Source organism: Gilliamella sp. G0441 (assembly GCF_050589305.1).
Taxonomy (GTDB): domain Bacteria; phylum Pseudomonadota; class Gammaproteobacteria; order Enterobacterales; family Orbaceae; genus Gilliamella.
The window spans coordinates 173,015-288,357 of record NZ_JBNRJF010000001.1; the positions used below are offsets into that span (position 1 = coordinate 173,015).

Annotated in this window: 94 protein-coding genes, 1 pseudogene and 1 CRISPR repeat array (2 of these 96 running past the window's edge); of the genes and pseudogenes, 51 read left to right on the forward strand and 44 right to left on the reverse strand. The window is 35.0% G+C overall.

Annotation, left to right across the window (positions count from 1 at the left end; translation table 11 throughout):
* Together ACKJXD_RS00770 and ACKJXD_RS00775 are read left to right on the forward strand one after the other, a co-directional pair.
* On the forward strand, positions 1-633 hold the end of the coding sequence (locus ACKJXD_RS00770) for a glycosyltransferase family 2 protein (protein WP_220215323.1). Its footprint begins 801 nt before the window's first position; 633 of the gene's 1,434 nt are visible here — the last part of the coding sequence; the start codon falls outside the window, past its left edge; it ends in the stop codon at positions 631-633.
* A gap of 70 nt (positions 634-703) precedes the next feature.
* Positions 704-1,858 (forward strand): hypothetical protein, encoded by a 1,155-nt coding sequence (locus tag ACKJXD_RS00775; protein WP_430875253.1) that lies wholly within the window; start codon positions 704-706, stop codon positions 1,856-1,858.
* 73 nt (positions 1,859-1,931) lie between these two features.
* On the opposite strand, the gene prfC is transcribed toward ACKJXD_RS00775, so the two are convergent.
* The gene (gene prfC, locus ACKJXD_RS00780; protein ID WP_294827106.1) at positions 1,932-3,524 is read right to left on the reverse strand and encodes a peptide chain release factor 3; all 1,593 of its coding nucleotides are present in this window, start codon (positions 3,522-3,524) and stop codon (positions 1,932-1,934) included.
* 198 nt (positions 3,525-3,722) lie between these two features.
* On the opposite strand from prfC, the gene ilvY reads away from it, so the two are divergent.
* Together ilvY and ACKJXD_RS00790 are read left to right on the forward strand one after the other, a co-directional pair.
* Positions 3,723-4,628, forward strand: a complete 906-nt coding sequence (ilvY, locus tag ACKJXD_RS00785) for an HTH-type transcriptional activator IlvY (protein WP_220215326.1) — start codon at positions 3,723-3,725, stop codon at positions 4,626-4,628.
* Positions 4,629-4,732: 104 nt separating this feature from the next.
* Positions 4,733-6,820 carry a 3-hydroxybutyrate oligomer hydrolase family protein gene (locus ACKJXD_RS00790; RefSeq protein ID WP_430875254.1) on the forward strand — a complete coding sequence of 696 codons (2,088 nt, stop codon included), beginning with the start codon at positions 4,733-4,735 and terminating at the stop codon, positions 6,818-6,820.
* A 63-nt stretch (positions 6,821-6,883) separates the two neighbouring features.
* Here ACKJXD_RS00790 and ACKJXD_RS00795 read toward each other — a convergent pair whose 3' ends face one another.
* The 3 genes from ACKJXD_RS00795 to fsa all read right to left on the reverse strand — a co-directional run bounded on the left by ACKJXD_RS00795 (position 6,884) and on the right by fsa (position 9,065).
* On the reverse strand, positions 6,884-7,453 hold the full coding sequence (locus tag ACKJXD_RS00795; RefSeq protein WP_430875255.1) for an ACP phosphodiesterase: 570 nt from the start codon (positions 7,451-7,453) through the stop codon (positions 6,884-6,886).
* Positions 7,454-7,468: 15 nt separating this feature from the next.
* Positions 7,469-8,257: a siderophore-interacting protein gene (locus tag ACKJXD_RS00800; RefSeq protein WP_430875256.1), complete on the reverse strand. Its 789-nt coding sequence runs from the start codon at positions 8,255-8,257 to the stop codon at positions 7,469-7,471.
* Positions 8,258-8,402: 145 nt separating this feature from the next.
* Positions 8,403-9,065: a fructose-6-phosphate aldolase gene (gene fsa / locus ACKJXD_RS00805; RefSeq protein WP_294827079.1), complete on the reverse strand. Its 663-nt coding sequence runs from the start codon at positions 9,063-9,065 to the stop codon at positions 8,403-8,405.
* Between the two features lie 279 nt (positions 9,066-9,344).
* Here fsa and ACKJXD_RS00810 point away from each other — a divergent pair, with 279 nt between their 5' ends.
* From ACKJXD_RS00810 to ACKJXD_RS00840, 7 genes are all read left to right on the forward strand, one after another.
* Complete coding sequence (locus ACKJXD_RS00810; RefSeq protein ID WP_430875257.1) at positions 9,345-10,229, forward strand: helix-turn-helix transcriptional regulator; 885 nt, start codon at positions 9,345-9,347, stop codon at positions 10,227-10,229.
* Between the two features lie 73 nt (positions 10,230-10,302).
* On the forward strand, positions 10,303-10,797 hold the full coding sequence (locus tag ACKJXD_RS00815) for a MarR family winged helix-turn-helix transcriptional regulator (protein ID WP_267377774.1): 495 nt from the start codon (positions 10,303-10,305) through the stop codon (positions 10,795-10,797).
* Between the two features lie 17 nt (positions 10,798-10,814).
* Complete coding sequence (hlyD, locus tag ACKJXD_RS00820; protein ID WP_430875258.1) at positions 10,815-11,804, forward strand: secretion protein HlyD; 990 nt, start codon at positions 10,815-10,817, stop codon at positions 11,802-11,804.
* Between the two features lie 5 nt (positions 11,805-11,809).
* On the forward strand, positions 11,810-13,546 hold the full coding sequence (locus ACKJXD_RS00825) for an ATP-binding cassette domain-containing protein (RefSeq protein ID WP_430875259.1): 1,737 nt from the start codon (positions 11,810-11,812) through the stop codon (positions 13,544-13,546).
* Positions 13,543-14,661: an ABC transporter permease gene (locus ACKJXD_RS00830; RefSeq protein WP_430875260.1), complete on the forward strand. Its 1,119-nt coding sequence runs from the start codon at positions 13,543-13,545 to the stop codon at positions 14,659-14,661. The genes ACKJXD_RS00825 and ACKJXD_RS00830 overlap by 4 nt, the downstream gene beginning before the upstream one ends.
* Before the next feature lie 17 nt (positions 14,662-14,678).
* Positions 14,679-15,794: an ABC transporter permease gene (locus ACKJXD_RS00835; protein WP_430875261.1), complete on the forward strand. Its 1,116-nt coding sequence runs from the start codon at positions 14,679-14,681 to the stop codon at positions 15,792-15,794.
* 353 nt (positions 15,795-16,147) lie between these two features.
* The gene (locus tag ACKJXD_RS00840) at positions 16,148-17,173 is read left to right on the forward strand and encodes a hypothetical protein (protein ID WP_430875262.1); all 1,026 of its coding nucleotides are present in this window, start codon (positions 16,148-16,150) and stop codon (positions 17,171-17,173) included.
* 194 nt (positions 17,174-17,367) lie between these two features.
* Here ACKJXD_RS00840 and proP read toward each other — a convergent pair whose 3' ends face one another.
* On the reverse strand, positions 17,368-18,861 hold the full coding sequence (gene proP / locus ACKJXD_RS00845) for a glycine betaine/L-proline transporter ProP (RefSeq protein WP_430875263.1): 1,494 nt from the start codon (positions 18,859-18,861) through the stop codon (positions 17,368-17,370).
* A 428-nt stretch (positions 18,862-19,289) separates the two neighbouring features.
* On the opposite strand from proP, the gene ypfJ reads away from it, so the two are divergent.
* Both ypfJ and surE read left to right on the forward strand, forming a co-directional pair.
* Positions 19,290-20,144 (forward strand): KPN_02809 family neutral zinc metallopeptidase, encoded by an 855-nt coding sequence (gene ypfJ, locus ACKJXD_RS00850; protein WP_430875264.1) that lies wholly within the window; start codon positions 19,290-19,292, stop codon positions 20,142-20,144.
* A gap of 21 nt (positions 20,145-20,165) precedes the next feature.
* Positions 20,166-20,948, forward strand: coding sequence for a 5'/3'-nucleotidase SurE (gene surE, locus ACKJXD_RS00855; protein ID WP_430875265.1), 783 nt, complete (start codon positions 20,166-20,168; stop codon positions 20,946-20,948).
* 47 nt (positions 20,949-20,995) lie between these two features.
* Here surE and ACKJXD_RS00860 read toward each other — a convergent pair whose 3' ends face one another.
* Positions 20,996-22,201 carry an MFS transporter gene (locus ACKJXD_RS00860; RefSeq protein WP_430875266.1) on the reverse strand — a complete coding sequence of 402 codons (1,206 nt, stop codon included), beginning with the start codon at positions 22,199-22,201 and terminating at the stop codon, positions 20,996-20,998.
* A gap of 211 nt (positions 22,202-22,412) precedes the next feature.
* On the opposite strand from ACKJXD_RS00860, the gene ACKJXD_RS00865 reads away from it, so the two are divergent.
* Positions 22,413-24,725, forward strand: a complete 2,313-nt coding sequence (locus ACKJXD_RS00865; protein WP_430875267.1) for a zinc/cadmium/mercury/lead-transporting ATPase — start codon at positions 22,413-22,415, stop codon at positions 24,723-24,725.
* Positions 24,726-24,900: 175 nt separating this feature from the next.
* Positions 24,901-25,661: a CRISPR direct-repeat array (repeat unit 29 nt; unit sequence CGGTTTATCCCTATGTATATAGGGAACTC).
* A 416-nt stretch (positions 25,662-26,077) separates the two neighbouring features.
* Here the strand turns inward: ACKJXD_RS00865 and birA are convergent.
* From birA to murB, 3 genes are read right to left on the reverse strand one after another with little or no spacing between them, the layout of a single operon-like run.
* Positions 26,078-27,031 (reverse strand): bifunctional biotin--[acetyl-CoA-carboxylase] ligase/biotin operon repressor BirA, encoded by a 954-nt coding sequence (birA, locus tag ACKJXD_RS00870; protein ID WP_430875268.1) that lies wholly within the window; start codon positions 27,029-27,031, stop codon positions 26,078-26,080.
* Positions 27,006-28,148, reverse strand: a complete 1,143-nt coding sequence (locus tag ACKJXD_RS00875) for an MFS transporter (protein WP_220215344.1) — start codon at positions 28,146-28,148, stop codon at positions 27,006-27,008. Before ACKJXD_RS00875 ends, birA begins: the two co-directional genes overlap by 26 nt.
* An 11-nt stretch (positions 28,149-28,159) precedes the next feature.
* Positions 28,160-29,170: a UDP-N-acetylmuramate dehydrogenase gene (murB, locus tag ACKJXD_RS00880; protein ID WP_430875388.1), complete on the reverse strand. Its 1,011-nt coding sequence runs from the start codon at positions 29,168-29,170 to the stop codon at positions 28,160-28,162.
* A gap of 599 nt (positions 29,171-29,769) precedes the next feature.
* On the opposite strand from murB, the gene ACKJXD_RS00885 reads away from it, so the two are divergent.
* The 10 genes from ACKJXD_RS00885 (at position 29,770) to ACKJXD_RS00930 (ending at position 42,807) form a co-directional block, all read left to right on the forward strand.
* Positions 29,770-30,999, forward strand: coding sequence for a phosphopentomutase (locus ACKJXD_RS00885; protein ID WP_220215346.1), 1,230 nt, complete (start codon positions 29,770-29,772; stop codon positions 30,997-30,999).
* A 41-nt stretch (positions 31,000-31,040) separates the two neighbouring features.
* Positions 31,041-31,757, forward strand: coding sequence for a purine-nucleoside phosphorylase (gene deoD / locus ACKJXD_RS00890; RefSeq protein ID WP_294829058.1), 717 nt, complete (start codon positions 31,041-31,043; stop codon positions 31,755-31,757).
* A 217-nt stretch (positions 31,758-31,974) separates the two neighbouring features.
* Positions 31,975-33,240 carry a nucleoside permease gene (locus tag ACKJXD_RS00895; RefSeq protein WP_220215348.1) on the forward strand — a complete coding sequence of 422 codons (1,266 nt, stop codon included), beginning with the start codon at positions 31,975-31,977 and terminating at the stop codon, positions 33,238-33,240.
* 334 nt (positions 33,241-33,574) lie between these two features.
* Positions 33,575-34,744: an adenosine deaminase gene (gene add / locus ACKJXD_RS00900; RefSeq protein ID WP_430875269.1), complete on the forward strand. Its 1,170-nt coding sequence runs from the start codon at positions 33,575-33,577 to the stop codon at positions 34,742-34,744.
* Positions 34,745-34,772: 28 nt separating this feature from the next.
* Entirely contained in the window at positions 34,773-36,746 is a 1,974-nt protein-coding gene (locus ACKJXD_RS00905) for a bifunctional 2',3'-cyclic-nucleotide 2'-phosphodiesterase/3'-nucleotidase (RefSeq protein WP_430875270.1), read from the forward strand.
* A 31-nt stretch (positions 36,747-36,777) separates the two neighbouring features.
* Entirely contained in the window at positions 36,778-37,173 is a 396-nt protein-coding gene (locus ACKJXD_RS00910) for a cytidine deaminase (protein WP_220215351.1), read from the forward strand.
* 170 nt (positions 37,174-37,343) lie between these two features.
* Positions 37,344-38,645, forward strand: coding sequence for a pyrimidine-nucleoside phosphorylase (locus tag ACKJXD_RS00915; protein WP_430875271.1), 1,302 nt, complete (start codon positions 37,344-37,346; stop codon positions 38,643-38,645).
* Positions 38,646-38,674: 29 nt separating this feature from the next.
* A complete protein-coding gene (ushA, locus tag ACKJXD_RS00920) occupies positions 38,675-40,360 on the forward strand; it encodes a bifunctional UDP-sugar hydrolase/5'-nucleotidase UshA (protein ID WP_430875272.1) in 1,686 nt (561 codons plus the stop codon).
* Positions 40,361-40,415: 55 nt separating this feature from the next.
* Positions 40,416-41,963 carry a YjjI family glycine radical enzyme gene (locus ACKJXD_RS00925; protein ID WP_430875273.1) on the forward strand — a complete coding sequence of 516 codons (1,548 nt, stop codon included), beginning with the start codon at positions 40,416-40,418 and terminating at the stop codon, positions 41,961-41,963.
* Positions 41,938-42,807: a YjjW family glycine radical enzyme activase gene (locus tag ACKJXD_RS00930; RefSeq protein WP_220215355.1), complete on the forward strand. Its 870-nt coding sequence runs from the start codon at positions 41,938-41,940 to the stop codon at positions 42,805-42,807. The genes ACKJXD_RS00925 and ACKJXD_RS00930 overlap by 26 nt, the downstream gene beginning before the upstream one ends.
* Before the next feature lie 232 nt (positions 42,808-43,039).
* Here ACKJXD_RS00930 and ACKJXD_RS00935 read toward each other — a convergent pair whose 3' ends face one another.
* Positions 43,040-44,491, reverse strand: a complete 1,452-nt coding sequence (locus ACKJXD_RS00935) for a hypothetical protein (RefSeq protein ID WP_430875274.1) — start codon at positions 44,489-44,491, stop codon at positions 43,040-43,042.
* A gap of 624 nt (positions 44,492-45,115) precedes the next feature.
* Entirely contained in the window at positions 45,116-47,422 is a 2,307-nt protein-coding gene (locus ACKJXD_RS00940) for a Tex family protein (RefSeq protein ID WP_430875275.1), read from the reverse strand.
* Between the two features lie 44 nt (positions 47,423-47,466).
* Between ACKJXD_RS00940 and greB the strand changes: the two genes are divergently transcribed.
* The 3 genes from greB to ACKJXD_RS00955 all read left to right on the forward strand — a co-directional run bounded on the left by greB (position 47,467) and on the right by ACKJXD_RS00955 (position 49,766).
* On the forward strand, positions 47,467-47,949 hold the full coding sequence (gene greB, locus ACKJXD_RS00945) for a transcription elongation factor GreB (RefSeq protein ID WP_430875276.1): 483 nt from the start codon (positions 47,467-47,469) through the stop codon (positions 47,947-47,949).
* A 44-nt stretch (positions 47,950-47,993) separates the two neighbouring features.
* A complete protein-coding gene (locus ACKJXD_RS00950) occupies positions 47,994-48,560 on the forward strand; it encodes a hypothetical protein (RefSeq protein WP_267379396.1) in 567 nt (188 codons plus the stop codon).
* Positions 48,561-48,656: 96 nt separating this feature from the next.
* The gene (locus ACKJXD_RS00955; RefSeq protein WP_430875277.1) at positions 48,657-49,766 is read left to right on the forward strand and encodes a YcbX family protein; all 1,110 of its coding nucleotides are present in this window, start codon (positions 48,657-48,659) and stop codon (positions 49,764-49,766) included.
* A gap of 131 nt (positions 49,767-49,897) precedes the next feature.
* Here ACKJXD_RS00955 and ACKJXD_RS00960 read toward each other — a convergent pair whose 3' ends face one another.
* Entirely contained in the window at positions 49,898-50,467 is a 570-nt protein-coding gene (locus ACKJXD_RS00960; protein ID WP_220215361.1) for a cell division protein ZapC, read from the reverse strand.
* 302 nt (positions 50,468-50,769) lie between these two features.
* Positions 50,770-52,248, reverse strand: a complete 1,479-nt coding sequence (gene ilvC, locus ACKJXD_RS00965; protein WP_220215362.1) for a ketol-acid reductoisomerase — start codon at positions 52,246-52,248, stop codon at positions 50,770-50,772.
* Positions 52,249-52,424: 176 nt separating this feature from the next.
* Here ilvC and ACKJXD_RS00970 point away from each other — a divergent pair, with 176 nt between their 5' ends.
* The 5 genes from ACKJXD_RS00970 to fis are packed head-to-tail and all read left to right on the forward strand — an operon-like array spanning position 52,425 to position 56,309.
* Positions 52,425-52,661 carry a YhdT family protein gene (locus ACKJXD_RS00970; protein WP_220215363.1) on the forward strand — a complete coding sequence of 79 codons (237 nt, stop codon included), beginning with the start codon at positions 52,425-52,427 and terminating at the stop codon, positions 52,659-52,661.
* A gap of 7 nt (positions 52,662-52,668) precedes the next feature.
* Positions 52,669-54,120 (forward strand): sodium/pantothenate symporter, encoded by a 1,452-nt coding sequence (gene panF, locus ACKJXD_RS00975; protein ID WP_430875278.1) that lies wholly within the window; start codon positions 52,669-52,671, stop codon positions 54,118-54,120.
* Entirely contained in the window at positions 54,095-54,961 is an 867-nt protein-coding gene (gene prmA / locus ACKJXD_RS00980; protein ID WP_220215365.1) for a 50S ribosomal protein L11 methyltransferase, read from the forward strand. Before panF ends, prmA begins: the two co-directional genes overlap by 26 nt.
* A gap of 36 nt (positions 54,962-54,997) precedes the next feature.
* Positions 54,998-56,005, forward strand: coding sequence for a tRNA dihydrouridine synthase DusB (gene dusB, locus ACKJXD_RS00985; protein ID WP_294827353.1), 1,008 nt, complete (start codon positions 54,998-55,000; stop codon positions 56,003-56,005).
* A 7-nt stretch (positions 56,006-56,012) separates the two neighbouring features.
* On the forward strand, positions 56,013-56,309 hold the full coding sequence (gene fis, locus ACKJXD_RS00990) for a DNA-binding transcriptional regulator Fis (protein WP_025315996.1): 297 nt from the start codon (positions 56,013-56,015) through the stop codon (positions 56,307-56,309).
* Positions 56,310-56,429: 120 nt separating this feature from the next.
* On the opposite strand, the gene rbsR is transcribed toward fis, so the two are convergent.
* The 6 genes from rbsR to rbsD are packed head-to-tail and all read right to left on the reverse strand — an operon-like array spanning position 56,430 to position 62,247.
* Positions 56,430-57,413, reverse strand: a complete 984-nt coding sequence (gene rbsR, locus ACKJXD_RS00995; protein WP_220215367.1) for a ribose operon transcriptional repressor RbsR — start codon at positions 57,411-57,413, stop codon at positions 56,430-56,432.
* A gap of 21 nt (positions 57,414-57,434) precedes the next feature.
* Positions 57,435-58,364 (reverse strand): ribokinase, encoded by a 930-nt coding sequence (gene rbsK / locus ACKJXD_RS01000; RefSeq protein ID WP_430875279.1) that lies wholly within the window; start codon positions 58,362-58,364, stop codon positions 57,435-57,437.
* Between the two features lie 55 nt (positions 58,365-58,419).
* Positions 58,420-59,307, reverse strand: a complete 888-nt coding sequence (gene rbsB, locus ACKJXD_RS01005) for a ribose ABC transporter substrate-binding protein RbsB (RefSeq protein WP_430875280.1) — start codon at positions 59,305-59,307, stop codon at positions 58,420-58,422.
* Between the two features lie 35 nt (positions 59,308-59,342).
* On the reverse strand, positions 59,343-60,293 hold the full coding sequence (gene rbsC / locus ACKJXD_RS01010) for a ribose ABC transporter permease (protein ID WP_220215370.1): 951 nt from the start codon (positions 60,291-60,293) through the stop codon (positions 59,343-59,345).
* On the reverse strand, positions 60,293-61,795 hold the full coding sequence (gene rbsA / locus ACKJXD_RS01015) for a ribose ABC transporter ATP-binding protein RbsA (protein WP_430875281.1): 1,503 nt from the start codon (positions 61,793-61,795) through the stop codon (positions 60,293-60,295). The genes rbsC and rbsA overlap by 1 nt, the downstream gene beginning before the upstream one ends.
* A 32-nt stretch (positions 61,796-61,827) precedes the next feature.
* Entirely contained in the window at positions 61,828-62,247 is a 420-nt protein-coding gene (gene rbsD / locus ACKJXD_RS01020; RefSeq protein ID WP_220215372.1) for a D-ribose pyranase, read from the reverse strand.
* A gap of 323 nt (positions 62,248-62,570) precedes the next feature.
* Between rbsD and ACKJXD_RS01025 the strand changes: the two genes are divergently transcribed.
* Positions 62,571-63,314 (forward strand): YebC/PmpR family DNA-binding transcriptional regulator, encoded by a 744-nt coding sequence (locus ACKJXD_RS01025; protein ID WP_065557873.1) that lies wholly within the window; start codon positions 62,571-62,573, stop codon positions 63,312-63,314.
* Positions 63,314-63,802, forward strand: coding sequence for a crossover junction endodeoxyribonuclease RuvC (gene ruvC / locus ACKJXD_RS01030; RefSeq protein ID WP_220215373.1), 489 nt, complete (start codon positions 63,314-63,316; stop codon positions 63,800-63,802). Before ACKJXD_RS01025 ends, ruvC begins: the two co-directional genes overlap by 1 nt.
* 294 nt (positions 63,803-64,096) lie before the next feature.
* Here the strand turns inward: ruvC and ACKJXD_RS01035 are convergent, their stop codons facing one another.
* Together ACKJXD_RS01035 and ACKJXD_RS01040 are read right to left on the reverse strand one after the other, a co-directional pair.
* Entirely contained in the window at positions 64,097-67,309 is a 3,213-nt protein-coding gene (locus ACKJXD_RS01035; protein ID WP_430875282.1) for an efflux RND transporter permease subunit, read from the reverse strand.
* A gap of 19 nt (positions 67,310-67,328) precedes the next feature.
* The gene (locus tag ACKJXD_RS01040) at positions 67,329-68,525 is read right to left on the reverse strand and encodes an efflux RND transporter periplasmic adaptor subunit (protein WP_220215375.1); all 1,197 of its coding nucleotides are present in this window, start codon (positions 68,523-68,525) and stop codon (positions 67,329-67,331) included.
* A 389-nt stretch (positions 68,526-68,914) separates the two neighbouring features.
* Between ACKJXD_RS01040 and zipA the strand changes: the two genes are divergently transcribed.
* The 4 genes from zipA to ACKJXD_RS01060 all read left to right on the forward strand — a co-directional run bounded on the left by zipA (position 68,915) and on the right by ACKJXD_RS01060 (position 72,896).
* Entirely contained in the window at positions 68,915-69,853 is a 939-nt protein-coding gene (gene zipA, locus ACKJXD_RS01045; RefSeq protein ID WP_430875389.1) for a cell division protein ZipA, read from the forward strand.
* 187 nt (positions 69,854-70,040) lie between these two features.
* A complete protein-coding gene (ligA, locus tag ACKJXD_RS01050; protein WP_430875283.1) occupies positions 70,041-72,119 on the forward strand; it encodes an NAD-dependent DNA ligase LigA in 2,079 nt (692 codons plus the stop codon).
* 63 nt (positions 72,120-72,182) lie between these two features.
* Complete coding sequence (gene luxS / locus ACKJXD_RS01055; protein WP_294827383.1) at positions 72,183-72,698, forward strand: S-ribosylhomocysteine lyase; 516 nt, start codon at positions 72,183-72,185, stop codon at positions 72,696-72,698.
* Between the two features lie 9 nt (positions 72,699-72,707).
* Positions 72,708-72,896 carry a 2-hydroxymuconate tautomerase gene (locus ACKJXD_RS01060; RefSeq protein WP_220215379.1) on the forward strand — a complete coding sequence of 63 codons (189 nt, stop codon included), beginning with the start codon at positions 72,708-72,710 and terminating at the stop codon, positions 72,894-72,896.
* 143 nt (positions 72,897-73,039) lie between these two features.
* Here the strand turns inward: ACKJXD_RS01060 and ribA are convergent, their stop codons facing one another.
* Positions 73,040-73,645 (reverse strand): GTP cyclohydrolase II, encoded by a 606-nt coding sequence (gene ribA / locus ACKJXD_RS01065; RefSeq protein WP_220215380.1) that lies wholly within the window; start codon positions 73,643-73,645, stop codon positions 73,040-73,042.
* Between the two features lie 103 nt (positions 73,646-73,748).
* On the opposite strand from ribA, the gene ACKJXD_RS01070 reads away from it, so the two are divergent.
* From ACKJXD_RS01070 to ACKJXD_RS01095, 6 genes are all read left to right on the forward strand, one after another.
* The gene (locus ACKJXD_RS01070; RefSeq protein ID WP_294827389.1) at positions 73,749-74,477 is read left to right on the forward strand and encodes a phosphatase PAP2 family protein; all 729 of its coding nucleotides are present in this window, start codon (positions 73,749-73,751) and stop codon (positions 74,475-74,477) included.
* 127 nt (positions 74,478-74,604) lie between these two features.
* Positions 74,605-74,910, forward strand: a complete 306-nt coding sequence (locus ACKJXD_RS01075; RefSeq protein ID WP_430875284.1) for a LapA family protein — start codon at positions 74,605-74,607, stop codon at positions 74,908-74,910.
* Between the two features lie 12 nt (positions 74,911-74,922).
* Positions 74,923-76,101 carry a lipopolysaccharide assembly protein LapB gene (gene lapB, locus ACKJXD_RS01080; protein ID WP_220215383.1) on the forward strand — a complete coding sequence of 393 codons (1,179 nt, stop codon included), beginning with the start codon at positions 74,923-74,925 and terminating at the stop codon, positions 76,099-76,101.
* A 12-nt stretch (positions 76,102-76,113) separates the two neighbouring features.
* On the forward strand, positions 76,114-76,896 hold the full coding sequence (locus tag ACKJXD_RS01085) for a YchF/TatD family DNA exonuclease (RefSeq protein ID WP_430875285.1): 783 nt from the start codon (positions 76,114-76,116) through the stop codon (positions 76,894-76,896).
* Entirely contained in the window at positions 76,889-77,998 is a 1,110-nt protein-coding gene (locus ACKJXD_RS01090; protein ID WP_220215385.1) for a cupin domain-containing protein, read from the forward strand. Before ACKJXD_RS01085 ends, ACKJXD_RS01090 begins: the two co-directional genes overlap by 8 nt.
* A gap of 340 nt (positions 77,999-78,338) precedes the next feature.
* Positions 78,339-79,580 carry an MFS transporter gene (locus tag ACKJXD_RS01095; RefSeq protein WP_220215386.1) on the forward strand — a complete coding sequence of 414 codons (1,242 nt, stop codon included), beginning with the start codon at positions 78,339-78,341 and terminating at the stop codon, positions 79,578-79,580.
* A gap of 84 nt (positions 79,581-79,664) precedes the next feature.
* Here the strand turns inward: ACKJXD_RS01095 and ACKJXD_RS01100 are convergent, their stop codons facing one another.
* From ACKJXD_RS01100 to ACKJXD_RS01115, 4 genes are all read right to left on the reverse strand, one after another.
* Entirely contained in the window at positions 79,665-80,063 is a 399-nt protein-coding gene (locus tag ACKJXD_RS01100; protein WP_430875286.1) for a hypothetical protein, read from the reverse strand.
* 374 nt (positions 80,064-80,437) lie between these two features.
* A complete protein-coding gene (locus tag ACKJXD_RS01105; RefSeq protein WP_220215388.1) occupies positions 80,438-80,968 on the reverse strand; it encodes a hypothetical protein in 531 nt (176 codons plus the stop codon).
* Positions 80,969-81,106: 138 nt separating this feature from the next.
* Entirely contained in the window at positions 81,107-81,994 is an 888-nt protein-coding gene (locus ACKJXD_RS01110; RefSeq protein WP_065557856.1) for an SDR family oxidoreductase, read from the reverse strand.
* Positions 81,995-82,379: 385 nt separating this feature from the next.
* On the reverse strand, positions 82,380-82,841 hold the full coding sequence (locus tag ACKJXD_RS01115) for a hypothetical protein (protein ID WP_430875287.1): 462 nt from the start codon (positions 82,839-82,841) through the stop codon (positions 82,380-82,382).
* Positions 82,842-83,312: 471 nt separating this feature from the next.
* Between ACKJXD_RS01115 and ilvG the strand changes: the two genes are divergently transcribed.
* The 6 genes from ilvG to ACKJXD_RS01145 all read left to right on the forward strand — a co-directional run bounded on the left by ilvG (position 83,313) and on the right by ACKJXD_RS01145 (position 90,933).
* Positions 83,313-84,989 (forward strand): acetolactate synthase 2 catalytic subunit, encoded by a 1,677-nt coding sequence (ilvG, locus tag ACKJXD_RS01120; protein ID WP_430875288.1) that lies wholly within the window; start codon positions 83,313-83,315, stop codon positions 84,987-84,989.
* A gap of 3 nt (positions 84,990-84,992) precedes the next feature.
* Positions 84,993-85,226, forward strand: a complete 234-nt coding sequence (gene ilvM / locus ACKJXD_RS01125) for an acetolactate synthase 2 small subunit (protein WP_430875289.1) — start codon at positions 84,993-84,995, stop codon at positions 85,224-85,226.
* A 167-nt stretch (positions 85,227-85,393) separates the two neighbouring features.
* Positions 85,394-86,323 carry a branched-chain amino acid transaminase gene (locus ACKJXD_RS01130; RefSeq protein ID WP_267379341.1) on the forward strand — a complete coding sequence of 310 codons (930 nt, stop codon included), beginning with the start codon at positions 85,394-85,396 and terminating at the stop codon, positions 86,321-86,323.
* Between the two features lie 137 nt (positions 86,324-86,460).
* Positions 86,461-88,311, forward strand: coding sequence for a dihydroxy-acid dehydratase (ilvD, locus tag ACKJXD_RS01135; RefSeq protein WP_430875290.1), 1,851 nt, complete (start codon positions 86,461-86,463; stop codon positions 88,309-88,311).
* A gap of 2 nt (positions 88,312-88,313) precedes the next feature.
* Entirely contained in the window at positions 88,314-89,852 is a 1,539-nt protein-coding gene (gene ilvA, locus ACKJXD_RS01140) for a threonine ammonia-lyase, biosynthetic (protein ID WP_430875291.1), read from the forward strand.
* A 100-nt stretch (positions 89,853-89,952) separates the two neighbouring features.
* Complete coding sequence (locus ACKJXD_RS01145) at positions 89,953-90,933, forward strand: Gfo/Idh/MocA family protein (RefSeq protein WP_430875292.1); 981 nt, start codon at positions 89,953-89,955, stop codon at positions 90,931-90,933.
* A 130-nt stretch (positions 90,934-91,063) separates the two neighbouring features.
* Here ACKJXD_RS01145 and ACKJXD_RS01150 read toward each other — a convergent pair whose 3' ends face one another.
* The 13 genes and pseudogenes from ACKJXD_RS01150 to ACKJXD_RS01210 form a co-directional block, all read right to left on the reverse strand.
* A complete protein-coding gene (locus ACKJXD_RS01150; RefSeq protein ID WP_220215396.1) occupies positions 91,064-91,984 on the reverse strand; it encodes an L-lactate dehydrogenase in 921 nt (306 codons plus the stop codon).
* Between the two features lie 842 nt (positions 91,985-92,826).
* Positions 92,827-93,021 carry a hypothetical protein gene (locus ACKJXD_RS01155; RefSeq protein ID WP_430875293.1) on the reverse strand — a complete coding sequence of 65 codons (195 nt, stop codon included), beginning with the start codon at positions 93,019-93,021 and terminating at the stop codon, positions 92,827-92,829.
* A 1,110-nt stretch (positions 93,022-94,131) separates the two neighbouring features.
* Complete coding sequence (locus ACKJXD_RS01160) at positions 94,132-95,103, reverse strand: hypothetical protein (RefSeq protein ID WP_430875294.1); 972 nt, start codon at positions 95,101-95,103, stop codon at positions 94,132-94,134.
* A gap of 5 nt (positions 95,104-95,108) precedes the next feature.
* Complete coding sequence (locus ACKJXD_RS01165; RefSeq protein ID WP_430875295.1) at positions 95,109-95,315, reverse strand: hypothetical protein; 207 nt, start codon at positions 95,313-95,315, stop codon at positions 95,109-95,111.
* 90 nt (positions 95,316-95,405) lie between these two features.
* The gene (locus ACKJXD_RS01170) at positions 95,406-96,104 is read right to left on the reverse strand and encodes a hypothetical protein (RefSeq protein WP_430875296.1); all 699 of its coding nucleotides are present in this window, start codon (positions 96,102-96,104) and stop codon (positions 95,406-95,408) included.
* Complete coding sequence (locus ACKJXD_RS01175; protein ID WP_430875297.1) at positions 96,104-96,325, reverse strand: hypothetical protein; 222 nt, start codon at positions 96,323-96,325, stop codon at positions 96,104-96,106. Before ACKJXD_RS01175 ends, ACKJXD_RS01170 begins: the two co-directional genes overlap by 1 nt.
* A gap of 79 nt (positions 96,326-96,404) precedes the next feature.
* A complete protein-coding gene (locus ACKJXD_RS01180) occupies positions 96,405-97,466 on the reverse strand; it encodes a hypothetical protein (protein ID WP_430875298.1) in 1,062 nt (353 codons plus the stop codon).
* 30 nt (positions 97,467-97,496) lie between these two features.
* Positions 97,497-98,651, reverse strand: a complete 1,155-nt coding sequence (locus ACKJXD_RS01185; RefSeq protein WP_430875299.1) for a hypothetical protein — start codon at positions 98,649-98,651, stop codon at positions 97,497-97,499.
* Positions 98,652-98,777: 126 nt separating this feature from the next.
* Positions 98,778-100,205: a hypothetical protein gene (locus ACKJXD_RS01190; protein WP_430875300.1), complete on the reverse strand. Its 1,428-nt coding sequence runs from the start codon at positions 100,203-100,205 to the stop codon at positions 98,778-98,780.
* Between the two features lie 10 nt (positions 100,206-100,215).
* Positions 100,216-101,628 (reverse strand): hypothetical protein, encoded by a 1,413-nt coding sequence (locus ACKJXD_RS01195; RefSeq protein ID WP_430875301.1) that lies wholly within the window; start codon positions 101,626-101,628, stop codon positions 100,216-100,218.
* A gap of 10 nt (positions 101,629-101,638) precedes the next feature.
* Positions 101,639-103,051 (reverse strand): hypothetical protein, encoded by a 1,413-nt coding sequence (locus tag ACKJXD_RS01200; RefSeq protein ID WP_430875302.1) that lies wholly within the window; start codon positions 103,049-103,051, stop codon positions 101,639-101,641.
* A gap of 4 nt (positions 103,052-103,055) precedes the next feature.
* The gene (locus tag ACKJXD_RS01205; RefSeq protein WP_430875303.1) at positions 103,056-106,559 is read right to left on the reverse strand and encodes a peptidoglycan-binding domain-containing protein; all 3,504 of its coding nucleotides are present in this window, start codon (positions 106,557-106,559) and stop codon (positions 103,056-103,058) included.
* A 104-nt stretch (positions 106,560-106,663) separates the two neighbouring features.
* A pseudogene (locus ACKJXD_RS01210) lies at positions 106,664-106,879 on the reverse strand (lactate/malate family dehydrogenase); the annotation flags it as partial.
* 152 nt (positions 106,880-107,031) lie between these two features.
* Here ACKJXD_RS01210 and ACKJXD_RS01215 point away from each other — a divergent pair.
* A complete protein-coding gene (locus ACKJXD_RS01215) occupies positions 107,032-109,611 on the forward strand; it encodes an autotransporter outer membrane beta-barrel domain-containing protein (RefSeq protein WP_430875304.1) in 2,580 nt (859 codons plus the stop codon).
* Positions 109,612-110,056: 445 nt separating this feature from the next.
* Here the strand turns inward: ACKJXD_RS01215 and tssE are convergent, their stop codons facing one another.
* The 5 genes in view from tssE to tssA are tightly spaced (at most 49 nt apart) and all read right to left on the reverse strand, a layout consistent with a single transcriptional unit that may run on beyond the window.
* Complete coding sequence (tssE, locus tag ACKJXD_RS01220) at positions 110,057-110,485, reverse strand: type VI secretion system baseplate subunit TssE (protein WP_220215408.1); 429 nt, start codon at positions 110,483-110,485, stop codon at positions 110,057-110,059.
* Between the two features lie 2 nt (positions 110,486-110,487).
* Complete coding sequence (gene tssJ / locus ACKJXD_RS01225) at positions 110,488-111,003, reverse strand: type VI secretion system lipoprotein TssJ (protein ID WP_220215409.1); 516 nt, start codon at positions 111,001-111,003, stop codon at positions 110,488-110,490.
* Positions 111,004-111,011: 8 nt separating this feature from the next.
* Entirely contained in the window at positions 111,012-112,067 is a 1,056-nt protein-coding gene (gene tssG, locus ACKJXD_RS01230) for a type VI secretion system baseplate subunit TssG (RefSeq protein ID WP_430875305.1), read from the reverse strand.
* Positions 112,031-113,794 (reverse strand): type VI secretion system baseplate subunit TssF, encoded by a 1,764-nt coding sequence (gene tssF / locus ACKJXD_RS01235; protein ID WP_220215411.1) that lies wholly within the window; start codon positions 113,792-113,794, stop codon positions 112,031-112,033. Before tssF ends, tssG begins: the two co-directional genes overlap by 37 nt.
* A 49-nt stretch (positions 113,795-113,843) precedes the next feature.
* Positions 113,844-115,343: the 3' portion of a type VI secretion system protein TssA gene (tssA, locus tag ACKJXD_RS01240; RefSeq protein WP_220215412.1), read on the reverse strand. It continues 117 nt past the right edge of the window; 1,500 of the gene's 1,617 nt are visible here — the last part of the coding sequence; the start codon falls outside the window, past its right edge — the gene reads right to left on this strand; the stop codon is at positions 113,844-113,846.

The window sequence follows — 115,343 nt, forward strand, 5'->3', positions numbered from 1 at the left end:
CGAGATTTAGCCATCAAAATTGGGGGATTTTCGGCTGATTCGGTTGGTGAAGACTTTGACTTTACCGTCAAACTACATAAACTAATCTATGACACTAAAGGTCATTACAAAATAGAGTATGTTCCAACAGCCGTTTGCTGGACTCAAGTTCCTGAAAAATGGAAGGTTTTAAGGAATCAACGTATACGTTGGCATATTGGTGCATTGCAAACCTATTTGCATTTTAAAGAATTTACTTTTAAGATAAAATATAAACGACTAAGTTTTATACTATTACCTTTTTCAATATTAACGGATATTTTAGGTCCCATAGCTGAATTATTGGGCTATGTATTGTTACCACTTTTTTGTTATTTCAACGTTATTGATGGAAATCTTATTCTATCCTATTTTTTACTTGTTATTAGCTACAATATATTAATTACTTCGACCGCTATTGCTATTGATGGATTATTACTTAGAGGGCTAGATAAGATTAAATATTTTATATCATTACTGTTTATTTCCCTCATTGACAATTTTGGCTATCGACAAATCTGTTTATATTGGAAATTCAAAGGTTTTTTTAGGTTAAAAAAAGGTAAATTATCTTGGGGAAAAATGGAGAGAGTTAAATTTGATAAAAAAAATTAAGCGATTATATAACAACCTATTATTTATCCTAATTCTTTTTATTCCTTCAATATGTGCAGGTGATGTTTTTATGTTGAATAGCTTTAAGAGTCCAGCTTCCGTTCAATATATTACATCATCAAAACAATATGAGATGTATGATAAAAATAAACCTGTTTTAAGACCTATCGATAACACAAATTACATAACTAAACCAAGGCAAATGATTTCTAGTATTAATACATTCTTTCATAACAAAGCGTTATCGTTTATTAATGCATCAATGTTGCAAAATAGTTCCAATCCTTCAAAATTGAATATCGAACAATTAACACCTCGTGCTAACTCAAAAGATAGTTCAACAAATTCAGAAAAAAAACAAAATATTGCTATGTGGAATTGGATAGCAACGACCTGGAATAACTCACCTAACCAATTTATCTCAAAGATAAAATCAAAAGGAATTAATCGGATCTATTTACAATTATTTATTGAAAATCAAGAAATTGAATATAAAGATCAGCTAATAAATCTAATAGACATCGCATTCCAAAATGGTATAGAAATCATTGCTGTTGAAGGAGCAGCAGAAATGATACTTGAAAGTGGTTTACAAAATGCGATTGAACGTAATCAAATAATTAAACAATTCTGTCAGCAACGTATAAGTAAACCTTGTCTTGCAGGAATTCAATATGATATAGAACCCTATTTATTACCAGATTATGACCAAAATAAAGATCAGATTTGGCTACAATGGACACAAGCGATAAAAAAACTGAGTGAAAGTTGGGGAGGTAAAATTGAGGTTGTAGTCCCATTTTGGTTAAAAGATATTAGCCATGGCATCCAAATTATCCAAAATATTGAACCTTATACCCTAAAATACATTGTCATGGTTTATCGTACTGATTATAAACTCATTTATGATATTAGTGCTAAGTGGTTAGCATGGGGAGATGAAAATCTTCATAAAATCGTCATTGCTCTTGAAAATGGTATACTCAGTGAAGAATTCGAAAAATATTACTCCTATGACCAAACGAATAGTGAAATCGAAGAAGGATCAAATGATGAGAATTCTGATGTTAATTCAACTGATCATATAGTGGACTTCACAGAAATTAGCTTTGGTGGTAAAGAAGATGAACTATTTGATATGATTAATAGACTGACTAAGGTATTTTCAAATTGGAATTCTTTTGATGGTTTTGCCATTAATGGACTATTGGTTGAAGAAGAGTAAATAAGAGCCAGGTTGACTAGCTCTTATTGCTGATCTGATTTATGAAATCAATAAAGTTTTAACTTAACCTTAATTAATGCTCACGTGTTTTTCTAAATTCAATATCAGGATAGCGTTCCTGTGTTAAATTTAAATTCACCATGCTTGGCGCAATATAAGAAAGATTATCACCACCATCAAGGGCTAAGTTTTGCTCGCATTTACGTTTAAATTCTTCCAATTTTTTCACATCATTACATTCAACCCAACGGGCTGTTGTGACGTTTACCGGTTCATAAATGGCTTCTACATTGTATTCCGATTTTAAACGCGCAACCACCACATCAAATTGCAGCACACCGACCGCCCCGACAATCAAATCATTGTTGGATAATGGTCTAAATACCTGCACAGCACCCTCTTCTGATAACTGCACCAATCCTTTTAATAGCTGTTTTTGTTTAAGCGGATCTTTCAATCGTATCCGTCTGAACAATTCAGGCGCAAAATTAGGGATGCCAACAAATTTAAAATCTTCACCCTGCGTAAATGTATCACCGATTTGAATCGTACCGTGATTGTGCAATCCAATAATATCACCGGCATAAGCTTCTTCGACATGTTCACGATCACCTGCCATAAATGTCAAGGCATCGGAAATATTCACATCTTTGGCAATCCTCACATGACGTAACTTCATGCCTTTTTCATATTTACCCGAAACGATACGCATAAAAGCAACTCGGTCACGATGTTTAGGATCCATATTGGCTTGAATTTTGAACACAAAGCCACTAAATTTTTCTTCTGATGATTTGACTTCACGTTTGTCAGTCTGACGAGGTTGTGGCGTTGGCGCCCAAGCTGTTAAGCCATCAAGCATATGATCGACACCAAAATTACCTAACGCTGTACCAAAAAAGACAGGGGTTAAATCACCAGATAAAAAAGCATCCAAATCAAACTCATTTGATGCACCTTGAACCAGCTCCAGCTCTTCACGTAGTTGCTGAGCTAAATCTTCACCTACCGCTGTATCTAATTCGGGATTATTTAACCCTTTAATAATACGTACATCCTGAATAGTATGACCTTTACCCGATTGATAAAGATAGGTTTCATCTTTATTAAGATGATACACGCCTTTAAATAACTTACCACAACCAATTGGCCAAGTGATCGGTGCACATAGGATATTAAGCTCGTTTTCAACTTCGTCAAGTAGTTCCATTGGGTCACGAATATCACGGTCTAACTTATTCATAAAGGTTAAAATTGGGGTATTACGCAACCGTGTCACTTCCATCAATTTACGAGTACGATCTTCCACCCCTTTAGCGGCATCGATGACCATTAAACAGCTATCTACTGCTGTCAATGTTCGATAAGTATCTTCAGAAAAGTCTTCATGCCCAGGGGTATCAAGTAAATTGACTAAACAATCGTTATATGGAAATTGCATCACAGAAGTTGTGATAGAAATACCACGTTGTTTTTCCATCTCCATCCAGTCAGATTTAGCATGTTGAGCATTTGCACCACGCCCTTTTACTGTCCCAGCAGTTTGAATTGCGTGACCGAATAGCAAAACCTTTTCGGTAATCGTTGTTTTACCCGCATCAGGGTGCGAAATGATAGCAAAAGTGCGACGAGCATTAACTTCGTCTAGGTAAGCTTGTTCTGTCATAAAATTAATATTCATTAACCTGTACAAAAATAATCGAGCATTTTAACAGGTATCGCTATCCATTGCCATGAATGTATTAACAATGGTTTGCCTTATTTAATTATCTATGCATAATATCTTCATTTGCCTAGCTAATTAGAGCATTGACAATAAAATAGCATTGAGCTAAGCATGTGATTTATCAAAACGGAACTTTCTATGAATATTCGTGATTTGAAATTATTTTTACATTTATGTGAAACGTGCCATTTTGGTATGACAGCTAATGCTATGCATGTTAGCCCATCGACTTTATCACGACAAATTCAACGATTAGAAGAATATTTTGGTCATCCGCTTTTTATACGTGATAATCGGCAAGTTCAAATCACTCAAATGGGTGAAAAAGTTAAACGTTTTGCTCAACAAGTTATTAATCAACATCAACAGTTGATGCAAGAATTAGAACTATCAAATCAACAGCTCGTTGGTGAATTAAGACTCTTTTGTTCTGTAACGGCAGCTTATAGTCATTTACCAGAAATACTCGATCAGTTTCGAATACACTATCCTTTAATTGAAATTAAACTATCCACTGGCGATGCGGCTGATGCAGTAACAAAAATTCAATTAAATGACGCTGATGTTGCTATAGCAGGAAAACCAAAGCAACTTCCATCAGGAATTGAATTTTTAAAATTCGGTGAAATTGAAATGGTCTTGCTTATTCCAAAACTGAATAGTTCATTCAGCGATAAACTTCACCAAAAAATTCCGGATTGGGATAATATTCCTTTCATTTTACCGGATCATGGACCAAGCAGACAACGAATAGATTTATGGTTCAAACAACAAAAAATTACCAGCCCCAAAATTTATGCAACGGTTGCCGGACATGAAGCCATTGTCTCGATGGTTGCATTAGGCTGTGGTGTTGCATTATTACCGAAAGTTGTGATGGAAAACAGCCCTGAAAGAATAAGAGAACGCATTACAGAATGGTCAACCAACTTAATGCAACCTTTTGACATCGGAATTTGTGTCCAAAAAAGACGGTTATCCGAAAAAATAATCGCCGCATTTTGGAACGTATCGAGTTTGAGTCATACAAAAAATAAATTATAATAAGTATTAGCAATTAACAAACCAAGATTAATTGGATTAATTTTGTTTTTCAAAATAGATCAAATTACCTCTCTACTCTTGATGATCAAAAAGGAATATTTGCAATGAAATTGAGGAAAATTAAAGTTAAAACTTTGTCATTGATTATTTTGTTCACAACAATATCGGTTCCTATTGCGTTTCATGTCCATGCTGATAATCAAACAATACCAGCATCTACCGACAATCGATCAATTAAAGCACCAGATTGGTTAAAAGTTGAAGATACTGTTTATTATGATGGTGAAAGTGATGATTTAGTGACTGCTGGTTTAGGTTTTTCCATTTTATCATCATCTATTTTTAAACCTAACTTCAGTGATCCATCCAAACCAACGTCACAAGAGCTTCGACAGGCTAAACTTAATCGTTTTATTGATATCAAAACTGGGGAAGGAGTATTATTTGGTTTTAACCGCCAAGAATTAAGCCCACTGTTTGATGGGAAAATTCCCGGTTTTGAAGTTTTGGCAACTTTGCAATTAAAAGAAGAAAAAGTAGGAATGTTATTACAAATTCCACTTGATTTTGATAAAAACAATCCTTGCATTATTGCTATACCATCTGTTGATAGCGATGGTTTATATAATTCGAAAGATTTACAAATACGTGGTCTATGGGGACTAAAACATAATTGTGCTGTAGTTTATAATGATAAAGGTTTGGGTAATGGTATTTATGATATTGAGAATAATCGGGGATATGCCATAAACGGGCAAACTCAATCGACAGATTTACTCTTCGAACCAAAATTTCATAATCGTGATAAATTTATTGAAAAATATCCAAATCGTTTTGCAATTAAACAACTGCATTCAAGGTTGAATTCAGAAGAGAGATGGGGAGAATTTGTATTAAAATCGATAGATTTTGCATTCTATGCCCTTAACACCCAGTTTCCATCTAATTCAGATTTTACTTTTAACAAAGATAACACATTAGTATTAGTTTATGGCGCTAGTGATGGCGCTGGAGCGGCTTTAAAAGCGGGAGAATTAGACAAAGAACACATCATAAAAGGGATTGTTGCTGTTAATCCTCAAATCCAGCCAAATGCTGAAAGTAACTCTGTTTCAATACAATTCAACAAAAATAAACCTCAAAAAATAGCTTTTAAATCAATCGCAGAATATAGCACTTTTGCCTCGTTATATATTCCTTGTGCGTTACCAGCTATTGTTACCAATAATGCAAAAAGTTACATACCATTGGCGGATAAATATTTATTTTCCCAAAATCGTTGTGATGAACTTAAAAAAGCAAATTATTTAACAGAAGGAACCCCTCAAGAAGCACTTAACAAACTGCGTGAATGGGGATGGACTGCCGATATGGATATCCAACTTCCTTATTTTTATTATAAAGAAACTATTGGCTTACCCTATCAATATATTAGCGCTTATGGACATTATGAATTGACCGAAAGAATGTGTGGCTATTCAGTCGCGAGTACTCAACAAGCACCTATATTTTACCAAGGTAAAGTCGCACCATTAACGGAAGTGACTTTTGAACAAATGTGGAGTTTCGCTAATGGACACTTGCCGTTATGGATTGGAGACGACTCAACAATAATTGCACTAGTTAATAATGAAGATGTTCATTCTCCAAGAAGGGACTTCTTTTCAAGTTCAGATAATGATAAAGCAATCAACTATAATGCTAAAGGTGCGATTTGTTTATATCAAAAATTAACCGATCCTCGTGTTAAATTTGGTATGAGTCAAGTTACAGCTACAGGCAATTTAAATGGAATCAAAACAATTATTATTCACGGTCGAAACAATGTTAAACAACTCCCAAACTATACTTCCCGTGCTTATGTCGCATTAAACAGTCTGGTTGAAGGACAATCATCGCAACTTCGTTATATAGAAGTTGAAAATACGAGTTATTTAGATGGTGGTTATCCTTTTGATAATGTAATGATACCGATTGACTATTATGGTGAAGATGCGATGCAGATGCTATGGAATCATTTGACTAAAGACACTAAGTTACCTGATAGCCAACTTGTTCGTGCAAAATCCCGAGGCGGTAAAATAGGCTTTGCACCTGCATTAAACAAAAATACGATCGTACCAATATCACCATCCCCTGCTAATCAAGATAAGATAACAGTGTTAAATGGTAAGATCAATTTACCCCAATAATTATCCTACCCCATCAATTGAAATACATCTTCAATAATCTAATATAAAATTATTGAAGATGGGCTAGTTAAAATTTCGACACATTTTAGGATACAAAATAAAAAACAGCGCTTCGAATTCTTTGTAGTGCTGCTTAATATCATAAATAGTCTCTTTTAATAACCATAGCTTTGGTCGTCGGGTGGCCATACCATTAAGCACTTTTCCAACAAACTCAAGATTTGCGTAATTTTCTAACCATTTTCCATGCCACATAGACTGCATAAAATGCTGATAATTATTAGGATATAGATGAATAAAGGGCTGAATTTGTTGTCTGGTGTATTGGTCAAATTCAGACACTGATTGACCCATGCCATAATCAGTCCAATGTTTAGATAAAAAATGATCCCATACAATATCAAGTGCAATCGGTGCGACACGTTGATGCGGTTTGATAAAGCGTGTTTTGGCTTGTTTCACTTCAGTCAAACTGTCGACCATGCTATCAATTTTACGATGTAACATGATACCGTCGGCTATCGTTTGCGGATAAACAAGATAAGGATCCCCTTTAACAAAATCAGCCACACTATTGCCAATTAAGGAGCTATTAGCTAAAGTGGCAAGATGTAAATGAGCTAGAATGTTCATCTTAATTACGCGTTACTATTCACGATGTTTAAACTCCCCTTCAGCAAAACCTTGTCGCCAATAACTAATAATATGAAATGCATCGGGGGGTAAATGAGGATAATGATCTTTAAGCGTATGTCGAATTTGCTGGGCTAAATCCCGTTCCATTCCACCCCAAATAAGTAAATTATTACTATGGACAATATTCGCTTTTTTTATTGTTTCAACAAGTTGATTTGGCTGATTAACATCTTGTATCAGCCAGTTAACATGCGTATTTAGACTATTTGGTAAAGCCATAATATCTGTTGGGTGATTAACTTCGATAAACGCTTGAACATTAACATTGTTAGGTAGGTGTTCTAGGGTATAACAAATAGCTGGCACAGCTGTTATATCACCAATCAACACCAAATTTTGCTGATTAAACATGAGTTTTGCCGCTGTGCCGACAATACCTATCTGATCATTGACTTTAGCCTGCTGAGCCCAAACCGAAGCTAATCCCTCTTGATGAATGGCAAAATCAATCGTTAATTGCTGTGTCGTTTCATCATAATGACGAATACTATAACTTCGAGCCAATTGACGAATCTTGTCATTTATCAGAATTTTATTATTGTCGTCTAATTGTGGAAAAATTATCGTTCCCGTTGAAGGATCAGCAAACAATAATTTTAAATGAGGACAAATCCATAAAGGATTAACCGTCAGCTGTTTATCACAACTAAAGTTAATTCGAATAAAACTATGCGATAACCTTTCAATTCTCAATACCGTTAAAAGTGCGTTAACAATAGATGTTTGTTTTTTTCCTGTCATTATGGCTAACCTAATATTTCATTTTTAACTATCATACAGCAAAACTTAAATTTTTAGGCTATCTTTTCAATTATTGCTCAGAAACACAGACAAACACACTCCACACAATTAGGCGGAATGTGATAATAGATGATAACAGTTTAAATTAATAAGTCAGTGAACCAAACGCATTACGCCAATCTTGTTCAAATTTTACTATCGCTGCATCTACAGCTGGATCGGAGATAAATAGTTCAGCTACATCCACCGGTAAGGTAATAGATTCACATCCGGCTAACAAACAATCTAATGCTTGCCTAGGTGTGCGAAAACTTGCCGCCAATACCATAGTTTGAGGACAATGTAACGCTAACAGTTTTTGTAATTCTTGCACGGTATCTTTACTGTTGCCACCTTGGGCATCAATTCGATTGACATAAGGCGCAATATATTTAGCCCCGGCTAGCGCACCTAATAATCCCTGCCCTGCGCCATAAACAGCAGTGCCTAAAGTAGGGATTCCTTGTTGTGTTAAAGCTCTAATCGCTTTCAGTCCTTCTGCATTAACAGGAATCTTAGTTACAATATTGGGTACAACTCTTCTTAGTTGTTCTGCCTCTTTTATCATGGATGATGCATCGCTTGAAAGTACCTGTGCAAACAGTAATTTATCGGCGCCTAATAAATCATGTAGTGTCGATAATAAGGTAAAGAGTGATTGACCGGATTTTGCCACAATGCTTGGATTGGTTGTGACGCCTTTAATCGGTAAAATGGGGGCTAGACGTTTAATGGCTTCAATATCGGCGGTATCTAAATATAACTCCATGGTTAACTCCTGCTGAATGTTCAAATCATTAATCACTGTATTGGTACCATACTAAGTAATCTGTAACCGATAGCCTAGATGACAATCCTGCGATTTACTGGATATTTGTACGCTTGATAAGAAAATGTGAGTGAGATCACACTAAAAACATTTTAAGAATAACCTATTGATAAAATTAACCATTTACTTGATACTTTAAAATACTATTTGGCAGTATATAATCAAGATTACGATACATAACTAGATTTATCTACGATATTATTTTATGAAGATAGCGATATGGCGATAACGATCAATGAAGTGCTAGCAAAATGCCTTAATCATCAACAAACGAATCAGATTTATTTTGCTAATTATGCTCAATCAGCACCACTACTTGCTGATCAAGTCAGTTTACCCAGAATAGAAATCATGATAGAGGGAAAACAATCCATACAATGGGCAGACTATCAGGGAAACATTATTGAAAAAACGTTATTTCCTAGCGATCTTTTATATATCACAGCACAAAGTTGGAGCAAGCCCGCTTATACAACCCCCTTCACCACATTAAGCATCCTGTATGATAAACAACAAATTAGCATGACTATCAACCAGTGGGACGGTCAAGCACTGACATCTTATGATCAAATTAATGTGCCTAGGCGAGGAGCACGTATTGGGGCGTTTATCATTCAAGCGCTAGCTGAACTAACTTGGCAGCATCAGCCTTGCGAGCATGCTCCTACCGCTTATCATCTTATTCAAAGCTTATTAAGTCATACCTTCGACTTACTGAATGTTGATGTCGAAACCTCAAGCAAAACAGCTAGCTTATTTGAGGCAATTCGGCAATATATTGATAGCCATTTTCGTGACGATATTACCCGAGATTTTCTCGCTAAAATGTTCTATATTTCACCCAATTATCTATCTCACCTATTCCAGCGAGAAGGTAAAATAGGATTGAATGAATATCTTACCCATGTACGTCTGGAATATGCAAAAACTCGCCTTAGAGACTATGATTTAAATATCAAAGATATTGCCTTAGCATCAGGTTTCAAAGATAGTCACTATTTTTGTCGAATCTTCAGAAAAAAAACTGAACGTACCCCTACCGAATACCGTCGCCAATATCATAGTCAATTAATACAGATGACGGATAACAACAAAACTAGTTAACTAAATTAATGGTTGTAAAAAGTAATTTCATTTGATATAGTTTCAAATGAAATTATCTAAATAAGGTGATGTGATGGCAATCCCGATAGCAACCGTTGAAAAACTGATTGAAAAATTTAAAGCTCGTGGACTCTCTTCAAACTATGACGAGATTTTTTTAAGTCGCTTATTGCAATTTAGTACCGAAGCACTATTAGAAAATTTGAATCAAACCTACCGACATTATCAATTAGATGATAAATTATCTGCGGTTTTATTAGTGATTAACGCCTTTCACCCTGAAGGGGTAAAACCATCGAAAATCAGTGAATTAACCAATTTTACTCGCGTACAAGTTACCCGTTTTGTTGATACACTGGTGGGAAATGACTTAGTCGCCCGCCAAGCTGATCCGCATGATCGTCGCTCACATTGCTTAATTTTAACCAAAAAAGGCATCAATTTTTTTCAATATGAAATACCGCCCATTGAAAAAAAAGTGGTTCAAGCTTGGCAAGTTATTACCCAAGAAGAACGTCAACAGTTACGCACAATCTTATCTAAACTTTTAAAACATCTTGCCGAGTAAACTAAATGAGAATACCCATGAAACAAAAAGGGCTTATCGCCCTATTAATATTAATCATTATTGCAGTACTTTGGGTGATTTGGTTCATGTATAAAAGTCCTTCATCGCTGATTTTATATGGTAATGTGGATATCCGAACGGTAAACAGTAGCTTTCGTGTATCAGGACGCTTAATACAATTAAATCACGAAGAAGGAGATTCGATTAAACAAGGCGATCTATTGGCTAAACTGGATGCAAAACCTTATCAAATCGCTTTAAATAAAGCGAAAGCAAATCTGATGGTAAAGCAGGCGCAACTTGATTTAATGCTGACAGGATATCGTAAAGAAGAAGTTGCCCAAGCAGCAGCACAAGTTTTACAGTATCAAGCAAGTTATGATTATGCTGAGAATAACTATCAGCGCATGGTCAAATTGATGAAATCATCATCCATTTCTAAAGATCAACTTGAAAACAGTTTAACCTTACGTAATCAAGCTAACGCTAATTTACAAACAGCAAAGCAAAAACTTGATCAACTTACTAATGGTTACCGAAAAGAAGAAATTGAAGCTGCACAAGCCACCGTGCAAGCGGCTAAAGCCGAGTTAGACCAAGCGGAACTTAACTTATCGGATACCGAACTTTATGCACCAACCGACGGCACCATTTTAACTCGAGCAGTAGAATCTGGCACAATGTTAACCGCAGGAACCCCTATTTATGCTATATCTATAGATAGACCTGTCTGGGTACGTGCTTATATTGACGAGGTCAATTTACATCAAGCCATTCCGGGTAGAACTGTCTATGTTTATACCGATTCACAGCCAGATAAACCTTATATTGGACAGATTGGTTTTGTATCGCCTACGGCCGAATTTACACCTAAAACCGTCGAAACCCCTGTATTACGTACAGATTTAGTTTACCGCTTACGTATTCAAATACGTCAAACTGGTGACGGTCAAGCGAATGATATGTTGCGCCAAGGCATGCCGGTAACGATTAAATTTGCAGAATAATCGCTATGACTAAACAAAATCGCCAGCAAATCAAACTCACTCATGTGACCAAAGTGTTTAAGCAAAAAAATCAGCAAGTCACTGTCGCACTAAAACCTTTATCGACAACAATTTTTGCACAGGGTGTGACAGGATTGGTTGGCCCTGACGGTGCAGGGAAAACAACACTATTGCGTATGCTGGCAGGCTTGCTTTCGCCAAGTGCAGGTCAAATTAATGTTGCGCAATATAATCCGACTGAAGATCGGGAACAATTGCGCGCAATTTTAGGCTATATGCCTCAAAAGTTTGGTCTTTACGAGGATTTGACGGTTATTGAAAACCTTAATTTATTTGCAGATCTGCGACATATCAAACAAGAAGAACGTCAACAAATTTTTGCCAAACTCCTAAAATTCACCGATTTAACTAAATTTACCCAACGTTTGGCAGGCAAGTTATCGGGGGGAATGAAGCAAAAATTGGGGTTAGCATGTACTTTGCTTGGCGATCCACAAATATTATTACTTGATGAGCCAGGTGTTGGCGTGGATCCTATTTCACGCCAAGAACTTTGGCACATGGTTCATCAACTAGCCAAAGAAGGGATGTTAATTATCTGGAGCACCTCTTATCTTGATGAAGCCGAGCAATGTGAAACAATTTTACTGATGAATCAAGGTGAATTACTCTTTCAAGGTCAACCCTCATGTTTAACTGAACGTGTCAAAGATCGGGTTTACCTGCTCACTTCGCCAACTTCACATCGTCGGTTATTACAAAAGGCCTTAAAACTCCCTGAAGTCAGTGACGGCGTGATTGAAGGTGACCGTATTCGCTTAATACTCAAGCCGAATCACGCCATTGAACAAGTCATAGCAAAACTTGGGACAACTAACATCACTTATCAACCTACCTTAGGACGGTTTGAAGATGCGTTTATTGACCGATTAGGCGGAATAACTCAAAAAGAATCAATATTAACTAAAATTATGCCGCAGGTTGCCGGTCTGCCAAACGATATTGTCATAGAAGCAAAAGATCTTACCCGAACTTTTGGTAATTTTATTGCAACGGATCATGTTAATTTTGTCATAAAGCGTGGTGAAATATTTGGTTTATTAGGGCCCAATGGCGCAGGTAAATCGACAACATTTAAAATGATGTGTGGTTTATTACCGATTAGTGATGGGCAAGCGTTAGTATTGGGATTTGATCTCAAAAAAAGTGCAACTAAAGTACGTGAACGCATTGGCTATATGGCACAACGTTTTTCTTTATATGACAGATTAACTGTAAGCCAAAATTTAAGCTTCTTTTCAGGTATCTACGGCTTAATGGGCAGTGAACAAACACTGCGCATGAATGAAATGATAACCGCATTTAATTTTGAGCCGATTTTAGACAAAACACCAGAATCACTCCCCTTAGGATTCAAACAACGATTAGCTTTAGCCTGTGCGTTAATGCATAAACCTGATATTGTATTTCTTGATGAACCGACATCTGGCGTCGATCCTATCACTCGTCGTGAGTTCTGGATCCATATCAACAGTTTAGTCGAAAAAGGGGTTACGGTCATGGTCACCACTCACTTTATGGACGAAGCCGAATATTGTGATCGTATTGCTTTAATTAATGGCGGTAAGTTGATTGCTTTAGGCTCCCCCAATCAACTTAAACAATCGGTCGCAAGCAACGCCACCATGGAGCAAGCCTTTATTAAATTGGTGAACGACGCTAACTCAGGGGCAACAAAATGATATTTTCACTCTCTCGAACATTAACACTGTGTAAAAAAGAGATGAAACAGATTATTCGTGACCCGAGCAGTTGGATTATGTCAATTATTATTCCATTGATATTACTCTTCTTATTTGGCTATGGTATTAGTTTAGATTCCAATAAAATCCGTGTTGGGGTATTAGTTGAACAAAAAAGTCAACCTGCCCATGATTTTGTCCAAGTACTAAATGGTTCCCCCTATATTGAACCCATATATCTGGATAATCGTTCAGCATTATCGGCAAAATTAAATGCTGGCGAAATTCGAGGTATGCTTATCATTCCAGTTAATTTTGCTCAACAAGTGCAAAATAGGCAAGCAGCCATTCAGTTAATTACCGATGGAAGTGAGCCGAATACCGCTAATTTTGTACAAGGTTATTTAACCGGCGTGTGGCAAATCTGGTTACAGCAGCGCAGTCAACAGCAATTAATGAGTAGTCAACCAATGATCGACATGACTTCGCACGTTTGGTTTAACTCCGCAGCAATCAGCAAAAATTTTATTTTGCCCGGTGCAATAACCATTATTATGACGATAATTGGCTCGATATTGACGTCGTTAGTCATAGCTCGAGAATGGGAACGTGGCACAATGGAAGCATTGCTCTCTACCCCGATGACCAAGTTGGAGTTCTTATTATCTAAATTAATTCCCTATTACTTAATCGGTTTAATAGCCTTAATTATCTGTTTTATTGTCACCGTAGGCATTATGCATGTCCCTTTTCGTGGATCCTTTACGTTATTGTTACTACTCAGCAGTCTATTTTTATTGGTGATTTTGCAACTTGGTTTATTAATATCCACCCTTACGCGGAATCAATTTAATGCCGCAATGATAGCGTTAAATGCGGCCTATTTACCTGCGGTCATGCTGTCAGGTTTTGTATTTGAAATCAATAGTATGCCCGCTATCATTCAACTAGTTACCTATATCATTCCTGCACGTTACTACGTCAATATTCTACAAACCCTCTTTTTAGCGGGCGATATTTTTTCAGTCATGCTGATTAATGCAGGCTTTTTACTGATGTGTTTATTGCTGTTATTTGTGGTGATTTTCAAAAAAACCCGAATGCAATTAGATTAAGGTAAAGGAGTAACACTATGTTAAAATTTTTCAACACTATCGCCTTTTACCGCACATTAACTCTAATCAAAAAGGAGTTAGCCCTACTTTGGCAAGACAAACAGACACGCATTATCTTAATCGTGCCAGTATTGCTACAAATTTTTATCTTTCCCTTTGCTGCAACCTTGAATGTCAATAATGCGACCATTGCCGTTTATCGCCCCACGATTGATGAACCGACGACTGAGATAATCGATCGACTAGCCCATGCCAGCAGTTTTTCAAACGTATTGATATTAGATTCACAGCAAGCCATTACTGACACGATTAATCATCAAAAAGCCTTGGTGGTTGTACAATTTCCTGCTGATTTTTCTCGCAAGTTACTGAATGGACAATCGCCACAAATCCAAATAATTTTAGACGGTCGTAAATCGAATAGTGCCCAAATTGCCGCTAACTATATTCAACAAATTATTATGCAATATCAGCAACAAAATATGAATCAAGATAAGGGCGGATTAATCGTTCGTCACCGTTATAACAGTAATTTAGACTATAAACATTTTATCTTACCTTCGCTGGTTGCACTTATTACCACCATTGGCGTTATGATCGTAACCTCGTTATCAGTAGCGAGAGAACGTGAACAAGGTACGCTTGACCAACTACGTATTTCACCTTTAATGACATGGCAAATTTTTGTTGGTAAAGCGATACCGGCAATCATTGTGGCAACATTACAAGGAACAATCGTACTTATTGCCAGTATTTTTATTTATCAAATCCCGTTTCAAGGATCGTTTATTTGGTACTATCTCTGTATGATGAGTTACGGACTCTCTTTAGTGGGATTTGGATTATTTATATCAGCACTTTGCTCAACTCAACAACAAGCCTTTATCGGTATTATTACCTTTATGGTGCCGGCTATTTTACTATCTGGTTTTATTGCGCCAATCGAAAACATGCCACTCTGCTTACAGTATTTAACTGAAATCAATCCAGTGCGTCACTTTATCGAATTGACTAAACAGATTTATTTAAAAAACGTCGATTTTTCAATCATCTGGCAAAGTCTATGGAAGCTCTATGCAATCACCATACTATTAGGCGGTATGGCTTATTATTTATTTAAAAAATATATGTAAATAGAAAAAAGTACTTAACAATATTAAAAATTTAAACAAATGAACTAGCTAAACTTGAGATTATTTATCCTAAAATCACTTAAAATCAATAATCAAAAATTATCAATAAAACACTTCTTTTTGTTTTAATTAATTCATGATGTTTTTGCATTTTTTATGGCAATTTATTGTTTAGCGATTTATAAAACACCTTCTTGTTTAATTTAAATATTATTGACCTAATGACAGTTCATTTGTCATCATATTAGTAAACTGCAATATAAAACAGTATTTCGTTACTCTTTTTTATATAAAATAATATTGATTGAGTAATGATTAAAATTACAATAAACAATTATCAGGATGCACAATATATGGATTATTATTTTCAAATTATGACTGGTTATATATCAGACCTAAAAATATTCAATAACACCGAAACTTTCCTTGAAGCGACAAAAACAGCTGGTTTAACAGAAACAGATATATTAAAAATAGGCAATATGAATCAAGTTCATGAGCTCAATCTTATAAGAAACAGAAACCCTGAATTAACTGAAAAAGATAATTTAGTGCAATTTTTTCAATGTAAATTAGGCAACAATATTATTGAAGGAGTATTTTCAAGAGTTTATTTTCATGATGGTGATTATGTTGAAATGGTTGTAGATCCTATCCAAGATGGTAACTATTTTGCTTATGCTGTACGCCGTCCGAAAGACTTTCATTTATGGCTACACCCTTTTGCAACTGAAGGATCGGAATCCATGATGCGATATTCATCATTTTGGGATGATGCAATGATAATTATTTCAATTTCGTTAGTTATTCCTTTGATTTGTCTTATAATGGAAGTCGGGAATAATCCCCTTTTTTTAATATCATTGAGCTTAATTTCTGTTTTATTATCGCTTCATGTTTATCGTAAAAAAAAATCTTATAAGCACACCCTATTATCAAAAACTCAGGTTGCAGAAAAAATATTTAGAACTTTAGGTTATCAAACTCCAGAAAAAGTTGATTTGATAAAAGATGAAAGAGAGTATTTTTACAAAAAGTTTAACGCGTTATTTGATGACTATATTGAAAACTATTTCGACTGGGATGAAGAAGACATTGAAGAAAGAAAAAAGTACGCTAATTATAATGAAGAGGGTTTAAATTGCAATTCATTCGATACACCAGCTATAGATAGATATGAAATCTTAAAAGAGTTTATTGAAATTTACAAAAATGAGGTATCATCAGACGATAATGAACGAGATAAATTAGTTAAACATTTTTTACGTGAAGTTCCCTCTGAAGGTGTTTCATGGGTTGTTTTGTATCACAATGCGCCTTTAATTCCATCTTATATAAAAAAAACACATACCGAAAACTCAATAAAAACGACAAATTAAATGGCTAATAAATGATTAATCAAAACCAACCAATCTTATTGATATAATTTAAAAAAATGGGGATTAGAATTAATCCCCCTCAAATTATCTTATTCATTAAATTTTTCACATACGACCACTAAAAATGACTATAGATTGCTATTGTGTTAAACGAGCTATCGGTAGACTCCCTAATAACTGGAATCATGTAATTTTCAATCTAACTTAGGATGCTGATCCACTAAATCTTGACGCTGTTCTTGCAGATTCTCGATTTGTTCGTCAATATCTTCAACTTTTTGTTCAATTGAATCAAAATGATCCGATAAAATTTCTTTTGCTTCTCGACGATTTGAAGCGGCTGGTGTGGCGCCTCTTAATGGTTGATTTGCGGTTTCTCGCATTTTTAAACCAGTGACTAATCCAACAATTGCTACAACCATCAAATAGTATGCAGGCATATATAAGTTATTGGTTTCTTCGACAAGCCAAGCTGCCACTGTTGGGGTTGCTCCGGCAATTAATACCGAGATATTAAAAGCGATAGCTAACGCACTAAACCGGATATTGGTAGGAAAAATAGCGGGTAAAATAGATGCCATCACACCTGTAAAGCAATTAAGTAGTATGGCAAGTATCAGTAATCCCAAAAAGATTAAACCAATATTATCACTATTAATCATCATAAAGGCCGGATAAGCAAGAATAAGTAACCCCACACTACCGCCAATAATAAAGGGTTTTCGCCCAATTTTATCACTTATTAAGCCAATCATAGGTTGAACAAATAGCATACCAATCATTATCGCAATAATCAGTAATACACCATGATCGGAATGATATTTTAAATCGTGCGATAAATAACTTGGCATATACGTCAGCAACATATAATAAGTAACATTGGTCACGATCACTAAGCCCACGCAGACCATAAAACTCTTCCAATATTGGGTTAAAATCTGTTTTAACGTAATTTTAGTTGGTTTTTCAGACCGTTGTTCATTAGACTCAGATTGTTGCTGAAAAGTGGGCGTTTCCTCAAGCGCATGACGCAAATACAGACCAATTACCCCTAAAGGTAACGCAAAAAAGAACGGGATACGCCATCCCCAATCTCGAAATTTAGCATCACCTAATAAAGTAGATAAAATGACAACTAACCCTGCACCTATTAAAAAGCCTGCAATTGACCCAAAATCCAGCCAACTCCCCATAAATCCTCGTTTACGATCAGGCGAATATTCAGCCACAAAGGTTGCCGCTCCAGAATATTCACCACCAATTGAAAATCCTTGTGCTAATTTCGCCAGTAACAATAAGATTGGTGCGGTAATCCCAATAGTTGCATAAGAAGGAATTAAGCCAATACAAAAGGTACTTAACGACATAATCACAATTGTCATAGACAGCACCTTTTGCCGTCCTAATTTGTCACCTAATAAACCAAACACCACACCGCCCAATGGACGCACTAAAAAAGGGACTGAAAAAGTGGCTAACGCAGCGACAACTTGAACACTGGGGGATGCATTTGAAAAGAACACCTGCCCTAATATATAGGCTAAGAAACCATAAACACCAAAATCAAACCACTCCATCGCATTACCGAGTGCAGCAGCCGTAATGGCTTTTTTAAGCTTACTATCATCAATAATGGTAATATCATTAATATTCAAAGGTTTTGTAATTGACTTTTTTGCCTTCTTCATAAAAAACCGCCTATTTTCATGCAAATTATGGAATAAGTTGAATACAATTTTGATAAAGACTTGCTATAGTGCTTTAGTAACAACAAATGGTTTATTGATTACTTAAATTTTGAAGATATACAAGGAACAGAAAAAGAATTAAACGATTTATCGTTATTACTATCAATCAATTAAGTTTGATAATTACGTTTAGTTTGACAAAAAATAGACTTTAATTATAGCAACATAAGATCAGGTTGTAAAATTACAACCAATCTGATAGTTGAAAGTTTCACGTCAATATATTCGACACAATTATGGTTAAATTTTTTTAATATAGCTGTTCCACCCTTCTCTAAATCGTTCACCTGTAACAAATTTAACTTTACCTAGTATCCCATGAAATAATCCTTTAAAATGACTTTACTAAAACTGATGAGGTAATTCCTATGCGCTGGAGAGACCAAAGAGAGAGTGATAATATTGAAGATCGCCGCTCACAATCAGGAAGTGAACTAGGAACGCGAATTCCTATTGGTGGTAAAGGCAGAGTTGTTCTATTCATTGTTGTTTTAATCGCCGGCTATTATGGCGTTGATTTAACGGGTTTACTCAATTCAGATGTTATTGATCTTAACAGCACACCACAAAACAGCGCTGAGTATGCGATTGATGATCCGCAAGCAGCGAAATTTACGTCGGTCATTTTAGCCAGCACCGAAGATTATTGGAGCCAGGAATTTAAACATCTCGGCAAAACTTATATCCCATCCAAATTAGTTCTTTATACAGGCTCAACGCAAACCTCTTGCGGTACCGGTCAAACCTTTATGGGGCCGTTTTATTGTAGTATTGATGAAACGGTTTATCTGGACACTTCTTTCTATCAAGAGATGAAACAGCGACTAGGCGGTGGCGGTGATTTTGCGCAAGGTTATGTCATTGCCCATGAAATCGGTCACCATGTGCAAAATCTACTCGGCACATTTAATCAACTAAAACAATTTAAACAATATTCCGATGTTAGCGATAATCAATTATCAGTAAGATTAGAATTGCAAGCCGATTGCTATGCAGGGTTATGGGGAAATGCAGTTCAAAAACAGAACTTACTTGAAGTTGGTGATATCGAGCAAGCACTGAACACAACCGAAGCCATTGGTGATGATCGCCTACAACGACAACGTGATGGCTATGTAGTACCCGATAGTTTTACACATGGCACGTCGAAACAACGTTACGCTTGGTTTAAAAAAGGGTTTGATAGTGGTTCAATTGAACAATGTGACACTTTTACTGAGTAACGAACAACATAAGGAAACAAAATGGATGTCAAATTAGTGAATCGTATTTTATTAGTGAATGATGACGGCATCGATGCCCAAGGCATCAAAATATTAAAAAATGTGGCGGAAAAACTGGCTCATGAAGTTTGGGTAGTGGCGCCAATTATAGATCAAAGCGGCGTTTCTTGTTCCGTCAGTTTAAAAGCCCCATTCAGAGTCTCTAAACGTTCTCATACCGAATACGCCGTTTATGGTACGCCAGCAGATTGCATGTTATTTGCATTAAAACATCTAATGACAGACCAATTACCTGATTTAGTCTTATCCGGTATTAATAATGGGTCTAATGTTGGCTTTGAAACGATTTTATCGGGTACCGTTGGGGCAGCCATGATGGCGATGACCCTTGGCGTACCGGCAATGGCATTAAGCCAAGTGAGCAGTGAAGATAATCAACCGACAAATTGGCATTGTGCCATTCACCATGCTGAAAACGTCATTCGAAAATTGCATGGGTTATCAATGCCTAAAAACATCTGTTTTAATGTCAATTTTCCAGATTGTAATGCTGATCAAATAAAAGGATATAAACTCACCAAACAAGGGGAACCGGATGTAAGCGAACTGATACTCACCCCGACTAAAGACCCAGAAGGACATGACTATTTTTGGTTCAGAGCTAAACGAAATCAAACCGCTTGCCATGAAGACAAAGAACTGGATATAGCAAACAGTGGCTATGTTGCAATCACGCCCATGAGTTATGAAAGAACACATTATCCTAGTCTTAACACATTGCAAAATGCGTTAAATCTTGACTAATGCTTAATGCGTACGTCTTTCCTATAGCGAAAGACGTACAAAGACTATTAAGGATTTGATTTTGATTCGTTAACAAAAGCACAAAACAGGAAAGAAACCGTCACCATAATTAAAGCGATCCAATATATCATTTCATGTCCAAATGCTTTAGAGACGAAACCTTGAATCAGACCGGCAATGATAACGCTACACGTTATACCATTATTAAAAAGCGTTGAAGCAACGCCCATTCGGGTAGGAAGAAGATCTTGGAAATAGATAATTCCAATATTCGCCACAATACCGATGAAAAGTGCATTAAAAATTTGCAATGAAAATAGTGCTACTTCATTTTTGAACAGGATGATGCCAATATAAAACAGAACACCACAGCCAATTGCAATAAAAAATAGATTACGTTTTCCTAAATAAGGTACTAAAAAACCGGCAATTAGCATAACCGGAATTTCGATTCCTGCAGCAAGCCCCATTAACTGACCCGGCAAGGAATCCGACAGATGTAAACTCGATTTTATATATAATGGCATATCGATGATATACATCATATTCGCCGTCCACATAAATACGGTTGATAAAAATAAAAAAACCACATTTTTATTTTGGAATAACGGTTGATTTATCTCCTGCTGATTCATAGCTTGAGTTTGCTGTGTAGCCGGATTTTTTTCGACTGAAGGCAAAAAAATAGCAACAAAGATCATCGCAACAAAAAACATCCCCATTGCACTTAGATACATGGTAGTAAAACCATACTCAATCGCTAGAGTAAATGACAAAGGTGGACCAATAACCCAAGCCAAGGAAAGTTGAGCTCGAATAAGTGAGTTAAATGCCACAACATTACGACCCGTTTTAACCGCATACTCACGTGCTAACGCAAAAATTTGTGGCATTGCCGCTGAGGATAATGCCGCAAATAACACACCCAACGTAATCAAAAAGACATAGTGCCGAGAAAAGGCAAAAATCAGACTATTGAAAACACCCATTAAACAACAGAATATAACAATGAGTCGTCTGTCCCCTTTTTTATCCGAATATTTCGCCAACAAGAAACTCCCCACAATACTGGCAATCGCATTGACTGAATAAAAAAGACCGACAAGAATGGGATCAACATTGACTTCATCAGTTAAAAAACGACTTAATGTCGGAGATTGTAAAGCGCCTGCGATCCCGATAATGAAAGTAGTAACAAGAAAAGCAGTAAAAATTACCCCTTTTAATTGTCGAAAAGATGAAGTACTCGGCATAGTGATTTCCTGTATATAGAATGAAATAATTATATACTGAAAATAAGCATAACAAAAAACATGTTAAGCATTCGGGTTTAATCCCGCATGACTTGTTTTCAATCCTTTTTAATTAATACAAACCAAACCTTGACAAATATCATAAAAAAAATGATTTATTTTTAATGATACAAGCGTACAATAAAAATCATCAACTAGCCGAGGTAACGTTATGTTATATAATAACAAATCCACTCATCAGCACGCTGATCATCACTGCCATGATAGCTGCCAAAACATCACACATAATCATGCACATAATTCACTTCATGCCCGTAATATTAATAAAAACCATCAATCCAATCTGGGACGTGAAAATCATGATCATATTCAAACGCAAACCAATGATCTTGATCCTCCACCCGATGAACCTGACCAGCAAAGCCCAACTGTCAAATTAACATGGAAAATTCAAGGCATGGATTGTGCGCATTGCGCCCAAAAAATTGAAAATGGAATCAAAACGTTACCCGATATCAATCAAATAAAAATGACGTTTTCAACTGGAAAACTCATGGTATTTGTGCCCAACAATAATAAAGAAATTATCAAACTCATTGAAGATAAAGTGGTTGAATTAGGTTATACCCCTATTTTTGAATCCTTACCACATCATCATGAGCATTCACACAGTTTGGATAAAAAAGCACTACTGCCTTTAGTGACGCTAGGTATCTTAATTGTAATAAGTTATATCATCCTGTTAATCAATCATGATATAGGTAAATATGCCTTCATTGTTACGGCTATAATTGGCATCATTCCAATAGCCAAAGAAGCCATCACATTAACCCGTAGTGGCACTCCTTTTGCCATTGAAACGCTAATGAGTATTTCAGCAATTGGTGCGCTATTTATCGGTGCCGCAGAAGAAGCCACCATGGTGATTTTTTTGTTTATGATTGGCGAAATGCTTGAAGGGATTGCCAGCAATAAAGCTAAAAAAGGTATTTCCTCACTGGTTGAATTAATGCCAGAAGAAACCGTGATTGTTGTTGACGGAAATCGAAAAACGGTGGCAAGTCATAGTCTTAAACCAGACGATATTATCGAAATATCATCAGGCGGTCGATTACCGGCAGATGTGATCTTAATCAGTGAGCAAGCCAGCATTGATGAAAGCGCACTAACAGGGGAATCGATTCCAGTCAACTATTTATATGGTGATAAAATTTTAGCTGGCTCACTAGTGGTAGATAACACCATTCAATTAAAAGTTGTCTCAGAAACAGGACAAAACGCTGTTGACCGTATTTTACAACTTATTGAAGATGCTGAAGAACGCAAAGCACCGATAGAGCGATTTATTGATAAATTTAGTCGCTATTATACCCCTGCTATTGCCCTATTATCGCTATTAGTAATGGTTATTCCGCCTCTATTGATTCAGACTGATTGGTACACATGGATTTATCGTGGATTAACGTTACTACTAATAGGTTGTCCATGTGCGTTAGTGATTTCAACACCGGCTGTTATTACTTCTGCGTTATCGAGTGCGGCTAAATATGGTGTTTTAATTAAAGGCGGTGCAGCCCTAGAACATATAGGTTCAATCAAAATGATTGCTTTTGATAAAACCGGAACCCTGACCGAAGGCAAACCTCAAGTTACCGATGTCATCAATCGTGATATCACAACCGAACACTTGTTAACTGTTGTTGCTGCGGTGGAAAGTGGATCACATCATCCGTTAGCCAAAGCTATCCTTGACTATGCTAAACAAAATAAGATTGTTTTTACTGAAGCCAATAATCGTAAAGCGATTGCTGGGGTCGGTATTCAAGGAGATATCAATCAAGAGACTTTTTACGTTGTAGCCCCGAATAGACTCGACACCCTATCACCCCAATTACCCCAAGAAGATGCACAGCTTATACAACAGCTTGAAACTGAAGGAAAAACGGTTGTCGTTGTAGTATCTCATCAAAAATTATTGGGTATCATTGCTTTGCAAGATGTACTTCGCCAAGATGCGGTCAGTGCACTCAATCAACTTCATCAATTAGGCTTGAAAACCTTGATGCTAACAGGTGATAATGAACGAGCAGCCAAAGCTATTGCCCAACAACTCAATATTGATTACCGAGCGGAACTTTTACCGGCCGATAAATTAAATGAAATTGAAAAAATAAGCACCACAACCGCTATTGCCATGGTTGGCGATGGTATTAATGACTCCCCTGCAATGAAAGCCGCTACTGTAGGTATTGCAATGGGTAGCGGAACAGATGTCGCACTCGAAACAGCCGATGCGGCTTTAACCAAAAATAGTTTATTGAGTTTACCAAAATTGATACGTTTAACACGCTTTGCTAACCGTAATATCAAACAGAATATTACAATTGCTTTAGGCATTAAGTTGATATTTTTAATTACCAGCCTATTTGGTATTACAGGACTTTGGCTTGCTGTATTAGCAGATTCGGGGACAACAGCGATTGTCACAGCCAATGCTTTAAGACTGCTTAAACTTAAAAAATAAGGACTATAAATGACAAGTTGTAGAAACGCCATTGTCAAAAAATGAGTTTTAGACGTTTTGAAAACGGTATGGCATCTATCTACACCTACCAAGCAGGGATTTTAAAAATTGCCTGCTTGGCGCTATTATGAATAAAAGAAAACTTAGCTATTATCCATTTTTGTTCGCATGCGAACAGTTTATCCCTATGTATATAGGGAACTCGATATGCCATTATATAACATCATCATATTTTTCGGTTTATCCCTATGTATATAGGGAACTCGAGAAAAAATTATTTATTAAATCGTACGCCTGCGGTTTATCCCTATGTATATAGGGAACTCTGCCAATCCTGACGCTAGATTTTGCTAACGTACGGTTTATCCCTATGTATATAGGGAACTCCTTATCTTCAGTGATAACCGCAATACCGAATTCGGTTTATCCCTATGTATATAGGGAACTCTATTTCATGAATAGTATCCCGCAACAAAACCCCGGTTTATCCCTATGTATATAGGGAACTCGTTTTTCGCCTCCTCATCCAGCACCCATTTATCGGTTTATCCCTATGTATATAGGGAACTCTGATTGCAACAGTTTTAAATAATCGTTGTATTCGGTTTATCCCTATGTATATAGGGAACTCTGGCGCGAACTGCGTCAATATCAACACCGACGCGGTTTATCCCTATGTATATAGGGAACTCTGTTTAAAATATTCAATTAACGGTGCAAAAACCGGTTTATCCCTATGTATATAGGGAACTCAAAAAGCCCAGCATCTCTGCTGGGCTCTCACGCGGTTTATCCCTATGTATATAGGGAACTCAATGACATAAAACCTCCTGATTTTTAATTTTGCGGTTTATCCCTATGTATATAGGGAACTCAGTAACTACGATTTGCAATTGAGATAATTTTACGGTTTATCCCTATGTATATAGGGAACTCCCTAATTATAACCTATTGTTTATTAATTAAAATAGCAAAGTGTAAAATTCTACCAACTTTTTTGTTGTTTTTTTACTCAGTTGGCTTTTAGATATTTTAAACACATTAACTTATATTAATCAGTTAGTTAATTGAATTTAGCTAGGAGTTGAATGCACCTATTCTTCTTGTAATTTATTTTTGCACCGACCAATTTCTAATTACAAGCTCATTTCTCGGTTTTGGGAATGGATTTTGATGAATTGCTGTGAAATATTTTTCCTTTTTGTACTTTGTCACATTCTACTTGTTATAAACAGGGTAAAGCCATTAACTCACTTGGTAGCATTTTTATCCAAAAGTGGAAAGTTGATAAACATGATATTTATTGAACTTTATAAGCATTTATTATCCCTGTGTATACAGGGAACACTTTGTTACTCATCACTTCGTAAAGAGATCTCGCCACCAATATATGCTTCGATTTTGCCATCTTGTTCAAGCAGTAAAGCACCCTGATCATTTATACCTTTTGCAATACCTCGAATCACTTCATCACCAATAAGTAATTTAACAGGACGATGAATAAAATTATCGAGATGATTCCAATCATCAATAAAAAATGCTAATCCGTTTTTTTCAAATTTTTCGAGATTTTCCCGTAATGTTTTTGCAATTTTGGCAACTAATAAATTACGATTGATATTCCCTAAATTAGCCCATTTTTGATTGACAATATTCGTGTCAGGATTGGTCATGTTCAAATTAACCCCGATACCAATCACAACATGGGCACAATCCCCTGTTTTACCCGCTAATTCGACCAAGATACCTGCTAATTTTTGGTCATTAAGATAGAGATCATTAGGCCATTTTACTTTGATATCTTGACCCGATAATTCTCGTAAAGTCTGCGTAACAACAATACCGACTACTAAACTTAATCCCATTGCTGCTGCAATGCCTTGCTCTAAGCGCCAATACATTGAAAAATAGAGATTGGTACCAAAAGGTGAAAACCATTGTCGCCCTCGTCTTCCTCGTGCTTTTGACTGAAACTCGGCTATACAGCAATCTCCCGATTTTAAATCGGGTATTTTATCCAGCATATATTGGTTGGTTGAGTCGATGATCGGTAAAATTTCAACACGACTATCAGCTTGGTAATACTGATCTATCTTGGATTTATTAAATAAGTCCATCGGTATTTTTAAACTATAGCCTTTACCTTGTATGGAGGATAATTCAATTCCCCATTCACGAAGCACTTTAATATATTTGTTTATTCCGGCACGCGTAATACCAAAATCTGATGCTAGCTCTTCGCCGGAATGAAAATTTCCGTCGGCTAGTATTTCAATTAATTTAAGGGGATTCTGGTAACTGCGCATTTGCTCCTCGCTTGTAGAATAATAAAATAATGAAATAAAGTGAAATTATAGCAAAACTGATGAATAAATAAGAGTTATTGGTTATATCCATTATATAAGCAATTATTGCTGGTGCAATAAGACTTCCTAAAGTATTGGTTAATAACATTGCTTGATTCATTGATACAATATCTTGTTTTCGTACACAAGAACAAGCCCATGCCATGGATATTGGATAAATAGTGTAGATCGTTGTGCCTAATAAAATAATGGCAAAGACATCAAACAAGTTAAATATCAATAATAAACATGCAACTAACATGACCAAAGATTCAATCAGTAACACCACTCGACGACCATATTTATCTGCACACCAATTGGCAGGAAGTTGCGCAATAACACCAGATAAAATGAGTAGAATCATCCAATTAGCGACTTGGCTATCATTATAACCTAAATGTGAATAGTAGACCGGTAATAATGAATATAAAGAACCAATTAACATACCGGCAATCATACAACCGATAAGCCCTATCCGAGAAGGCTTATGTAAAATCATTGGAACAATATTTAAACCGCTTTTCTTTCTTTTAGGTAATTTATAATGAGTAAGTAAAATAAATAAAATTGCTAACGCCATTAATAGTGTAATAACCAGTCCAAAATAGAGTACTTCTTGCGGAAAATATCTTAACAGCGCTTGCCCTAACACCGTACCAATATAATAAGTAGTTAAATAAACCGCTAGCATTTTTCCTCGTGTACGAACTGTTCCGGTAACCAGTATACAACTTTCAATCACAACCCATGTCACCGCACAAGCCATACCAATCATAAAACGCCATATTGCCCAACTATAAAAATCCATTGAAAAACTTAATCCAATGGTGGCAATGGCGAAGAGAATACAACTATAGGTATAAGTATATCTAGCATTAAAATGACTAATTAACCAATTAGCCATGATTGTACCAAGCAAGTTACCAGCAAAATAACTTGACCCTACCAGACCAATTTGTCCTAAAGAAAACTGGTCTTTTTCTAACCATAGTGGTACTTGGGTATTTAATGCTGATAAAGCGATTGTTACAAAGAGTAAACTTGTTAATAAAATCGGAAATGAATAAGAGTGTTTCATAGTTCAAATGATTATAAAAAATTGTCTACATCAATTTCGCCTGTTGCACCGATAAAGCGAATTTCAGGGGAAAGATGTATCGAAAATTTGTTTAAAACGGCATTTTTAACATGACGAGCTAAATTAACCACATCTTGTGCCGTTGCCTTATTGATATTAACTAAAACTAATGCTTGTTGTTGATGAACAGCAGCACCACCAATCTGATAGCCTTTTAAACCACACTGATCGATTAACCAACCAGCAGCTAATTTAACTTGATTATTGGATTGTGGGTATATAGGCATTGCCGGGTAGATTTCAAGTAGTTTGTCAGCAATAACTTTTTCCACCACTGGATTTTTAAAAAAACTACCGCCATTTCCAAGTACGTTAGGATCGGGTAATTTACTGCGACGAATTTCACATACTTTATCAAAAATCATTTTAGGCGTGACAGTTTTAGCATCAAAGTTTTTTAATTCACCATAAGTGAGTACTGGCTGCCATTGTTTAGATAATTTTATACCGACATAAATTACCGCATAACCCTGCGAATAGTGTTGTTTAAAAATGCTTTCACGGTATCCGTATTGCCCGTCAGTCACGGTGATAATATTACCGGTTGCAAGTTCCAGCAATTCAACATAATCAGCAACTTTTTGAAATTCAACACCATAAGCACCGATATTTTGAATTGGTGCAGATCCGATACAGCCCGGGATAAGCGCTAAATTTTCTAGACCGGCAATATTTTGTGTGATCGTTTTTGAAACAATCTCATGCCAGTTTTCTCCAGCGCCTATTCTTAACAACCATTCGTTCTCCGTTTCGGTTATGGTAATACCTTTAATGCGATTAACGATAATCGTCCCTTCAAAATCACAAGTAAAAAGTGTATTACTTCCTTCACCTATAATCATAATCGGTTGATTGGCATTATCTTGCCAAACATTTTGTAGTTCCTTAACGCTTGATACCGTTACGACCTGTTTTGCAAAAACGTCAAGACCAAAAGTATTGGGGATTTTTTGATTCATTATTAACTACCTTTATTTTTATAAATAATTTAATCCTAAATGATACAAACGTAATAACTATTAATTAAATTGAAATTTGTTTAGCTTCAATACCTAATGTCAGCTTTTTGAAGTTTTTACATAACTTAGTTACTTAAACAGAACATGCTAAATGAAGTGAATTATTTAATATCTTGTTAAGCAAATGGAATACAAAATAGTTCATCTTAACATAACGCAAATTAGATTTAATTCATCATAATTAAATTTATCATTTAATTTCTTCAACAGTAATTTTCTGCAAATAGCTTAACAATACATTATTTATAAGCGCTATTAACCAATAATGTCATAATATTTTTTCAAAATCCGTTAATATTAATCAAATAATCAGCTAAAACGATGCTTAAATCTTTTCTGTTTTTTTTTATCATGTATTATAACTAACCTGAAAACCTTTTATTATAAAAGGCACAAAAAATAGTTTTAATAGTTTAAAAAGTACTATTGTTACACAATTGGTTTTAATTGCGTAAATAAATGTGTGCTAGATCACAATATTAGCAATGGTTATTCAATAACATAGTTGCAAACTTAGTGATATTTGAGATTTAGAGGAAATTATGAAAAGAGTTTTTATTATGATCCTCGATTCCTTTGGAATTGGTGGAGCCGAAGATGCAAAAAAATATGGAGATGAAGGATCGAATACATTAGGTCATATTGCCGAAGCCTGTGCATTAGGTCAAGCCGATAAAGGACGCCAAGGTCCATTAAAATTACCTAATTTAGCTAAGCTAGGCTTAATCGAAGCAGCCTACGAATCGGCGGGTTATTACCCTAAAGGAATGCGCACAGAAGGTGAAATAATCGGTTCTTATGGCTATGCTAGTGAAATTTCTTCGGGTAAAGATACGCCATCAGGTCATTGGGAAATAGCTGGTGTTCCTGTACTTTTTGATTGGGGATATTTTTCCAACACCACCAATAGTTTTCCTCAAGAATTATTAGATAAAATTGTAAAGCGCGCCAACCTATCTGGTTATTTAGGTAACTGCCATTCATCAGGAACCATAATTCTTGATGAGCTAGGTGAAGAACATATGACAAGTGGCAAACCAATATTTTATACTTCAGCCGACTCAGTTTTTCAGATAGCGTGTCATGAAGAAACGTTCGGTTTAGAGAGATTATATGAAATCTGCGAAATCGCGCGTGATGAACTCAATAAAGGTAATTATAACATTGGGCGTGTGATTGCCAGACCATTTATCGGTAAAAAAGCGGGGGAATTTGTCCGTACCGGTAACCGCCACGATTTAGCCGTTGAACCACCGGCTCCAACCATGATAAAAAAACTGGTTGATGAAAAACAAGGCACTGTCGTGTCAATCGGTAAAATTGCTGATATTTATGCACATGTTGGTATTACTAAGAAAGTTAAAGCAACCGGCATCGAAGCCCTTTTCAATGCATCAATTGAAGAGATAAAACAAGCCAAAGATAATACAATTGTGTTTACTAACTTTGTCGATTTTGACTCGTCTTATGGTCATCGACGTGATGTTGCCGGTTACGCTGCTGCGCTGGAATATTTTGATTCTCGCTTACCCGAAATGTTAGATCTTATCGAACCGGGTGATCTACTGATTATCAGTGCTGATCATGGATGCGATCCAACTTGGGCTGGCACAGATCATACCCGAGAACATATTCCAGTCATCGTTTACGGTGATAGTGTTCCCGTTGGTTCCTTAGGGCACCGTAAAACCTTTGCTGATATCGGTCAAAGCGTTGCCGATTATTTTGATTTATCACCAATGGAATATGGGCAATCTTTTATCAAAAAATAGGTAACAGAAATTTATTTTTCAAAAACTTTCAGGAGAAATTAATGTCTACCCCACACATTAACGCAATTGAAAATGCTTTTGCAGAAACTGTCTTAATGCCAGGCGATCCATTACGAGCAAAATTTATTGCAGAAACCTTTTTAGAAAATGCACAAGAAGTGACCAATGTAAGAGCGATGTTAGGTTTTACTGGCTATTATAAAGGTCAAAAAGTTTCTGTTATGGGGCATGGAATGGGCATTCCATCTTGTTCTATTTATACAACCGAATTAATAAAATTTTACGGTGTAAAAAATATCATTCGTGTTGGTTCATGTGGTGCAATTAGCCCAAATGTTAACATCGGCGATGTGATTATTGGTATGGGTGCTTGCACGGATTCTAAAGTCAATCGTATTCGTTTTAAAGATCATGATTTTGCAGCTATTGCCGATTTCGATCTAACTTGCCATGCGGTAAATGCAGCTAAAAATTTAGGTGTCAATGTCAAAGTGGGTAACTTATTTTCAGCCGACCTTTTTTATAGCGTTGAACCCGAACTGTTTGATGTAATGGAAAAATACAATATTTTAGGTGTTGAAATGGAAGCAGCAGGTATTTATGGGGTTGCCGCTGAGTACGGCGCAAAAGCATTAGCTATTTGTACGGTATCAGATCATATACGTAAAGGCGAAGCCATGACGGCTGAACAGCGTCAACTTGGTTTTAAAGAAATGATTACCGTTGCGTTAGAATCGGTTTTATTAAATCAAAACTAAAATGGCAGAATGACTGCCATTTTTTTTAAGTAATGAAAAGTATCTAAAAACAGATTATATCGTCATTTAACACAGCGGTTTAATTAAAATGATTCGATAATAATATCTATTGATACTTCACATTAATGTTATATAACGAATAATTGTTTCAATAAGTTTTTAATTATATTTTTGGGTAATACGTTATGAAAAAGTTAGCATTAAATAAGGAATCTAAATGAATACTAAGTTACAACTAAAAGTTATATTTTTTATGCAATTTTTCATCTGGGGATGCTGGTTAATAACATTGAGTTCTTATTTGGAAAGGCAATTAAATTTTACTGGTCTTGAAATAGCTTCTGTATATGGATCAATGGGGATAGCATCATTATTTATGCCAAGTTTGTTAGGTATTGTCGCTGACCGTTGGATACCAGCAAACCGGTTATATATTATTTGTCATTTTATCGGTGCGGTAACTTTATTTGTGGCGGCATCAATTAGCTCACCGGTGATGATGGCAATTGTCATGCTGATTCACTGTTTAGCATTTATGCCAACTATCGCAATATCAAATTCGATTGCTTATTCTTGCTTAGAATCAAAAGGATTAGACGTGATAGCTCACTTTCCAGGGATAAGAATCTTTGGCACAATCGGTTTTATTATTGCAATGTGGTTAGTCAGCTTTTTGAAGTTAGAATTAAGTAATATTCAACTTTACATTGCAGCTGGGGGATCAATCGTTTTATGTTTAGTCTCATCAAGATTGCCATTTATACCGACCTGCCAAAATGAATCTAAAGAAAAATCACTTATCAGTTCTTTAGGATTAGATGCTTTTGTATTATTCAAACAACCTAGAATGGTTATCTTTTTCCTATTTGCTGTATTGTTAGGTGGGATTTTACAAATAACCAATACATTTGGTAATCCGTTTTTACATAGCTTTGATAAAATACCAGAATATGCTGATAGTTTAACCGTCCAGTATCCTTCTGTATTACTTTCAATTTCTCAGATTTCTGAAGTCGTATTTATCTTATTTGTTCCATTTTTCATGAAGCGTTTAGGAATTAAATATGTCATGTTAATCAGTATTTTAGCATGGGTTGCGCGTTTCGGATTATTCGCTTATGGCAATCCATCAAATATTGGATTTGTATTATTGTTGCTATCGATGATTGTTTATGGTTGCGCTTTTGATTTTTATAACATATCTGGCTCAATGTATGTTGAGAAATCAGTCAATAAAACAATACGTAACAGTGCTCAAGGATTGTTTATGGTGATGACCAATGGAATTGGGGCATCTTTAGGTACATTCATGAGTGGATTTATCGTGGATCGTTATACAACCGTTGTGGCAGATGAAAAATTTGTCGATTGGCATACTGTTTGGCTTATTTTTGCTGGTTATGCGCTGGTTCTGGCTGTCATTTTTATGGTGATATTTAAAAATGACACGAATGAATATAAAACTGCTGATGCCGCTAATTAACCATTAGTAATAAGTATAATTCAATACCAGAAGAATAATGATGATTACTCTTCTGGTACAAAACATATCCAAAATATTGACTTTAAAACATACAATAAAATCATTGTATTTAATGATAATAAGATGGGTTTAACTGTTATTAAATTATCAAGAATAATAACGATATCGCTCAGAAAAAATAAGTCACACAAAATGTATGGAAAAAGGATACCTTATCAAGGTAAAATACAAAAATACAATTGGTAAAACTAAGAAGCCAATTAAATTTCATTGCGAGTGTTAAACATGACTGAATGTGAGACAAAAAAGCAGATTAAAAATAGATAACTATCTCATGAATAAACAAACTCTTCCTAAAGTTATATTACATGAACATGTCGAAGGTAGTATTACCCCCTTCATGGCTAAAAAATTAGCAGATAAAAATCATATTCCCTTTCCCCATTCGTTATGTTATCAGCCAGGTGAATATGATACTAACGAATACAAAAATGGACGATATCGCTATGATGAAACTGATTTTGTTCAGTTTATTCAAACCTATGATACCGTATCCAATTTTGTAAAAACTCCCGAAGATTATTACCTCATCACCTATGATTTCCTTTATCGAAATGCCAAACAAGGGCTAATCTATTGCGAACTCTTTCTTTCTCCTTATCACATTTGCACAACAGAAAAACAGGGTGAAATTTTTTGGGATGAAGAGCGATTTCACCAAACCTTACAGCAAATGGATGCAGCCATAGCTGATGTACAAAAAGAATATAATATCACGGTAAGATATCATGTGATTGGTGTCAGACATCTAGGTGCGAAAACGGTACATGATACCCTATTATTTATTGAAAAAAATCCTCATCCTTTTATTACCGGTTTTAATATTGCCGGTAATGAAAAAGCGGGTCACTTCGATGATTTTCAAGCGTCACACCAATTAGCCAATAAACTCAATTTAAAAAAATCTTATCATGCTGGCGAAATAGAATCCGCAGCAAGCATTATTCAAGCCCTCAAACATGGCGCAGATAGAATTGGGCATGGCATTCGAGCGATTGAAGATCAGGACTTAATCAATGAATTAGTTCGTCGCAACATAACATTAGAAGTTGCGTTAACCAGTAACCGCATTTTAGTCAATGAATTACATGGAGATATTCATCATCACCCAGTAAGACAGCTTTATGATCAAGGTGTACGAATCACCTTAAATACTGATGATGCAGGAATTTTTGGCACTGACATAGAAAAAGAATATGATTTAGCCCAATCTATCTTTCACTTTACCCGATTAGAATTGTTTGATATCACACTGTGTGGAATTGATGCAGCGTTTGTTGAAGATTTGCAAAAAGTACGCTTAACGGATTATGTGCTGTCCTGTTTTACAGCCGATGATCAACTAGCATTACAGACAGCAATTAATGAAAGCAAATATCACCCAGCCATTATTGAACGATTTGTTCATTACCAACATTTATTATTAAAACGGATGAAAAAATAGCATTACCGGAAATAAATAGGAGATTCATATGATAAAAAATAAACTCACTTTACCCCTTTTAACCCTATTGATTTCTGGAACGCTTCATGCAGCAACAGTAGATTTAAGGATAATTGAAACAACTGATCTACATGGCAACATGATGAATTTTGATTATTTTAAAGATCAATCAATCGATACATTTGGATTAGCTAAAACCGCCAATTTAATACATCAAGCTCGTAATGAAGTCAAAAACAGTGTTCTGGTTGATAATGGCGATTTGATTCAAGGTAGCCCTATGGCTGATTATGCGGTGAATAAAGGACTTAAAAATGGCGAAATCCATCCAGTCTATAAAGCCATGAATACGTTAAATTATACCGTTGGTAACATCGGTAATCACGAATTTAATTTTGGTTTAGACTTCTTGCAAAAAAGTCTTGCTGGTGCCAAATTTCCTTACATTAATGCCAATGTCTATAATGCAAAAACTGGGCAACCCTTTTTTAAACAATATATTATTGTCGATACGCCGGTTATTGATCGAGAAGGTAATCAACACACTATTAAAATTGGTTATATAGGATTTGTTCCACCTCAAATTATGCAATGGGATAAATTAAATTTGGATGGGAAAGTCGAAGTTAAAGACATCACAGAAACAGCCAAACAGTTAGTCCCGCAAATGAAAAAAGAAGGGGCTAATATCGTTATCGCTATTCCCCATTCGGGCGTTTCTTCAGAACCTTATAAAGCACTTGCCGAAAACTCGGTATACTATTTAAGTCAAGTAGAGGGTATCAATGCTATTATGTTTGGTCATTCACATGGCGTGTTTCCAAGCGACGATTTTAAATCATTACCTAATACTAATATTGAAACCGGCAATATAAATCATGTGCCTGCCGTTATGCCCGGACAATGGGGAAGCCATTTGGGCGTTGTTGATTTAGTCCTAAATGGTGACAATTCAAATTGGCAAGTGACTTCAGGTAAATCTCAAGCTCGCCCAATTTATGACGTGAAAACCAAAAAAGCACTGGTTGATGCCGATCAACATATTACTCACGTACTGAAAGAAGATCACCAAGGCACACGTGAATTTGTCGGAAAACCGATTGGGAAAATTGATAGTGATATCACCAGTTATTTGGCTTTAGTTCAAGATACCACGGCATTACAAATTATTAGTGATGCACAAATTGCGTATGTAAAACAGTTTATTCAAGGTGACCCAGATCTTGATGGTTTACCAGTTTTATCGGCTATTGCTCCTTTCAAGGTTGGCGGTAGAAAAAACGATCCGACTGCTTTTGTTGATGTAAAAAAAGGCAATCTTACATTTAGAAATGCAGCGGATATCTACTTATACCCTAACCTATTATCAGTCGTCCAAGTTACAGGCAAAGAGGTTAAAGAGTGGCTTGAATGTTCGGCAGGGGTATATAATCAAATTGATACGAAAGTCACGACACCGCAGTACTTAATAGATTGGGATCATTTCAGAACGTATAATTTCGATACGATTGATGGCGTAAATTACCAAATTGATATTACTCAACCTGCCCGATACGATGGCAATTGCCAACTAATCAATGCTAATTCTGAACGAATCAAAAATCTAACCTACCAACAAAAGCCGATCGATCCAACCCAAACTTTCTTGATAGCAACAAATAATTATCGTGCTTATACTGGTGCTTTTCCAGGTACAGGAAGCAAAAATGTGAAATTTAATTCACCAGATGATTTAAGAGTAATTTTATCGGCTTATATCACTAATACTACCCATAAAAATGGGGAGGTGAAGGTGGCTGTCGATAATAATTGGCAAATTGCACCAATAACCAGTAAAACCAAATTAGATATTCGATTTGAATCGTCTCCAACGGATGAAGCAAAAATGGTTATTCAAAAAGATTCCTTATATCCAATAAGTTATCTTGATAAAGATGAGTTGGGATTTGGTGTCTATCGTCTGGACTTACAATCACCAATTAATGTAAACACAATAAATTAATCGAAAAAGGTAAAACCACAGGACTATCTTAATGAAAATTGAAAAACTCATTGAACTAGCTAAAACAGCACGCTCTAAAGCTTATGTACCTTATTCAAAATTCAAAGTCGGTGCGGTATTAATTACTGAAGATGACGAAGCGATTTTAGGTTGTAATATTGAAAATGCATCGTACGGATTGGCTAACTGTGCTGAACGAACGGCTATTTTCAAAGCAGTTTCAGAAGGCAAACGTAAATTTAAAAAATTAGTTGTCATTGGGGATACTGATGGCCCAATTTCACCTTGTGGCGCCTGTCGCCAAGTAATAAGTGAGTTTTGTGATAAAAATATGCCTGTAATTTTGACAAATATGCAAGGGAAAATACAAGAAACCACCGTTGGCGAATTATTACCTTGGTCATTTTCACCAAGTGATTTAGATTAGATAAATTTTTTAGTTAAAATTATCACTAAAAATGAGTAAAAATAACAACATTAAAGCATATTAAAATATACAATTTATAAGCAAACACTCTGACTTATAAAAAGAGTTTAACATTAGATAAATAGATATAGATTCTAACCTAATTTATTGACATTAAGAGAGAAATATTAATGAGATTTGTAGATATTATTGAAAAAAAGCGTGATGGTAACCCACTAACTACTGAAGAAATCCAATTTTTTATTACTAATTATACCAATGGTACTATTCCTGATTATCAAGTTAGTGCATTATTAATGGCTATTTATTATCAAGGCATGACATCAAAAGAGTGTGCAGATTTGACCACTGCTATGATGTATTCAGGTGATACAGTCGATCTCTCTTCAATTCAAGGTATCAAAGTTGATAAACATTCAACTGGAGGCGTTGGAGACACCACTACCCTTGTGCTAGCTCCATTAGTGGCAGCCGTTGGTGTGCCTGTTGCTAAAATGTCCGGAAGAGGACTTGGTTATACCGGTGGTACCAACGATAAATTTGAGTCAATTCCTGGATTTAAAATAGAATTAGGTAAACAAGAATTTATTGATCAAGTTAATCAAAAAGGTGTGTCAGTTATTGGACAATCGGGTAATTTAACGCCTGCTGATAAAAAACTCTATTCACTTCGTGATGTAACCGGTACTGTCAATTCAATTCCACTTATTGCTAGCTCAATTATGAGCAAAAAATTAGCCGCTGGTGCCGATGCAATTGTTTTAGATGTAAAAACGGGTGATGGCGCACTGATGCGAGAGATGGCTGATTCAGAAAAATTAGCTAACGAAATGGTCAAAATTGGTAATCAAATTGGACGAAGAACAATGGCGATAATTTCTGATATGTCACAACCACTTGGTTATGCTATCGGTAATGCATTAGAAGTAAAAGAAGCTATAGATACCTTAAAAGGTCAAGGCCCCGCAGATTTAACGGAATTAGTGCTAACTTTAGGTAGTCAAATGGTGGTATTAGCCGATAAAGCTAAAACACTTGACGAAGCACGCATAAAACTTCAGGAAGCCATTAACAATGGCAAAGCAATTGAAAAATTTAAAACGTTAATTGAAGCTCAAGGTGGTGATAGCACTGTTGTTGATCATCCTGAAAAATTAGCAAGTGCCCCCTATCAAATTGCTCTACCAGCACTCAAATCAGGTTACGTTTCTCGGATTGTTGCCGATCAAATTGGTATTATAGCTATGCAACTTGGTGCAGGTCGAGCAACCAAAGAGGATGTCATTGACCCTGCTGTAGGTATTGTATTACATAAAAAGGTTGGTGATAAAGTTCAGCAAGGAGAAGCATTGTTAACTATTCATGCGAGCACAGATAAACTGGATGCTATCAAACAAAAACTTTATGACAATATTACCATTAGTGATAATGCGCACGAGCCAACATTGATTTATAAAGTCATTACGGAGTAGTGATTGTCTGTAAGGAATTAGGAGACACCATGTATTGTTTAACTATAACTAAAAAACTATCACTAGTCCTTGCTTTGGGTCTATTTTCGGCCAATTCAATAGCAGATGCTATCACGCAACAGCCAATAGCCCATTCTTGGAAAGAGAATCAATCCTACCAATTCACCATTTTACATACGAACGATCATCATGGTCGTTTTTGGCAAAATGAAATTGGTGAATATGGGCTTGCCGCTCAAAAAACTGTGGTAGATGATATCAGAAAAGAAGTTACCGCCAAAGGTGGAACATTATTACTTTTGTCAGGTGGTGATATTAATACGGGTGTGCCTGAATCTGATGTACTTCAAGCTAAACCGGATTTTATCGGCATGAACGAAATAGGCTATGATGCTATGGCTGTTGGTAATCATGAATTTGATCATCCGTTATCAATCATTCGTGAACAACAACAATTGGCACATTTTCCTTTTTTGTCTGCTAATACTTACTTCAAAGGCACGGATAATCGTGTCTTTGATGCCTATAAAATGTTTGACTTAAATGGTGTCCGAGTTGCCGTTTTTGGTCTTACCACTGATGATACCATTCATCTCGCTTCACCAATGAATACGCGAGGTGTTGAGTTTCGCCAAACATTACCCGAAGCACAAAAAGTGATTGCTCAAATTCAACAAAACGAACACCCAGATATGATTATCGCCGTGACCCATATGGGACACTACGAAAATGGCGAACATGGTTCAATGGCACCGGGGGATGTAGAATTAGCCCGAGGCTTAAAATCGGGCGAATTGAATATGATTGTAGGCGGACATTCTCAAAATCCCGTTTGTATGGCAAGTGCAAATAAACGAGTCACTGAATATGTTCCCGGTACACCTTGCGCACCTGATCAACAAAATGGGACTTGGATAGTACAGGCTCACGAATGGGGAAAATATGTAGGTCGAGCAGATTTTGAATTTCTAAATGGAAAATTGACACTTAAAAATTATCAATTAATTCCTATTAACCTTAAAAAAGAAGTGGATAATGGCAACGACACTAAACGTCTTGAGTTTTATACCACTGAGATCCCTCAAGATCCACAACTATTGCAGATATTGCAACCATATCAAGAACAAGGCAGAAAAAAACTGTCAATTAAAAGCGGCGAATTAGTCGGTCGACTTGAAGGCGATCGCCATATTGTCCGATATCAGCAAAGTAATTTAGGACAATTATTACTCAGTGCTTTTATCGAAAAAACAGGGGCTGACATCGGAGTAATGTCGGGTGGAATGATCCGAGAGTCGCTTATTGAAGGAGACATTACTTATCGTGATATTTTAAAGGTAGAGCCTTTTGGCAATAGTGTTGTTTACTTTGATATAACGGGTAGTGAGTTAATTGAATATCTTAAAGTCGCAATGAGCAAGAATGCGGGGTCGGGAGGATTTGCTCATTTAAGAAATATTACTTTCACCCAAAAGGGAGAAAAAATTAGTAATATAAAAATTAATAATCAGCCTATCGAGTTACAAAAAAATTATCGAATAGCAACACTGGATTTTCTAGCGACAGGAGGTGATGGCTATCCGATAATGAATCTATTACCTACTTATGTGAATACAGGTTATCGTGATGCGGATGTTATAAAACAGTTTTTTGAGACACATTCGCCAATTAATGCTGCTGATTATGAACCAATACGGATGATTATCGAAAAATAATCATTAGGTTTACCATTTTAATTGAATAAATTTGCTTTTTAGTATCGAGGTTAATATGCACATGACAGAGTTTCAAAGCAGTTGTTATCAAATCGTCACCGACCCTAATTTATCACCAAAACAGAAAGCCAACTTATTGGCATTAGCGGCAGAAAATAATTTGCCTTATGTTGAACTTGATAATGAAACAAAGAAAGCGTTAGACGAAAATATCCTTTGTGATATGTTTGAAGGTCATGCGCCTTATAAGCCTCGATATGTGCTTCCTGATTATGCTAAATTTCTAAAGCAAGGCTCTGAGTGGTTAGAACTCGAACCCGCCAAAACGTTTGATGATGCAATAAATATGCTAACTATTGCTTATCATCATGTACCATCCGTTACCGGCATGCCTGTCTATCTGGGTTGTTTAGATCAAATATTGTTACCTTATGTTGGGCATCTCACTGAAGATGAACTTTATCAACGATTAAAACATTTTTGGATAATGTTAGATCGTAATTTACCTGATGCTTTTATGCATGCCAACATTGGTCCAACTGATAATGTTATCTGTCGTCTAATTTTACGTGTGGATAAAGAACTTAAACAAGTTGCACCGAATTTAACCTTTATCTATGATGAAAACATCACACCAGAAGCCTTATTATCCGTTGCAATTGGCAATATTTGCGAAACAGCAAAACCCCACATCGCCAATAATATGATGATTCAAAAAGATTTTGATGAAAAAGGCTATGGCGTTGTCAGCTGTTATAACTCCTTACCTATCGCTGGCGGTGGCAGTACTCTATCAAGAATTAACTTAAAAGAAGTGGCAAAGCGCAGTCAACATATTGATGATTTTCTGCAAAACACGCTACCCTATTATTGCCAATTGCAATTAAATTTAATCAAAGCCCGTTCAGCTTTTTTATACGAAAAGTCAAACTTCTTTCAAAATAGTTTTTTAGTAAAAGAAGGATTAATTGATGCCAACCGATTTGCACCTATGTTTGGTATTTACGCCATGGCAGAAGCGATTAATATTCTACAAGAAAAATCTAACTTAACGGGTCGCTATGGTGTCGATGAAGATGCTAATGAACTAGCTACCACCATTTCTAAACAATTAGCCGACTTTATTGATCATCATAAAATTAACCATGCTTGGCAAGGTAAAGCAATGTTACATGCTCAATCTGGCATCAGCACGGATAGAGGTACCACCCCTGGCTTACGGATCCCTTATGGCCACGAACCGGATCCCGTTACCCATATTATGGCACTGTTTAAACATCACCATTATTACACATCAGGCATTAGTGATATTTTAACGATTGATGAAACCATTAAAAATAATCCTTCTGCTTTACTGCAAATTTGTAAAGCGGCATTTAAATTTGGTTTCCGAGAGTTTACCGCCAATATTAGTGGTAATGATCTGGTGCGAGTAACAGGCTATATGGTGAGATTATCAGATATCAAAAAATATAAAGAAGAAGGCTCACGGATTAATACCACATTTTTAGGAAGTGAAGCCGCACAAGATACCATTAATAATAGCTACTTATGCCGTACTCCACGAGTGATCAGTCATGAACAAGTCATGGGCAATCGTTAATAAACTTTTACCCTTTTCTTGCGTTGATGGGCCTGGAAATCGATTAGTTATATTTTTACAAGGCTGTAATTTTAAATGCTTAAATTGCCACAATCCGTATACCATATCACTATGTCAGGATTGTGGTGATTGTGTTGCCACATGCCCACATCAGGCATTAACATTCAGCCATCATCAAGTTATCTGGCAAACATCAGCTTGCCAGCAATGTGATACTTGCCTTCAGACTTGCCAATATCACTCAACGCCAATGACTTTCCGATATAGTGTTGAAGATATACTAAACATCATTCGCAAATACCTACCCTTTTTAAATGGTATTACGCTCAGTGGAGGGGAAGCGACCATTCAATTACCTTTTATTGAAAAACTGTTTCATGCCATTAAACATGCCGATGACTTAAAACATTTAACCTGTTTTATTGATAGCAATGGTTATTTATCCCAAACGGGGTGGCAAAAAGTAGTGAATGTCATGGATGGTGCGATGATTGATCTTAAAGCTTGGGATACCCAAGTTCATAAAAAGTTAACCGGCAGAGATAATCATCGAGTCATAAAAACAATAGAATATCTTTCAAAGATCCAAAAATTACACGAAGTCAGATTTTTGATCATCCCAACTCATACAGATCTTCAAAATAAGGCAGAACAAATCGCGCACTTTTTATTGGCGTTGGATCCGAGTATCAGAGTGAGAATCAATGCATTTCACCACCATGGTGTACAAGGAATAGCTAAAACATGGGAACCAGCATCAAAACAACATGTCGAAAATTTTGCTACTGAGTTAAAGCAATTTGGGCTGAAAAATATTATTTTGCCCACTGTTTACTTATCATGATAATTAAATAGTTTTGATTAATGTGAAAATAGCCAAAAATATCAGGACGATGACGAGCTAATTAAAAAGATTGAGATATCGACCAACATCTTTATTATTGTAAAATTTTTACAATAAAAATGAGCAGGTTTTTAAATCTGCTCATTTAGTGGAAACCCAAAATTAAATTTAAAGATATTATCTTATCACTTTAACTGCGCTTTTTGAAAAAGCAGATAATTTTATATATTTTCTAATATTTAACACATAAGGTATATGCTATATCTGGTTCAACAATAACGTTACCTTCTACAATCCCTACACTGTAGTATCGATTATTTCCATATATATCTTTCACTGATGATTGTTCACTGGTGAAATAGAAATCATAATAGATGAAATTTTTCAAATTTGACAAACCATCTAACATATCTCGACCAATAATATCTAAAGGTGCATAGAAGTAGACTTTACCCCATTCTGGCGTTAATCCTTCACCAATTGCTCTTTTGTACCCATTATCTTTTACATAATAGTTATCATTAGTGGTTGGAGTGTAAGCTAAAGACGAGTTTGTAATCTCAGCTCGTGTTGGCAATCTATCATTATTGTTTTGACATAATCTATTTGAATTTTGCCAATTACCCGGAAGGTTATTTAAGAAATATAACCAATGTTTTATAGAAAAAGTATAATAAAACTGTGCTAGCGTTCTATTATTGGTCACTAATATGACAAATTTATCACCTTGACCAGGTACATTGTCAGTAAATTTAAATTCACTTTTAGAATCAGCGTTTGAATCACGTGCAGTATTAACTAATGAATTATTTGGATTTTTGACCAAGGTATAACTATAATCAGATATTGGATTGACCGGTACAATTCTGAAACGAGCTTCCGGAAAAGCATAAGTTGGGAAATAATTACCATTTTGATCTTTTGCAGTGGCCTTAAAGCCTTGATGAATAGTAAATTGATCACTGTTATAAGAAGGATTAACATCTATTGTATCAGCACCATAAGGCGCATAGTTCCCACCTTCATCCCAACCATTGTGAGTAATCAAAGCCAGTATACCGGGTCTGATAAAACAGATACCGTCATCAGCACTTACTTCAAATGTTTTTGATACTTCTCTTGGTTCTGAAGTACTAGGCTCACCGTACTGAGTTTTAGCAATAAATTGAATCGTCACTTTTACCGATGATTTTGCATTAGCAGTAGATGAGTTACACACATCACGACCCAAAAATGAAGTAGAGTTAGAAGGAATAATATTATTGTTCTGGTCTCGCCATTCAGCATTAATCGATTGAATGATAAAACTACCGTTAGTAGCCAATTTATCTCCATCCACATCATTGATATCACTATCATTCAAGCTTGAAGTATCGACATCAAATGAATAAAGACTAGGAGACGTATTGTAAGCAACAGAAATCTTATCGCTATTACCCGGCGAAATTATCGCTGGATCAAGACCATCAATATTTAATTTGACTTGAATTCCGTTTAAAACTTTTGTGTCAGCGGTTTCTAGAATTTCAGGTGGATTACCGTGAATATATTGCGCTGTAATAGCAGAAACTGATAATCCAGCTAAAGCGATGTGACAAAAAAGCCCAAAAAAAGCAACAACGGCAATATTCAATATTAATTGCATCAGATAAAGTTTTTTGGAAACAAACATATCACTATTCATGCTAATTCCTCTACCCATAAGCTTGTCTATAAGTTGAAACAAAGTTATTGATTTGAAGTTTTAGTGAACGACAAATTTATCAAAATTCGATAAAAATGTTACCGGTTACATTTTCAATTTATAAAAAAATTACAAGCAATCATAACCATTAGAAGTTGTTAAATTGTATCCATTTAAAGGCAAATTTTGTTGATAACTTGGCAACAACGGATCATTTCGTTTTAAAAAAAGTGCAATATTCCAATACCGTTAATTACTTTATTTAAGAATATTAAAATAAGAAATGCTAAATAAAAAGATCAGGTTAAAACAGTTTAACTATACTAACTTGCTGATTAATTAAAATAATTAATTGTACAAGATGACAAATAATTGAATCAATTTTATATAGTATATAATAATATGAGTAATATGGAATAGCTAAATATTGATTTATCATTATTTAATGGCTTTCAGATGAATATTGGATGGAAAAATACACAAGCTAAATAAGTTAACCTAGCTGATTTTATTTTCAACCATTGTATTTATTATTAGAGTTTTATTAAAATGTTATGAAATAAACATTAAACAAAAAGAAGGCGTTAGCCTCCTTTTCGTTTTATCGAACACATATTAACGCCGCTATTTTCCCTTTTTAAAAGCAGCGGCAAAAGCATTGCCCATTGCGCTATTGGTAACCGGCGTTGACTGTGTATTTTTAGCCGTGCTGGTTGATTTATTCATTTTCGGTTTGCCACCTTCAGAGTTTGGCATTGTTGGATCATCAAGTCGCATTGATAAAGCAATACGTTTACGAGCAATATCAACTTCCATCACTTTAACTTTGACAATATCACCAGCTTTAACTACGCTTCGAGGATCTTCTACAAACTTATCAGATAAGGCTGATATATGAACTAACCCATCTTGATGAACACCAATATCGACAAACGCACCAAAATTAGTCACGTTAGTTACGGCACCTTCCATAACCATGCCTACTTTCAAATCTTCCATGGTTTCGATATTATCGGCAAATTGAGCTGTTTTAAATTCTGGCCGTGGATCGCGTCCGGGTTTATCAAGTTCTTTGATAATATCAGTCACCGTAGGCACACCAAAATGGTCATCAACATAATCAACTGCTTTGAGTGAGTTTAAATATTTCGAATCACCTAAAATCTCTTTTAATGATTTATGGTTTTTATCTAAAATACGTTCTACAACCGGATAAGCTTCAGGGTGAACGGCTGATGCATCAAGTGGATTATCGCCATCCATAATACGCAAAAAACCAGCACATTGTTCATAGGCTTTAGGCCCTAGGCGTGAAACTTTTAGTAACTGCTTACGGTTAGAAAATTGTCCATTTTCATTACGCCAATTAACAATATTTTGTGCAATAACTTTATTGAGTCCCGCTATGCGAGCTAATAACATCATCGATGCTGTATTTAAATTTACCCCAACCGCATTGACCCCATCTTCTACAACAGCATCCAATTTTTTTGCGAGCTGAGTTTGGCTAACATCATGTTGATACTGACCGACACCAATTGATTTCGGATCAATTTTTACAAGTTCAGCTAGGGGATCTTGCAGACGACGAGCAATCGATACTGCACCACGTATTGATACATCCAAATCAGGAAACTCTTGAGCGGCTAGCTCGGATGCAGAATAGACCGATGCACCTGCTTCACTTACAATGACTTTTTGACCTTTGACTTCAGGATATTTTTTTTGTACATCGAGATAAAAACGTTCGGTTTCACGCGATGCCGTGCCATTACCAATCGCCACTAATTCAACTTGGTATTTAATGCATAGCGCCGCAACAATCATTGCAGCTTTATCCGCTTGCCCGGTATGCGGATAAATTGTTTCAGTTGCGACTAATTTACCCGTTGCGTCAACAACAGCAATTTTTACGCCTGTTCGTAATCCTGGATCCATTCCCATGGTAACTTTCATCCCTGCCGGCGCAGCCATTAACATATCATGCAAGTTAGCGGCAAACACATTGATCGCCTCTTCCTCCGCCTGCTCACGTAAAGTGGTCATCAGTTCGGTTTCCATGTGCATTAAAATTTTAATTCGCCATGTCCAATTAATGACAGCTTTTCGCCATTTATCTGCGGGTTGATCGTTAAAATGAATGCCTAAATGCTCAGTAATAATTTGCTCGCAATAGCTCTCTTTAGGCGTTTCTTCAAATTGCGGATCGGCGTTAAGTGAAAGTTGTAAAAAGCCTTCATTTCGTCCTCTGAACATCGCTAAAGCACGATGAGAAGGCACTTTTGAAATCAGTTCACTTTGCGCAAAATAATCACGGAATTTTGCCCCTTCTTCCTCTTTACCTGCAACCACTTGTGAAACTAAATGTGCATTATTCCATAGATAATGGCGTACTTTAGCTAGCAATGTCGCATCTTCGGCAAATCGTTCCATTAGGATGTATCGTGCCCCATCCAATGCAGATTTAGTATCGTCAATTCCTTTTTCAGAATTAAAGAATTTTTCCGCTTCGCTATCAGGATCAAGTGATGGATTATCCCATAACGCATCGGCCAATGGTTCAAGTCCTGCTTCAATAGCAATTTGTCCCCGTGTACGGCGTTTAGGTTTATAGGGTAGATAGAGATCTTCAAGTTCAGTTTTACTGAGTGTTTGGATAATTTTTTGACTCAGTTCTGGGGTGAGTTTTCCTTGTTCCTCAATTGACTTTAATATCGTTTGTTTACGATCTTCAAGTTCTCGCAAATAACCTAACCGACTATCTAAAGTACGTAGTTGGGTATCATCTAACCCACCGGTCACTTCTTTACGATAACGCGCAATAAAAGGAACAGTGCTTCCTTCATCTAATAATTGAATAGCAGCTAAAACTTGTTCTGGTTTAACTGTCAATTCACCCGCTATAATATGGCTTATTTGATTATTTATCATGATATCTCTGTATATCTCGTCGATTAACGGAATGTAAACTTATTATGCAAAAAGCTAATTATATAACAAGAGAGGGCTACTTGGCACTCGATCGTGAATTGAAATATTTATGGAAAGAAGAAAGACCTCGTGTTACTCAAGCGGTTTCTGATGCGGCAGCCCTTGGCGATCGTAGTGAAAATGCAGAATATATTTATGGAAAACGACGATTGCGTGAAATTGACAGACGAGTACGATTTTTGACAAAGCGTTTAGAAATATTAACCATTGTCGATCCCGATCCAAGGCTAGAAGGAAAAGTATTTTTTGGTGCTTGGGTAAAACTGGAAGATGAATCCGGTCACGCGCAAATTTACCGTATTGTGGGAGCCGATGAATTTGATCCTAAAAAAAATTGGATTTCCATTAATAGTCCGGTTGCCAGAGCGTTAATTGGTCATAAAGTTGATGATGAAATATCAGTAATGACACCGAATGGAAAAGCTTATTTTTGTATTCTAAAAATTAGCTATACTCAAATAATATAATGTTATATATTGATAATTTAATCGTTAAAAAATAAAGGAATATTATGAAAAGAAAAAGAAGGTTGGTTTCTCAAAGCGTACTTTTTTTATTAATGTTAATGATGGTCGTTTCTTATTATTTTTTTAAACCTAATGATACAAAAACATTATCATCAAATAATGAATTAACGTTAAAATTTGATCATATTGAATTTGCTAAACTAAATTCTCTCTTTACTATAATGAATAAAGATGGATTTAATATGCAGTCAGACGATGAATTCGGTCCAATTGGCTTCTATGATAAGAATTCTAAGCAATTTTATTCAGTTAATGGATCGGGTCTAAAAAGTTTTAAATTTAAAAGTAATACACCGATTAACGGTCATTACTACCCTGATTTTTCTGTTATCATTTTACCATTTGATTCTAAAACTGAAGCTGAAAAATATAAGAAACTATTGCAGAAACCACTTATTTGTAATCATACCATTGACGAATGTGAATCGATGAAAGAGCCTTATACATTAGTAACTAATGGGCATTTCGTTTTTATACTTTATACCAAAGCCGAAATGTTTAAAGAGTATATAGAAAGATACGCAAAAGTTTTACAAAATCTTCCTATGTAATGATTCAATTATTTATAGGTATAATGTCTAGTGTCTATATATTAGGATGAATTCAGTTTACAATTAAGATCACGATTACTCATCATTGAATTTATTATGATCACTGTCAGTCAATTATTTATCTATCCGATTAAATCGCTTGCAGGTATTCCCCTAAATATGTCAAATGTCATTGAAGGGGGATTCGAATATGATCGTGTATTGATGATTAGTGAACCTGACGGAACATTTATCACCGCAAGACAATTCCCTGAGCTTTTAAAACTAAAAACATCCATTGTTGATAACAATATTCTTGTTTCAACGCCTTATAATGAATCAATCACAATTAAATTTGATGAATTTACTGAAAGTAATGAACCAACAGAAGTTTGGGGTAATCATTTTACCTCTCACATTGCACCTATCAGAATTAATCAATTTTTTAGCCATATTTTACAAAAGGATGTGCAATTACGTTGGATCGGTACCAATTTAACCAGACGGACTAAACGATATCCTCAAACTTCGGTGAGCTTTGCAGATGGCTATCCTTATCTATTATTAAATGAAGCTTCGTTCAATTATTTACAACAAAGATGTTCGGAAAAGCTTGATATTCAGCAGTTTCGAAGCAATATCATCATACAAGGTGCCCTTCCTTTTGCCGAAGATGGCTGGAAAACCATCAAAATCGGCAATGTAATCTTTGATATCGTTAAACCGTGTAGTCGCTGTGTACTTACCACTTTTAATATTGATACAGCAAAACCGTTAGCAAATAATGAACCCCTCAATACGCTCCGCTATTTTCGTACTGATGAGCAAGGGGAAATAGATTTTGGTATGAATATGATTGCGCGTAATTTCGGCTCGATATCAATTGATGATCCTGTCGAGATATTAGAACGACAACCAGCAAAAAAATATATTGAATTTTTTCCTAAAGATAATCAATTAAACCATGAACAATGTAATATTACTTTTGAGGGCAAAACATTCAAAGGAAATCAGCAACAAACTATTCTAGAACAACTGGAACAACATAATATTACTATCCCTTATTCATGCAGAGTTGGAATTTGTGGTAAATGTGCAGTGATATTGAAAGCAGGAAAAGTAGCGCCTCTCACTCAATCTGCAATAAAACACAACCACCATATTTTAGCTTGTAGTTGTGTACCTAAAGGTGATATCAACATTGAATTAGTAAAAAAATCCAAATAATCATTGATTAAACCTGTTTAAAATGCGTTTTAACTTACACTATGTTGTGAACAACAAAGTCAAATCATCATAGATTAAAATTGAATTTACCTATTACTGATTTAAAATTCGAAAGTTTGGAATAAAATTGTCTAAGAAATGGCTTCTAACTTAAGGTCTGTCAACGAACTCTCATCCATTACATTTTTTTGTATTGGTGCTAGTCTATCATTCATTACTTTAATTGCTTCAGAAAAGTAAAATGTTTTATTCATTGCGACAAAAGTAGGTTGAGCAATAATACACAGTGAAGCATTTTCACCCGCTTCAACAACTAATAAAAAAACCCGTTGCCCCCCCTCTTGCATATTGACTTCAACGATGTCCGCTAATTTAGGACTATATAACATAGGTTGTTGACAAAAATACCAACTTTTTGGCATTTGAGGTTTAATGAAATTGGCAGCAACAATGGCATTAATGGATAATTCAATCTTTTGCGAGTCTGTTAATGCTAATATTTGGCAGCTATCATAAAATTGATAATAGGATGTCGCATCACTCACTGAAAATGGAAATTCCTTAAAAACATCGGGAATTAGCATTTTACTGGAATAGCATGAACGAAATAACATATCGTTTGATACTTCAAGCATCAAACTATCATATTGATTATCAAAATACCAACGCCAACAATCTGTTGGTCGAAAAGCAATTTTCATTGATATGTTATCCCTCCATTAAATTAAAAAATTACATAAAAGATAACATAATTTAGGTAAAAAATAAATAAAAAAGTAAAATAAAATTTATTTAATTATTTAATTTTTAAACATTTTAAAGATCTTTATTAAGGATCCAAATGATCTAAGTTAGATCCTTTTTTTGATCTTTAGATCCAAAGTGCTGACATTAAAATTTATCATTTAATATTAATTAAATAGATTTAAGTCCCATATTGATTTTTTGACATAAAAAAAGGTGCAAATAAGCACCTTTTAATATAGCTAATAATGACGGCTTATTAGCTAGCAACATTAATTCGCTTCATATCCGTCATATAACTACGTAATTTTCGACCTATAATCTCAATTGGGTGATGACGAATTTCATCATTGACATCACGTAATTGCGCATTATCAACACTACCTTCAGGGATCGCTTTGCCAAGATCGCCTGATTGTAACATCGGCATAAATTTTTCTTTTAATAATGGAATGGCGGCATTAGCAAAAAGATAATTACCATATTCAGCAGTATCAGATATTACCACATTCATTTCATATAAACGCTTACGAGCAATCGTATTAGCAATTAAAGGAAGTTCATGTAATGATTCATAATAAGCTGATTCTGGTAAAATACCTGACTCAAGCATGGTTTCAAATGCAAGTTCTACTCCTGCTTTAACCATTGCAACCATCACAACCCCTTGATCAAAGTAGGCTTGCTCATCAATTTTACCTTGATATTCAGCAGCTTTTTCAAAGGCTGTTTCACCCGTTTCTTTACGCCATTTTAATAAGTTCGCATCATCATTTGCCCAGTCTTTCATCATGGTTGCTGAAAACTCACCCGAAATAATATCATCCATATGTTTACGATAAAGATCGGTCATGATCACCTTTAATTCTTTAGCTAACGCATTAGCGCGTAATTTAGCTGGATTCGACAAGCGATCCATCATTAATGTAATACCACCTTGTTTCAATGCTTCAGTAATGGTTTCCCAACCAAACTGTAGCAATTTACACGCATAAGCAGGATCAACACCATCTGCCACCAGTTTATCAAAACAAAGCAATGATCCTGTTTGCAGCATACCGCAAAGGATCGTTTGTTCTCCCATAAGATCAGATTTAACTTCAGCAACAAATGAAGACTGTAAAACACCGGCACGATGTCCACCAGTTGCTGCCGCCCATGCTTTAGCGATCGCCAAACCTTCACCTTTTGGATCATTTTCAGGGTGAACGGCGATCAGAGTTGGAACACCAAATCCTCGTTTATACTCTTCACGTACCTCGGTACCCGGACACTTCGGCGCAACCATAACAACTGTGATATCAGGACGAATTTTTTCGCCAACTTCAACAATATTAAAACCATGAGAATAACCTAAAGCGGCTCCCTGTTTCATCAATGGTTGTACAGCTTTTACTACCGCTGAGTGTTGTTTGTCAGGTGTTAAATTAATCACTAAATCAGCAGTAGGAATTAACTCTTCATAACTGCCTACTTTAAACCCATTTTCAGTTGCTTTTTTCCATGAAGGACGCTTTTCTGCAATCGCTTCTTTACGTAAAGCATAGGCAATATCAAGTCCTGAATCTCGCATATTTAAACCTTGATTCAGACCTTGCGCACCACATCCTACTATTACAATTTTTTTACCCTTTAAAAAATCGGCTTCCGATGCAAATTCATCACGAGCCATAAAACGGCATTGACCAAGTTGGTGTAATTTTTCACGTAAATTCAGAGTATTAAAATAGTTTGACATTAGGATCTCCATTAATTTATTTGTCATAATCGAATTGCCAACACTATAACTGAATTTAATTATTGCGAAAATTGATATATTTAAAAAATTATATTGCATAAAATGCAATATACTTGCTAAATGTAATGCTTTCTTTTACTCTAAGCCACTATTTAATTATTGATAAATTATTCAATATGGATACACGATATAAGCAAGCAAATAAAGAAGCTAAGCTTTCACTGTTATTAACAATTATTTATCTTCTTGGCTGGATTGTTTGTGCTTACGGCGCTAGCGATAAAACTGGCTTTTTGGGTCTTCCATTATGGTTTGAATTATCCTGCATTATGGTACCTGTCGGGTTCATTTTATTATGCTGGGTCGTTGTAAAATTTCATTTCAAAAACATCTCATTAGAACAAACTAAGTGATCAAACAATGCATTTAGATATTATATTACCGCTAGTCATCTATCTTATTTTTGTGTTTGCCCTATCTATTTATGCTTATGTCAAACGCAAAAAAGTCAATCAATTTACCGATTACTTTATTGGTAATCGAACAATGGGGGGATTTTTGCTCGCCATGACGCTGGCGGCAACTTACATCAGTGCCAGCTCGTTTATTGGTGGCCCTGGTGCTGCTTACAAATTCGGACTGGGTTGGGTTTTGCTGTCTATGATTCAAGTCCCTACTGTCTTGCTATCTCTGGGTATTTTGGGCAAAAAATTTGCCATTTTAGCTCGCAAATATAATGCTATCACGTTAAGTGATATGCTTTATGCGCATTATAAAAGTAAGATAATAGTTTGGTATGCCAGTATTGCTTTAGTGGTTGCTTTTGTCGGTGCAATGACTGTTCAGTTTGTCGGTGGTGCTCGATTATTAGAATCATCAGTAGGCATACCTTATAATGTCGGTCTACTTATTTTCGGTATTGGTACGGTGATATATACCGCATTTGGTGGATTTCGAGCAAGTATCTTAAACGATGCTTTCCAAGGTTTAGTGATGATCATTGGCTCAATATTACTTTTAACCGCCATTATTTATGCTGGCGGTGGATTAACGGCTATTGTTGAGCGTTTAAAAGAAATCGATCCTGCATTATTAACACCACAAGGCCCTGGCAATTTTATGGACTTTCCATTTATGGCATCATTCTGGATTTTAGTCTGTTTTGGTGTGGTTGGTTTACCGCATACAGCGGTACGTTGTATGGCTTATAAAGACAGTAAAGCAGTACATCGGGGCATCATTATCGGTACGATTGTTGTTACAGTTATTATGTTAACCATGCACCTATCTGGCGCACTTGGGCGAGCAATTATTGATGATTTAAGCGTTCCCGATCAAATTGTCCCAACTTTGATTATTAAAGTGATGTCTCCATTAGCAGCAGGTATCTTTTTGGCTGCACCTCTGGCTGCAATTATGTCAACTATTAATGCTCAACTGTTACAAGTCTCTTCTGTAATTATAAAAGATCTGTTTTTAAGCATTAAACCTGAAACAAAATGCAGTGATAAAACACTCACTCGAATATCGGTTGTCATTACCTTTATTTTTGGCGCATTGCTTATTTTAGCAGCTTGGAATCCACCTGATATGATAATTTGGTTAAATTTGCTTGCTTTTGGTGGTTTAGAAGCGGTATTTTTATGGCCTTTGGTACTTGGCTTATATTGGAAAAAAGCTAATGCAACTGGCGCATTATATTCTATGTTCGCTGGCGCCATAAGTTATACCCTTTTAGCCGCTTATGACATTAAAATTTATTCTTTCTATCCAATTGTGCCTTCATTAATTATTGGATTGGTTGTTTTTATCATTGCCAATAGATTTGGTAACTTAAGGAAAAATTATGCCTTGGATTCAACTCAAAATTAACACAACAAGTGATCATGCAGAAAAGATAAGTGATCTTTTGGAAGAATCGGGGGCGCTATCTGTTACTTTTCAAGATACCTATGATACGCCCGTATTTGAACCATTACCCGGGGAAACAAAACTGTGGGGTAATACTGATGTTATTGGTCTGTATGATGCTCAAACTGATTTAGACGAATTAAAAGCGATACTAAATCTTGACCAGTATTCTTATAGATTCGAACAATTAGAAGATAAAGATTGGGAACGTGAATGGATGGATAACTTTCACCCAATGCAATTTGGCAAACGCCTATGGATTTGTCCAAGTTGGCGACCAGTTCCTGATCCTAATGCGATCAATGTGATGTTAGATCCCGGCTTAGCTTTTGGAACAGGCACCCACCCTACCACTGCATTATGCCTCAAATGGCTTGATAGTTTAGACTTAAAAGATAAATTAGTAATTGATTACGGTTGTGGTTCTGGGATTCTTGCCATTGCTGCACTAAAACTGGGTGCCAAACGTGTCATTGGCATTGATATTGATCCTCAAGCTATTCAAGCTAGCCGAGATAACGCAGAACGTAATCAAGTAAGCAATGATCTTGAGCTTTATCTGGCTAAAGACATACCGGATAATTTACAAGCCGATATTTTAGTGGCAAATATTTTAGCTGGTCCTTTAAAAGAGCTTGAACCCAATATCAATAATTTAATTAAAGCGAATGGATTACTTGGGTTGTCAGGTATTTTAACTTCTCAATCTCAAAGCGTTTATTGTGCTTATCAAGACCATTTTGTTCTTGATCCTGTTGCTGAACAAGAAGAGTGGTGTCGAATCACAGGCAAAAAAAAGTAAAAAAATGACACTACCCCCTTTTAACTTCGAGAAAAAATGCGTAATATAGCCGACCTTAATTTACTAAGCATTGGTAAAGTTACATTAAGAAATAATTTAATCGCTGCGCCAATGGCTGGAATTAGTGATAGACCATTTCGAAATCTATGCTATCAGTTTGGTGCTGGCATGACTATTTCCGAAATGTTTTTAGCTAATTCAGATGTTTGGCAAACAAAAAAATCAGCTTTGAGGATGGTTTCAACTGATGATATGGGCGTTCGAGCAATTCAACTCGTGGGTTCAGATCCAGATGAAATGGCTAAAGCAGCGGAATTTAATGTTAAGCATGGTGCAGAATTGATTGATATCAACATGGGATGCCCTGCTAAAAAAGTCAACAAAAAAATAGCTGGTTCTGCATTAATGCAGTATCCAGAGCTGATTAAAATGATTTTGCAAAAAGTTGTTGGTGCTGTTGATGTGCCAGTAACATTAAAAATGCGGACTGGATGGGATAAAAATCATAGAAATTGCATTGAAATCGCACAAATTGCGCAGGATTGCGGAATAAAGGCGATTACTATTCATGGGCGCACACGTGAATGCCTATTTGAAGGTAAAGCAGAGTATCATTCAATAAAAGCAGTAAAGGAACAGGTAACTATCCCAGTCATTGCTAATGGTGATATTTGTACCCCTGAACAGGTAAAAGATGTTTTTCAATATACGCAAGCTGATGGTATAATGATCGGCCGAGCGGCACAAGGGCGACCTTGGATATTTGAAGAAATTGCATTCTATCTAACACATGGAAAGTTACAAAAAGAAAAGACAGTTGATGAAGTTGAGCAAATCGTATTAACGCACCTTGAAGAACTTTATCAATTTTACGGAGAATACAAAGGATTACGGATTGCCAGAAAGCATGTAAATTGGTATACCAAGAATTATGCTGATAGCGATCAATTTAGGCGCTTATTTAGTGTACTTAGCACCACAAGTGAGCAAGTTAAAACACTAAAAGCATTTTTTAGTCAAATTAGAAACAACAAAAAGAGTTAAGAATACTATGTCAGAACAACGCGTTACAGCTGCAGCACTAAAATTTACAACTGTAAACTCTCAAGACCAAATAACACAAAAACCTTTGCGAGATTCTGTCAAGCAAGCTTTAAAAAACTATTTATCACAACTTAATGGTGAAGATCCTAATGATCTATATGAATTAGTGTTAGCTGAAGTTGAACACCCATTCCTTGATATGGTTATGCAATATACACGTGGAAATCAAACTCGAGCGGCTAATATGCTCGGTATTAACCGTGGTACACTACGTAAAAAATTAAAACAATATGGTATGAGTTAATCAATAACACATTATGTTTTGTTTTAAGTTTGAAAAACGCCTACTTTGCTAGGCGTTTTTTGGTTTTTAAATGAAGATATATTCTTTAAATCATTACATGTTTGAATATCTACAATTAAGTTAAGCAGATTGTCGTTTAATTAATTTAGGTTTTAATTTTATGGTTTGTGGCGATTGTGATGGATTAAGAAAACGATTTAATAACATTTCCACAGCTAATTGTCCAAGTTCTTTTTTGGGTTGATGAATCGTTGTTAACGGTGGAGTCATATACTGGGCAATTTCAATATCATCATAACCAATGATAGCAATATCTTTACCCACTTCTAATCCATTTTGGTATAGTGCCTGATAAGCACCTATAGCCATAGCATCATTACTACAAAATACAGCTTGAGGCAAAATAGGCAGATTTAACAAATTTTGCATTGCTGTTACCCCTGATGCAAATTGAAAATCACCTTGAACTTCATAGCCCTCAATAATAGGCAAATTAGCTTCTTTTAATGCGGTACGATATCCTTGTAAACGAAATTGTGCCTGCGTATTATTTAATGGGCCTGTTATACAAGCTATGCGTTGATAGTTTTGATCGACCAAGTATTGCATAGCAATGGTCGCCCCATAAAAAGAGTTATCTTGAATTGTATCGCAAACATCATTAAAAGGAGACCAATCCATCATTACCATAGGTAATTTGGGATAACGATCAAAAATTTGTTGGGGTATAGATTGTGTTTCGGTACACATAGCGAGTAGACCATCAACACGCTTTTGCAATAGATGTTCAAAATTATCAAGCATCCTTTGATGATCCCCTTCCGTATTACATAATATTAAATTATAACCTCGTTCATAACAGCTATTTTCAACCCCTTTTACAACTTCTGAATAAAAGGGGTTACTGCTTGTTGTTATTAGCATGCCAACGGTGTAAGTTTTATTACTTTTTAGACTTCTGGCAATTGCTGATGGAATATAATTGAGTTGTTTAATCGCCAACTCAACTTTTTCACGAATACTAGGACTTACATAACGATCGTTATTAATAACATGAGACACCGTTGATGTTGAAACTTTTGCAAGATTTGCAATATCTTTCATCGTAGCCAATTTTTCTTACTCTTATAAGTTCTGTAGTCTAAGAAAATTATCAACTTCTTCACGAGTAGGCACAGATGTTTGTGCACCAGCTTTCGTCACTGACAATGCGCCTGCTGCATGAGCATACTTGACAGCTTGGTTAAGTGTTTTTCCTTCCAAAAGAGCAGTCACAAGCATACCATTAAAAGTATCACCAGCTCCAATGGTATCAATAGCTTTTACTTGAAATCCAGTAATTAATTCTCCATTACCAGCACAACTAACCCAAGCACCTTTATCACCTAGGGTAATAATTACTATTTTAACACCTTTATTATGCAAAAAAGACGATGCTTTCTGCGCATCAAGAATTGTTAAAACTTTTATGCCTGTTAAATATTCAGTTTCTGTTTCATTTGGCGTAATAATGTCTATATTTTTTAGCAAATCATCTGATAGTTGCTTTGCTGGTGCAGGATTTAAAATAACTTGTGTATGATGCTGTTTTGCTAATTTTGCCGCATGTTCAATTGTTTCTAACGGGGTTTCTAATTGCATTAATATTGCGTCGGCATTGATAATATCATCCGCAAAATTCAGCAAATATTCTGGCGTCACTGCGTTATTTGCACCTGAATAAATTGCTATTTGATTTTCGCCTTCTCCATTAACTAAGATTAAAGCAACACCTGTGTTTTCATCATCTATCGTTGTAACAGAATGCGTATTAATATGATCTTCCTTTAACTGTAACTTAACTTTTCTTCCTAAATCATCATTGCCAACAGCAGCAATAAATTGTACGTTTGCACCTAAACGACCTGCAGCAACAGCTTGATTAGCCCCTTTACCACCAAATGAGATCTGGTAAGCAGAACCTGTTAAAGTTTCACCTGGTTGTGGAAATGTAGGGACATTTAAAATATGGTCAACGTTAACGCTACCCAGAACAATTAATTTTTTATCAATCATCGATTTCTTTCCTATTAAAATAAAAATAGAACGCAAAAATGCGTTCTTTAAAAATTTATTTAGTAATAAGCTTTAATTCTACTGGAATTTTTTCATCAACTTTTTCACCTTTTAATACTTTATCAGCAACTTCTATCCCAATTGCTCCAATTTTTTCTGGTTGTTGAGCTACTGTTGCTGCTAGTTTACCTTTTTCTACTGATTTAATACCGTCATCTGTACCATCAAATCCTACAACAAGGATATCTTCTCGCCCTGCTGTTTTGATTGCACGTACTGCACCTAATGCCATTTCATCATTTTCAGCAAATACCGCTTCTACTGACGGATAAGCACTTAACAGATTCTGCATAACATTCATACCTTTAGCACGATCAAAATCTGCAGGTTGTGCCGTCAATAATGTAAAATTATTTTGTTGTTGTGACTTTATAAAACCTTCACCTCGCTCGCGTGAGGCAGATGTACCCACAATTCCTTGTAATTGAATCACTTTTGCAGTGGCACCTAATTTTTCAAAAATAAAATCACCAGCCATTTTACCGCCTGCAATATTATCTGAAGCAATATGACTTATCACCTTGCCTTTAATTGATGCTCTATCTAGTGTGATAACAGGTATCCCTGCTTTATTCGCAGCAAGTACAGCATTACCAACCGCTTCAGAATCCGTTGGGTTGATTAAAATCACTTTTGCATTTTTAACGATTGTATCTTCGACATTTGCAAGCTCTTTTGCTGGATTGTTTTGTGAATCTAATACAACTAGGTCATAACCTAATTCATTAGCTTTTTTAACCGCACCGTCTTTTAATGTTACAAAAAAAGGATTATTAAGTGTCGAAACGACTAAAACCATATTTTCTTTTGCCAGAGTTTGGCATGCTAAAGTAAAACTCAACACTACACCACTAACAGTGGTAATAATTTTTTTCAATTTCATAACTTTCTCCATGGATAATTTAATTATTAAAAAACTTATTTATTGGTTCGTTTATCTATTAATACTGCCAATAAAATAACCACACCTTTTACTATCATTTGATAATAGGAATCGACATTTAACATATTTAATCCATTATTTAAGAAACCCAAAATTAATGCGCCAATCAATGTACCAATGATTTTTCCTCGACCACCTGACATACTTGTACCACCTAAAACAACGGCGGCGATTGCGTCCATTTCATAACCTGTACCTGCGTTTGGTTGGGCAGATGATAATCTTGCAACCTCTATCGTACTGGCAAGTGCACAAAGTAAACCACTCATTGCATAGACTATAATTTTGACTTTATCAACATTGATACCTGATAATCGTGTTGCCGCCTCGTTGCCACCTAAAGCGTAGATATAACGTCCTAAACGGGTATATTTTAGTAAGTACCACACAGATGCAAACACAATTATCATTATCCAAATAGGAACTGGCATTCCCAAAACTCGTCCACTTGCAAACCATTCAAAGCATTCAGAGTTATCATTGCTTCCTGTAGAAATTGGACTTCCTTTGGTATATACATTAGTCACACCACGTAAAATAAGCATCATAACTAAAGTAGCGATAAACGCTTGTAATTGACCTTTAGCGATAATAAAACCCGAAAAAGCGCCAAATAATGCACCTAAAGCCAAAGACACTGCTATAGCGATAAAAGGAGATATATCCATACCAATTATCGACGCTGTGATTGCACCAGCTAAAGCAAAAATAGATCCCACTGCTAGATCGATACCAGAAGTTAAAATAACTAATGTCATCCCAACTGCAATAATCGCATTAACCGACGTTTGCTGTAAAATATTGAAAAAATTGGTTAAGGTAAAAAAATTATCACTTAAACATGAAACTATGATGATTAAAACAAGTAAAGTAATCAGTGACTTTTGCTCAACGAGTATATTTTTGAGTGTTTTATTTTGCAGCATCAACTCTCTCCTGTATTTTTTCCAACGGCAGCAGCCATAAGTTTTTCTTGTGTTGCTTCACAAATAGAAAAGTCACCTGTTACTTTTCCTTCGTAGATAACTAAAATACGGTCACTCATTCCAAGGACTTCTGGCATATCAGATGAAACAAGAATGACACTTAAACCCTGTTGTTTAAATTGATTAATTAATTGATAAATCTCTTTTTTAGCACCAACATCTACACCTCGAGTTGGCTCATCCAAGATTAATATACTAGGGCGAGTCATTAAACCTTTGGCAATAGCAACTTTCTGCTGATTACCACCGGATAAAAAGTTAATGATCTGTTTTGTAGAAGGGGTTTTGATATTAAACAATTTAATAAAATTACTTACGGCCTGCTGTTCATCTTTTAAACTCAATTTCTTGAATGGAGTAATAAAATGATTAAGGGCATTTAGGGACATATTATCTTTAACAGACATACCCAATATTAAGCCATCTTTTTTACGATCCTCAGAGATATAAACAATACCGTGAGTTAATCCATCTTTTGGAGAACACGTTTTAATAGGTTTACCATTCAACACGATACTTCCCGATTTTGCAGGATTAGCACCATATATCATTTTCATTAACTCTGTTCTACCTGCCCCCATCAAACCAGAAATACCAAGTATTTCGCCTTCATGGAGACAAAAACTTACATCATTGACGCCAAAGCCGGTTAAATGTTTAACCTCTAGCGTGACGTTTCCTCGCTTCCTATCAATACGAGGATATTGCTCTTCAAGCTTTCGACCAACCATCATTTCTATAAGGATATCTTCATTTAATTGATCAATGGATTTTTCGCCAACAAATTGCCCGTCTCGTAATACCGTTACTTGATCACAAATTTCAAAGATTTCTTTTAAACGATGTGAAATATAAACTACACCGCAATTTTGTTTTTTAAGTTTTCGGATAACTTCAAATAATGACGCGGTCTCAGTATCTGTAAGTGCATCGGTTGGTTCATCCATGATAATTACTTTGGAATTAAAGCTAAGCACTTTGGCTATTTCAACCATTTGTTGCTCGCCTATAGATAAATCACTTACTAAACGTCGACTATCGTAATTTAGATGAAGTTCTGCCAGTAATTTATCTGCTTCTTGGTATGTCTTCTTCCAATCAATACAACCTAATTTATTTGTAAATTCACGACCTAAAAATATATTTTCGGCAATGTTGAGTTCAGGTATCAAGTTTAATTCCTGATGAATAATACCAATTCCCGCTTCTTGAGAAGATTTAGGACCTTTAAAGTTAACTTTATTACCTAAATAAACAATTTCCCCTTCATCTTTTTGATAAATACCGGTAATGATTTTCATTAACGTCGATTTACCTGCACCATTTTCACCGATAAGAGCCATAACCTGCCCTGCCCGAACCGATAAATCAGCACCAGCTAATGCTTTTACGCCGGGAAAAGATTTGTGAATATTGGTCAGCTGTAATAGATTTTCGTTCATAAATCTCTCATTACGTTGTTGGATTAACAGGATTAGAAAATTACGCCCGACTGCAAAATGATGTTAGCAAATGGTGAGCATTCACCCGTTCTGATAACCGCTTTACAGTGATGAGTCTGAACTTTTAACATTTCATGTGTAATGTAGGCCGTCTCAATCGTATTTTTCTGAAGTTGCTCAAACTTTTCAATCTGTTTTAACACTTGTCTGTGTAAATCAGGATTTCGATAAATAATTTCTTCAGCAAGTATCACTTTTTCAATCTGCATATCTTTAGACAACGATTCAAAAACTTGCATGAATGATGGTATTCCATAAGTTAATGCCAAATCGATTCGTTGAATATTATTTGGAATGGGTAAACCCGCATCACCTATTGCGATTTGATCGGAATGCCCCATTTTTGACAAAATCTGAAGTATCTCAGAATTAAGCAATTGACCTTTGTACATAGTAGAATCCTTGAATAGTTACCTAGTAATGGTTATCGAAACGTTTCGACTGGCCATCATCTATTGAATAAATTTTTATAGCAACAAATAAAATCTAAAGTTGTGATCTTGATCAAAGTTAATTAATTAATCTATTTTGGTACAAAATAACATCAAAACAGAAGGGTGACCAAAAAATTGAATTAAATGAAATATAAACCTTTATATTCAATTTTTGGTTTTAGATAATCATAAATAAAAATGAATAGTACATAGATAATGAACTTTCACTAAAAGTTTGTTAAAATGTGGCGATTTTTAAATTATCTAACCTGGAGAATTCTATGGCAGGTCATAGTAAATGGGCCAATACCAAACATCGTAAAGCGGCACAAGATGCTAAACGCGGTAAAATTTTTACTAAAATTATTCGAGAGCTTGTAACAGCAGCCAAACTAGGTGGTGGCGATCCAGCGTCAAATCCTCGTTTACGTGCTGCAATGGATAAAGCACTATCAAATAATATGACTCGTGATACCATGAATCGTGCTATTGCGCGTGGTGTCGGTGGTGAAGATGATAGTGATATGGAAACAATCATTTACGAAGGCTATGGCCCTGCTGGCACTGCCGTTATGGTTGAATGTTTAAGTGACAATCGTAATCGTACGGTTTCAGAAGTTCGTCATGCTTTCACCAAAACTGGTGGTAATTTAGGTACCGATGGTTCTGTATCTTACTTGTTTACCAAAAAAGGCGTTATTTCTTATCCTACAGGTACAGATGAAGACAAAGTGATGGATGCAGCTTTAGAAGCTGGAGCTGATGATGTTGTCACTTATGATGATGGTGCAATTGATGTCTTTACCACACCAGAATCATTTGGTGAAGTAAAAGATGCACTTGATGCAGCAGGTCTAGTTGCTGAATCGGCTGAAGTATCAATGATTCCTGCGACCAAAGTGGATCTTGATATTGATTCTGCACCAAAATTATTACGTTTGATCGACATGCTTGAAGATTGTGATGATGTTCAAGAAGTTTACCATAACGGTGAAGTTTCGGACGAAGTCGCTGCTGCACTTTAATGTCTATCATTCTTGGCATAGATCCTGGTTCTCGTTTGACGGGTTACGGTGTAATCCGTCAAACAGGACGACAATTAACCTATCTTGGTAGTGGTTGTATTCGTACAGCCGTCGATGATTTACCAACTCGATTAAAACGCATTTATGCAGGTGTGAGCGAAATCATCTTACAATTCCAACCCAATATGTTCGCTATCGAACAAGTCTTTATGGCACGCAATGCCGATTCCGCATTAAAGTTAGGTCAAGCCAGAGGCTCAGCTATTGTTGCAGCAGTTAATAATGATTTACCTGTTTTTGAATATGCGGCTCGTTTAGTAAAACAAAGTGTAGTAGGTACTGGGGCTGCCGATAAAAAACAAGTTCAGCATATGGTAAAACTCTTGTTAAAATTACCCGCTAGTCCACAAGCTGATGCTGCTGATGCATTAGCTATCGCTATTACTCATGCCCATATGAGTCGACATTTAGTCAAATCTGTAAAATAAATTTAATTATCCTACATTGCCCTTGCAAAATAGTGCAATCAGCTAACCTAAATAATAACGAATACGTCTTAAAATCAATAGTAAAGCGATAATACTATTTATTCATTGGATTAATTTTTACACCTAAATGTTTAAAATTAGATGACATTTTCATGAGTATAAGATTAAAAATTTAATAAAAAAGCACGATAAAATCGTGCTTTTTATTGGTCACCTTATTAATAAGATTTTGGCTTTACTATTTAATGCACATCCTAGCTAGCGCTAAGATATGCATTTCAATCTGTCAACTTACTACTTTTGATCAGTGTTGTGTGAAAAATTACTTGGTAAAACAACCTTATTTTTATGTTTAGTAAACATTTTGGTAATAAATAAGAAGAATAATGGTACATAAAATATCGCTAAGAATGTCGCTGTTAACATACCACCAATTACCCCTGTACCTACCGCGTTTTGGCTTGCTGAACCTGCACCGCTATTTAACGCTAAAGGTAATACCCCTAAAATAAAGGCAAACGATGTCATTAAAATTGGGCGTAAACGTAATCGACAAGCTTCAAGTGTTGCATCAATCAGCGATTTACCTTCTTTTTCTAAAGCATCTTTCGCAAATTCAACAATCAAGATAGCATTTTTCGCTGACAGCCCCATTGTGGTTAATAGACCGACAATAAAGTAAATATCATTATCAAGTCCTCTAAACATTGTTGCAATCACCGTTCCTAAAATACCAAGTGGAATTACGAATAATATTGAAATTGGTACACTCCAACTTTCATACAATGCAGCTAATGCCAAGAACACGACAATAATAGAGATTATATAAAGTGTCGTCGTTTGCGATCCTGTTTGACGTTCTTGATAAGAAATATCTGTCCAGTCAAATGTAAAGCCTTTTGGTAAGTCTTTTGATAGCTGTTCCATAATTGCCATAGCTTGACCAGAACTTAAGCCCGGCGCAGCAGATCCACTAATTCCCATTGCAGCAACACCATCATAACGAACAAGCGATGGTGAACCATAACTTTTTGAAGTGGTTGCAAATGCATCATAAGGAACCATTTGACCTTTTTGATTTTTTACATGCCAATAACTAAAATCATCAGGCAACATTCGATAAGCCGCTTCAGATTGAAGGTACACTTTTTTGACTCGGTTATTATAGACAAAGTCATCGATATAAGCAGAACCTAATGCGGTAGATAACACTGTATTTACGCTACTAACTGAAACACCAAGCGCTTGAGCTGTTTCGAAATCCACATTAATTTTATACTGAGGAACATCTAACATACTACCCGGACGCACTTGTTGAAGTTCAGGTCTTTTCGATGCTTGTCCTAAGATTTGATAAAAAGCCCCCATCAAAGCTTCATGCCCTTGTCCTGAGGTGTCTTTTAGCATATAGGAGAAACCATTAGCCATCCCTAAAGACGGAACCGCCGGTAGGTTAGCTATAATTACACGACCTTCAGTAATAGTAGATGCAAAGCCCCAACCACTGCCAACTAAAGCATCCACTTTTTGATCAGGGCGTTTACGCTCATCCCAATCTTTTAAGCGAACAAATCCAAGCCCCATATTTTGTCCACGACCGACCATACTAAACCCTGCAACAGTAAAGACTTCTTTAACAGAATCAGCTTTCTTTTCCATATAAAACTGAGTTGTTTTATTCAATACTGACATGGTTTGTTCTAAGGTTGATCCGGGTGGTAATTCGACCATGACAATCAATACACCCTGATCTTCATTAGGTAAAAACCCTGTTGGTAAGCGGTTAAATCCAAATATTAATCCAACAATGATAACGACATAACAAACAAAGGCAATTAAAGGATAACGTATTACTTTAATTACGCCTTTCTCATAAGTATGGAGTCCTTTGTTATAAAATTTATTAAATGCGCCAAAGAATAGTTTGGTTCCTTTATCACACCAGCTAAATGGTGGAATCGAGATTAATTTTTCCCCAAACGTCGATTTTTTGTTTTTACTTTTTGATGGTGCTTTTAAAATCTGAGCACAAAGAGCAGGCGTTAAAACGATTGCCATAATCACAGACAATGACATCGAGGTAACAATGGTAATTGAGAATTGACGATAAATTCCCCCTGCTGCACCACCATAAAATGCCATAGGTACAAACACAGCAGATAATACAACGGCAATACCAATTAAAGCAGAAGTTATCTGTTCCATTGATTTAACCGTTGCATCATACGGAGACAATCCTTCATCATGCATGATACGCTCAACGTTTTCGATAACGACGATAGCATCATCCACCAGTAACCCGATTGCTAACACCATCGCAAACATCGATAACGTATTTATGGTAAATCCACAAATATATAAGATTGCAAACGTTCCTAACAATACAACCGGAACGGTAATGGTTGGTATAAGAGTTGAACGAAGATTTTGCAAAAATATATACATGACGATAACAACTAATACTATTGCTTCAATCAGAGTATGCACAACATTACTGATAGATAATTTAACAAATGGAGTTGTATCGTATGGATAAGCAAATTTAATATCTTCCGGGAAGATTGCCGATAACTCTTCGATTTTTTTATCGACTAATTCAGAGGTATCTAATTGGTTTGCGCCTGTCGCCAGATAAATGGCTAAACCAGCCGATGGTTTACCGTCATAGCGAGAGATAAAATTATAATCGGATGCACCAATTTCAACGTTGGCAACATCTTTCAATAAAATATTAGAACCGTCGGTATTGACCCGAACTAAAATATTTTGAAATTGTTCTGGTGTTTTTAAACGAGATTGAGCCGTTATCGTTGCATTAAGTTCCTGACCTTCAGTTGAAGGTAATGCACCTAATTGCCCTGCTGTTACCTGAGCATTTTGGGATTGAATTGCCGCAATAATCTCTTCAATTGACATATTGAAATAACTGAGTTTATTGGGATCAAGCCAAATACGCATTGCGTATTCTGAACCAAATAAAGTCGTATCCCCAACACCTTGAACACGACGAATCGGATCTTGTACAGTCGAATAAATAAAGTCAGCGATATCTGCCTGCGTCTTTTGAGGGTTCGTTGAGTAAAAACCAATAACTTTTAGGAAGTTAGTGTTATTTTTAGCAACTGAAACACCATTTTTTTGAACACTTTCAGGTAAACGAGACTTAATACTTTCAACTTTATTTAACACCTGCACTTGCGCAAAATCAGGATTCGTTCCCGGCGCAAAAGTCAACGTAGTTTGAACAACACCTTGCGCACTACTGGTTGATTTCATATAGATTAAATTATCTATCCCAGTCAGATTTTGTTCGATTAACTGTGTAACGGTGTTTTCAATTGTTTGAGCATCTGCACCGGGATAAGCTGCTGAAACAGTAACAGCAGGAGGAGCAATATCGGGGTATTGTTCAACTGCTAGCAGTTTTATACATAGCGCTCCACCTAGCATCATCATGATAGCTATTACCCATGCAAAAACAGGTCTATCAATAAAAAACTTAGCCATAATTAAATCTACCCCTGTTTTATTTCACGCTGTTTTTGATGATATTATCTAACTGTTCTTGAGTAAGAGTAGCTGGCTCACCAACAATTTGGCCTTTCATTGGTTTACCCATTTCAACTGCCGTTAAATTAAGTAAACCTGTCGTGATAACTTGTTCACCAATATCAATACCTTTCGTCACCACCCAATAACCATTAATACCGGTATAAACTTGAATATCTTGGCGATATTCAATGGTATTATCAGGTTTAAGGATTTTCGCTGTATATTGGCCTTTGCCATTACTCGTAATACCTTGTTGAGGGACAAGTTTTGCGTTTTTAATATAGCCTAAAGTCAATTGAGGTTTGACGAACATACCTGGCAAAATTTTACCTTCTGGATTTGGAAATTCAGATCTAAGGGTAACGGTACCTGTCGTTTCATTCACCGTCATATCAGAAAACTTGATACTTCCCGCTACGTCATATTTTGAACCGTCATTAAAATAAAGTTCAACATTATTACCTTTCGCGGGTTCATAAATCACGTTTTGATCTTGATTATATTTATTGTAACGCGTTGCCGCTTCTGTCATATCAATATAGATAGGATCAAGTTTTTGAACTAATGCTAATGCCGTTGCTTGACCTGCTGAAACTAATGCACCCTCAGTGACACTAGACTTACCGATATAGCCATCAATAGGCGAATACACTTTAGTATAATCTAAATTAACTTTAGCGGTATGTTCAGCTGCTTGAGCAACAAGTACACTGGCTTCTGCCTGCTGAGCATCTGCCGCTGCTTTATCATAATCTTGCTGACTAATTGATTTGGTTTTTAATAAGCCTGCATAACGTTTTAATGTCAGTTGAGCAATACTTGCATTAGCTTTAGCACTTGCAACACTTGCAACAGCACTATCATAATTGGCTTGATATATAGCAGGATCGATTTGATAAAGTGATTGCCCTGCTTTTACATTTGAACTTTCTTCAAATTCTCGTTTTAAAACGATGCCACTTACTTGAGGTCTAATTTCAGCAATTTGCGAAGCGACAACTCGACCAGGTAAACCAATCTTTAAAGTGTAATTCAATGGCTCAACTTTAAACACCGTAACTTTTGGTATCTGATTATTACCGCCTTGTGATTTGTTATCATCGCAGCTTGACAGTAAAAATAAGCTGGTGAGTGCTACCGGAATAGTGAGTAATAGCTTGTTAAATCTCATATAAAAATGACCTCAATAAACTTAATCGTTATTTGAATAATTATAAAAATTATTTGAAAGTAACCGACGATTTTACAAAACTTATGCATAAATTGTAAGTATCTTTACAGGTAATAGCACAGAGTTCTAAAAACGAGATTACCAGTTGCACTAAAAAAATTTAAATCGATAATTATGATTATTCGCAGAAATAAAGTAATATATGTATATTGATTTATAGAGGGAAAGTATTTTGAACTGAAAACGACATTTCAAACTACTTGGGACTAATAAATATTTTTTAATTTGCAATGGAAAAATATTTATTTTACATTGTGGTACTCCGTAATCATATTCATTCATTTTTTTGAATGATTTGAGTCTTTATTTAATTTAATTTTGAGATGGTTATTATGGATAATTTACGTATTGTTCTGATTGTTATTGCATCCTTGGTCATAATTGCATTATTGATCCATGGATTATGGATAAATAAAAAGGAACGTTCTTCTCTTTTTAATTCAGAGAAGAAAAGGAAAATTACCTCAATTGATGAACAATCTAACGATGTTTATACAGATAACATCGAAGAAGATGTCATATTGATTAAGACTAAAGACAAAAAAACAGATATACCAGAAATTGATAATATTGACCTGATTGAAAAAGAACACATTCCTCAACAAGAAGATCTATTTAGTAATCAGATTGTTGAAAACTTGCAACTCGATATTACTCCTGAACCAACTATAACTGTTCATCAAGACTCTTTAGAAGAAACATCTTCAGATAGCACATCTGAAATAATCAACGATAAAGTAACGGCGAGTGATAGTAAAAATACTCAATTAGAACAGGAAACTGATTTTGAGGCGACGCTATCAGATCAAACCAGTGAACTGCCAAAATCAAATCAAGATAACGAAGAAGATAAAACTGAAATCATTGTTTTAAACGTAACCGGAATAAATGGTAAATTGTTACAAGGCGATGTGTTATTGGCCAGTATTATGCAATCTGGATTCCAATTTGGCGATATGAGAATATTTCATCGTCATGTTGACCCTGCTGGCAATGGACCAGTTTTATTTAGTTTAGCCAATATGGTTAATCCAGGGTATTTAGATCCTGAAACAATGCATGAATTTTCGACACCAGGAATATCAATATTCATGGTTGCCCCAACTAAAGGCAACAACCAACAGAATTTCAAATTAATGTTACAAACTGCTCAGCGTATAGCTGATGACGTAAATGGTGTAGTCTTAGATGATTCTCAACACATGCTTACACCTCAAAAAATCGACACTTACAAAGAACGAATTAAGAAAGCTTGTAACGAAATATAATCCATTACTATTTCAATAAGTAAACTCTCTTTCCACCAATAATAATTGGTGGAAAATACGAGTCACTAATTAAAATTGTTAATTAGCACCAAAATTTTCAAAAAAAAAGTAAATCAATTAATATCATTCTTGATTGATGTGTAATGATGTTGCAAAAATCCATATTTTAATTAAAGAGTCTATTATCATGTCATTATCTAATAAAGCAGAAAACTCAAAGAGCCCTACTACAGATTTAGACAAAATCACTGAACAGTTAAATTCATTACGTAATGAAATAAGACATCATGAATATTGTTATTATGTCTTAGATGCGCCTGAAATTCCGGATGCGGAATATGATAGATTGATAAAACAGCTTCAAACTATTGAACAGCAGCATCCCGAATTAATTACCCCTGACTCCCCTACTCAACGGGTTGGCGGTACTCCCTTATCTCAATTTGCCTCGATAAAACACGAAATACCAATGTTATCTTTAGATAATGTTTTTGATGAAACAAGTTTTATTGCCTTCAATAAAAGAGTAAAAGATCGCTTACACTTAAAAGAAAATGAACCGGTAGAATATTGTTGTGAATTAAAATTAGATGGATTAGCGGTAAGTTTACTTTATGAAGATGGTCAATTTGTGCAAGCAGCAACCCGAGGAGACGGCACAACAGGAGAAGACATTACTGCCAACGTCAAAACAATAAAAACCATTCCACTGGTTTTAAGGGGAGAGCAGATACCAAGACGCTTAGAAGTTCGAGGTGAAGTGTTCATGTCACATAAAGGCTTTGCCAAACTCAATGCTGAAGCAGAAAAACGAAACGAAAAAGTCTTTGCAAATCCTCGTAATGCAGCAGCAGGCTCTCTGAGACAATTAGACCCTAAAATTACAGCTAAAAGGCCTTTATCATTTTTCTGTTATGGTTTAGGTGTTACTGAAGGTGCGAGTCTGCCCGAAACGCATTATGACCGTTTAATGCAACTTAAAACTTGGGGATTACCTGTTAGTGATAAAGTTCAGGTGAAAAAAGGTGCGCAAGCTGCTTTAGATTACTTTAAACAAATTGGTGAAGAGCGCATGTCATTGGATTTTGACATAGACGGTGTGGTCATCAAAGTAAACAGTATCGCTTTACAAGAAGAACTTGGTTTTGTTGCCCGTGCGCCTCGTTGGGCAACGGCGTTTAAGTTTCCTGCGCAAGAAGAAATCACCCAATTAAATAAAGTAGACTTTCAAGTCGGCAGAACTGGCGCAATTACGCCTGTTGCAAGACTAGAGCCAGTGTCTGTTGCAGGTGTAATTGTCAGTAATGCAACTTTGCATAACAGTGATGAAATCGCCCGATTAGGTGTTCGAGAAGGTGACTATGTTTCTATACGCCGTGCAGGTGATGTAATTCCCAAAATTGTATCGGTCATATTAGATCGAAGACCAGCCGACACTAAAGCGATTATCTTTCCAACCCACTGCCCGATTTGTGGTTCTTTAATTGTTCGTGATGAAGGGCAAGCGGTATCTCGCTGTGCAGGCGGACTTATTTGTCCTGCACAACGAAAAGAAGCGCTTAAACATTTTGTATCCCGTCGAGCCATGAATGTGGAAGGAATGGGCGATAGACTAATTGAACAGTTAGTGGATAAAGACTACGTTAAAACACCCGCAGATCTTTATAGACTAACGGTACCGTTACTCTGTTCGTTGGATAAAGTAGGCGATAAATCGGCTAAAAATTTATTAGCTGCGCTCGATACTTCAAAAAATACAACTTTAAGCCGCTTTATTTTTGCGCTTGGTATACCAAATGTCGGTGAAGTTACAGCTGAAAATTTAGCTAACCAATTTGGTAATTTAACGGCAATTGAAAATGCATCATTAGAACAACTACAATTAGTTAATGATATTGGTGTAGTTATTGCTGAAAGCATCATTGATTTTTTCCAAGAACCCCATAACCGAGACGTAATAGCACAGTTAACCAGTGATGATATTGGTATTCATTGGCAAGACACCAATCCACAAGCACAAACAATGACAACCGATTCACCTTTTTCGGGTAAAACGATTGTGTTAACCGGGACTCTATCTGTTTTAACACGTGATGAAGCCAAAGATAAATTAAAACAACTTGGCGCCAAAGTGACGGGAAGCGTATCCAAAAATACAGATCTGGTGATTGCCGGTGAATCGGCCGGTTCAAAATTAGAAAAAGCGCAACAACTTGGCATTAAAGTCATTGATGAACAAGAGATGTTAAGTTTGCTTAATGAATAAGATTGTTTGGACTTGTCCAGTTATAGATAATATAACTGGCAACTCAACACCAAGGAGAAATTTATGCCATTATTAGATAGTTTTAAAGTTGATCACACAAAAATGCAAGCCCCTTTTGTCCGTGTTGCAAAAACGATGGTAACCCCAAAAGGCGATAATATCACCGTGTTCGATCTTCGTTTTACTATTCCAAATAAAGCACTACTACCCGAAAAAGGGATTCATACTTTAGAACATTTATTTGCAGGGTTTATGCGCGATCATCTCAACAGTGATACTGTTGAAATTATTGATATCTCGCCTATGGGATGTCGCACAGGATTTTACATGAGCTTAATCGGTCAACCTGATGAATCGCTCGTGGTTGATGCTTGGCTCAAATCCATGCATGATGTCCTCAATGTAACATCACAAAACCAAATACCTGAATTAAACGAATACCAATGTGGCACCTACAAAATGCATTCATTGGATGAAGCCAAGGCTATTGCTGAAAAAATTATTCACTCAGGTATCGGTATTTGTCATAATCAAGATATCGCATTAACGGATGCTCAACTTGCCACAATGAGTCACTAGGAGTTTTTTATGCCAAATGTAACCATCGATTTTTTAGAAGGTCGTACTATTGAACAAAAAAGAGAAATGGCTAAACGCGTAACGGACGCGATTGTTCAAACGCTTAATTGTAAGCCTGAAGCGGTACAAATTATTATGCACGAATTATCCAAAGATCAGCTAGCAAATGGTGGTGAGCTGAGAATTGATAAAGAATAATACTTTTTATTTGCTATAAATACTAATAAATCCTGCTTTATATTAAACGACTTGTATATAAGATATTTAAAAACCTCAAAAAATCATATTTCGTTTTTGAGGTTTAAATGTGTCAAATCAATTATCAATAACAACAAATGAGTTTAATGATCGCAGTGATGAAGATGAAGCAAATGCCCCATTTTATGGGCTTTGGTTTCTAAATAGTGTTCGTTATTTGGATTCTCACCCACTTCCAAAGGAACTCTTTCTGTAACCTGAATACCAGCTTGTTCCAATACTCTTATCTTTTCAGGATTATTCGTCAGCAAACGAATTTTTGATACACCGAGCAACGCTAGCATATCAGCACAAAGCTTAAAATCACGCTCATCGGCTGCAAATCCTAACTGCTCATTCGCTTCCACTGTATCTAAACCTTGGTCTTGCAGCGCATAAGCTCTAATTTTATTTAATAAGCCAATATTACGCCCTTCTTGTCGATGATAAATCAAAATTCCTTGACCTTCTTTAGCAATTTGTTTTAAAGCCGCTTCTAATTGAAAACCGCAATCACACCGCAAACTAAATAACGCATCGCCTGTTAAACATTCAGAATGCACTCTAGTCAAAATAGACTTTGGTTCTGAAATATCACCAAAAACTAATGCGACGTGATCCTTGCCTGTTGCAATTTCTTCAAATCCGACAATAGTGAAACAGCCCCATGGCGTTGGTAGCTTTGCTTGAGCTACATGTTTTAATTGCATTATTATCTCCGTATTAAATAAATAACATAAACAAGAGCCTATTAAAAATAAACCACATCTATGTTAAAATAGACAGCACAATATGCTTTAATTGAGTTTTTAAATGAGGTTTGTTATAAAAAAAACAATAGCCACATTGGCTATTTTTTTAGTCGTACCATTGTTTATTATAGCCATAAATTGGCACTGGCTACCAGATTCATTAGACAATAAAACTGAATATTTTTTTTGGATCACTGAAACAGCTAGTTATCCATGGGCTATAATTACATCAATAATTTTTTTTATATTATTTTGCGCATTACTGACTAAAAGATCAGATCATGTTCTTAAAAAAATAACTTTAATATGGGTGATTCTTGTCAGCGTTTTATTATCAGGACAAATTATTAAATCTATCATAAAATCGCAAACGGCAGAACCCAGACCTTATGTTTTATGGATGACAAAAGAGTTCAATATTAGTGATCAGTATTTTTATTCGCTTACTAAACCAGAGAGAGCAGAAAAGATTCATCAATTACTAAAAGATTCAACGGTGATTCCTCGTTGGTTATCCAAACATTGGCAAAATGAAACGGGATATTCTTTTCCTTCAGGACATACACTTTTTTCTACAACGTTTGCCTTTTTAGCCATTATGCTGTTAAGCTTTAGACGTCACTATTTTGTTATTACATCTGTCATTTTATGGGCTGTTTTAATTGAGCTAAGCCGATTATTACTTGGCATGCACAGTCCGAAGGATTTAATTTTAGCCATAATAATAGCTTGGTGTATTTCATTAATCGGCTATGTTTATGCACGAAAATGGCATATAGTAGATAAATAATATTCATCAATATATAATTTTTAATCAAATTAAAAAAAATTTTGGTTTTTTGCTAATAAAGGACTATCAAAAAGTGCGAGAAAGCAATAAAAATGATTACAAGACGATTAAATAAAAGGTCACAATTATGAAACTAATTATAATGGTTATTATGATAATTGCTGTGTTTGCTCTATCGATAGCATTAGGAGCAGCTAATGAGCAAGTTGTCGAGTTTAATTATTTAATTGCTAAATCAGAGTTCAAATTATCTGCTTTACTTGCCATTTTATTTGGTTCAGGTTTCATCATTGGATGGCTTTTAACTGGTTTTTTCTATTTGAAAATAAAATTAAAGCTCTCATCAAATAAACGTAAATTAGATAAATTACAATCCAAATATGATGAACTGACAATGAATGACAAAAAAAATGAATTAACCAAAATTAATTAAGAAAAGACGATTATGTTTGAACTGTTATTTCTGTTACTTCCTATAGCAGCCGCCTATGGCTGGTATATGGGTGACAGAAATGCAAAACAAAAATACTTTAATGAATCTAATCGGCTATCTCGAGAATATGTAGATGGTTTGAATTTCCTTTTGTCTAATCAGAAAGATAAAGCAGTTGATCTTTTTCTTGATATGTTAAAAGAAGATGAAGGAACACTTGAAGCTCATTTAACTTTAGGAAACTTATTCCGTTCACGAGGTGAAGTAGACAGAGCAATACGAATTCATCAAGCGTTAATGGAAAGTTCATCGTTAACCTTTGAACAACGCCTATTGGCAATACAGCAACTAGGGCGAGATTATATGGTTGCTGGTTTTTATGACCGTGCCGAAGAAATGTTTCTACAATTAATTGACGAAGATGACTTTCAACAATATGCATTACAGCAATTAATTATTATTTATCAATCAACCAGTGAATGGTTAAATGCTATAAACGCCGCCACTAAGTTAGTTAGATTAGGAAACATTAAATACAGAACGGATATTGCTCAATTTTATTGCGAGTTGGCATCTCTTGCTATCGCTGCTGATGATTTAGAGAAAGCTTACAACTTATTACAAAAATCCGCTGCTGCTGATTCTAAGTGTGCAAGAACCTCTTTAATGCTTGGTCGAGTATTAATGGTACAAAATAAAATAGTACAAGCAATTGAATGTTTTAAGCAGATACTTCAACAAGATAAAGCATTCATTGGTGAGGCCTTACCGCTATTAAAAGAATGCTATTTACAAATAAATGAACAAGCGCAGTTTCAACAATTTTTACAACTCTGTGTTGAACAAGATACAGGAAATGTTGCAGAATTAATGCTTGCCGATTTGGTTGAAAAATCAAATGGTTTAGATGCTGCACAAAACTATATGTATCGTGAATTACTCAGGCATCCAAATTTAAAAGGTTTCTATCGCTTAATGAATTATCATGTGGCAGATGCTGAAGAAGGTCGAGCTAAAGAAAGCCTTTTACTTTTACGTAATATGGTAGGCGAGCAGATAAAGTTAGTGCCCAACTACCGTTGTACAAAATGTGGATTTACGGTCAATTCGATTTACTGGCTTTGCCCTGCTTGCCGTTCTTGGTCAACCATTAAACCGGTTAGAGATTTTGAACAACATTCTGAAAAATAAAAAGAGTTTTTTATGTATTTAATTGATTCTCATTGCCATTTAGACAGTTTAGATTTTAGCAATAAATCGATTGACGAAGTATTGCAAGGAGCAATACAGAACGATGTTAAACATTGCTTAAGCGTTGCAACTACACTTTCGGGCTATGAATCGATGAGAGATTTACTGCAACCTTATACTAAACAGTGTTCATTTTCATGTGGTATTCATCCGCTTAATTTAGATGAAGAAAGCTATGATGCTACTCGTTTTGAAATGTTAGCAAACCAAGAAAATGTGATTGCGCTTGGCGAAACCGGACTTGATTATTATTATCAACAAGATAATCTTGAACAGCAACAAGCAAACTTCAAAGAACATATTCGCCTAGGACGCAAACTGAGTAAACCTATCATTGTTCATACACGTAATGCACGTCAAGATACCTTGAAAATATTAAAAGATGAGCATGCCCATTCTGGCGTGTTGCACTGTTTTACCGAAGATATTGATACAGCTAAACAATTATTAGATATCGGTTTTTATATCTCTTTTTCAGGTATTATTACTTTTAAAAATGCTGAGCCATTACGTGAAGTTGCTAGATATGTGCCGCTAGATCGTATTTTAGTCGAAACCGATTCGCCTTATTTAGCACCTGTACCATACCGAGGGAAAGAGAATCAGCCTGCTTATGTTCGTGAAGTCGCAGGTTATTTAGCTGCCCTAAAAGGGGTTTCTTTAGACGAGATAGCATTACAAACAACGAATAACTTTTGTCAATTATTTAATTTACAAGGGGCGTTACATGAGTAATAAGTTAACCATCGATTGGGAAGATTTTTTGACCAATTATTGGCAAAAAAAGCCTGTCATTTTACGTGATGCTTTTAAACATTTTGTCGATCCGATCACGCCGGAAGAACTTGCAGGATTAGCAATGGAAGAAGAGATTGACAGCCGAATAGTCACCAATAAAGATGGAAAATGGGATGCACAATTTGGACCTTTCATCGACTTTAACCATTTAGGGGAAAATCATTGGAGTCTGCTGGTACAGGCGGTAGATCATTGGCATGAACAAGCAGCTACATTAGTTGAACCTTTCAAATGCCTGCCACAATGGCAATTTGAAGATCTGATGATTTCTTATGCGACGGATAAGGCAGGCGTGGGGCCTCATATTGACAATTATGATGTATTTATCATTCAAGGTAAAGGATGCCGACGTTGGCAGGTTGGCGACCGCAATGAGCATTATAAACAATTTAGTGCTCATAAAGCGCTACTTCATGTTGAAAGCTATCAACCTATCATTGATGAAGAAATTACGGCGGGCGATATTCTGTATATACCGATAGGCTTTCCACATAATGGGGTTTCAATCGGAGAATCGCTTAGTTATTCTGTCGGTTTTAGAACCCAAACGTCTCAAGAACTATTAAGTGGCTTTGCGGATTATGTTATCGACAACCTACCTAATGGTATATTTTATCAAGATCCCGATTTAACATTGCCTAAAGATTCTTACCGGATACAATCTTATGAATTAGAAAAATTACAAGACCAAATAATTGAACTGGTTAGAACCCCTAAACTCTTTAACGATTGGTTCGGCAAACATATTACAATTCCTATGCATGAATTAAATATTGTGCCAGTTGATCCACCTTATGAATATGATGAATTTGTATCGCTTTTAAAAACTAATAATCTGTGCCGAGTACCGAGCATACGCATTCTAAAAGTAGGTGATTATGGCTATATACATGGTGAAAAAATCCCTTTGCCAATGCCTGTTATTGATCTTTTATGCCAAGAAGATGAACTCTATTATGAACAGTTTGATGAAGAATCGACACTAAAGGTCATTTTGGATTTAGTTAACAAAGGCTATTGGTATTTTATCGAAGACTAGTCAAGATTATCCGCTGAGAAACACTCAGCGGAAATTAGCGATTTTTCGTTCTTATTTAAAAAAACGATTAATCCAAAAAATCATCAACACCATATTACAACTCTTTACATAAAATAAAATTTTCAACTTTAGATATATCTTTTAATAGGTTTATATATAAAGTAACTTACAAGAAATGATTATTTTCTAGCACATATCCTATTGTAAAGGCTTTTAGCTTGGATTTTTAAAGTTTTTAAGTATATACTTTGCACCGCTTTTAACTTGCCTTATTGAATACGCCAGCAAGCCATTCTAAAGGTAAAGTTTGAATAACTATTCACAATCATTAGAGGTAAATATGAAGACTGCGATAGACACATCTAAACAAGCTGAAAGTGAAACTGGTTCCATTACAACTTATCAAAAAAGAACGCTTTTTGCCTCTACTGTCGGCTACGCATTAGATGGTTTGGATATGATGATTTTAGGGGTCTGCTTTACTCTAATTCAATCTACTTTTAACCTGACCAACACCGATTTAGGAACATTAACCTCAGTAACATTATTAGGTGCAGTACTGGGCGGAATACTTTTTGGCACCTTAGCAGACAAATATGGTCGAGTAAAAGTCTTTTCATGGACTATTATTATATTTTCAGTATTTACAGGACTGTGTGCTATTTCACCAAATTATGAAAGCTTTTTAGTTTTCCGTTTTTTAAGTGGTCTTGGGCTAGGTGGCGAGTTTGGCATTGGCATGACGTTAGTGTCAGAAAGTTGGCCTAAACACAAGCGTTCAAGAGCAACATCGATTGTTGCTTTAGGATTTCAGTTAGGCATTATACTGGCAGCCTTAACGGTAAATTTTATCGGAGAAGCACATGGTTGGCGCTGGGCTTTTGCGGTTGGAGTACTACCTGCACTGTTTGTTGCTTGGACACGCAAAGGATTGAAAGAACCTGAAATTTGGCAATCTTTGAAAGATCAAAACAAAAATAAAATCGCAATAGGCAAACTATTTAAAAATGTCAAAACATCCTCAACAACTGTTGGTTTAACCATTGCTTGTGCCGTACAAAACTTTGGTTTTTATGGCATCATGACATGGATGCCAACCATGATCGCAACCGAACGAGGACTATCATTCAAAAATACCATGTTTTGGACAATATCAACTACCATCGGCATGTCATTGGGCATTTTAATTTTTGGTTGGTTATGTGACAAATTTGGACGTCGACCTTCTTATATTGTCTTTTTATTAGTTTCTGCCATATCCATTTGGTTTTATTTTCAACAAACCGATATGGTCGTTTTAATACTATTTGGTTCAGTGATTGGTTTTTTTGTCAATGGAATGATGGGAGGATATGGTGCACTACTGGCTGAACACTACCCAACAGATGCTCGTTCAAGTGCTGAGAACATTATCTTTAATGTTGGACGAGGAATTGCTGGTGTATCACAAGTCTTAATTGCCTACTTAGCCACGGTTTATTCTATAAGCTATGCATTAGCTTTATTGTCTGCTGCTTACTTGTTATCCGCTGCTGCATTTATGTTTCTAATACCAGAAACTAAAGGAAAGGCGTTAGAATAATTTTTAATTACAGGGCTCAGCCCTGTAATAATAAACACTTTATCGAAAGCATTTAACCATGCTAACAAAAGCAAACAACTAAATTTATTTTTTACAATCTGCTGGTTTAATAGTTATTGATAAAGTCATTTCGTTATTAATGTAATAATCGCTTTGCATACCATTTGAGAATGCTTTTTTTAATTGAGCAATATCTTTATCATCAGAACAATAAAGCTCAAGAATGTCTTTACGGATCAATTTTTCGGCTTCCGGTGATTTTAATTCCTCTGCATCGATATTTTTAATATCATACTTATATATGAGTAAATCATTGTTTTTGGAAATATCCACTAATGTAGTATTCTCATCATAAACGATGGGGAGTTGTTTTTTGACAAATTTAATTGCAAAATCTTGCTCTGCTTCCTTAGAGTTGATATTATCACAACCCAATAGTTCCAAACCTAATGCCATCAATACTACAATTTTCATATATTTCATGTTATTACCCATTATCAAAATTAATATTATTTTGTTGTCTCCACTTTCGATAGACGATTAATAGCGAAAGGAAAACAGCGACCAAAACTTATATAGTTTGGAAGCTGATTTTAATAGATTGTTAAAAATACGCAATACTATATATATTTTTATTTATATACCGATATTAAATCTGAAAATCATTTTCATTCAAAATCTACGTAATAACATTATGAGTAATCTTGATAATTAAAACGCATTATTGAGTTAACCCTAATTAATACACTATTTTACCTTTACCATTTTCATTTTTAAAATCAGATTTAGATAAATACATTTATCAATTGCAAAATAAAAAAGGGCTATGATTAGCCCCTTTTTCTAAAAACTAAACTCTACAATTTATCATCACAATCACTTGGTTTAAGACTGAGGATTAATGCATTATCATTATTAATATAGTAATTATGTGTAGCACCTTCAGGGAAAGCGAGTCTTAATGCTTTCTTCATTAGATCTGAGCTACAATAATCGGTAAGTAAATTATTTAATAATGTTTTTTGGGTATTTTCAATTTTTAAATCATCTTTAGTCAGACCTTTAACATCATATTTATAATTAATAGTGTTATTTTCTTTTGATACATCTACCAGTGATGTATTTTGATCAATATTCAATGGTAATGTTTGTTTAATATTTTTAATTACAGCATCTTGTGCAAAATTATAGTTACCTTCTTTCAACTTATTCATAATATCGTTAGTTTCTGATTTTGCTTGTTCGAAATAATCTTGAGTTTTATTACTGATATCAGAACCTGTTTGTTGTACTTTCTGTTTAATATCATCAACAGTCGATTTAGAGTTATCACAATTAACCAAAAAAATACTTAATAATGCAAGCGAGATTACTTTAAAAAATTTCATTTTTTTGCCTTTATTCTAAGTTAAGTTTTTAACACTATTATGAAAGTTCATAATAGAACGTGATTTAAGATGTCTTGCTTAAAATTTTTAGTCATAAAAGAGCCTGAGCAGCTCTTTTATAACTATATAACTATTGGATTAATTTGTATGCTCACCACCCGTTACACCATAAGTTTCTGCCGTGGTATAACTTGACTCTTCTGAAGCCAAATGTACATAAACCCCAGCAAGTTCAACCGGTTGCCCTGCTCTTTTAAGTGGTGTTTCTTTACCAAATTCAGGAATTGCATCACTAAGTTGTCCGCCACAAACCTGTAATGGAGTCCAGACAGGGCCAGGAGCAACACTATTAGCACGAATACCTTTACTCGCTAATTGCTTAGCTAGTGCTTTTGTAAAAGCAATAATGGCCGATTTAGTGGAAGCATAATCTAATAATGTTGGACCAGGTTGGAAGGCTTGAACAGATGAAGTAGTAATAATTGTCGAACCGGGTTTTAAATAACCTAATGCCGCTTTAGTTACCCAAAATAGCGAAAAGACATTAATTTCGAATGTTTTGCGAATTTGCTCTGTAGTCAGATCCATAATATCAGCTACCGCAGTTTGTTTACCTGCAACCAACGTTAAGTTATCTAATCCGCCAAGTTTATGATGAGCTTCATCCACCATTTTTTTACAAAACGCTTCATCACTTAAGTCACCCGGTATCAATACCGCTTTACGTCCGGCAGCTTCAATGACTTTTGCCACATCTTCAGCATCTTTTTGCTCATCAGGATGATAATTGATCGCTACATCCGCACCTTCTTTAGCATAAGCGATTGCTGCTGCACGACCAATACCTGAATCTCCACCTGTGACCAACATTTTAAGACCTTCTAAACGTTGATGACCTTTATAACTTTTTTCACCACAGTCCGGAACCGGATTCATCTCACATTGCAAACCCGGTGCTTTCTGTTTTTGTTTTGGAAATTTCTCATGATAATATTTGGTCGTTGGATTACAGGTTTGTTTACTCATAATTTTCTCCTAAGTTAAACACATACATGTTCATAAACGATAAATAACTTAAATAAAATCAATTAATAATGACAAAACCATATAACTAGATAAAAGTAGAGATAAATCAATTAACTATATTGATAAATACGATGAATAGTGATAAAGACTTAAATATTATTTTTAAATAATCATTAATCTGTTACGAACAGAATTCAAACATAATATTAACTGTGGCTTTCCATAAAAGACGTGGCGATAATACAATTTATCAATCAACAAAACGTAAATTCATAGAATTTGATAAACGATCTCAGTTTAACAAATAAACGTAGATTAAGCCAGCCTATAACAATTGAATTCAATACTGCAATAGCACAATAAACATAATTATTGAATTAATCTATTATGATTTTTCTGACTGACAATCATCTGGATTTAGTTCAACAATAACAATCTCTTCATCATTGATAAAATAATGATAATTCGCACCATTTGGAAACACATTTTTCAGTTCTTTCATTTGTGGCACATTTTGACAATAATCATTAAGTAAATTACTGCGTAAAGTATCAAGGGTAGAAGTTAATAATAATGCTTGTTTAGGGGTGTTTTTAACTCGGTATTTATAATTGATAATATTATTATCTGCAAAAACATCAAATAGTGTTGTCAACTCATCAATTTCTATAGGCAACTCGTTTTTTACTGCATTAATTTCTAAATTTTGCGAAGTGAGCAAATCATTATTAGGTAAAGATGAAGTTGAACTTTCAGCAGAAGAATGATTTGACACAGGTTTAGCGTTATCACAATTAAGCAGCACAAAACCAATACTTATTAAAACAATTATCTTTAATATGTTCATACATATTTCGCCTTTTATTATTTTAAAAGTGTTTTTTTAATATGAAACCAGGTAAATAAGCAGATAAAAACGATTGTTGATTAACATTTATACACTAATCTTTGTAAAATGCCAATTAAAAACTCGTGCAACGATAAAATCATTTTAGACATCAATCACCATTATTTTCAAACTTCTTGCAATCGCAAAAACAAGACTTTAAAAAAACACAAAAAAACAGTTGAATTTTTTTCTAAAACGAGTATTTTGTTAAGAATACTTACTCAAAGAAGCAAAAAAATTTAAATAAAACGTATGAATTTTTCACTTATTATCGTCCTCATCAACATTCTTGTCAGCGTGGTCATTATTCCAGCGCGGGGGCGTTCTTTGAGTTAAAAAAGCTTCATAGTTAACCCAAAACCCCCGCCCCAAAAAGCGGGGGTTTTTTTATGAGCAATGCAAATACCTGAAAAAAAGAGCGAGGAATAAATGTTAGGAACACAGTGGATAGTAAAAACCTTAAAAGAAAAAGGCGTTACCACCGTATTTGGGTATCCTGGTGGACAAATTATGCCTCTGTATGATGCCCTTTATGATGGCGGTATTGAACATGTGTTATGTCGTCACGAACAAGGTGCAGCAATGGCTGCTATAGGTTACGCAAGGGCGACAGGCAAAACAGGGGTATGTATTGCCACATCGGGGCCGGGAGCAACCAATATTATCACGGGACTTGCAGATGCTTTGATTGATTCAGTTCCAATCGTTGCAATAACGGGTCAAGTACCTAATAATTTAATCGGTACCGATGCCTTTCAAGAAGTTGATGTATTAGGTTTGTCATTGGCGTGTACTAAACACAGTTATTTAATTGATGATGCGCATGACTTACCCAATATATTCGAGGAGGCATTTACCTTAGCCAACTCAGGCAGACCGGGACCAATATTGATTGACGTTCCGAAAGATATCCAGCTTGCCAACTTAGATTACCAACAATATTTAACCAACCACACTTCTCAAAGTTATCTCAACAAATCAAAATCCTTTGTTATCTCTTCTGATGATATAAAATTAACTAAAGCGATGATTCAAGATGCCAAAAAACCCATGCTTTATATTGGTGGTGGGGTTGGGCTTTCTGGCGCGATATCAGAATTAAGACAATTTATGGAAATGACTCAAATTCCGAGCGTTTCAACCTTAAAAGGATTAGGGGCTGCTGATATCAATAATCCCTATTATTTAGGATTAATTGGCATGCATGGATCTAAAGCAGCAAACTTAGCCGTGCAAGAGTGTGATCTATTAATTGCGTTAGGGGTACGATTTGATGACCGTGTTACCGGAAACCTGAATGAATTTGCTCGCCATGCTAAAGTCATTCATATTGATATCGATCAGGCTGAAATTAATAAATTAAAGCAAACGCATTTAGGGTTACAAGGCGATATCAAACAAGTCTTACCTTTAATTCACCAAACCGTATCGATAGAAGATTGGCACAAAAAAATAGACCAATTACGAAAAGCGTATCCAACTCGCTATGATCATCCGGGCGAACCTATCTATGCCCCAGCGTTACTCAAAAGCCTTTCTGAACAAAAAACAGCTACCACAATTGTCACTACCGATGTTGGTCAACATCAAATGTGGACAGCTCAGCACATGCAATTTAACCACCCACAAAACTTTATTACTTCTAGTGGACTTGGCACAATGGGATTTGGTTTACCAGCTGCCATTGGAGCTCAACTAGCAAGACCAAATGATTGTGTGATTTGCATTTCTGGCGATGGCTCTTTTATGATGAATGTTCAAGAGCTGACCACAATAAAACGCAAAAAATTACCGATTAAGATTGTATTAATTGATAATCAACGTTTAGGCATGGTTAGACAATGGCAAGAACTCTTTTTCAATCAAAGATACAGCGAAACCAATTTATCTGACAATCCTGATTTTTTAATGCTAGCTAAAGCCTTCGATATCGACGGACAAAAAATTACCCAAAAATCAGAAATTCAAAGCGCCATCGATACGCTATTAAATTCAACAGGTGCCTATTTATTACATGTGTGTATCGATGAGCTTGAAAACGTGTGGCCTCTTGTTCCACCCGGTGCTGCCAATGAAAATATGCTAGATAACAACAGTAAGGAGTAAAGGATGAATAATAAAGATCAGCATCAATTTACTATCACCGCTTATGATAAATTAGGAACACTTGAGCGTATCTTACGGGTTATACGCCACCGAGGTGGTCACATTAAACAGATGCAAATGCAAACTAAAGATGATCAGATTCTATCATTATCTTTAGCATTAACAACAAAGCGCCCTATTTCAGCACTACTTAATCAGATCGACAAATTGGTAGACGTGATATCGATTGAAATATAGTTATTTTCAATAATAAATCATGATGAAATAATAAGTTAAATTTATAAAAGTATACACTTTAGCAGTTAAACAAAATCGATAGTATAGTATAATGCTTGACCGTTTATTGTTGAAAGCACCGAGCTATATCTATGCTAAACAAAAGTAAAATTTAAGAGGAAATAAAAATGAGTTCTACAGCAAAATCGGATTATATTTGGTTCAATGGTGAAATGGTTCCATGGGCAGATGCTAAAATTCATGTCATGTCTCATGCTTTACATTATGGTACTTCAGTTTTTGAAGGAGTTCGTTGTTATAAAACTCATCAAGGCCCTGCTATTTTCCGTCATAAAGAACACGCACAACGATTGCTAAATTCAGCCAAAATATACCGTTTTCCTGTTCCTTACACGATTGAAGAAATCATGGAAGCAACGCGTCAAACTATCAAGAAAAATAACTTAGAAAGTGCCTATATTCGTCCTCTTGTCTTTATTGGTGATGTCGGTATGGGCGTTAATCCCCCTGCCGGTTATAAAACTGATGTCATGATTGCCGCTTTCCCTTGGGGTGCCTATTTAGGTGAAGATGCATTAGATCAAGGAATTGATGCGATGGTTTCTTCATGGAATCGTGTCGCATCAAATACCATTCCGGCAGCAGCAAAAGCTGGGGGCAACTACTTATCATCATTATTAATTGGCTCAGAAGCTCGTGCTAATGGTTTCCAAGAAGGGATTGCCTTAGATGTACATGGTCATCTTTCAGAAGGTGCGGGTGAAAATCTATTTATCATTAAAGACGGTGTACTATTCACTCCTGTATTATCTTGCTCTGCACTTCCTGGTATTACTCGTGATGCCGTATTAACGCTTGCTCGTGATTTGGGTATCGAAGTCCGTGAACAAATTTTATCTCGCGAATCACTCTATTTAGCTGACGAAGTCTTTATGACCGGTACCGCTGCCGAAATTACACCTGTACGAAGCGTTGACCGCATTCAAGTAGGTATTGGACGTTGTGGCCCAATCACTAAACAGATCCAACAAACATTCTTCGGGTTATTTAACGGTAAAACAGAAGATAAATATGGTTGGTTAGATATTATTAAATAATATCTCAAAAAATCCGCTAACTAATACGGCGGATAAATACTTTTTGTAATGTGATGCACATCAAAACATGATGGACTCATCAAAATGATAAACCGATTAAATCGGTCGCAAGTATAATAAGAACTTGGGAGCAACAAATGCCTAGATATCGATCAGCTACCTCCGTTGAAGGCAGAAACATGGCAGGAGCGCGCGCTTTATGGCGTGCTACTGGCGTAAAAAATGAAGATTTTGGTAAACCTATTATCGCCGTCGTAAACTCTTTTACTCAGTTTGTACCGGGACACGTCCACCTTAAAGACATAGGACAACTAGTGGCTAAACAGATTGAAGCATCAGGTGGTATTGCTAAAGAGTTTAATACCATTGCAGTAGATGACGGTATTGCAATGGGGCATGGTGGTATGCTTTATTCGTTACCTTCACGTGAACTTATTGCCGATTCTGTAGAATACATGGTCAATGCGCACTGTGCTGATGCGATGATCTGCATCTCCAACTGTGACAAAATCACCCCCGGTATGTTAATGGCATCACTCCGTTTAAATATCCCAACGGTTTTTGTCTCTGGAGGCCCTATGGAAGCTGGGAAAACCAAGCTTTCAGATCAAATCATCAAACTTGATCTTGTTGATGCCATGATTCAAAGCGCCAACCCCAATGTCAGTGACGCAGACAGTAAAGCGATTGAAGAATCAGCTTGTCCGACGTGTGGCTCATGTTCAGGCATGTTTACAGCGAATTCAATGAACTGCTTAACCGAAGCTTTAGGACTTTCGTTACCCGGTAATGGATCACTTATTGCCACTCACAAGCAACGTGAACAACTCTTTTTAAAAGCGGCCAAACGCATAGTTGAAATTACCAAACGGTATTACGAACATGATGATGAATCTTATCTACCAAGATCCATCGCCACCAAAGCAGCCTATGAAAATGCCATGTCACTCGATATTGCGATGGGAGGCTCGACCAATACCGTTTTACACTTGCTTGCAACAGCGCAAGAAGGCGAAATTGATTTTACGATGTCAGATATCGATCGACTATCTCGTCAAGTACCGCATCTGTGTAAAGTTGCGCCAAGTACAGCAAAATACCACATGGAAGATGTACACAGGGCGGGCGGTGTGGTATCCATCATGTCAGAACTTGACAAAGCAGGACTACTAAATCGCAATGTTCACAATGTGCTTGGATTGTCATTACAAGAAACCTTTGCACAATATGACATTACGCAAACCCAAGATGAAGAAGTAAAAAAAATGTATCGCAGTGGGCCGGCTGGCATCCGTACAACGAAAGCATTTTCACAAGATTGTTATTGGGACACACTGGATGACGATCGGGAAAATGGTTGTATTCGTGACAAAGCGCATGCTTATAGCCAAGACGGCGGACTTGCCACACTCTATGGTAATGTTGCCCAAGATGGTGCTATCGTAAAAACGGCCAGTGTTGCCGCTGAAAATCTTGTTTTTAGAGGGCCTGCAAAAGTATTTGAAAGCCAAGAAGATGCAGTTGATGCCATTTTAGGTGGAAAAATAGTTGAAGGTGATGTCGTTGTGATCATCTATGAAGGCCCAAAAGGTGGGCCAGGAATGCAAGAAATGCTCTACCCTACCAGCTATTTAAAATCAATGGGACTTGGTAAAGCTTGTGCACTCATTACTGACGGTAGATTTTCAGGCGGATCATCAGGCTTATCCATTGGACATATTTCACCAGAAGCGGCTAACGGTGGCGTAATTGGTCTGGTACGTGATGGCGATATTATTGATATTGACATTCCAAATCGAAAATTAGTTTTAGATGTGCCTGAAGATGAACTAGAACGTCGTCGGGTGGCAGAGCTTACTCGTGGCGACAAAGCATTTACCCCTCATAATCGTGACCGCTATGTGTCGTTTGCCCTAAAAGCTTACGCAAGTTTAGCGACCAGTGCTGATAAAGGTGCAGTCCGCGATAAAAGTAAACTAGGTGGCTAAAAGTGAAACAACAAACAATACTGACTGGTGCTGATTATTTAAAAGCAACGCTTTGCAGTGCCGTATATGATGTGGCGCAAGTCACACCGCTTGAAAAAATGGATAAACTATCTGCAAGACTAAACAATCAGATATTTGTCAAACGTGAAGATCGTCAGCTAGTGCACAGTTTTAAAATTCGAGGTGCACAAGCGATGATCGCCAGCCTTTCCCCAGAAGAGCGACAATGTGGCGTTATTGCTGCTTCAGCTGGAAACCACGCTCAAGGTGTGGCATTTTCAGCTAGCAAATTAGGTATAAAATCGCTCATTGTTATGCCGTTAACGACAGCGGACATCAAAGTAGAAGCAGTAAAAGGATTCGGGGGTGAAGTTTTACTTTTTGGTGCGAATTTTGACGAAGCCAAAGCCAAAGCCTTAGAATTAGCCAAAGAACAACGACGCATTTTTATTCCCCCTTTTGATCACCCACTGGTGATTGCCGGACAAGGCAGTATTGCCATGGAACTGTTGCAACAAAATGCCAAACTCGATCGCATATTTGTCCCCGTTGGCGGTGGTGGACTTGCAGCAGGTATTGCAGTCCTAATTAAACAAATTATGCCATCGATTAAAGTCATTGCAGTTGAACCTGAAGATGCAGCCTGTTTAAAAGCAGCCTTAGATGCTGGTCACCCAGTTGATTTAAATCGAGTAGGTTTATTTGCTGAAGGGGTTGCCGTTAAACGAATCGGTGATGAAACATTCAGACTTTGCCAACAATATATCGATGATATTATTACTGTTGATAGTGATGAAATTTGTGCGGCTGTCAAAGATTTATTTGATGATGTTCGTGCCATTGCTGAACCATCGGGTGCGGTCGCACTGGCGGGACTAAAAAAATACGTTGAAAAACACAATATTCAAGGTGAAAACCTTGCTCATATCTTATCGGGAGCTAATTTAAACTTCCATAATTTACGTTATGTGTCAGAACGCTGTGAATTAGGTGAAAAACGAGAAGTCTTAATCGCCGTGACGATTCCAGAGAAAAAAGGCAGTTTCCTAAAATTTTGTCAAATCTTGGGGGGGCGTTCAGTCACCGAATTTAATTATCGCTATCATGATGAAGAATCGGCATGCATATTTGTAGGTGTTAAAATCACTAAAAATAGTGAAAAAGATGACATCATGCAACAACTCACTTCAGCCGGTTATCTCGTGGTTGACCTAACTGATGATGAAATGGCTAAATTGCATGTTCGCTATATGATTGGTGGCAAGCCTTGTCAGCCAATTCAAGAACAAGTTTACAGCTTTGAATTCCCAGAGTCGCAAGGGGCATTACTCAAATTCTTACAAACACTTGGTACCAACTGGAATATCTCAATGTTCCATTACCGAAGCCATGGGACTGATTATGGTCGCGTTCTTGCCGCATTTGAAATTGACCAAACCAATAGCCATGATTTTGGTAAACACTTAACCGAATTAGGTTATGGTTTCCATAACGAAACCGAAAATCCATCGTTAAAACTCTTTTTAACCAATTCGAATTAAATAAAGGAAGACTATTCACTTTTACGGGCATTGATTAAAGTGAATAGTCCTAAATCTTAATCAAATAGTTTAAGCTTTTAAAAAAATAGATAGATTAACCATGATTAAATTAGCAACGATAGGCACCAATTGGATCACTGAAAAATTCATTGATGCGGCATTACAAACTAAACAATATCAATTAACCGCTATCTATTCCCGTGATATCAACAAAGCCAATGAACTGGCAAAAAAATACCAAGTTAATACGGTATTTGATAAGCTCACCGAGCTTGCTCAATATGCCAATGTCGACGTTGTTTACATTGCCAGCCCAAACTCACTCCATTTTGAACAAGCCAAATTGATGTTGGAAAATAATAAAGATGTAATATGTGAAAAACCATTAACCTCGAATTTAATGGAAACCCAAACATTAATTAATATTGCCAAACAACATAAAAAACTTATTTTTGAGGCACTTAAAACCGTTTATTTGCCCAATTATCAATTAATTCGGGATTATCTTCCAAAGTTAGGAAGAATTCGCAAAGCACTACTTAACTACTGTCAATATTCCAGCCGTTACGAAAGTTATTTGAATGGCAATAATCCCAACACGTTTAATCCCAACTTTTCAAATGGTTCTATAATGGATATTGGAGTTTACCCACTCAATTTTGGACTAGGATTATGGGGATATCCCAATAAAATAAATGCTAGTGCGACAAAACTTGCGTCTGGTGTCGATGCGCATGGCAGTGTTTTACTTAATTATGACGATTTTGATGTCATCATTTGGCATTCAAAAGTCAGTAACTCTTACCTTCCTAGTGAAATTCAAGGCGAAAATGGATCGCTTATTATTGAAAATATTGCCACTTGTGATCGCGTTATTTATCAACCAAGAATCGGTGAAAAAAAAGAAATCACCCTTACACAACACAATAATGATATGTATTACGAAGCAGAAGAATTCGCTAAGCTATATCGACAACGCAACGTAGATCATAACGGTTTAGCCTATTCGAAACTATCATCAACAATCTTGACTGAAATCAGAAAGCAAACTGGTGTGGTGTTTCCTGCCGATCAACCTTAACCATTAAAAAAATATATATAAACTGAAATAATAAGTTGCTAAAAGTTTATAGCAGAACGCTAACTAAAATTAGCGTTCTGGGTGATATATCCGTTGACTGAGTATAAAACAACTATCCGACCAAACACGCTTATTTAATATGTGCAATATAACCCTTAATAATCTCGACACTATTTTTAAATAACTGCTTTTCATTATCTGAAAAATCTAACTCAATAATTTTTTTGATACCATGCTGATCTAAAATCGCAGGCACACCTATTGCCACATCTTGATAACCATACTCCCCATGTAAAATACAACTTAATGCTAACGCACGATGGCTGTTAGTAAAAATATGCTGACAAATTTCAGTAATCGTACTGGCGATACCATATTCGGTACAATGCTTAAATTTAGCAATTTCAAAACCTTTATTCTTCGCTTTGCTGCCAATATCATTAAAATCGATTCTATTTTTTTCGAGATGATTAAGGTTAATACCATAAACCGATGAATGCGACCAAACAGGAAATTGTGAATCGCCATGCTCGCCAACAATAAACGCATCGATACTTTGTGGACCAATATCCATTTGTTCCCCCAATAAACGACGTAATCTTACTGTATCAAGCCAAACCCCAGTACCAATTATCCGATGCCGAGGTAAACCTGATAATTGCCAAACTTGGTAAGTAATCGCATCACATGGGTTAGTCGCCACTAAAAAAATCCCTTTAAAACCATTTTTCATCATATCTGGCACAATCGTTGCAACAATTTTTGACGTACCTGCTAGCTCCTCCGCTCGGCTTTTTTGCGCTAATCCCGAAGTAACCGTAATAATCGCAATATCAATATCAGCACAATCATTGGCATCACGTAAACTGACTTTAATCATGTTTTGCCGATAAGCAGCCGCATCTAATAAATCCTGAGCATGACCATAAGCCCGATCTTTATTTACATCAACCAGTACAATTTCTTCACAAATACCACGATTAACCAAGGTATAAGCCGTCGTGGATCCCACATTCCCTACTCCAATAATCATGACTTTACGTAGTTTCATAATAAACTCCAATTATTTGAAAAATGAAATAAAATCAATAGAAATACAGATACGAAAGGGTTTGTTATCACAGCGTTAGTATTGCATATTCTTGTGTAAACGGGGAATCGTTTTCTTATGTTAATAGGGTCAAAACAATTTATTATTATGTATATAATAAATAATGTTGTTTCAATATTTTCAGTTAAAGCAACGGGTTACTTTTATATATTATATCATCATCTCGGTAAATTGTGAGATTGGCAATTTCCTTTTAGAAGCCTTTTTCATATCCTATATTTCTTTTTTTCTAACAAGTTACAATAACTGCAAATTCTGTGTAAAGTCATTAGTTTTATTGATCATCATTCAGTTGCTATGTGTATCGATATACACCAGCATACTTTGTACGCAATACTTTAATTCATTTATTGTGCCTTGATGAATATGCGAACAGCTAGGCTGATTTATCAATTTTACGTCTGTTTCCATCAGAACTGGCATTATATTTAAAAGGAGTTGGTGAAAATAGTTCTATTAATAAGATCTTTAGTGTCTATTTAAGTTTCGTCTTCACTTGTTTAAATGATGAAATTAGAAATATTCCAGATGATTGAATCTATAATCAGAATTTTTTGAATAAAAGAAACAATTCAGAGAATGTTATAATAAGAAGATAAGACGGGTTTGTGATTAGCGCATGTTCAGATTTTGTTTATTAACATGCTATTAAAATTGCAAATTGAAAGCCAGCTGGAAAAATTATCATTTACCCTCAGACAGGAGCAACATTCTCAATTAAATTGACTACAGACTGACTATTCAATCAAATTAGTGAAACTTTCTTAAAGGTTTTTTATTAGTTATCTTGAAAAGTGTTTGCCAAAAAACCATACAAAACCGAAAAATAAAATAAATCCAATAGGATTGTTAAAAAATATATTAAATAATGTGCTTTCTGGAACATTTTTAGCTTCAATCAATAAATCTTGTGCAAATACAAAATTACTAAAAAATAGCGATAATGAACCCATAATAAATTTTTTGATTATTTTCATTTTTATACTCCATTAATTTTAATAAGTTTTTATGCCTATATAAAAGAATTGCGCTAATCATAACCTATTATTAATTAAATAAAAAGAGATTGATATAAAATTCAACAGATTTTTATTGTTTTTTTAGCAGTAAACACTTTAGAAATTTTTCATGTGCACGGAGCAATATTCGATAATAACTCAATATTTCAATTGGTAATAGATTTGTCGAATTACTAAATAGTGATCTAGCTTTTTTCCACTTGCTTATTTAGAATTTAGGTTAAATGGTATAATGATTAACTTAACCATAAGAAAATACGATAAAAAAATTAGTTGGGAATTTGATAAAACCATTTATTATTAGATCTTTTAAAAATGGTTATCCCTATTTACAAGGAACACCTCATCTTTGCTTATTTTTCGCTCTATTGTTTCATTTTTTCCTATGCATATAAGAAACACTATATCATCATCCGCATTGGCGCGAGACTGTCCGTTTTATCCATATGTGTATAGGGAACACTTTATTAATGGTATGCCATTCACAAATACAAATTTCATGCTCATTATTATGAAAGACAAATTTATATTTTCGTTCAAAACCGGGGAGTATGTTTTCAGGTATATGCTTTTCGATTTTTTCCATCTTGATAGATATGATAAGTTACAATTCCCGCTCCCGAAAAATAATCCACCATTGCCACGGGGTGAATAAACCAGGCTTTGCCGTCTTTTGAGAGATTAGTTAGTGTCGGTGCATCATTGTTAGTATTGGTTGATTGTGAGGCTTGTTTGTCGGCTACGTCTTTCCACCATAACGAGGGTTTTATTCGTTTCTTTTTTTCAATTTGCCAGACTCTTTTAATATTTTCAAGCTCTTCGTCTACTTTATCGAATGCAAAATTTGATGTAACTCTTTCATTGCCGAGCTGTAATCTTCTAAATCGAGTTTAGCCATTTAATCTACACAACTTTAGCCGATAGTTCACAAACCTTAAATTTTCTTCTGAGGTAGCAGAACTTTATCGATGACATTCTTAATCTTTTTGACATTTTACAACTCTTTGTCTATCACGATATTTACATGAAATCGATTCCAATAACTTGAAGTGCCCACTATTATCTATTTTATAATGTCTCCATATTTTCAATATCTCGTGTTTCGTGATCACCAACATAATTTAATAACCAAACATTCTTAAAATTTTTATCAATATAGTAATACTTTACAAAAGCAGCTGATTCTGAAATTTTTTCTTTAAAAATTGATAATTTATCTATTAATTTATTATTTTTTTCAATATTCAAAAATATTTCGAAATCATACTCTCCATGCTGCTTTTTAGTTAAATTGTATCGATATTCTCCTTTTTGATATATCTCTTTATTTTTGTTAAATAAAGTGTCACTAACTTCACCAAAATATTGACCTAATTCGTTTAAATCGCACTCATTGTAAAAATAAGAATCAGAATAAGATCCATCAGCGGGAAAATCACACTTCTTATTCATATCCTCTACAATTTTTTTATTTGTCAACATGGGATGACCAAACCAACTAAATTCCCGATTTGGTATCTTATAATTAAATCCTCGATAAGTTATGGGCGATTCATTATTTTTTTTCAATTGCTTCGAAAATATTATTAAGTGATCTGACTTAGTTAGAAAAACAAAATAATTATCGATCTTTATTAAATCAGTTAGACCCGCTTTCAAGCATAAATTATCGTCATCATTATTAGGAAAGTTTATTGCCTCAAATTGATCTCCTAAAAGGATCCCTTCTTCTGAGAAAATTTTTTTATATTTTTCTACTTTTTCTGGAGTTTTCCAATAAGATAAAGGTGTAGTAAGATTTGTTGATGTTTCATAGTGGATAAGACAAATTGTATCAACTATAATATTTCCATCAATTAATATGAGCTTAATTCGCGGATACTTTTGCGTTAAGATCTCTCTGTCATAATCTGATTCATTACCAAAAACAGAATTTTTTGAAACTTTATAATAATCCCAAATATCCGGTGATTCATTTGAATGAACAATTCCTATAGAAAAAATAAACAATAAAATCAGTATTAAAAAATTTTTTTTCATTCCCTTTATCCTTTATGATAATCTTCCCTAGCTTTATCAGAAAAATAATCTTCAATCCAACAATTATCGTTAATATCCTTAACCAGCTTCTTATTTATAATTTGAGGCGTTCCCACAGGTAATAAATTAGTATGAGTTAAAGCGTTTAATGAATGTGAACAAGCTAAAATAGGTAAAAATAATAAACCATAAAATAAAGATTTTATCTGCATTATAGAAACACTCCTACCCCTATTATTTCATATTGAAAATTCTCAAATTACTAAATTGATATAGCACTTTACTCAATTAAAGCAAGCAGACTATTTATTTTTAAAGTTTTTATTTTTACAAACCAATTTAAGACCGCCATTTTCGAACTGACATTTTATTTCATCCAGCAAATTAAACTTTCCTTTGTTATTAATTTTGTAATGCTGCCACAAAGTTGCAGATGCGCCTTCTTCTACTAACAGATGTTGAAGTAGCCAAACATTTAATTGTTTATCAATGTAAAAATCTAATGTCACTTGAATCATATCACCTCCATGATCTTCATTAGAATAAACAATAAGTTGATTTATTATTTTGCCCGATGATTCGATAAACATCGTAATAATATACTGATAGGGTGAAATTGTACATTCACCTTCAAGCTGTTTTTCTTCAACAAGGCATTTTTTTGTATCGGTCGTTTTTTTTAAATAAATATTAAATTGCTTGGATTGATATAAATAGACAATTTTATTTTTTTGTAGTTCTTCAAATATATTATTAGTATTCTCGGTTGAAGAAAAGGTCGATAATTTGCATCTTTTATCATATTCTTTCCAGCCATTCTTTGCATAAGAAAAAAAATCTTCAATCCAACAATTATCGTTAATATCCTTAACTAGTTTCTTATTTATAATTTGAGGTGTTCCCACAGGTAATAAATTAGTATGAGTTAAAGCGTTCAACGAATGCGAACATGCTAATATAAGTAAAAATAATAAACCATAAAATAAAGATTTTATCTGCATTATAGATAGACCTCAGCTATTTCGTATTGAAAGTTTTCAAAGTGCAAATGATGATTATGTGTATCTTTACCATCTTGTCCGCCAAGAGTGATTAATTTTTTATAGTAAGGAATATAAGAAACATATCCATCATCTGTTATATTAGGGTTACCAACTAAGATTTCTGTAAAATGAAATTTTTTCATTGCCGTGCTGTAATCTTCTAAATCGAGTTTAGCCATTTAATCTACACAACTTTAGCCGATAGTTCACAAACCTTAAATTTTCTTCTGAGTTAGCAGAACTTTATCGATGACATTCTTAATCTTTTTGACATTTTACAACTCTTTGTCTATCACGATATTTACATGAAATCGATTCCAATAACTTGAAGTGCCCACTATTATCTATTTTATAATGTCTCCATTTTTCAATATATTGTGTTTCGTGATCACCAGCATAATTTAATAACCAAACATTCTTAAAATTTTTATCAATATAGTAATACTGTACAAAAGCAGCTGATTCTGAAATTTTTTCTTTAAAAATTGATAATTTATCTATTAATTTATTATTTTTTTCAATATTCAAAAAAATTTCGAAATCAAACTCTCCATGCTGCTTTTTAGTTAAATTGTATCGATATTCTCCTTTTTGATATATCTCTTTCTTTTTATTAAATAAAGTGTCACTAACTTCAACAAAATAATCGTCTAATTCGTTTAAATCGCACTCATTGGCAAAGTAAGAATCAGAATAAGATCCATCAGCGGGAAAATCACACTTCTTATTCATATCCTCTACAATTTTTTTATTTGTCAACATGGGATGACCAAACCAACTAAATTCCCGATTTGGTATCTTATAATTAAATCCTCGATAAGTTATGGGCGATTCATTATTTTTTTTCAATTGCTTCGAAAATATTATTAAGTGATCTGACTTAGTTAGAAAAACAAAATAATTATCGATTTTTATTAAATCAGTTAAACCCGCTTTCAAGCATAAATTATCGTCATCATTATTAGGAAAGTTTATTGCCTCAAATTGATCTCTTAAAAGGATCCCTTCTTCTGAAAAAATTTTTTTATATTTTTCTACTTTTTCTGGAGTTTTCCAAAAAGATAAAGGTGTAGTAAGATTTGTTGATGTTTCATAGTGGATAAGACAAATTGTATCAACTATAATATTTCCATCAATTAATATGAGCTTAATTCGCGGATACTTTTGCGTTAAGATCTCTCTGTCATAATCTGATTCATTACCAAAAACAGAATTTTTTGAAACTTTATAATAATCCCAAATATCCGGTGATTCATTTGAATGAACAATTCCTATAGAAAAAATAAACAATAAAATCAGTGTTAAAAAATTTTTTTTCATTCCCTTTATCCTTCTCATTTAAATCGTCGACTATTCAATTATTTTAATGGTATTAAAATCAAAATTTTCTGTATGCAAATGGCTATTATGTAATTTTTTTCCATTTACTGCTCCTGATATATCTTTAAATAAGTTATAGATTTCTTTTCCTACTCGAAACGTTCCAAAATGGAATTTAGCCAAAGCGTTAACAAATTCTTTATCTTTTTCCCAATCAGTTAAATTTTTAACTTTTTTAATGTATTTTGTGTCAATACTCTCACCATTTACGTGTAAAGAACTAGGAAAACAAGAGCCTTGTTCATAGGCACTACCCGTTACAATAATATTTTCTTTAATCTCTGCCAGAGCGCCTATAAAACCTGCCAGTAAGTCTGAATTTATATATTTTCGAAAAGTTTCTTTAAGTTCATATTTTATAATTACACCACTACTTTCATAGTTAAGGCTATCCGGCATTCGAACCATTTGGGCTTCTTCCTCCAGTTTTTTATATAGTTTCCATACTGCTTTTTTTGCAGTTTCATGATATCCATATTCAGCAATATTCCCATTAGTCATAGTTAGTCTTTCATAAATACTTACACCTGCTTCTTTTTTTATCCATTCATGAATATCACCATTTGTGTATTTCGCTCTAGCCACAATATACCCATCGCTAACGTTAGTTTTAGTTTCCTTCACAATTCCATGATCTGGATATTTAAATGTTCCTGTAGGATGTTTTGTAAACTTTTTCTTATTAATGGTATGCCATTCACAAATACAAATTTCATGTTTATTATCATCTTTATCATGATAGACATATTTATATTTTCGTTCAAAACCGGGGAGTATGTTTTCAGGTATATGCTTTTCGATTTTTCCATCTTGATAGATATGATATGTCACAATGCCTAATCCCGAAAAATAATCCACCATTGCCACGGGGTGAATAAACCAGGCTTTGCCGTCTTTTGATAGATTAGTTAGTGTCGGTGCATTGTTGTTTGTATTTGCAGTTTGATAGGCTTGTTTGTCGGCTACGTCTTTCCACCATAACGAGGGTTTTATGCGTTGTTCTTTTTCTACTTGCCAGTTTGTTTTAACAAGCTCGTTTTCTTTGGCTATACATAGTTTATCCAATTCTTTTGTTATGAAAATTTTTTGCTGTCGTCTTTTTTCTTCAAAATTTTCTTCGCTCATTCCATTTATATTACCTTTCTTCCGCATTTTATTTAGCTTAGCACTTAATTAATCGCATCTTCTTTTATTGTTTAATTAACTCTTTTTGACTTGTTTTTACCTTTTAATAGGTAAATATTTATTACTTTAATCATCATCCACCATTTCTTGATAGGTTAATTCACTTTCAGTAGGCTGTCTGTAAGCTGCGAAATAATTTTCACCCACAAAAAATAAAGTATCTTTCATATAAATTGCTTTATTTCCATTTAGTAGAAATTTAGCTAATGGTGATTTGTCGATATTGTCAAATGTGATATATTCCAACTCGTTACTAATATCTATATTAAATTTTTTAAAATTCTCGACTTGCTGTTGATAAAGTTTTTCATTACCAAATAACTGTTTTGACTTCGCTTTACCAAAGGTAAATGAATAGGCTTGTTGATAATTAACACAAAGCTTTTTATCAGCAGGATTTAAGGTTAGTGAGATATCATAAAGTTCATCGATTCTCTTGCTTTCAAAGCGCATATAATTATTTGCTTGTTTATCGGTTAATAAAAGGCTTTTTGTTGAATGTGTTTTGTTATCTTTAACCGCTAATTCACTGTAGCAATTTGACGTGACAGGTAACTCTTGAAACTTCCCTTCTTTTGTCACTTGAAAATGTTGTACTTCTACTGTTTCATCTTCAAAACGTTGGCGACGCTCAATAAAATAGTTTTTGTCAATGGTAAAATAATGATAACCAACCATGTAACCGCTACCGCCAGGACCGCCGCGAGTTGTAGTCCGATAACCAAATAACACCAGTTTATCTAGAACCTTATAATCATTAGAAAACAGATATAAATATGAATCAACATCACCACTATCCCAACTTACATCAATAAATATTGGATTTATAATCGGTGAAATAGAAGGATACTTTGCTCCGAATATATCTGTTGCAAACCAAGGAAGATCTAAAAAATTTTTAAAATGAATGGATAATGGTTTTAATACATCGTCTCGATATAGCACAAAAGCATCATCTGCATTAAATGGAACATTGATTGTGGGTAACTCAGGGATTTGTTTAATAAATTCTTTTTCAAAATAAGGTTTTGAATAAAATACCGGCTTACCATCTTTTCCAAACAAAACCAGCATATCATCCAATAATAAGGCCTGCCGATTTTGTGTTACATACTGTTTTAATAGGCTATTATCAATATTTTTATCAAATTGAAGATAAGTAATATTATCATTTAATTTAATATTATAACTATGCTCTAATAATGTTTGCTGCTTTTTTAAATCAATATATGCTTGTTCAATATTATTACTTTTAAAAAAATCTTCTGCAGGTATCGTATTATGTTTAATTAAAAACGACTGATTATTGAAATAAAATTTATTACCATGTAATTTTATATCAAAATCAACCGTTGTTTCATCTACCAATGTATTGCTAATACCATAAATAATTCCCCAATTATCTGGCGCTTTTTTTTCATCAGCTATCGCTGATGATACGATTAAATTTAATAATAGAGAAAATAATACAAAATAGTAATTACTTTGTTGCATATTGTTAACCTTATTCTTGATAGGTTAATTCACTTTCAGTAGGCTGTCTGTAGGCTGCAAAATAATCTTCACCCGCAATAAATAGCATTTCGTTCATATAAATCGCTTTATTTCCATTTAGTAGAAATTTAGCTAATGGTGATTTGTCGATATTGTCAAATGTGATATATTCCAACTCGTCACTAATATCTATATTAAATTCTTTAAAATTTTCGACTTGCTGTTGATAAAGTTTTTCATCACCAAATAACTGTTTTGACTTCGCTTTACCAAAGGTAAATGAATAGGCTTGTTGATAATTTACACAAAGCTTTTTATCAGCAGGATTTAAGGTTAGTGTGACATCATCAAGTTCATCGAATGTAATTTTCTTAAATCGCATATAATTATTTGCTTGTTGACTAGTTAGTAAAAGGCTTTTTGTTGAATGTGTTTTGTTATCTTTAACCGCTAATTCACTGTAGCAATTTGACGTGATAGGTAATTCTTGAAACTTCCCTTCTTTTGTCACTTGAAACTGTTGTACTTCTACTGTTTCATCTTCAAAACGTTGGCGACGCTCAATAAAATAGTTTTTATCAATAGTAAAATAATGATAACCAACCGTGTAACCGCTACCGCCTGGACCGCCTCGACTTGTAGTCCGATAACCAAATAACAATAATTTATCTAGAACCTTATAATCATTAGAAAACAGATATAAATATGAATCAACATCACCACTATCCCAACTTACATCAATAAATATTGGATTTATAATCGGTGAAATAGAAGGATATTTTGCTCCGAATATATCTATTGCAGCCCAAGGAAGATCTAAAAAATTTTTAAAATGAATGGATAACTTTTTTAATACGTCGTCTTGATATAGCATAAAAGCATCATCTGCATTAAACGGAACATTGATTGTGGGTAACTCAGGAACTTGTTTAATAAATTCTTTTTCAAAATAAGGTTTTGAATAAAATACTGGTTCACCATCTTTTCCAAACAGAAGCAGCATATCATCCAATAGTAATGCCTGCCGATTTTGTGTTACATACTGTTTTAATAGACTATTATCAATATTTTTATCAAATTGAAGATAAGTAATATTATCTTTTAATTTAATTTTATAACTATGCTCTAGAAACTCTTGCTGCTCTTTTAAATCAATATATGCTTGTTCAATATTATTACTTTTAAAAAAATCTTCTGCAGGCATCGTATTACGTTTAATCAAAAACGACTGATTATTGAAATAAAATTTATTACCATGTAATTTTATATCAAAATCAACCGTTGTTTCATCTACCAATGTATTGCTAATACCATAAATAATTCCCCAATTATCTGGCGCTTTTTTTTCATCAGCTATCGCTGATGATACGATTAAATTTAATAATAGAGAAAATAATACAAAATAGTAATTACTTTGTTGCATATTGTTAACCTTATTCTTGATAGGTTAATTCAGTTTCTGTAGGTTGCCTGTAGGCTGCGAGATAATTTTCACCCACAATAAAGAGCATTTCGTTCATATAAATCGCTTTATTTCCATTTAGTAGATATTTAGCTAATGGCGATTTGTCGATATTGTTAAATATGATATATTCCAACTCGTTACTAATATCTATACTAAATTTTTTAAAATTCTCGACTTGCTGTTGATAAAGTTTTTCATTACCAAATAACTGTTTTGATTTCGCTTTACCAAAGGTAAATGAATGAGCTTGTTGATAATTTACACAAAGCTTTTTATCAGCTGGATTTAAGGTTAGTGTGATACCATAAAGTTCATCGATTCTCGCACTTTCAAAGCGCATATAATTATTTGCTTGTTGACTAGTTAGTAAAAGGCTTTTTGTTGAATGTGTTTTGTTATCTTTAACCGCTAATTTACTGTAGCAATTTGACGTGACAGGTAATTCTTGAAACTTCCCTTCTTTTGTCACTTGAAACTGTTGTACTTCTATTGTTTCATCTTCAAAACGTTGGCGACGCTCAATAAAATAATTTTTGTCAATAGTAAAATAACGATAACCAACAGGGTAACCGCTACCGCCAGGACCGCCTCGAGTTGAAGTTAGATAATTAAATAACACTAGTTTATCTAGAACTTTATAATCATTAGAAAACAGATATAAATATGATTCCGAATAACCACTATCCCAACCTACATCAATAAATATTGGATTTATAATCGGTGAAATAGAAGGATACTTTGCTCCGGATATATCTGTTGCAAACCAAGGAAGATCTAAAAAATTTTTAAAATGAATGGATAACGGTTTTAATACGTGGTCTTGATATAGCACAAAAGCATCCACTTGGTTAAACGGAACATTGATTGTGGCTAACGGAGGAACTTGTTGAATAAATTCTTTTTCAAAATAAGGTTTTGAATAAAATACTGGTTCACCATCTTTTCCAAACAGAAGCAGCATATCATCCAATAATAAGGCCTGCCGATTTTGTGTTACATACTGTTTTAATAGGCTATTATCAATATTTTTATCAAATTGAAGATAAGTAATGTTATCTTTTAATTTAATATTATAATTATACTCTAATAATGCTTGCCGCTCTTTTAAAGAAAAATATGTTTTTTCTATATTATTGCTTTTAAAAAAATCTTCTGCAGGCATCGTATTACGTTTAATCAAAAACGACTGATTATTGAAATAAAATTTATTACCACGCAATTTTATATCAAAATCAACCGTTGTTTCATCTACCAATGTATTGCTAATACCATAAATAATTCCCCAATTATCTGGCGCTTTTTTTTCATCAGCTATCGCTGATGATACGATTAAATTTAATAATAGAGAAAATAATACAAAATAGTAATTACTTTGTTGCATATTGTTAACCTTTATTAGTGATTAATGTTTGCATTGATATGCCATTGACTTGTTCAACACTTTGAGCAAAGTATTCATCTTTCAAATAAACTAATTCAAAACTTCTGACATCAAAATGTACCCATGTTGGTGCCACTGCTAGCTCTCCAGATTTTTTTACGCGATTTCCAGGCTCTAAAGAAACAAAATTTGGTTTAGCCCATCTATAATGAACATCGCAATACTTAATCATCACCTCTCTTGCATCATCACATAAATTAGCTTTTGTGATTTTTGAATTATTGTAAACCATATGAATATCTAGCGCTTTTCCCATATGATTCGTGGTTTGTCTGTCATTATGAAATTTATTATCCCTCCAACAGCGGTATCCGGATTCAACTTTTTCAATTTCCATATTTCGTTGATCAAAGTGTGCTAAATAAAATTTCCAGGCTCTTAATACCCAAAATAATGTTCTATGTAACCCTGGATATTCATATTCTCTTTTCTGTTCGATAATTGTTGTTTTTTGTTTTTGATCAGAATTTCTCCCGAGTCCAAATCCTCCACATGCTTTAATCTCAACTTTTTTTAAATCGTATGTTGAACATTTACACTTAGCTTGAGCAAAATATGTTTCTATTGGGTATTCCTCTTGAAACGCATCAATTGCTTCAATTACTTCCATATCAACAACACCCGTTTCTTCAACTTTCATATAATCACGTTGAAACTGTTTGATCATGTTTTCTGTTCTTTCCGTAAACTCATCAGTCGGGACATTGCCACCAAAACCGGCAAGACGGATATTGATTTCTCGAATTATTTCATTTTTATCGCCTTTTCTAAAAAAAACAACGTTTCCTACAAAATAATCCACCATTGCCACGGGGTGAATAAACCAGGCTTTGCCGTCTTTTGATAGATTAGTTAGTGTCTGTGCATCATTGTTAGTATTGGTTGATTGTGAGGCTTGTTTGTCGGCTACGTCTTTCCACCATAACGAGGGTTTTATTCGTTTCTTTTTTTCAATTTGCCAGACTCTTTTAATATATTCAAGCTCTTCGTCTACTTTATCGAATGCAAATTTTCTTAGATATTCTTTATCTATACCCAAGCCATCTAACAGTTTAGACATAAATTCTTTCTTTTCATCTTTTTCTTCTTCAAACAGCTCATCTATCTCATTCCACTTTGTTAGCGCTTCATCCGCATACCATTCACTTTCATATTTAACTAACAGATGCCCTATACGCTCTGCTGTCCAGCTTCTGCGTAAACCTTCTTTTAAATAATCTTCTGTAAAAGATGGCGGTGTTTTTTTACGCTGGGTTGAATAACGCAATGTACCCACTAAGATTTGATGTAATTCTTTCATTGCTGGGCTGTAATCTTCAAAATCAAGTTTAGCCATTTTATTCTTGACAATTTTAGCCGATAATTGACCAACCTTAGATTTTTCTTCTACGGTGTTGAATCCTGACCAATGCCATGGGGTAACAAGTTTTATATGTTCTTGTACACCATTTTTCGTATTCACCCATCCTTGTATCGGTATGCCTTCTTTGTTCCCTGCCTGAATATATCGCCAAATTGTATCCGGGTCGTCATCATTTACCGCAATAAAACTTTCATCCGATTGGGAGTTAAGCGAGATTGTTCGCGCAAAATAAACCGTGTTATATTGTTTTGGTTCGGGTAACCCATCCAAGGATAATGGAAAATCATTCCAATAATTTATTGTGCTATTTAATTGCCCATCTAGACCTTTAAGGTGAAAAACATCTTTTGATGCTATCCAGTAATACACGTTTTCAGGACTAAAACGTATTGTAATAGATGTCTTCATATCTTTATTAAGGACTGTACTCGATGCAATAATATCGTTGACAATTTCCACTTCATCAGGAATATCGCTTTTGATTAATTGGGGATATTCTTGTTTGTAACTTTCTAACAGATTCTTTTTATCTTCCTGCGTTAAATAGTACTTTTTACCATCACCTTTTATAATCTCTCCAGTTTTAGTGTCCAGAGAGGGGGTAATTGATAAATTTAACGTATATACTGGTTTGATTTTAACGTAATAACTATTGGTAAGACTAATAAATTCTACTCCCAATCCTTTATGTAAAAAACCGGTGGGTTGGGTAGCTTGAATTAATTGGGCATCTTTTTCGACTAAAATAATTGTTTTTTCATATTCTGGTAAATTGTTCGCTAACGCTTTTGTTTTTTGGATAAAAGCCGGCAAATCATCACAGGTGAATAATTCAATATGCGCTAATTTTGGTAATTTTTCATCTGACGGGCGTTTCATTGTTGCTAATGCGGCAACTTTAGGTTCATCAAAACTCTGGCTTTGGCTTACATTATGTCCAAGATAACCAATAAAATCGCCTTTTTTTATTGCAATGGGCTGTTTTAATACAATAACTTCATTAAATTTTTCAGGTTTTAGCGCTGTTGAAGTCAGTGATTCTATATTAACATAGCCTTTATGAGGTGCGTCCGCACCTCCATTTTCAGCGACTAAGGCAGGTGGAATCGAACACCCCTCAATTTTACGAATTTTAGCATAGCCATTTTCTTGACCGTCAAATTCGAATGTCGCTGTAATTGGCAAATAAGTCAATTTTTGTGTATCATTGGCAGCTTCATAAACGGCAATCCCTTTCACTTCTTTTTCAGGGGAATCGACCTTGTAATTATCTTCCAGACAAATTTCATAATCTTTATCAGCTTCCGCTTTATTGCCAGTTGGCCGGTCTGTATCGCTCGTTCCTATATCCCCTTTCCATACATACCCTGAAGTCGATCCTAATTCATTTTTATATTCATTTTTCGTAACCAATATACCCTGTGTTATTGACGTGATTTTATACCATCCAGACTTCCCTTTTTTTTGTTCACCTAAACGCACTTTACTACCTTTCAGTAATAATCCAACGACCTTCGAATCCTTACCGTTTTCTCGGATCACACTACCATAAATAGCTCCTGCTTTTTCTTCATTGACTTTGCCTGACTGAACTTGCCAGTAATGCGGATAATTAATTTTATCATCGACAGTTTTATTTTTCTTTTGCTCATAACCATACCAATCAAGCTGATGCATGTATAAACTGTAAAGGGTTATCGCTGGTGGGGTTTCGGTTGAAGCACTAATCTCTGGCATTTTTAAATAGTGGCGAACTAAGGTAAATCCTGTTGAAAAATAGGCAACTTTTTGAAATTCTTCAACTGGTGCTTCTACCTCGTTATTGTCCTCATAGATAATTTTGGGATAAACATCATTTACACGATATGCAATAACTTCACCATTTGCCATACACCGCAGTAAATCATCATTACCGATTTTATTTAATACGTTTTTATCGATATGAATACCACCATGCCATAGACTATTTTCACCAAATGGATAAAAGCCACTGCCTGCTTCGGATAAAGCTTTATAGTAAGCATCTTGACTAAGTGTTTTGCTACCTGTGGGAAAAACAAAATTGGATATTTTCTTTATTGTCATTTTTATTTCCTTAACTAATTAATCCGAAAAACTTTTTGAATTAAAAGTCATGTGTTTTCGAAGTAATAGTTCGAGTTCTTTATTACTATTAGTCAATTTAGCCGATAAGCAGCCGCATCAAATAAATCCTGAGCATGCCCATAAACCCGATCTTTATTTACATCTACCATTAAAACTTCTTCACAAATACCACGATTAACTCAGGTATAAGCCGCAGTGGAACCCACATTCCCTACGCCAATAATCATGAATTCACGTCGTTTCTCAAAAAACGCCAGTTTTTTGAAAAAAAAATTTAGGAGAATTATTAGATAACTCATTAATTATATTTCTATATTTTAATAATCAGTTCAAATATAAAACAGAAATTTTACATTGTAAAGATAAATTGTTTAATGTTATTGATTGTATTTTTTGTGATCAAACGATCTATTTGATAAAATATTTACGATTTTTTTACAAGGAGATAACAATGAAAACTAAAATAATATTAGGATTAAGTTTAATTGTACCGTTACCTGGTACAGCATTAAATTTAGAAGGAAATAAAACATATGATAATGAGGTAAACATTAATTTTGATGAAAATGGAATAAATATAGAAAGAAATAGTGAAACCACATTTAATAAAGATGTGACGATTAATTCAAAAAAAGAAAAAAATCCCTCATCAATTCAAAATATTGGATTATTATCAAATATAGGTAATCAAGGAAATTCTGCAACCACGCAATTCAATGGTAATCTCACGATCAATATGGATTTTGATGATACCCACAATCAGGCAATTGGCATTTTTGGTGGCGATACTGTAACCGTTAACGGAACAACAACATTATCAACCACAGAAAATACGTTTGGCCCCTCTATAGCAATTCAGGTCAGTCAAGAAGGTAAGCTACTTCTAAATGGTTCATCCACTATAAAAGGAGTGATAGGTAGTCACTCAAAAGGCCTTTTCGAGACAAAAAAACATACGGACATCATAGGTCGTATTCTGGCATTCGATTCTGGAGCGATAAAATTACATGAATCTTCAGATATTACCGGTGACGTTTACGCATCTGAATCTGGAGTCATCGAATTACATGGTTCCTCAAAAATAAAAGGAGAACTCATCTCAGATGATTTTGGCATTATAAAAACGTTTGATTATTTCAGCATTAATGGGGATATTACTGCGACTAATTCAGGTCAGATTGATTTAGATAGCAATTCAAACATAAACGGGAATATTATGATTGGTGAATTAGGCAAGATAAACATTCAAAAGGGAACGAACTTTAAAGGTAACATCCTTATTTATGATTCTGGTGAATTAAATATTCGAGATAAAATCAGCATCAAGGGTGATATTTCCGTCTCTAAACACGCTAACTTAACTATGGAAAAAGATTCAACAATTAAAGGCAATATTATTAATTCTGATTCTGGAATTATTAACATTAGAGGGTATTCTAACGTTACAGGTAATATTTTAAATTCCAATTATGGAGCTATTGATATTAAAGGTGATTCTAACATTACAGGTAATATCAATGTTGATCAAAAAGCAAAATTAAACATCAGTGGAAAGTCTTTAATCAATGGAGACATTTTTGCACAAGATAATGGTCAAGTTAACTTAGATTTAAGTTCTGGTTCAAAACTCCAAGGTACAGTTAAATCATCTAGACAAGATGACAGTCATATAGCCATCAATTTGGCTGACAATGCGTCTTGGGAAATTACACAAGCACAATCTTATGTAAACACTTTATCTGGTTCTGGAAATATAAAGTTTACCAATGATATTAGCAACAATTCCTACGGTAACCTAATGATTGATAATTTATCCGGTAATCATGATTTTGTACTACGTATGAATAATTTGGTTCGGTTAGATAGATTGAGCTCAATAACAGCAGCGCAACAAAACGATAAAATCATCATTTTAAAATCTGCTGAAGGAAATCATAAGTTAAATATCAATAATGATGGTTCAACCCAAACCGCTGGAAATGAGAAAATAACTTTAATCGAAATTAAAGACAATGCCAAGAATACAGCAAAATTCACTCTCCAAAATAAAATCGAATTAGGGGGGTATATTTATGATAAGATAAATCAGCAGGGAAATAACTGGGTATTAACAAGTTCACCTAAATCTAACATTAGTACGACGGCTAATGCAAGTGTTGGCTTTTTTAATAGTAATTATCTAATGAGCTACATTGAAAATCAGACTTTATTGAAACGTTTAGGTGATATGCGTAATAGTGGTAATGTTGGTGATGTTTGGTTACGTGGTTTTACAGGTAAACTAGACTCATTTTCAGGTAAAAAACTCAGTAAATTTGATATGAACTATCATGGCTTCCAATTTGGTGTTGATAAACAATTATCAGAAAGTTCACCTTTTGTTATTGGTGCGTTTGTAGGACAAACTTATGGAAATCCGGATTATAACAAGGGTGACGGTTCTTTAAAATCGTTCAATACTGGTTTATATGCTACTTATTTAAACAATAGTGGCTGGTATATAGACAGTGTTGCTAAATATGCACGAGTCAAAAATCAATTTAAAGTAAAAGATACTGCTAATAACCGTGTTCACGGAAATAGTCATACTAATGGGTTAAGTTTATCTCTTGAAACGGGTAAAAAATTAAATTTCAATAATTATTACTTTGAACCTCAATTACAACTTTCTTATAGTCGTCAAAATGGTACCACTTTTAATGCCACAAATGGACTCAAAGTCAATCTAGGTGATTATAATTCATTATTAGGTCGCACCTCTGCATTAGTTGGTTATCAAATCAATTCTGAAAATAGCGCAATAAATATCTATGCTAAAACGGGATTTGTACGAGAGTTTAGTGGTGATACTTTCTACAAACTTAATAATAATAAAGAAAGTCATTCATTCAAAGGTAATTGGTGGAACAATGGCCTAGGTATAAATACACAAATCAATAAAACACATAATTTTTATCTTGATTTAGAAAGTTCAACCGGTAATCGTTTTGACTTAATACAAGCAAATGGTGGGTATCGTTACTCATTCTAATGTCTAAAAAGATGAATATAATTTAAACGGCATTATAAAATCACATTTCCTAAAGTAATGTGATTTTTACCTTTTAAGTCAATAATATTAGCAGATTATTACTGGAAGAGCTTCGAAAATAAATCCTTTCACTGACAAGTTTTTTGTTCCATTATCCTAGTTTAATTTTTCGCAAAATTTCAAAAAGACCACTCATATGTGTACTTAATCAGTTTTTCGTTTTACATTGAAGCTCTCATTTACTTGTTTGGACAAGCTGAGACTTTATTTTAAGAATAATAAATAATCTAAACTTAAATTCACTCTCAATGCTTATCTAATTTCGGTGAGAATCTCCTGATTTTGCTTTTTTTTAATTTCATTTTTATCTTTATACACTTCTTAATAACAAGTATAGAATTGCAGATAATTAATCCATTAATTATTTAATATAACATTAAATAGATTAGTAACGATTAGAAGATTTTCTTGCATATTTTAAGCGAGCTTTCCCATTAGGCATAAAATAGGTACCATATTTAACTAATCCGCCTTCTTTTAAATAACAAGTTAATTCATAACCAAATACCATTGAATCATTAATTTTTTCATCAATTTTGATGTTAATCGATGAAAGTCTAGGTTCATAAGTAAGTAATGTTTTCTCAATTGCTCTCATTAGAATATACGCTGAAGAGGGTAAAGTTCGAAATACGGTTGACATATCAGGTAAACCGAAATCAGACAAATGATTAACCGCTCCAGCTCGACTATTCAAAATTCGCTCAATATTGTCCATTACACTAATGATCGTTTGCTCATTTTCAGCAACTTCCTCAATTGGTATACCCGATTCAAAATAGCCGTATATTGTCTCATATAAAGATGCACTCATTTTTATTTTTCGTCCTGCATTTTTAAAGAGTATTTACTTGCTACAACTTCTCGAGGTTTCGAAATATTAAGATCTTTTCGTGCTAAAGTTATTTTCCAACTACCATTTTTCAGATTAGGCTCTTTAAACAGTCCAATAACACCGACCGCAGTCGCTTTTTTATCTAAAGGTGCATCTATAGAAATTGATGTGTCTGGTCTTAATATGATTTCTTTAGTCTCAATCAAGGTATCTTTTAAAACATCACTATCTTGATCAACCAATTCTGTATAGCTAGCAGAGTTAAATTTCTCGGCATTAGTTAACTGATAAACTCTTAGAACAACTGGTGATGAACGACCTTCATCATCTAAATTTAATTCAGATCTTGCTTTAATGTCTAAATAAAGTGTTTTTATCGACCAATTGAATACAGATTGTCCTAATCCTGTCGCGGTATCAGATACACTTTGAGCGATACCACATCCTGTTAACCAGGAAATTGATAAAATAACAATTAGTTTTTTGATTATTCTCATTTTCATCCTCACTTTTTATGGTTTTGATAATCTATTCCTGAATAATGTCCTAAATTTATGGCAACGGTTTCTTGGAGAGTATTATTGTCACTATTATTTTTAGCAAACGACGCTGTTAATCCCAATCGACAATTGCCAGATTTAAGCTGACAACTAGGTAAAAAACTTCGTTTAATATTCAGCATAATTTTAGCATCAACCTTGAAACCTAAGTAAACCCGTAATAAGGCCATAATATCTTGAAATAACTGACCGTCGGGCAATAACTCATTAATTTGCGATTCATATTGTGGTGTGATTGCAATAAGAATAGTTTGATTACATTCTTTAAAACGCGATCCTAAAGGCCCATCGCCATTTAAGCCTATTCGTTGTTGACCACTACCACCAAGTTGTGCTCGATTATCAATATTTTGCCATACAGGATAAAATTCTTGAACATTTACTTTAGCATCATTGACCATTATACGAATTAATCCTACAATTCCTTCTACAGTTCTTGTTTTTTGAGACATTAATCCTAATAAAGCAAAAAATCGTGATAACGGCGTATCAATTTGTTCACTTGCCCCTTTTATTCCTAAGCCAATCAGACCAAATAAACATTGAGATACTTCATCGCGTCCACCGCTCAAGAAACTCGCTGGATAATGATATTTTAACCATATTCTATAAAACAGCGTAATAATTCGATGATTAAACATGTCTAAAAAATCGGTCATCGCATGATAGTTTTCTTCACGCCGCATAATTTTATCTGTCAAAGCTGGCGGTAACGCTCCATCAACACCATATAATCCTAAAAATCGTGTTCTTACCGTAGCAGGACGATTAAGGTAAGGCAGTTTTTCAATGTATTTTAATTCGCTTGCAGGAAACGACATATCGACTGACGGAGCAAATCGTATCGGGTCATCAGCAGGTGACTCATTCCGACCTAAAATTGGCTCTTGTGCATAAAGTTGTTCAAGTAACTGGCAAAAACGGAAAAAATTGATTTTTGGCAGTTCTTTTTCCAAATTCTGCATTAAAGGACTGCTTTCGATGCTTTGCTCGGATTCCATACAACTCTTTTTCCTGTTGGTAAAATAACAATAACTAGTTGAGTAAATAAGTTTATATCAGCATACAATGCGAAAAATTGATGTAATAACTCACCAAATAAAATTACATCACCTTCACCTGTAAATTGATAACTATCTAAGGTTACTTCAATTTCCACACCTCGTTGTAACATTCCCTGTTCTATACGTTTAATCATTCGATGAGAAACGTCAATAATGCCATCTAAACGTCTACGATTAAGTTCGTTTTCAGTCCAATCGTATAAAGCAAGCGTACCACGTAAAACCTCAGCATTCATTAAAGACAAATAATTTGGCGATAAATGCGATAACAATCGCCAAAAAAACCGATCTTCTGTTGGTGGATAACATGGCATAGTCGGGGAACAAAGATTTTGTACTTTGGAAATATTTCCATTTGAATTACTCAGTTCTCGAATACGTGCATTACGTAATGCTTTACGTGGCAACATACCATTAGTACCCGTTACTCTTAAAGACAACGTTTCAGCTTCAAGTTGCTCATTTTTGTTCCATATTTTTCCACCTAAAATTAACCAGGTATCATGCAATCCTGAAGCATTTTTACGTACACGAGTGTGAAAATACCGTTCAGGTGCATCGTGTCGTAACATTCCACCACGGTGTTTGAAGCTGGTAAATGGAACATAGGTATAGCGCCCTTCACGGGTTATGCCTTCTACATGTTCAACTGAGTAAACTTCGATATGACCATCCTGTTTTAATAAAGGACGAAGAAGATATTCACTTTCTAACTGATTGACAACAATCGGATCCGCTTCCATGTCAAATAAATTGATAACAGGAACACAATGCAAACGAATATTATCATGGTTAAATGGCATATCATTAGGCCAAGTTTGATTAAGTGTTAATTCAACATCAATATATGAACAATCCGCAGGCACTTGTTTAATATCAAGTCCTTGTAAATCAACAAACATAAATTTTTCGCGAAATGCAAAATATTCAAGTAGTAATTGATATCCAGCAAATGCATTATCAGGTTTTAACCATAAACGATCTTCATCAGAAAAACCAACTGGGGTTATTTTACCGTTAAAATTAACTCTTTTCTCAGGATCAGTAGAGTAACGTAAATGCATGGTAGCCACTTGTTTTATTAACATATAATAGAGTGTAGATGCTATTGGACCATCAGCATTTAAGTAAAGTCGTAAACAAGACAAATCAATTTGCCCAAAATCAGCCAGTTCTGTGAATTTAAGACGTATAGAAATCATACTACGTCCATCGTGACTAAATTCCAGTCTTGCTCGATTGATTTCTATCGGCTGTAATGTAACTTTTTGTGTCGTTCTGAATAAACATTTTGTTCCAGCAGGCCCTAACGGTTCTGTTTTAATTTGCACCCCTTTTTGAAGAACTTCTTGCCGAGATAAAATAGAATAGTCAGGCGTTAGTTCAACAATAGATAATGAAGGAATTAAACGTAAATAGTGTGGCCAAAGCAGTGAAACTAAACTTTCAGTTAATTCAGGTAAATCGTCATCAATTTTTTGACGTAAGCGTCCGGTTAAAAAAGCAAACCCTTCAAATAATCGTTCTACGTAAGGATCACGGTCACCTACTCGATCGAGATTTAATAAGCTTGCTCTATCCGGATGTATTTTGGCAAACTCTTTTCCGGCTTCTCGCAAATAACGCATTTCGGATTCATAATAGCGAAGAATTAGATCATCCATTGTTATTCTCTATATAGTAATATTATTTAAATAGTTTTTATTAAGATAGTTAGAGCAAATTTATCGCTTTTGCAGGATCGAGTTGCATCAATTCATGTTGTAATTGCTCTATCTGCTCAGGTAAATTTACTTTTATACCATCTTTTGATTGATTTTTTTGTTTCATCAAACGCAAAAGACAACGTTTTACATCAAATATTAATTCTGGTTCCCAGTGGATGAGAGTTAAAGAATCTTGTTGATTATTTAAACCAATTAACAATTTTAGTGCAACATTTTGTTTTCCAAGCTGTTCTGCAACTTTAGCTTGAGTGTACTGGAGCAAATATCGTTGTTTTGGTGAATGCACTGAAGGCAAACTTTGTAACCATTGAAATGCCTTTTCTATATTTTCACTACGTGCTAAAGCAACTGCTTGCGTTTCAATTTCACCCCAATCATTTTCTTCAGACACAGAAACCGATGGAATACTCTCACCTTCATCCAGATTATGTATACGTGCATTGGCAGCAATCCACATTAAAGTTTCTTCATCAGCAAATGGCGTACCATCCGAGAAACATAGCCCTTCTAATCCATTTAATCGTTCTAAAAACAGACCTAAATCAGCAAGAAAAATATCTGCCCAAGAATCATAAGGATGCCCCATTTTTTGAAGCGACATGATAGTTGCCCGCTGTAGATCTAACCAGAAATGGTTTGCTACTTCAATAAAAGCTGATTCAGCTTGTTCCAGAAGCTCTGACCATTGTTTTTTGGCAATCAATCGGTTGATATTATTTTTTAGTTCACTCCGTGGTGCTGGTAATCGCGTATATCCTTTTTGATCAGCTGGAGGTAACTCAGATATGGTATCCCACTTTATAACTCTTAATAAACGACCAGCAGCTAAAAATCCCTCTTCAGGATTTTCACGTAAAAACTCGGCCATTATACGTGCTTGTTCGAGCACTTCTCGTGTTGAAGAAATAGTATTATTTACAACAATAGTCGAAGATGCTTGAGGCGTTATGGTAGCTTCAGATACAGTAGGTTCTTCTTTTTCAGACGTCTGACTTTGCGGCTGTTGTTTTAGACAATTATTGAAGAAATGATATAGAGCAGATAAATCAGGAGGATCATTAGATTGATTTTGATTTTCACCATTAAATAGCGTCTTACAGGAAAGATCGATTTGATCTAAAGCAACAATAATACGAGACAAACTATTTTCATCTATAGGTTGCAATTGTGTAAGTTGATCGATAAATCTTTGATTAGCTAGCCATTCAATCGAGTTTTTTCGAATATTTTGACGAGATGGATAAAGCATTTCGCCAAATTTATTAAGTAAAACAGCTAAAAGTTCAAGCCCATCAGCATAGCCTTCAGCTCCATCTTGGAATAAACGTGCAAGACAATAGTAAGTAACGACTCGAACATCTTTACTATTTTGTTTTAAAATAATATCACTTTCATTAACAATAAGTTGATAATCAATTCCAGAAAGTTTAGTAATCTCTTCTTTAATATCCTGAAAAGAATCATAATAAGTTAAATCTTCACCGGC

Coding starts and splice junctions, on each gene's coding strand:
- ilvM (WP_430875289.1), top strand. CDS start 84,993: ATGAATAATAAAGATCAGCATCAATTTACTATCACCGCTTATGATAAA.
- ACKJXD_RS01115 (WP_430875287.1), bottom strand. CDS start 82,841: ATGAACATATTAAAGATAATTGTTTTAATAAGTATTGGTTTTGTGCTG.
- panF (WP_430875278.1), top strand. CDS start 52,669: ATGCATTTAGATATTATATTACCGCTAGTCATCTATCTTATTTTTGTG.
- ACKJXD_RS01100 (WP_430875286.1), bottom strand. CDS start 80,063: ATGAAATATATGAAAATTGTAGTATTGATGGCATTAGGTTTGGAACTA.
- ACKJXD_RS01085 (WP_430875285.1), top strand. CDS start 76,114: ATGTATTTAATTGATTCTCATTGCCATTTAGACAGTTTAGATTTTAGC.
- rbsD (WP_220215372.1), bottom strand. CDS start 62,247: ATGTACAAAGGTCAATTGCTTAATTCTGAGATACTTCAGATTTTGTCA.
- ACKJXD_RS01105 (WP_220215388.1), bottom strand. CDS start 80,968: ATGAAATTTTTTAAAGTAATCTCGCTTGCATTATTAAGTATTTTTTTG.
- tssJ (WP_220215409.1), bottom strand. CDS start 111,003: ATGAGAATAATCAAAAAACTAATTGTTATTTTATCAATTTCCTGGTTA.
- rbsA (WP_430875281.1), bottom strand. CDS start 61,795: ATGAACGAAAATCTATTACAGCTGACCAATATTCACAAATCTTTTCCC.
- ACKJXD_RS00935 (WP_430875274.1), bottom strand. CDS start 44,491: ATGAATAGTGATATGTTTGTTTCCAAAAAACTTTATCTGATGCAATTA.
- ACKJXD_RS01190 (WP_430875300.1), bottom strand. CDS start 100,205: ATGCAACAAAGTAATTACTATTTTGTATTATTTTCTCTATTATTAAAT.
- ACKJXD_RS01025 (WP_065557873.1), top strand. CDS start 62,571: ATGGCAGGTCATAGTAAATGGGCCAATACCAAACATCGTAAAGCGGCA.
- ACKJXD_RS01035 (WP_430875282.1), bottom strand. CDS start 67,309: ATGGCTAAGTTTTTTATTGATAGACCTGTTTTTGCATGGGTAATAGCT.
- tssF (WP_220215411.1), bottom strand. CDS start 113,794: ATGGATGATCTAATTCTTCGCTATTATGAATCCGAAATGCGTTATTTG.
- ACKJXD_RS01160 (WP_430875294.1), bottom strand. CDS start 95,103: ATGAAAAAAAATTTTTTAATACTGATTTTATTGTTTATTTTTTCTATA.
- ACKJXD_RS01200 (WP_430875302.1), bottom strand. CDS start 103,051: ATGCAACAAAGTAATTACTATTTTGTATTATTTTCTCTATTATTAAAT.
- ACKJXD_RS00925 (WP_430875273.1), top strand. CDS start 40,416: ATGCACATGACAGAGTTTCAAAGCAGTTGTTATCAAATCGTCACCGAC.
- ACKJXD_RS01075 (WP_430875284.1), top strand. CDS start 74,605: ATGAAACTAATTATAATGGTTATTATGATAATTGCTGTGTTTGCTCTA.
- birA (WP_430875268.1), bottom strand. CDS start 27,031: ATGCGCAGTTACCAGAATCCCCTTAAATTAATTGAAATACTAGCCGAC.
- tssG (WP_430875305.1), bottom strand. CDS start 112,067: ATGGAATCCGAGCAAAGCATCGAAAGCAGTCCTTTAATGCAGAATTTG.
- ACKJXD_RS00970 (WP_220215363.1), top strand. CDS start 52,425: ATGGATACACGATATAAGCAAGCAAATAAAGAAGCTAAGCTTTCACTG.
- deoD (WP_294829058.1), top strand. CDS start 31,041: ATGTCTACCCCACACATTAACGCAATTGAAAATGCTTTTGCAGAAACT.
- greB (WP_430875276.1), top strand. CDS start 47,467: ATGCAAAAAGCTAATTATATAACAAGAGAGGGCTACTTGGCACTCGAT.
- ilvY (WP_220215326.1), top strand. CDS start 3,723: ATGAATATTCGTGATTTGAAATTATTTTTACATTTATGTGAAACGTGC.
- ACKJXD_RS00865 (WP_430875267.1), top strand. CDS start 22,413: ATGTTATATAATAACAAATCCACTCATCAGCACGCTGATCATCACTGC.
- ilvG (WP_430875288.1), top strand. CDS start 83,313: ATGTTAGGAACACAGTGGATAGTAAAAACCTTAAAAGAAAAAGGCGTT.
- ACKJXD_RS00800 (WP_430875256.1), bottom strand. CDS start 8,257: ATGACAGGAAAAAAACAAACATCTATTGTTAACGCACTTTTAACGGTA.
- fsa (WP_294827079.1), bottom strand. CDS start 9,065: ATGGAGTTATATTTAGATACCGCCGATATTGAAGCCATTAAACGTCTA.
- ACKJXD_RS01165 (WP_430875295.1), bottom strand. CDS start 95,315: ATGCAGATAAAATCTTTATTTTATGGTTTATTATTTTTACCTATTTTA.
- ACKJXD_RS00930 (WP_220215355.1), top strand. CDS start 41,938: ATGAACAAGTCATGGGCAATCGTTAATAAACTTTTACCCTTTTCTTGC.
- ACKJXD_RS01040 (WP_220215375.1), bottom strand. CDS start 68,525: ATGAGATTTAACAAGCTATTACTCACTATTCCGGTAGCACTCACCAGC.
- prfC (WP_294827106.1), bottom strand. CDS start 3,524: ATGACAGAACAAGCTTACCTAGACGAAGTTAATGCTCGTCGCACTTTT.
- ACKJXD_RS01110 (WP_065557856.1), bottom strand. CDS start 81,994: ATGAGTAAACAAACCTGTAATCCAACGACCAAATATTATCATGAGAAA.
- rbsK (WP_430875279.1), bottom strand. CDS start 58,364: ATGATTGATAAAAAATTAATTGTTCTGGGTAGCGTTAACGTTGACCAT.
- ACKJXD_RS01180 (WP_430875298.1), bottom strand. CDS start 97,466: ATGAAAAAAAATTTTTTAACACTGATTTTATTGTTTATTTTTTCTATA.
- hlyD (WP_430875258.1), top strand. CDS start 10,815: ATGAAACAAAAAGGGCTTATCGCCCTATTAATATTAATCATTATTGCA.
- ACKJXD_RS00885 (WP_220215346.1), top strand. CDS start 29,770: ATGAAAAGAGTTTTTATTATGATCCTCGATTCCTTTGGAATTGGTGGA.
- ushA (WP_430875272.1), top strand. CDS start 38,675: ATGTATTGTTTAACTATAACTAAAAAACTATCACTAGTCCTTGCTTTG.
- ACKJXD_RS00955 (WP_430875277.1), top strand. CDS start 48,657: ATGATCACTGTCAGTCAATTATTTATCTATCCGATTAAATCGCTTGCA.
- ACKJXD_RS00875 (WP_220215344.1), bottom strand. CDS start 28,148: ATGAAACACTCTTATTCATTTCCGATTTTATTAACAAGTTTACTCTTT.
- tssE (WP_220215408.1), bottom strand. CDS start 110,485: ATGAGTGCATCTTTATATGAGACAATATACGGCTATTTTGAATCGGGT.
- ACKJXD_RS00790 (WP_430875254.1), top strand. CDS start 4,733: ATGAAATTGAGGAAAATTAAAGTTAAAACTTTGTCATTGATTATTTTG.
- ACKJXD_RS01060 (WP_220215379.1), top strand. CDS start 72,708: ATGCCAAATGTAACCATCGATTTTTTAGAAGGTCGTACTATTGAACAA.
- ACKJXD_RS00960 (WP_220215361.1), bottom strand. CDS start 50,467: ATGAAAATTGCTTTTCGACCAACAGATTGTTGGCGTTGGTATTTTGAT.
- rbsC (WP_220215370.1), bottom strand. CDS start 60,293: ATGCTGCAAAATAAAACACTCAAAAATATACTCGTTGAGCAAAAGTCA.
- ACKJXD_RS01185 (WP_430875299.1), bottom strand. CDS start 98,651: ATGAGCGAAGAAAATTTTGAAGAAAAAAGACGACAGCAAAAAATTTTC.
- ACKJXD_RS00895 (WP_220215348.1), top strand. CDS start 31,975: ATGAATACTAAGTTACAACTAAAAGTTATATTTTTTATGCAATTTTTC.
- dusB (WP_294827353.1), top strand. CDS start 54,998: ATGCGTAATATAGCCGACCTTAATTTACTAAGCATTGGTAAAGTTACA.
- luxS (WP_294827383.1), top strand. CDS start 72,183: ATGCCATTATTAGATAGTTTTAAAGTTGATCACACAAAAATGCAAGCC.
- ACKJXD_RS01170 (WP_430875296.1), bottom strand. CDS start 96,104: ATGCAGATAAAATCTTTATTTTATGGTTTATTATTTTTACTTATATTA.
- ACKJXD_RS01155 (WP_430875293.1), bottom strand. CDS start 93,021: ATGAAAATAATCAAAAAATTTATTATGGGTTCATTATCGCTATTTTTT.
- fis (WP_025315996.1), top strand. CDS start 56,013: ATGTCAGAACAACGCGTTACAGCTGCAGCACTAAAATTTACAACTGTA.
- ACKJXD_RS00835 (WP_430875261.1), top strand. CDS start 14,679: ATGTTAAAATTTTTCAACACTATCGCCTTTTACCGCACATTAACTCTA.
- ACKJXD_RS00910 (WP_220215351.1), top strand. CDS start 36,778: ATGAAAATTGAAAAACTCATTGAACTAGCTAAAACAGCACGCTCTAAA.
- ACKJXD_RS01150 (WP_220215396.1), bottom strand. CDS start 91,984: ATGAAACTACGTAAAGTCATGATTATTGGAGTAGGGAATGTGGGATCC.
- ACKJXD_RS00810 (WP_430875257.1), top strand. CDS start 9,345: ATGGCGATAACGATCAATGAAGTGCTAGCAAAATGCCTTAATCATCAA.
- ACKJXD_RS00815 (WP_267377774.1), top strand. CDS start 10,303: ATGGCAATCCCGATAGCAACCGTTGAAAAACTGATTGAAAAATTTAAA.
- ACKJXD_RS01195 (WP_430875301.1), bottom strand. CDS start 101,628: ATGCAACAAAGTAATTACTATTTTGTATTATTTTCTCTATTATTAAAT.
- ACKJXD_RS00830 (WP_430875260.1), top strand. CDS start 13,543: ATGATATTTTCACTCTCTCGAACATTAACACTGTGTAAAAAAGAGATG.
- rbsB (WP_430875280.1), bottom strand. CDS start 59,307: ATGAAATTGAAAAAAATTATTACCACTGTTAGTGGTGTAGTGTTGAGT.
- ligA (WP_430875283.1), top strand. CDS start 70,041: ATGTCATTATCTAATAAAGCAGAAAACTCAAAGAGCCCTACTACAGAT.
- ACKJXD_RS01070 (WP_294827389.1), top strand. CDS start 73,749: ATGAGGTTTGTTATAAAAAAAACAATAGCCACATTGGCTATTTTTTTA.
- proP (WP_430875263.1), bottom strand. CDS start 18,861: ATGAAGAAGGCAAAAAAGTCAATTACAAAACCTTTGAATATTAATGAT.
- ACKJXD_RS01130 (WP_267379341.1), top strand. CDS start 85,394: ATGAGTTCTACAGCAAAATCGGATTATATTTGGTTCAATGGTGAAATG.
- ilvC (WP_220215362.1), bottom strand. CDS start 52,248: ATGTCAAACTATTTTAATACTCTGAATTTACGTGAAAAATTACACCAA.
- ribA (WP_220215380.1), bottom strand. CDS start 73,645: ATGCAATTAAAACATGTAGCTCAAGCAAAGCTACCAACGCCATGGGGC.
- rbsR (WP_220215367.1), bottom strand. CDS start 57,413: ATGAAAGATATTGCAAATCTTGCAAAAGTTTCAACATCAACGGTGTCT.
- ACKJXD_RS00795 (WP_430875255.1), bottom strand. CDS start 7,453: ATGAACATTCTAGCTCATTTACATCTTGCCACTTTAGCTAATAGCTCC.
- ACKJXD_RS00825 (WP_430875259.1), top strand. CDS start 11,810: ATGACTAAACAAAATCGCCAGCAAATCAAACTCACTCATGTGACCAAA.
- ACKJXD_RS00940 (WP_430875275.1), bottom strand. CDS start 47,422: ATGATAAATAATCAAATAAGCCATATTATAGCGGGTGAATTGACAGTT.
- ACKJXD_RS00775 (WP_430875253.1), top strand. CDS start 704: ATGTTGAATAGCTTTAAGAGTCCAGCTTCCGTTCAATATATTACATCA.
- add (WP_430875269.1), top strand. CDS start 33,575: ATGAATAAACAAACTCTTCCTAAAGTTATATTACATGAACATGTCGAA.
- ACKJXD_RS01090 (WP_220215385.1), top strand. CDS start 76,889: ATGAGTAATAAGTTAACCATCGATTGGGAAGATTTTTTGACCAATTAT.
- ACKJXD_RS00840 (WP_430875262.1), top strand. CDS start 16,148: ATGGATTATTATTTTCAAATTATGACTGGTTATATATCAGACCTAAAA.
- ypfJ (WP_430875264.1), top strand. CDS start 19,290: ATGCGCTGGAGAGACCAAAGAGAGAGTGATAATATTGAAGATCGCCGC.
- ACKJXD_RS01205 (WP_430875303.1), bottom strand. CDS start 106,559: ATGACAATAAAGAAAATATCCAATTTTGTTTTTCCCACAGGTAGCAAA.
- surE (WP_430875265.1), top strand. CDS start 20,166: ATGGATGTCAAATTAGTGAATCGTATTTTATTAGTGAATGATGACGGC.
- ACKJXD_RS00860 (WP_430875266.1), bottom strand. CDS start 22,201: ATGCCGAGTACTTCATCTTTTCGACAATTAAAAGGGGTAATTTTTACT.
- ACKJXD_RS00915 (WP_430875271.1), top strand. CDS start 37,344: ATGAGATTTGTAGATATTATTGAAAAAAAGCGTGATGGTAACCCACTA.
- ACKJXD_RS01095 (WP_220215386.1), top strand. CDS start 78,339: ATGAAGACTGCGATAGACACATCTAAACAAGCTGAAAGTGAAACTGGT.
- ACKJXD_RS00905 (WP_430875270.1), top strand. CDS start 34,773: ATGATAAAAAATAAACTCACTTTACCCCTTTTAACCCTATTGATTTCT.
- ACKJXD_RS00950 (WP_267379396.1), top strand. CDS start 47,994: ATGAAAAGAAAAAGAAGGTTGGTTTCTCAAAGCGTACTTTTTTTATTA.
- ilvD (WP_430875290.1), top strand. CDS start 86,461: ATGCCTAGATATCGATCAGCTACCTCCGTTGAAGGCAGAAACATGGCA.
- ACKJXD_RS01175 (WP_430875297.1), bottom strand. CDS start 96,325: ATGGCTAAACTCGATTTAGAAGATTACAGCACGGCAATGAAAAAATTT.
- ACKJXD_RS01145 (WP_430875292.1), top strand. CDS start 89,953: ATGATTAAATTAGCAACGATAGGCACCAATTGGATCACTGAAAAATTC.
- ruvC (WP_220215373.1), top strand. CDS start 63,314: ATGTCTATCATTCTTGGCATAGATCCTGGTTCTCGTTTGACGGGTTAC.
- prmA (WP_220215365.1), top strand. CDS start 54,095: ATGCCTTGGATTCAACTCAAAATTAACACAACAAGTGATCATGCAGAA.
- ACKJXD_RS01215 (WP_430875304.1), top strand. CDS start 107,032: ATGAAAACTAAAATAATATTAGGATTAAGTTTAATTGTACCGTTACCT.
- lapB (WP_220215383.1), top strand. CDS start 74,923: ATGTTTGAACTGTTATTTCTGTTACTTCCTATAGCAGCCGCCTATGGC.